This window comes from Paenibacillus polymyxa (genome assembly GCF_018614975.1).
Classification (GTDB): domain Bacteria; phylum Bacillota; class Bacilli; order Paenibacillales; family Paenibacillaceae; genus Paenibacillus; species Paenibacillus polymyxa_E.
Map to the genome: position 1 here is coordinate 1 of NZ_JAGGNR010000047.1, position 101,378 is coordinate 101,378.

General features: G+C 47.5%; 96 protein-coding genes, 1 pseudogene, 1 riboswitch and 1 other annotated feature. Of the genes and pseudogenes, 69 read left to right on the top strand and 28 right to left on the bottom strand.

The annotated features are described in order from the left end of the window. Positions 1 to 180 precede the first annotated feature (180 nt). From J7E78_RS25990 to J7E78_RS30130, 3 genes and pseudogenes are all read right to left on the bottom strand, one after another. Positions 181 to 603 (bottom strand): hypothetical protein, encoded by a 423-nt coding sequence (locus J7E78_RS25990; RefSeq protein WP_215079324.1) that lies wholly within the window; start codon positions 601 to 603, stop codon positions 181 to 183. A gap of 378 nt (positions 604 to 981) precedes the next feature. Further along, positions 982 to 2,337 carry an MATE family efflux transporter gene (locus J7E78_RS25995; protein WP_215079326.1) on the bottom strand — a complete coding sequence of 452 codons (1,356 nt, stop codon included), beginning with the start codon at positions 2,335 to 2,337 and terminating at the stop codon, positions 982 to 984. Positions 2,338 to 2,487: 150 nt separating this feature from the next. Then, positions 2,488 to 2,641: pseudogene (locus tag J7E78_RS30130) on the bottom strand (class I SAM-dependent methyltransferase); the annotation flags it as partial. A 14-nt stretch (positions 2,642 to 2,655) separates the two neighbouring features. Between J7E78_RS30130 and J7E78_RS30135 the strand changes: the two are divergent. The 9 genes from J7E78_RS30135 (at position 2,656) to J7E78_RS26040 (ending at position 9,886) form a co-directional block, all read left to right on the top strand. Then, the gene (locus tag J7E78_RS30135; protein ID WP_251035274.1) at positions 2,656 to 2,856 is read left to right on the top strand and encodes a hypothetical protein; all 201 of its coding nucleotides are present in this window, start codon (positions 2,656 to 2,658) and stop codon (positions 2,854 to 2,856) included. 99 nt (positions 2,857 to 2,955) lie between these two features. After that, positions 2,956 to 3,534, top strand: a complete 579-nt coding sequence (locus tag J7E78_RS26005; RefSeq protein ID WP_215079330.1) for an RNA polymerase sigma factor — start codon at positions 2,956 to 2,958, stop codon at positions 3,532 to 3,534. Next, a complete protein-coding gene (locus J7E78_RS26010) occupies positions 3,531 to 4,814 on the top strand; it encodes a hypothetical protein (protein WP_215079332.1) in 1,284 nt (427 codons plus the stop codon). The genes J7E78_RS26005 and J7E78_RS26010 overlap by 4 nt, the downstream gene beginning before the upstream one ends. A gap of 58 nt (positions 4,815 to 4,872) precedes the next feature. Then, positions 4,873 to 5,331, top strand: a complete 459-nt coding sequence (locus J7E78_RS26015) for a 2-thiouracil desulfurase family protein (protein WP_215079334.1) — start codon at positions 4,873 to 4,875, stop codon at positions 5,329 to 5,331. Positions 5,332 to 5,836: 505 nt separating this feature from the next. Next, positions 5,837 to 6,514, top strand: a complete 678-nt coding sequence (locus tag J7E78_RS26020) for an NAD(P)H-dependent oxidoreductase (RefSeq protein WP_215079336.1) — start codon at positions 5,837 to 5,839, stop codon at positions 6,512 to 6,514. A gap of 116 nt (positions 6,515 to 6,630) precedes the next feature. Continuing rightward, a complete protein-coding gene (locus J7E78_RS26025) occupies positions 6,631 to 6,792 on the top strand; it encodes a hypothetical protein (protein ID WP_215079338.1) in 162 nt (53 codons plus the stop codon). A gap of 113 nt (positions 6,793 to 6,905) precedes the next feature. Next, positions 6,906 to 7,217 carry an ArsR/SmtB family transcription factor gene (locus J7E78_RS26030; RefSeq protein ID WP_017690814.1) on the top strand — a complete coding sequence of 104 codons (312 nt, stop codon included), beginning with the start codon at positions 6,906 to 6,908 and terminating at the stop codon, positions 7,215 to 7,217. 159 nt (positions 7,218 to 7,376) lie between these two features. Beyond that, positions 7,377 to 8,411, top strand: a complete 1,035-nt coding sequence (locus tag J7E78_RS26035; protein ID WP_215079340.1) for an LLM class flavin-dependent oxidoreductase — start codon at positions 7,377 to 7,379, stop codon at positions 8,409 to 8,411. 314 nt (positions 8,412 to 8,725) lie between these two features. After that, entirely contained in the window at positions 8,726 to 9,886 is a 1,161-nt protein-coding gene (locus J7E78_RS26040; protein WP_215079342.1) for an AI-2E family transporter, read from the top strand. A 151-nt stretch (positions 9,887 to 10,037) separates the two neighbouring features. Here J7E78_RS26040 and J7E78_RS26045 read toward each other — a convergent pair whose 3' ends face one another. Beyond that, positions 10,038 to 10,409 (bottom strand): ArsR/SmtB family transcription factor, encoded by a 372-nt coding sequence (locus J7E78_RS26045; protein ID WP_036614212.1) that lies wholly within the window; start codon positions 10,407 to 10,409, stop codon positions 10,038 to 10,040. Between the two features lie 227 nt (positions 10,410 to 10,636). Between J7E78_RS26045 and J7E78_RS26050 the strand changes: the two genes are divergently transcribed. The 7 genes from J7E78_RS26050 (at position 10,637) to J7E78_RS26080 (ending at position 18,916) form a co-directional block, all read left to right on the top strand. Then, positions 10,637 to 12,982: a heavy metal translocating P-type ATPase gene (locus J7E78_RS26050; RefSeq protein ID WP_215079344.1), complete on the top strand. Its 2,346-nt coding sequence runs from the start codon at positions 10,637 to 10,639 to the stop codon at positions 12,980 to 12,982. A gap of 267 nt (positions 12,983 to 13,249) precedes the next feature. Continuing rightward, the gene (locus J7E78_RS26055) at positions 13,250 to 13,606 is read left to right on the top strand and encodes an SdpI family protein (RefSeq protein WP_215079346.1); all 357 of its coding nucleotides are present in this window, start codon (positions 13,250 to 13,252) and stop codon (positions 13,604 to 13,606) included. Between the two features lie 195 nt (positions 13,607 to 13,801). Beyond that, on the top strand, positions 13,802 to 14,254 hold the full coding sequence (locus tag J7E78_RS26060; RefSeq protein ID WP_215079348.1) for a helix-turn-helix domain-containing protein: 453 nt from the start codon (positions 13,802 to 13,804) through the stop codon (positions 14,252 to 14,254). Positions 14,255 to 14,474: 220 nt separating this feature from the next. Further along, positions 14,475 to 15,695, top strand: a complete 1,221-nt coding sequence (locus J7E78_RS26065) for an MFS transporter (RefSeq protein ID WP_215079350.1) — start codon at positions 14,475 to 14,477, stop codon at positions 15,693 to 15,695. Between the two features lie 18 nt (positions 15,696 to 15,713). Further along, entirely contained in the window at positions 15,714 to 16,136 is a 423-nt protein-coding gene (locus J7E78_RS26070) for a universal stress protein (RefSeq protein ID WP_215079352.1), read from the top strand. A gap of 175 nt (positions 16,137 to 16,311) precedes the next feature. Further along, entirely contained in the window at positions 16,312 to 17,736 is a 1,425-nt protein-coding gene (locus J7E78_RS26075; RefSeq protein WP_215079354.1) for an aldehyde dehydrogenase family protein, read from the top strand. A 367-nt stretch (positions 17,737 to 18,103) separates the two neighbouring features. Then, complete coding sequence (locus J7E78_RS26080) at positions 18,104 to 18,916, top strand: MerR family transcriptional regulator (RefSeq protein WP_215079356.1); 813 nt, start codon at positions 18,104 to 18,106, stop codon at positions 18,914 to 18,916. A gap of 150 nt (positions 18,917 to 19,066) precedes the next feature. On the opposite strand, the gene J7E78_RS26085 is transcribed toward J7E78_RS26080, so the two are convergent. Next, a complete protein-coding gene (locus J7E78_RS26085; protein ID WP_215079358.1) occupies positions 19,067 to 19,564 on the bottom strand; it encodes a GAF domain-containing protein in 498 nt (165 codons plus the stop codon). 185 nt (positions 19,565 to 19,749) lie between these two features. Here J7E78_RS26085 and J7E78_RS26090 point away from each other — a divergent pair, with 185 nt between their 5' ends. The 3 genes from J7E78_RS26090 to J7E78_RS26100 all read left to right on the top strand — a co-directional run bounded on the left by J7E78_RS26090 (position 19,750) and on the right by J7E78_RS26100 (position 22,558). Next, positions 19,750 to 20,046, top strand: a complete 297-nt coding sequence (locus tag J7E78_RS26090) for a hypothetical protein (protein WP_215079360.1) — start codon at positions 19,750 to 19,752, stop codon at positions 20,044 to 20,046. Positions 20,047 to 20,245: 199 nt separating this feature from the next. Further along, positions 20,246 to 20,818, top strand: a complete 573-nt coding sequence (locus tag J7E78_RS26095; protein WP_215079362.1) for a GNAT family N-acetyltransferase — start codon at positions 20,246 to 20,248, stop codon at positions 20,816 to 20,818. A gap of 234 nt (positions 20,819 to 21,052) precedes the next feature. Continuing rightward, positions 21,053 to 22,558 carry an MDR family MFS transporter gene (locus J7E78_RS26100; protein ID WP_251035278.1) on the top strand — a complete coding sequence of 502 codons (1,506 nt, stop codon included), beginning with the start codon at positions 21,053 to 21,055 and terminating at the stop codon, positions 22,556 to 22,558. Between the two features lie 91 nt (positions 22,559 to 22,649). On the opposite strand, the gene J7E78_RS26105 is transcribed toward J7E78_RS26100, so the two are convergent. Beyond that, on the bottom strand, positions 22,650 to 23,111 hold the full coding sequence (locus tag J7E78_RS26105) for a MarR family winged helix-turn-helix transcriptional regulator (RefSeq protein ID WP_215079366.1): 462 nt from the start codon (positions 23,109 to 23,111) through the stop codon (positions 22,650 to 22,652). A gap of 392 nt (positions 23,112 to 23,503) precedes the next feature. Here J7E78_RS26105 and J7E78_RS26110 point away from each other — a divergent pair, with 392 nt between their 5' ends. The 5 genes from J7E78_RS26110 (at position 23,504) to J7E78_RS26130 (ending at position 26,992) form a co-directional block, all read left to right on the top strand. Then, positions 23,504 to 23,767, top strand: a complete 264-nt coding sequence (locus J7E78_RS26110; protein ID WP_215079368.1) for an AbrB/MazE/SpoVT family DNA-binding domain-containing protein — start codon at positions 23,504 to 23,506, stop codon at positions 23,765 to 23,767. Next, on the top strand, positions 23,764 to 24,171 hold the full coding sequence (locus J7E78_RS26115; RefSeq protein ID WP_215079370.1) for a type II toxin-antitoxin system death-on-curing family toxin: 408 nt from the start codon (positions 23,764 to 23,766) through the stop codon (positions 24,169 to 24,171). The genes J7E78_RS26110 and J7E78_RS26115 overlap by 4 nt, the downstream gene beginning before the upstream one ends. Positions 24,172 to 24,331: 160 nt before the next feature. After that, positions 24,332 to 25,063: an ABC transporter ATP-binding protein gene (locus J7E78_RS26120; RefSeq protein ID WP_215079372.1), complete on the top strand. Its 732-nt coding sequence runs from the start codon at positions 24,332 to 24,334 to the stop codon at positions 25,061 to 25,063. Between the two features lie 21 nt (positions 25,064 to 25,084). Next, positions 25,085 to 26,332, top strand: a complete 1,248-nt coding sequence (locus tag J7E78_RS26125) for an ABC transporter permease (protein ID WP_215079374.1) — start codon at positions 25,085 to 25,087, stop codon at positions 26,330 to 26,332. Positions 26,333 to 26,608: 276 nt separating this feature from the next. Next, positions 26,609 to 26,992, top strand: a complete 384-nt coding sequence (locus J7E78_RS26130; protein WP_215079376.1) for a hypothetical protein — start codon at positions 26,609 to 26,611, stop codon at positions 26,990 to 26,992. Between the two features lie 135 nt (positions 26,993 to 27,127). On the opposite strand, the gene J7E78_RS26135 is transcribed toward J7E78_RS26130, so the two are convergent. Continuing rightward, on the bottom strand, positions 27,128 to 28,399 hold the full coding sequence (locus J7E78_RS26135) for a BaiN/RdsA family NAD(P)/FAD-dependent oxidoreductase (RefSeq protein ID WP_215079377.1): 1,272 nt from the start codon (positions 28,397 to 28,399) through the stop codon (positions 27,128 to 27,130). 195 nt (positions 28,400 to 28,594) lie between these two features. On the opposite strand from J7E78_RS26135, the gene J7E78_RS29870 reads away from it, so the two are divergent. From J7E78_RS29870 to nadE, 3 genes are all read left to right on the top strand, one after another. Further along, positions 28,595 to 30,289 carry a two-component system sensor histidine kinase NtrB gene (locus tag J7E78_RS29870; RefSeq protein ID WP_215079379.1) on the top strand — a complete coding sequence of 565 codons (1,695 nt, stop codon included), beginning with the start codon at positions 28,595 to 28,597 and terminating at the stop codon, positions 30,287 to 30,289. 221 nt (positions 30,290 to 30,510) lie between these two features. After that, positions 30,511 to 30,945 carry a BrxA/BrxB family bacilliredoxin gene (locus tag J7E78_RS26145; RefSeq protein WP_215079381.1) on the top strand — a complete coding sequence of 145 codons (435 nt, stop codon included), beginning with the start codon at positions 30,511 to 30,513 and terminating at the stop codon, positions 30,943 to 30,945. Positions 30,946 to 31,083: 138 nt separating this feature from the next. Beyond that, on the top strand, positions 31,084 to 31,893 hold the full coding sequence (gene nadE, locus J7E78_RS26150; RefSeq protein ID WP_215079384.1) for an ammonia-dependent NAD(+) synthetase: 810 nt from the start codon (positions 31,084 to 31,086) through the stop codon (positions 31,891 to 31,893). 126 nt (positions 31,894 to 32,019) lie between these two features. Here the strand turns inward: nadE and J7E78_RS26155 are convergent, their stop codons facing one another. Then, positions 32,020 to 32,835 (bottom strand): alpha/beta hydrolase family protein, encoded by an 816-nt coding sequence (locus J7E78_RS26155; RefSeq protein WP_215079386.1) that lies wholly within the window; start codon positions 32,833 to 32,835, stop codon positions 32,020 to 32,022. A gap of 249 nt (positions 32,836 to 33,084) precedes the next feature. Between J7E78_RS26155 and acpS the strand changes: the two genes are divergently transcribed. After that, positions 33,085 to 33,483 (top strand): holo-ACP synthase, encoded by a 399-nt coding sequence (acpS, locus tag J7E78_RS26160; RefSeq protein WP_076216711.1) that lies wholly within the window; start codon positions 33,085 to 33,087, stop codon positions 33,481 to 33,483. Positions 33,484 to 33,512: 29 nt separating this feature from the next. Next, complete coding sequence (gene mutY / locus J7E78_RS26165; RefSeq protein ID WP_215079388.1) at positions 33,513 to 34,877, top strand: A/G-specific adenine glycosylase; 1,365 nt, start codon at positions 33,513 to 33,515, stop codon at positions 34,875 to 34,877. Between the two features lie 210 nt (positions 34,878 to 35,087). Here the strand turns inward: mutY and J7E78_RS26170 are convergent, their stop codons facing one another. Continuing rightward, positions 35,088 to 35,699, bottom strand: a complete 612-nt coding sequence (locus J7E78_RS26170) for a superoxide dismutase (protein ID WP_150364015.1) — start codon at positions 35,697 to 35,699, stop codon at positions 35,088 to 35,090. 419 nt (positions 35,700 to 36,118) lie between these two features. Here J7E78_RS26170 and J7E78_RS26175 point away from each other — a divergent pair, with 419 nt between their 5' ends. The 8 genes from J7E78_RS26175 (at position 36,119) to J7E78_RS26210 (ending at position 42,997) form a co-directional block, all read left to right on the top strand. After that, the gene (locus tag J7E78_RS26175; protein WP_017690782.1) at positions 36,119 to 36,544 is read left to right on the top strand and encodes a GNAT family N-acetyltransferase; all 426 of its coding nucleotides are present in this window, start codon (positions 36,119 to 36,121) and stop codon (positions 36,542 to 36,544) included. A gap of 347 nt (positions 36,545 to 36,891) precedes the next feature. Next, positions 36,892 to 37,476, top strand: coding sequence for a signal peptidase I (gene lepB, locus J7E78_RS26180; protein WP_215079474.1), 585 nt, complete (start codon positions 36,892 to 36,894; stop codon positions 37,474 to 37,476). 171 nt (positions 37,477 to 37,647) lie between these two features. Then, entirely contained in the window at positions 37,648 to 39,528 is a 1,881-nt protein-coding gene (queG, locus tag J7E78_RS26185) for a tRNA epoxyqueuosine(34) reductase QueG (protein WP_215079390.1), read from the top strand. Between the two features lie 15 nt (positions 39,529 to 39,543). Beyond that, entirely contained in the window at positions 39,544 to 40,575 is a 1,032-nt protein-coding gene (locus J7E78_RS26190; RefSeq protein ID WP_215079392.1) for an HD-GYP domain-containing protein, read from the top strand. Positions 40,576 to 40,739: 164 nt separating this feature from the next. Then, positions 40,740 to 41,003, top strand: a complete 264-nt coding sequence (locus tag J7E78_RS26195) for a YneF family protein (RefSeq protein ID WP_215079394.1) — start codon at positions 40,740 to 40,742, stop codon at positions 41,001 to 41,003. Between the two features lie 57 nt (positions 41,004 to 41,060). Beyond that, positions 41,061 to 41,654, top strand: coding sequence for a GTP cyclohydrolase I FolE (gene folE / locus J7E78_RS26200; protein WP_036668229.1), 594 nt, complete (start codon positions 41,061 to 41,063; stop codon positions 41,652 to 41,654). Positions 41,655 to 41,846: 192 nt separating this feature from the next. Next, complete coding sequence (locus tag J7E78_RS26205; protein ID WP_215079396.1) at positions 41,847 to 42,701, top strand: lipoate--protein ligase family protein; 855 nt, start codon at positions 41,847 to 41,849, stop codon at positions 42,699 to 42,701. A gap of 71 nt (positions 42,702 to 42,772) precedes the next feature. After that, entirely contained in the window at positions 42,773 to 42,997 is a 225-nt protein-coding gene (locus J7E78_RS26210; RefSeq protein ID WP_091039003.1) for a hypothetical protein, read from the top strand. A 147-nt stretch (positions 42,998 to 43,144) separates the two neighbouring features. Here the strand turns inward: J7E78_RS26210 and J7E78_RS26215 are convergent, their stop codons facing one another. After that, complete coding sequence (locus J7E78_RS26215; RefSeq protein ID WP_215079398.1) at positions 43,145 to 44,425, bottom strand: Fe-Mn family superoxide dismutase; 1,281 nt, start codon at positions 44,423 to 44,425, stop codon at positions 43,145 to 43,147. Positions 44,426 to 44,583: 158 nt separating this feature from the next. Beyond that, positions 44,584 to 45,609: an alpha/beta hydrolase gene (locus J7E78_RS26220; protein ID WP_215079400.1), complete on the bottom strand. Its 1,026-nt coding sequence runs from the start codon at positions 45,607 to 45,609 to the stop codon at positions 44,584 to 44,586. Positions 45,610 to 45,967: 358 nt separating this feature from the next. Between J7E78_RS26220 and J7E78_RS26225 the strand changes: the two genes are divergently transcribed. Together J7E78_RS26225 and thiC are read left to right on the top strand one after the other, a co-directional pair. Then, a complete protein-coding gene (locus J7E78_RS26225) occupies positions 45,968 to 46,711 on the top strand; it encodes an IclR family transcriptional regulator (protein ID WP_076216717.1) in 744 nt (247 codons plus the stop codon). Between the two features lie 148 nt (positions 46,712 to 46,859). Further along, positions 46,860 to 46,973, top strand: a riboswitch (TPP riboswitch). Positions 46,974 to 47,396: 423 nt separating this feature from the next. Then, positions 47,397 to 49,181: a phosphomethylpyrimidine synthase ThiC gene (gene thiC / locus J7E78_RS26230; RefSeq protein WP_215079475.1), complete on the top strand. Its 1,785-nt coding sequence runs from the start codon at positions 47,397 to 47,399 to the stop codon at positions 49,179 to 49,181. Positions 49,182 to 49,706: 525 nt separating this feature from the next. Here the strand turns inward: thiC and J7E78_RS26235 are convergent. The 4 genes from J7E78_RS26235 to J7E78_RS26250 form a co-directional block, all read right to left on the bottom strand. Further along, entirely contained in the window at positions 49,707 to 50,396 is a 690-nt protein-coding gene (locus tag J7E78_RS26235; protein ID WP_215079402.1) for a hypothetical protein, read from the bottom strand. Positions 50,397 to 50,575: 179 nt separating this feature from the next. After that, on the bottom strand, positions 50,576 to 50,743 hold the full coding sequence (locus J7E78_RS26240) for a hypothetical protein (RefSeq protein WP_017690769.1): 168 nt from the start codon (positions 50,741 to 50,743) through the stop codon (positions 50,576 to 50,578). 489 nt (positions 50,744 to 51,232) lie between these two features. Beyond that, a complete protein-coding gene (locus tag J7E78_RS26245) occupies positions 51,233 to 52,051 on the bottom strand; it encodes a zinc ribbon domain-containing protein (RefSeq protein ID WP_215079405.1) in 819 nt (272 codons plus the stop codon). A 73-nt stretch (positions 52,052 to 52,124) separates the two neighbouring features. Next, complete coding sequence (locus J7E78_RS26250) at positions 52,125 to 53,075, bottom strand: helix-turn-helix transcriptional regulator (protein ID WP_215079407.1); 951 nt, start codon at positions 53,073 to 53,075, stop codon at positions 52,125 to 52,127. 84 nt (positions 53,076 to 53,159) lie between these two features. Here J7E78_RS26250 and J7E78_RS26255 point away from each other — a divergent pair, with 84 nt between their 5' ends. The 5 genes from J7E78_RS26255 (at position 53,160) to J7E78_RS26275 (ending at position 56,711) form a co-directional block, all read left to right on the top strand. Then, the gene (locus tag J7E78_RS26255) at positions 53,160 to 53,855 is read left to right on the top strand and encodes a response regulator transcription factor (protein ID WP_036668222.1); all 696 of its coding nucleotides are present in this window, start codon (positions 53,160 to 53,162) and stop codon (positions 53,853 to 53,855) included. Then, positions 53,848 to 54,936: a HAMP domain-containing sensor histidine kinase gene (locus J7E78_RS26260; RefSeq protein ID WP_215079409.1), complete on the top strand. Its 1,089-nt coding sequence runs from the start codon at positions 53,848 to 53,850 to the stop codon at positions 54,934 to 54,936. The genes J7E78_RS26255 and J7E78_RS26260 overlap by 8 nt, the downstream gene beginning before the upstream one ends. Before the next feature lie 99 nt (positions 54,937 to 55,035). Beyond that, positions 55,036 to 55,899, top strand: a complete 864-nt coding sequence (locus tag J7E78_RS26265) for a M15 family metallopeptidase (RefSeq protein ID WP_215079411.1) — start codon at positions 55,036 to 55,038, stop codon at positions 55,897 to 55,899. 28 nt (positions 55,900 to 55,927) lie between these two features. Then, positions 55,928 to 56,488 (top strand): VanZ family protein, encoded by a 561-nt coding sequence (locus tag J7E78_RS26270; protein WP_215079413.1) that lies wholly within the window; start codon positions 55,928 to 55,930, stop codon positions 56,486 to 56,488. Positions 56,489 to 56,501: 13 nt separating this feature from the next. Beyond that, positions 56,502 to 56,711 (top strand): hypothetical protein, encoded by a 210-nt coding sequence (locus tag J7E78_RS26275; RefSeq protein WP_215079415.1) that lies wholly within the window; start codon positions 56,502 to 56,504, stop codon positions 56,709 to 56,711. 140 nt (positions 56,712 to 56,851) lie between these two features. On the opposite strand, the gene acnA is transcribed toward J7E78_RS26275, so the two are convergent. Next, complete coding sequence (gene acnA, locus J7E78_RS26280) at positions 56,852 to 59,566, bottom strand: aconitate hydratase AcnA (protein WP_215079417.1); 2,715 nt, start codon at positions 59,564 to 59,566, stop codon at positions 56,852 to 56,854. A gap of 320 nt (positions 59,567 to 59,886) precedes the next feature. On the opposite strand from acnA, the gene J7E78_RS26285 reads away from it, so the two are divergent. The 14 genes from J7E78_RS26285 (at position 59,887) to J7E78_RS26350 (ending at position 75,461) form a co-directional block, all read left to right on the top strand. Next, entirely contained in the window at positions 59,887 to 60,906 is a 1,020-nt protein-coding gene (locus tag J7E78_RS26285) for an amidase domain-containing protein (protein ID WP_197997991.1), read from the top strand. A gap of 138 nt (positions 60,907 to 61,044) precedes the next feature. Further along, entirely contained in the window at positions 61,045 to 62,145 is a 1,101-nt protein-coding gene (locus J7E78_RS26290) for a D-alanine--D-alanine ligase (RefSeq protein ID WP_036614110.1), read from the top strand. A 30-nt stretch (positions 62,146 to 62,175) separates the two neighbouring features. Next, positions 62,176 to 62,499, top strand: a complete 324-nt coding sequence (locus tag J7E78_RS26295; protein ID WP_036614107.1) for a hypothetical protein — start codon at positions 62,176 to 62,178, stop codon at positions 62,497 to 62,499. A gap of 155 nt (positions 62,500 to 62,654) precedes the next feature. Beyond that, positions 62,655 to 63,656: a UV DNA damage repair endonuclease UvsE gene (gene uvsE / locus J7E78_RS26300; protein WP_215079419.1), complete on the top strand. Its 1,002-nt coding sequence runs from the start codon at positions 62,655 to 62,657 to the stop codon at positions 63,654 to 63,656. Positions 63,657 to 63,763: 107 nt separating this feature from the next. Beyond that, positions 63,764 to 64,627 (top strand): inositol monophosphatase family protein, encoded by an 864-nt coding sequence (locus J7E78_RS26305; protein ID WP_251035276.1) that lies wholly within the window; start codon positions 63,764 to 63,766, stop codon positions 64,625 to 64,627. A 137-nt stretch (positions 64,628 to 64,764) separates the two neighbouring features. Beyond that, a complete protein-coding gene (locus J7E78_RS26310) occupies positions 64,765 to 65,055 on the top strand; it encodes a hypothetical protein (RefSeq protein ID WP_215079423.1) in 291 nt (96 codons plus the stop codon). Positions 65,056 to 65,258: 203 nt separating this feature from the next. Beyond that, a complete protein-coding gene (locus tag J7E78_RS26315; protein WP_215079425.1) occupies positions 65,259 to 66,581 on the top strand; it encodes a stalk domain-containing protein in 1,323 nt (440 codons plus the stop codon). A gap of 250 nt (positions 66,582 to 66,831) precedes the next feature. After that, on the top strand, positions 66,832 to 68,619 hold the full coding sequence (locus J7E78_RS26320) for a sensor histidine kinase (RefSeq protein WP_215079427.1): 1,788 nt from the start codon (positions 66,832 to 66,834) through the stop codon (positions 68,617 to 68,619). Then, positions 68,594 to 70,147: a response regulator gene (locus tag J7E78_RS26325; protein ID WP_215079429.1), complete on the top strand. Its 1,554-nt coding sequence runs from the start codon at positions 68,594 to 68,596 to the stop codon at positions 70,145 to 70,147. Before J7E78_RS26320 ends, J7E78_RS26325 begins: the two co-directional genes overlap by 26 nt. A gap of 222 nt (positions 70,148 to 70,369) precedes the next feature. Continuing rightward, positions 70,370 to 71,653, top strand: a complete 1,284-nt coding sequence (locus J7E78_RS26330) for an ABC transporter substrate-binding protein (protein WP_215079431.1) — start codon at positions 70,370 to 70,372, stop codon at positions 71,651 to 71,653. Between the two features lie 139 nt (positions 71,654 to 71,792). After that, entirely contained in the window at positions 71,793 to 72,695 is a 903-nt protein-coding gene (locus J7E78_RS26335; protein ID WP_017690748.1) for a carbohydrate ABC transporter permease, read from the top strand. Between the two features lie 2 nt (positions 72,696 to 72,697). Then, entirely contained in the window at positions 72,698 to 73,537 is an 840-nt protein-coding gene (locus J7E78_RS26340) for a carbohydrate ABC transporter permease (protein WP_017690747.1), read from the top strand. 105 nt (positions 73,538 to 73,642) lie between these two features. Then, the gene (locus J7E78_RS26345) at positions 73,643 to 74,851 is read left to right on the top strand and encodes a rhamnogalacturonan acetylesterase (RefSeq protein WP_215079476.1); all 1,209 of its coding nucleotides are present in this window, start codon (positions 73,643 to 73,645) and stop codon (positions 74,849 to 74,851) included. 193 nt (positions 74,852 to 75,044) lie between these two features. Continuing rightward, on the top strand, positions 75,045 to 75,461 hold the full coding sequence (locus J7E78_RS26350) for a sensory rhodopsin transducer (RefSeq protein WP_215079433.1): 417 nt from the start codon (positions 75,045 to 75,047) through the stop codon (positions 75,459 to 75,461). Between the two features lie 78 nt (positions 75,462 to 75,539). Here the strand turns inward: J7E78_RS26350 and J7E78_RS26355 are convergent, their stop codons facing one another. The 3 genes from J7E78_RS26355 to J7E78_RS26365 all read right to left on the bottom strand — a co-directional run bounded on the left by J7E78_RS26355 (position 75,540) and on the right by J7E78_RS26365 (position 78,874). After that, entirely contained in the window at positions 75,540 to 76,394 is an 855-nt protein-coding gene (locus J7E78_RS26355; RefSeq protein WP_215079435.1) for a GerAB/ArcD/ProY family transporter, read from the bottom strand. Between the two features lie 69 nt (positions 76,395 to 76,463). Continuing rightward, positions 76,464 to 77,456, bottom strand: coding sequence for a tryptophan--tRNA ligase (gene trpS, locus J7E78_RS26360; RefSeq protein WP_215079437.1), 993 nt, complete (start codon positions 77,454 to 77,456; stop codon positions 76,464 to 76,466). Positions 77,457 to 77,597: 141 nt separating this feature from the next. Beyond that, positions 77,598 to 77,911 (bottom strand) — a binding site (T-box leader). A gap of 27 nt (positions 77,912 to 77,938) precedes the next feature. Further along, positions 77,939 to 78,874 (bottom strand): DMT family transporter, encoded by a 936-nt coding sequence (locus J7E78_RS26365; RefSeq protein WP_215079439.1) that lies wholly within the window; start codon positions 78,872 to 78,874, stop codon positions 77,939 to 77,941. A gap of 159 nt (positions 78,875 to 79,033) precedes the next feature. On the opposite strand from J7E78_RS26365, the gene J7E78_RS26370 reads away from it, so the two are divergent. Beyond that, complete coding sequence (locus J7E78_RS26370) at positions 79,034 to 80,428, top strand: aminotransferase-like domain-containing protein (protein ID WP_215079441.1); 1,395 nt, start codon at positions 79,034 to 79,036, stop codon at positions 80,426 to 80,428. A 135-nt stretch (positions 80,429 to 80,563) separates the two neighbouring features. Here the strand turns inward: J7E78_RS26370 and J7E78_RS26375 are convergent, their stop codons facing one another. Both J7E78_RS26375 and J7E78_RS26380 read right to left on the bottom strand, forming a co-directional pair. Then, a complete protein-coding gene (locus J7E78_RS26375; RefSeq protein WP_215079443.1) occupies positions 80,564 to 81,883 on the bottom strand; it encodes a glutamate-1-semialdehyde 2,1-aminomutase in 1,320 nt (439 codons plus the stop codon). Positions 81,884 to 82,014: 131 nt separating this feature from the next. After that, positions 82,015 to 83,058: an LCP family protein gene (locus tag J7E78_RS26380; protein WP_215079445.1), complete on the bottom strand. Its 1,044-nt coding sequence runs from the start codon at positions 83,056 to 83,058 to the stop codon at positions 82,015 to 82,017. A 128-nt stretch (positions 83,059 to 83,186) separates the two neighbouring features. On the opposite strand from J7E78_RS26380, the gene J7E78_RS26385 reads away from it, so the two are divergent. Genes J7E78_RS26385 through bcp form a run of 4 tightly spaced genes read left to right on the top strand, consistent with a single transcriptional unit; the run spans position 83,187 to position 86,330 of the window. Further along, positions 83,187 to 84,233 carry an ABC transporter ATP-binding protein gene (locus tag J7E78_RS26385; RefSeq protein ID WP_215079447.1) on the top strand — a complete coding sequence of 349 codons (1,047 nt, stop codon included), beginning with the start codon at positions 83,187 to 83,189 and terminating at the stop codon, positions 84,231 to 84,233. A 1-nt stretch (position 84,234) separates the two neighbouring features. Continuing rightward, positions 84,235 to 85,029: an ABC transporter permease gene (locus tag J7E78_RS26390; protein ID WP_036614077.1), complete on the top strand. Its 795-nt coding sequence runs from the start codon at positions 84,235 to 84,237 to the stop codon at positions 85,027 to 85,029. A gap of 5 nt (positions 85,030 to 85,034) precedes the next feature. Then, the gene (locus tag J7E78_RS26395) at positions 85,035 to 85,820 is read left to right on the top strand and encodes an ABC transporter permease (protein WP_215079449.1); all 786 of its coding nucleotides are present in this window, start codon (positions 85,035 to 85,037) and stop codon (positions 85,818 to 85,820) included. A 45-nt stretch (positions 85,821 to 85,865) separates the two neighbouring features. Continuing rightward, positions 85,866 to 86,330, top strand: a complete 465-nt coding sequence (gene bcp / locus J7E78_RS26400; protein WP_215079451.1) for a thioredoxin-dependent thiol peroxidase — start codon at positions 85,866 to 85,868, stop codon at positions 86,328 to 86,330. 93 nt (positions 86,331 to 86,423) lie between these two features. Here bcp and J7E78_RS26405 read toward each other — a convergent pair whose 3' ends face one another. From J7E78_RS26405 to J7E78_RS26430, 6 genes are all read right to left on the bottom strand, one after another. Further along, complete coding sequence (locus tag J7E78_RS26405; protein WP_215079453.1) at positions 86,424 to 87,527, bottom strand: GerAB/ArcD/ProY family transporter; 1,104 nt, start codon at positions 87,525 to 87,527, stop codon at positions 86,424 to 86,426. 48 nt (positions 87,528 to 87,575) lie between these two features. Further along, complete coding sequence (locus J7E78_RS26410) at positions 87,576 to 88,700, bottom strand: GerAB/ArcD/ProY family transporter (RefSeq protein WP_215079455.1); 1,125 nt, start codon at positions 88,698 to 88,700, stop codon at positions 87,576 to 87,578. A gap of 20 nt (positions 88,701 to 88,720) precedes the next feature. Continuing rightward, complete coding sequence (locus J7E78_RS26415) at positions 88,721 to 88,957, bottom strand: hypothetical protein (protein ID WP_215079457.1); 237 nt, start codon at positions 88,955 to 88,957, stop codon at positions 88,721 to 88,723. Positions 88,958 to 88,964: 7 nt separating this feature from the next. Continuing rightward, positions 88,965 to 90,167: a Ger(x)C family spore germination protein gene (locus J7E78_RS26420; protein ID WP_215079460.1), complete on the bottom strand. Its 1,203-nt coding sequence runs from the start codon at positions 90,165 to 90,167 to the stop codon at positions 88,965 to 88,967. A 20-nt stretch (positions 90,168 to 90,187) separates the two neighbouring features. Beyond that, complete coding sequence (locus J7E78_RS26425; RefSeq protein ID WP_215079477.1) at positions 90,188 to 91,702, bottom strand: spore germination protein; 1,515 nt, start codon at positions 91,700 to 91,702, stop codon at positions 90,188 to 90,190. Between the two features lie 132 nt (positions 91,703 to 91,834). Continuing rightward, positions 91,835 to 92,482, bottom strand: a complete 648-nt coding sequence (locus J7E78_RS26430) for a DedA family protein (protein ID WP_091039070.1) — start codon at positions 92,480 to 92,482, stop codon at positions 91,835 to 91,837. 240 nt (positions 92,483 to 92,722) lie between these two features. Between J7E78_RS26430 and J7E78_RS26435 the strand changes: the two genes are divergently transcribed. From J7E78_RS26435 to J7E78_RS26450, 4 genes are all read left to right on the top strand, one after another. After that, on the top strand, positions 92,723 to 94,024 hold the full coding sequence (locus J7E78_RS26435) for a polysaccharide deacetylase (RefSeq protein ID WP_215079462.1): 1,302 nt from the start codon (positions 92,723 to 92,725) through the stop codon (positions 94,022 to 94,024). Between the two features lie 102 nt (positions 94,025 to 94,126). Then, positions 94,127 to 95,116: an AAA family ATPase gene (locus tag J7E78_RS26440; protein WP_215079464.1), complete on the top strand. Its 990-nt coding sequence runs from the start codon at positions 94,127 to 94,129 to the stop codon at positions 95,114 to 95,116. Continuing rightward, on the top strand, positions 95,113 to 96,390 hold the full coding sequence (locus tag J7E78_RS26445) for a DUF58 domain-containing protein (protein ID WP_215079466.1): 1,278 nt from the start codon (positions 95,113 to 95,115) through the stop codon (positions 96,388 to 96,390). Before J7E78_RS26440 ends, J7E78_RS26445 begins: the two co-directional genes overlap by 4 nt. Then, positions 96,377 to 98,665 carry a transglutaminase-like domain-containing protein gene (locus J7E78_RS26450; protein WP_215079468.1) on the top strand — a complete coding sequence of 763 codons (2,289 nt, stop codon included), beginning with the start codon at positions 96,377 to 96,379 and terminating at the stop codon, positions 98,663 to 98,665. Before J7E78_RS26445 ends, J7E78_RS26450 begins: the two co-directional genes overlap by 14 nt. A 10-nt stretch (positions 98,666 to 98,675) precedes the next feature. On the opposite strand, the gene J7E78_RS29760 is transcribed toward J7E78_RS26450, so the two are convergent. After that, entirely contained in the window at positions 98,676 to 98,810 is a 135-nt protein-coding gene (locus J7E78_RS29760; RefSeq protein WP_285229473.1) for a hypothetical protein, read from the bottom strand. Positions 98,811 to 99,044: 234 nt separating this feature from the next. Here J7E78_RS29760 and guaA point away from each other — a divergent pair, with 234 nt between their 5' ends. Together guaA and J7E78_RS26460 are read left to right on the top strand one after the other, a co-directional pair. Beyond that, on the top strand, positions 99,045 to 100,583 hold the full coding sequence (gene guaA / locus J7E78_RS26455) for a glutamine-hydrolyzing GMP synthase (protein ID WP_215079470.1): 1,539 nt from the start codon (positions 99,045 to 99,047) through the stop codon (positions 100,581 to 100,583). A gap of 159 nt (positions 100,584 to 100,742) precedes the next feature. Further along, on the top strand, positions 100,743 to 101,378 hold a 636-nt coding region (locus tag J7E78_RS26460), incomplete at its 3' end, for a tyrosine-type recombinase/integrase (RefSeq protein WP_215079472.1).

Below are 101,378 nucleotides of genomic sequence, written 5' to 3' on the forward strand. Positions count from 1 at the left end.
GAGTAGGACGCCGCCAAGCAATAGGAAGACACACTTGAATGATTTAGAGTGTGTCTTTTTTGTTTTACTATTTTATACATTGCATATAAAGAATTGAGTGAAAGCCGATGGGTCTCCCCTGCGCTGTATGACATTCCATAAGTCAACAAATACAGTGTGATTCCTACGACTTAGTATATGTTAATAGTGAATTTGGTAATCTCCTCCCCCACCATTAGGTGAGTACCCTACGATTTTATGGTAACCATACAGATTACTTAAAGTGATGTTTTTCGTTCTCAAGTCTGATGCGATTACTCGTCCACTTCCCTTCAAATTTCCGCTCATATCAACAACATTAAATACATATTCCCCAGTCGAACGAGGAAGAAAAGAAAACGTGACATTTCCACTCAAATATATATCCGTTGAGTAACCTCCATCGAAATACTCTACTAAAAGGTTTTGGGCAAAGATAGTAGCTTCTTGTTCCTGTTTTATCTGAGTATCTTGTGAAGGAATTATAGGCATAGACGTTTCATCAGCAAATACTGCTGGAACAGATGATAGGAGCAAAGCCATAGAAGAGAGAGCTGAAATTGCAGTTTTTTGATATTTCTTCACAATCGAACATCTCCTTTTCATATATATAAGTCGGGATTGATCATACTCGCAGTAGCTTTCCTCACAGTCATTTCCTAGGATAAAAGTGAAGGGAGGTCTGGCGCCGTATATAGTTTGACAAGACAACCACACTCCAATTAACAAATATATACAATTATATAAATATAGTTTTATATCCTATTTTTGTTAAATATACACTTTATTCATACATCTTTCACATTTTCTATGGCTATAGTGCTCAAGCAACCGTTAATAGCAATGGACGATACGATATTTGGTTCTGAATATATTTGCTTCAAGCATAACAAAGCCCTGCCCGATCTATGTAGACCGAGCAGGGCTATACCTTTTCTCTAACGTTCATTTAATCCATTATGGCTACTCAGGACGCAACGCTTTTATTCGATCCGTAAGGGATTGTTTTCTATAGTACAGGGCTATGGTTACGAGAACCAGCATTTCGGACAGCGGTACGGCAAGCCACACACCCGTGACACCAAAGAATGAAGGGAGAATAGCAATCAACGTAATCATGATGATCATTTCACGCGCGGCTGTAATCCAGATAGCCATTTTGGCATTACCTACAGATTGGAAATAGGTGCTCATGACAAAGTTAACACCCATAAACACGTAGGCAAATGTAAATATACGTAATCCGTAAACGGCATTATCCGTTACGCCACTACTGAAGTTTCCAAAGATTTGCACAAAATAAGGTGCACCGATCTGAACAACAATCAGTAACAATAGACCGCATGCCAGAGCCGTTTTGGTGGCTAAACGTATCGTTTGTTGTACCCGTTTAATCTGATTGGCACCGTGATAATAGCTGATCAGAGGTTGGGCAGCGGATGCCAGACCCAGGAAAGCCAACAATACAACACCATGAATATAGTTCAACACGGTAAAGGATGCTACGCCATCCGTGCCCGCAATGCGGTCCATCGAGATGTTATGGGAGACAGAGAAGACCGACATGCCAAGTTCAGCCAGAAAGCTGGGGAAACCAATGAGTAGAAGGGAAGCCAGCAGTTTGTTGTTCCATTTGAACCGGGTGAACGTGAGATTATTTGTTTTTTTGAAAAAGTGGGTGAACAGGACAAGCAGCGCCAGAGATGCTGATATGATTGTACCGATGGCTACACCGCGTACACCCCATTCGAGTACATACAATGTTATATAATTGATGATGATATTGGCCACAGCAAACGTAATCTGAGCGTACATGGATGTGTTGGGATTTCCATCGTTTCGTACAAAAACAGAAAGAGCATTCTCAATGGTGAAGACAAACCCGAACAATAACATGATATTCATATAGTCCGAAGCAAACGGGAAGGTCTCGGCGTTAGCACCGAGGGAGTATACCAGCTTGTCTTTAAACGTAAATGCAGTATATCCAATGGCCATCGTAACTAGCGTAATCAGCATAATGGATTTGGTGAAAATTTGTTTGGCTAATGTGATATTTTTTCTACCCATAGCGTTGGAGTACAAGGTTGCCCCGCCCATACCAATCCACAGCGACATGGCAACAAAAAGCGTGTAGACAGGTGAGGCAATGCCGATCCCGGCCATTGCGGTAGAACCCAGTTTGTGTCCAACCATAATGCCGTCGATAATAAAATTAAAAGCAACTACCAGCATCCCCAATACAGAAGGCACGAGGTAACTTATAAAAGCTTTACCAACAGATTGCCCTTCCAATGGATGCGTCCAATTCGTATTCATAATAACCTCCGTTAGTAAACTGAATGTTCATTCTGTATTGAATAATACTGAACGTTCGTTCTGTATGATAACACGCCATGAATTCTCTTGGCAACTTTTGCGTTTGAATATCGTTTATGTGGTAGAGTAGGTGGATATTTATAAGGCGGCACATCCCAAATCCAGCAGACGCTTGTCCTTCAAATCAGACATAAGAGTCTGCAGTTCATGCCACTCCCCCGCTGCATCCAGCCATTGAACGGAACGATCCATCTTACTGTAGTTATTGAAAAACTCAGCTTCATCAGTATTTATTTTGTTTCATCAAGTGATCCCTCTGTGGCGAACTTTTTGAATCAGGACATGGTCAAATATCATCGTACACTGGCAACACATATGAATGAACTCATAAAGGCAGGGTTTGCTATTCAAAAGGTGGCTGAATCCAAACCATCACCGGAGATGATTGAACAGGTTCCAGGCATGCCAGACGAGAATCGGAGACCGATGTTTCTGATGATTGCTGCGGTTAAAGTATAACGGTGAAAATGATACGTTAGACTAGAGGGCAGAAATAATGTCCAAAACAGGGAACCAAACCACAGTAGATTCAGTCATATTAAGTGAGGTGAACAACAGTTGGATGATCAATTACTGGCACAGGCTCAGACCTTAGACAATTACACACTTAGCAGCATGATGGATGACTACGGAAACGATGTGTGGAATTATGCTTATTTTCTGACCAAAAGTGTCGAACATGCAGATGAATTGTCACAGGAGGTATTCATTCGGGCGTATTCGGGGATCGCTCATTATCGTGGAGATTGCTCACTGAAAACATGGCTGTTGACGATTACTAGAAATACCACTTTTACATATCGAAAATCCAGATTTTTTCGTAGCAGTCTGTGGGGAGAGACGTTACCCATTGAGACAGAGCGTGGGGGTTCGATCCAAAGAGTCATGATTGCAGAGCAGCCTACACACCCTTCGGCTGAGATGGAAGTGATGCGTAAGGAGCATATCCATGAAATCTGGGATATTGTTCTGGCGTTGCCGAAGAAGTTTCGGGAGATTCTTTTGCTGAATCTGAAGTATGAGCTTACGACAAGTGAGATTGCTGAGATGTTGAAAATCAGCTTAGGCACAGTAAAATCCAGACTATCCCGAGGTAAGGATAAGGTAAGGAAACAATGGGAGGAGCGAAGTGAATGAGACACAAGGATGAGCAATGGGAAAAGGAAATCCGGAAAGGACCGTTTGCATCGTCTCCTTTTACAGAGGATCACAAGCGCAATGTGCTTCAACAGGTGGAGTGGATGAAGAAGTCGGAAGAGGGAAACAAGGGAGATAGGTCAGAGGACAGTTCCAGATCATCCAGGCCGTTTAGACCAAAAGTAAGCAACGCGTCACACAAGCATCGTCCTAGAAGAGGACCTCTTGTTGCAGGCACGGGTGCGTTGGTTATTGCTGCTGGATTGTTCCTATGGATCTGGGATGATGGACAGCTGGTGAAACCCGTAATCGAACAGGTCTATCCGACAGCAGCGTTACAGTTATCCGATGATTTGAACACGAATCTGCTAACCGACAAAATGAAAAGGAATGTTGCAACTACGATGCGAGACGATCTGGGTAAACAGCTGAAGATTACGAAAGTGGAAGACTTGCCTGTGTCCGGCAGAATATATGTAGAGGCTGGAAATGAAAGCGAGACGGAGTACGCGCAGATATGGCTCGATGCGGCAACAGGAAATCTACGAGAAGTACAGATGAGACGTGAGATGCTGGCGAGTGAGCTGGAGCACCGTTATCTGCGTCAAGTTCCATCACTTTTGCAAAGTATAGGCAGTACTCCAACGCTTAAACCTGTATCAGTCCAGCGTGATGTGAGTATGAAGCAAGGGGAATTGGAGCCGATATCGTATACGACATTAGCGTTAGAGAATGAGACTGGCGATGGTTATGGGGAGATTGTATGGCAGCAGGACAAGGCGATCTCGATTACAGGCGAGCTTAGTCCTGATCAGGTATCTCAGGCGGCGCTGGCGGATGCCAGAAACGCGATTGAGGCTCTGTCTGGTAAAGCCAATCTTGATCTGGTAAGAGCAAGTCGAAGCAAAGATGATGAGCTTGGTAAAGATACAGTCTCCTTTTCCTTTAAAGATAACTACTTTGTGCAGATGACCGAAGGAAAAGAGGGCTTGGGTTATACGGTTGGGGATGCTAATCATTATGAGCAAGACTTTGCAGACTGGGAAGAAATAGAGGCTTATTATCAGGAACTATATAACATACAGGAGTCTCTTCTTAGAGGAGAAGTAGAACCTATAATTAAAAAAATATTTAAAATGGATCTTCAAGCGTATAAACTTCACCGTAATCCTGACCATCCAGGCATGGTCACATTTGAACTGGAGTCGAGCACCGATGTTTTTCAGGTTGAATACAGGAAAGATGGACGGATCAAGATGATCACCAGAGGCGAGTTATAGGGCTGATCTTATATGTTACAATTTACTTCATAGATGGAATGAGTATAAGGAGATAACGATGAAATATTTGGTGAGTTCATGTCTGGCGGGGGTAGCTTGTCGTTACAATGGAACAGCGAGCCTGGATGAGAAGATTCAGGAGCTGGTGGAGCAGGAGCAGGCTAAGATGGTATGTCCGGAGCTGCTTGGCGGTTTCTCCACTCCACGGGAACCGGCTGAAATTATCGGTGGGACGGGCAAGGACGTGCTGGCAGTCACTGCAAAAGTGATCAAGAAAAGTGGCAAGGACGTCACAGAGCTGTATATCAAGGGAGCCTATAAGACACTCGAATGGGCACGACAATTGAATGTATCGTGTGTGGTACTGAAGGAGTTTAGTCCGTCCTGTGGTACAAAGATGATCTATGATGGGAATTTTGCCAACCACAAGGTATATGGAGAGGGTGTCACCGCAGCATTGCTGAGACAAGAAGGATATACCGTCATTTCTGAAAATGAGTGGATGGAGCAACTATAGGTCGCACAGATATCGTTTCATATTCACAGAAAAGCCGCTGGATTATATCCTGGCGGCTTTTCTATTGTCTCCCCATGTGTAACAGTAACTTGGAGGTAATGATTACATTTATAATGTTAATAGCAATCGTATATGTGTGGTGAATATTACTTTTCTCATTAAATGGATATAGTCGATTTTCCTGAAATGCTAACAAACAATATGGATACATACGATATAAATATTGGAAGTAGTTAAACAATCTGATCAAGTCAAAGATAGTGCATTAAATCTGAATAAGCTGGTTCAAGATTTCAAGATTTAAAAGAAAAGAGTTGTGGATAAACCACCAGGACATGTAAATACCTAGTGGATTATTGCTGTCTCTCATCCAATACTTACTTTTATAAACCAAGAAACAATAATGTGCGTACTTTTAATTTGTACGCATAGGACCTAAACTAATACTTGAGATGGTACCACTTAAACATTATTGTTCAAATATATAAAAAGGACGTGGAGCTCCATGGAAGTTACAGCAAAGTCAAAGACAAAAGAAGACATCTTAAAGGCATATCATTTCCGGCATGCAACAAAGATATTTGATGATACCCGCAAAATCTCGGATGAGGATTTCCAATTTATATTGGAAACAGGCAGATTATCTCCAAGTTCCATTGGTCTTGAACCGTGGAAGTTTCTGATTGTACAAAATCCGAACCTGCGTAAGCGTCTGTCCGAAGTTTCTTCTGGCGCTCAAAAGCAATTGGCTACAGCAAGCCATTTTGTTGTTATTTTGGCCCGATCAGATGCCAGTTATAATTCTCCCTATGCGGAGTACATGCTGAAGGAAACAAAGGGAATGCCGGATGACGTATTTGAGCTAACAAGTGAGGCTTATGGAAAGTTCCAAAATAACCAGAAAATTCTGGATAATCCACGATCATTATTTGACTGGGCATCCAAACAAACTTATATTGCACTCGGCAACATGATGACGGCGGCAGCTCAGATCGAGATTGATTCTTGTCCAATCGAAGGTTTCAGCCGTGAGGACGTCCACCGTATTATGGAAGAAGAGGGCTTGCTGGAAAATGGCGCATGGGGCGTCTCTATGATGGCAGCCTTCGGTTATCGGGCAGAGGAGCCCCAGCGTGAGAAGTCCAGACAATCCGTTGAGAAAATCACGCAATGGATTAACTGAATTCAGCATGAGTTCAACATGAATCCAAAAAACGATGATCTAAGATCTAACATTATAGATCAGGATCAAAGTAGTATCGAAACAGCAAGATATTTTCCACATGTTAGCAGGTTGGCATGACTGCTGGATTGAAATTAACTTCAGACGTAGGAATCTTCGATTTTGTAGGTATTGAAGCCGTAGATCTTCTGCTCTTCGGTAGCATTGGGTATGTGGATGTATCAGCATATCAAGAGATGTTGGATCAGGTTAAACAAACGGTTACAACCAAATTCTAATATGGATGTTGATTCTGAATTTGGATTCCATATGATTCCAGACCGACTCGATCATGAGTCGGTTTATTTGTTCATGTGTTTGCAAAATGGATGAAAGGGGGTATAATTTATCCATGGAACCTATACTTATATTCAAAGCATTATCGAACGAGACACGTAGACAAATCTTGTTGTGGCTCAAAAACCCGGAGCAACACTTTCCACCGCTGGAACTGTCTCAGCATCCGGATGGTGGCAAGAACGGAATCTGTGTTGGCACGATTCAACTCAAGGCTGGACTGGCTCAGTCGGTTATATCCAGTTATCTGCTGACTATGCTCAAGGCGGGTTTGCTGCTCTCAGAGCGCAGAGGACAATGGACGTATTATCGGCGCAATGAAGAGACGATCCGTCAGTTTGCCGAGTACGTGCAGAACGAGTTATAAGCCGGATGCCGGAACGGAAGCTAGGATGCACATGCACGCAGGGATTCCGTCCGGATGTAAACGGCTAGTTTATCATCACATCACCATATCCAGTTGCGACTTAATTAATCTATATATCTGGATATACAAAAATATAATCATCGAGGAGATTAAACGATAATGACTACAGAAAATACGGCTTCACTCCATAAAGAACACATCAATGACGTTAAGCTTTCCATCCTGGATCTGGCTCCTGTTGTTGTGGGTGCAACACCTGCTGATGCTTTGCGCAACAGTCTCGATCTGGCACAGCATGCTGAGCGTTGGGGATATCACCGTTACTGGGTAGCTGAACATCACAACATGCCGGGTATTGCTTCTTCCGCAACTTCGGTCGTTATTGGATATCTGGCTGGTGGAACCAAAACGATTCGTCTGGGTTCAGGAGGGATCATGCTGCCCAACCATGCACCGCTTGTCATCGCTGAGCAGTTCGGCACCCTGGAATCCTTGTATCCTGGCAGAATTGACCTGGGACTGGGTCGCGCACCAGGTAGTGACCGCCGTACATCGCTTGCGCTGCGCAAAGATCTCAACAGTGGGGAAGATTTCCCTGAGCTGTTGGCAGAACTTAGAGCATACTTTGATGCTTCGGCGACATCTTATCATGCGCCTGTTCGTGCAGTTCCTGGAGAAGGATTGAATATTCCAATTTACCTCTTGGGGTCCAGTGATTTCAGTGCACGTCTGGCAGGTCAGCTGGGATTGCCGTTTGCTTTTGCCAGCCACTTTTCGCCCGATTACACCCGGATTGCACTGGAAACGTATCGAAACAACTTCCAACCATCTGATAGCTTGAAGGAGCCGCATGTGATTGTTGGTGTCAACGCTGTTGTTGCGGATACAGACGAGGAAGCAGCATGGCTGGGTACAACGATGCAACAGCAGTTCCTGAACATTATTCGTGGCACAACGGGATTGGTACAGCCTCCGGCAGAGATGGAAGGCAAATGGACGGATCGTGAGAAGGCTGGTGTGGAGCAAACGCTGAGGGCGGCTGTTAATGGTTCCCCAGAAACCGTACGTGGACAGCTGGAATCCTTCATCCGGCAGACGCAGGCAGATGAGCTAATTATTACGTCGATGATCTATGATCATAAGGCACGTCTGCATTCCTATGAGTTAATCGCACAATTGGCGGGAAAAGCTTAATCTTCATTTTCAGTGTAAAAGCTGGCTTAATGGTAAGTTAGGATACAAATTTACGGTTCGTCTCCCAGTGAGGCGGGCCGTTTTTGAATAGGGAGATTTTGCAAATGATTCGTGTTGAGCAGAAGACTCATTTTGGGGTAAAATGACTTTACCGGTTTGATTTGAAACGGTTAATTAGCATCATACGTATAAATCCAGAGTGTTATACATATGTTGGCTTGTACAAGATACTTTTTTATTCGGTGTATGGGGCATTTATCTAGCTTTTCAGTTTAGTTTTGATTAAGGGTCATAAAAGAGAGGATGATACGCCTATGGAGCAACCTGAGCAACCCCGCGTTTGGCCGGATCGGTTCAAGCGATTTTTCCTGAACAACAAGTTTGTCTTATTTTTGTTAATTCTGCTGTTGGTGGGACTGAACGTGATGGTACTGACCAAAGTATCCTTTGTTCTTCATCCGCTCGCAGTACTCATCAAGACCATTGTGCTACCTATTATTCTGTCAGGCATACTTTACTACCTGCTGAATCCAATTGTCGATGTCATGGAAAGATCGAAGATTAAGCGTGGCTGGTCCATTCTGATCCTTTATCTTGCGATTGGAGGTGTTCTGACAATCGTGGTGCTGGCAGTCATTCCGGTTGTACGGAACCAGATTATGGGGCTGATCGAAAATTTCCCAACATACAGTGAGACGGTAAAACTGCAGTTTGAGGAGCTTACGGGCAGTAAATTGTTCGGTCAGTTCCAGGAGACAATGAATCTGAATTCTCAGAATTGGTGGGGAACAATCTCCCAAAAGGCTACTGAAATTCTGAACTCGACCTGGACCAGATTGGGCGGTTTCCTTGGAGCTTTCACTGAGACTGTGCTGTCCATCGTAACGGTTCCGTTCATTCTGTTCTATCTGCTGAAAGACGGCAAGAAGCTGCCAGCGAAAATTCTGTCTTTCCTGCCGATCAAGAGCCGTACAGGTGCAATGCATGTGCTGGAAGACATCAATCACCAGATCAGTTCATTCATTCGTGGACAGATTATCGTCAGCTTCTGCATCGGTATCCTGCTCTACATCGGTTATATGATCATTGGTCTGGATTATGCCTTGATTCTTGCCATTATCGCATCGTTCACGAGTGTTGTTCCGTATCTGGGACCAGCAATTGCAATTACACCTGCGTTGATCGTAGCCCTGGTTACTTCGCCGGTGATGCTGCTGAAGATGGTTGCCGTATGGACAATCGTACAGCTAATCGAGGGTAAATTCATCTCACCACAGATCATGGGCAAAACGCTGAAGATTCATCCCATCACGATTATCTTTGTCATTCTGACTTCGGGTAATCTGTTTGGAGTCGTAGGCATTCTGCTCGCTGTTCCAGGATACGCGGTGCTGAAAGTATGTGTATCGCATATCTTCAACTGGTTCAAGGACAGATCCGGCCTGTACGATCCGAACAAAAACAATCTTTTATAACCAAAGTGGCAAGCTCCTATTGATCGGTAATTAGAAGATTTAGTCACTTTGTATTCTGTATAAAACGGTACCCTTACCAAGAAGAACCCCCGTCCATCGGCATATAGCCGAGAGGCGGGGGTTCTTCTGCATGAACAAGCTTGGCTGCTGCCTAGCTGTGTTTAATATGCTGGAGCGTTTGCAGGAAAATCTGCTCAATGTGAGCATCATCCAGAGAGTAGTACACCGTCTTGCCTTCCTTGCGCCGCTTGACGATCCGCATGTTGCGGAGAGAACGCAGCTGGTGTGAAATGGCCGACTGCCCCATGTCGAGCAGAACCGTCAGGTCATGAACACATAATTCCTTCTGTAACAGAGCATCAATAATACGTAGACGTGTGGGGTCGCTGAATGCCTTGAACCAATCTGCCATCTCGGAAGACGTCTCCCGATCTATGAGTGAAGTGCGAATCGTCTGCACGTCGGCTTCAGTACCTGAGCAGGCTGCATCACATTCGCTTGGTGCTTTAACTGGTTGTTCCATTTCCTATCACCGCCTATGTTAACAACTATAGCTCTATTATATCCAAAACCCGCCTAAAGCGAAATGATTACTATTAGCATAATCTGTATGAAAGATCAACAACGATTGTTGACACTCATGTTTAGGCGTGCATATAATAGGGGTAACCAAACATATGAATGAGTGCTCATATATTGAATGCAATTGAATGATAACATCGTTTTTGTACTGCAAAGGGGAGAATTCACATGGGAACCGGACAGGAACAGGTGAAAAGGGAACTGCTGCTTGATGGACTGGATTGTGCGAATTGCGCATTAAAGATCGAGAATGGCGTCAAAAAAATTAAGGGCATTAACGAATGCTCTGTCAATTTTGTTACCAAAACATTATCGCTACACACCACTTCCGATATGGATGAACAGGTAGTGGAAGAAGCGAAGCGCAAAGTGCTTCGGCTGGAGCCGCATATTCGCATTTCGGAAAAAGGAAAACACGTGAACGGACAAGTGCACACCCATACAGGGAGTGCGGCTGGTTCGCATGACCACATTCATGACCATACAAGACATGATCATGGACACTCACATTCACATGACAAACACTCGCATCATGATCACGGAGATTCAGAGGGACACACACATGGTCATGTGCATGAGCACGGAATTCATGCTGGACATGATCACAGCCATACCCATGATGATGCCCATGCAGGCCATTCGCATGAACATGGTGCAGGACAGACAAAAGTGTTGCTTGCTCGTCTTGCTGTCGGTTCTGTGTTGCTCGCAGCCGCAATCTGGTCGCCGCTGGAGGGCTGGGCACAATTTGCTCTCTATGCGCTAGCTTATCTGATTGCCGGGGGAGATATCGTGCTCCAGGCGTCCAAAAACATCATTCGCGGGCAGGTATTCGATGAATACTTCCTGATGTCCGTGGCTACTTTGGGAGCCTTTGCCATTGGAGAGTATCCGGAAGGGGTAGCGGTCATGCTCTTCTATCAGCTCGGGGAGCTGTTTCAGGGTATGGCGGTTAATCGGTCACGCAAGTCGATTCAGTCACTGATGGACATTCGCCCGGACTACGCGAATATCCTGACGGGTTCGGGTGACGAGACACGGCGTGTATCTCCGGAAGACGTAAGGATCGGTGATCGTATTGTTGTGAAAGCAGGAGAGCGAGTACCGCTGGATGGTATCGTTAGAGCTGGGCGTTCTATGGTGGACACTTCTGCTCTGACAGGTGAATCGGTACCTCGTGAGCTGGAGTCCGGAAGTGATGTACTGAGTGGATTTGTGAACAAAAATGGTATGTTGACGATTGAAGTTACCAAAACGTTTGGTGAATCAACGGTATCCAAAATTTTGGACCTGGTGCAGAACGCGAGCAGCCGGAAAGCGAAAACAGAACATTTTATCAGTAAATTCGCTCGTTATTACACACCGGTTGTTGTTATCCTTGCGGCCGTGATTGCATTTGTTCCGCCGTTGTTACTTAGTGGTGCAACATTTGCCGATTGGATCTATCGTGCGTTGGTCTTCCTGGTTATCTCATGCCCTTGTGCGCTGGTGGTCTCTATTCCACTTGGATTCTTTGGTGGTATCGGAGCAGCTTCACGTAACGGGATTCTTGTCAAAGGCAGTAACTACCTTGAAGCGTTGAACGATGTGAAAATCGTTGTTTTTGATAAAACGGGTACACTCACCAAAGGTGTATTCAAAGTAACAGCCATTCGTCCCGAAGGTGGACGTACGGAAGATGAACTGATGAAGCTGGCAGCCATTGCAGAAGCCAATTCCAATCATCCGATTGCCGAATCCATTCGTGCAGCTTGGGGCAAAGCCATTCCCACGCAAGGTGTGGAAGGTTATGATGAAGTTGCCGGACATGGGATCAAGGTGAGTGTGGATGGTCGGGAAGTGCTGGCAGGCAACGCCAAATTAATGGAGCAGGCGGGTATAGCGTATAGCACTCCAGAGACGGCAGGAACAATAGTCCACGTTGCTGAAGCAGACACGTATGTTGGTCATCTGATCATTGCTGACGAAGTGAAGGATGATGCAGCCGCGGCCATTCGGGCACTGAAGAAGCTCGGCATCCGCAAAACGGTCATGCTGACAGGTGATGCCAAAGCTGTGGGTGAAGCGGTAGGACGCGAGTTGGGTGTAGATGAGATCTACGCTGAATTGCTGCCACAGGATAAAGTCGAACGACTGGAGCAACTGGAAGCTGCCAAATCTCCGAAGGAGAAAATGGTGTTTGTCGGTGATGGCATCAACGATACACCTGTGCTGGCTCGTGCCGACGTGGGCGTGGCCATGGGTGGACTCGGCTCGGATGCTGCGATTGAAGCGGCAGATGTGGTCATCATGACAGATGAACCATCAAAACTTGCGAGTGCAATCCGCATTGCAAAGCGTACACGAATGATTGTATGGCAAAATATCGCGTTTGCTCTGGGGGTTAAAGCGATCTTCCTGCTACTCGGTGTGTTTGGCATAGCTACCATGTGGGAAGCGGTATTCTCGGATGTCGGTGTCACGGTGCTGGCTGTCCTGAACGCCATGCGTGTACTTCGTGTGAAGAATATCTAAGTTTACGAAACGATCCAGGCGGCTCTTCGTATATACGTAGAGCCGTTTTTATATTTTTATGTAGATAAGTCTAACTAGACATTTACACGAGAACGGAGAGGACAGAAATAACCTGAAGAAGCGAAGCGTTCGCCTTTATCCCCGGATTTTCCCCTTTCAATAGGGAATTAAAAAAATCTGGGGGTAACAGTGATCGGAAGGTTATTCTGTCATCGGAATGTTAGTGTAAGCAGGTCCATGGAAGACAACAGTGAAGGGGCGAACGTTTTGACAGGAGCAGTAGTAGGGATCATTATCGGAGTGTGTTATTTCATTCTGGGGTTCATGGTGTTCAAAAAACCACCGAAAATGATTAACGGAATATATGGTTATCGGACCCCGCGTGCAATGAGTAACCCCGAGCTATGGGACGAAGCGCAAAAGTATAGCGCCAACCTGATGATGCAATTTGGTGTGATTATTACGATATTTGGTATTATCGGTTTCTGGCTTACAGATGTACGAGCGTTGGTACTGAGTCTGGTTGCTACAGGATTCTATACGTTCAGACTGTTTACCAGAGTGGAAGGCCGTCTGAAGCAAATGCAGCGTGCTCAACAGCAACAGAATGAGCAGAATGTTTAAGGTAAAATGAATGAATAGTGTACAGAGGAAGACCTGCGTGTGCGTGTGAAGCGGGTCTTTTTTTGTTGAAATAGAAATTATAGAGGCTGTTTAACTTGCCAAGACTCCATGCATAAAATCTAACGTTGACGTTAACGTTAATATTATATATAATTATGTACATAACATTATAGACATATGAAAGAGGTGAGGGAAATGAGTTTATATAAAATTGACGACGTAGCCAAGGAAAGCGGTTTGACCAAGCGAACCATTCGGTATTATGAAGAGATTGGTGTCATGCCTTCACCTCAGCGGACAGATGGCGGTACGCGATTGTACACTCGGGAGGATATCGATTATCTGAAGAAGGTGGTTCGCGCCAAAGAGGTACTTGGATTCTCCCTTCAGGAGTTACATACCTATGTGGCAACGGCAGATGCCTTGAACGAACAACGTTTTGACTACCAGCAGACGACCGAAGTAAGAGAACGGATCGAGAAGCTTACCACGATGGAAACAACGCTGGATGGTCAATTGTTACTGCTTGAGCAGAAACTTCAGAGCATACATGCCGTACAGACTGAACTGGAAGAGCTGCGTGAACGCGTTCGGAGTGGTATTCAGAAGTTACAGGCACATGATCCGCAGAGTGATGAAGATGGCTAACCGAATTAACATCTAATATTTAATAAACAAAACTGTATACACATAATCGCTACATGAGTGAGCACCATAGAACCTGTGGCGATCCTGTACAAACACCGGATGTTCCGGTGTCGTTTTGTTACCTCTATTCATGAAAATGAACGCGATGTTTTCGTTGTTTTCACGGTCATTTTCAAATATAAAGCTTAACCACATAAATGATTCACAGGAGGAATTACGTATGAAAAGAGAGCCATCATTACCGGACGAATTGCCGTCATCACGTGGGGGCTTGCTGTCTCAACCGAGAGCGGTATGGGCGGTCGCCTTTGCATGTATCATCTCCTTTATGGGTCTGGGTCTGGTTGACCCGATCCTGCCCGCGATTGCAGATCAGCTGCATGCTTCCAAAAGCCAGGTGTCGCTGCTATTTACCAGTTATAATGCTGTAACCGGGGTGGCGATGCTGATTACAGGTGTCGTATCCAGCCGGATTGGTGTGAAGTGGACGCTGCTTAGCGGCATATTGTTGATTATTATCTTCTCCTTCCTCGGCGGTACCTCAGACACGGTAGGTGCACTGGTTGGTTACCGTGGCGGTTGGGGACTGGGTAATGCTTTGTTCATCGCAACGGCGTTATCCGCCATTGTGGGACTATCCACGTCGGGGACAGCCAAAGCGATTATTTTGTACGAAGCAGCGCTTGGCCTCGGGATTGCGGTTGGACCGCTGCTTGGTGGTGAGCTGGGGTCCATCTCTTGGCGTGGCCCATTCTACGGCGTAGCTGTTCTGATGGCAATTGCGTTTATCAGCATTACATTTATGTTGCCCAAGATGGCCAAACCGAAAACACGCAGTTCTTTGTCCGATCCGTTCAAAGCATTAAGTTATCCTTCACTGAAAACATTGGCGATTACCGCCTTCCTGTATAATTTTGGTTTCTTTACTTTGATGGCTTATTCACCTTATGTGATGAATTTGGATGAGCACGGCTTGGGTTATGTATTCTTTGGTTGGGGACTGATGCTGGCCATTACGTCGGTATTCGTGGCACCAAGATTACAACGCCGATTCGGATCGGTTCCGTCCATGAGTGTCATGCTTACATTGTTCGCGATTGATCTCGTTGTTATGGCTATTGGTACGGTGATGGGTTCACCAACTACCGTTATTGTGGCAGTCATAGTGGCGGGAATCTTCCTTGGGATTAACAACACATTGATTACAACGGCTGTTATGGAAGCTGCACCTGTGGAGCGTTCTGTTGCTTCTGCTGCATACAGCTTCGTTCGTTTCCTGGGTGGTGCACTTGCTCCATGGCTTGCAGGTAAATTATCCGAGTGGTTCCTGCCGGAAACGCCGTTTTATTTTGGCGCATTAATGGTTCTGATTGGTGTCGTGGTACTGCTGATACGGCGTCACCATCTGCGGGATATCGATTCTGCCATTACATCTCATTAATTCACAGGAGGAATTGCAATGCTGAAACGTATATTGGTTGCTGTTGATGGTTCGGAACATGCGCATAAGGCTGTGGAACAAGCACTGATCCTGGCTGAAGATATGAAACAACCCGCAAGCCTGTTGATCGTGCATGTTAATCCCGCTATCTCTATTAGTGAACCTGCATTGGGTGTTGATCTGGAAGCTCGGATTGCCGAAGAAGGGCAGTATATCATAGAACCAGTGACCAGACAGTTGTCCGGACGCGAAGTTGCATATGAGACATTGCTGATTGCGGGTGATCCCGTTAATGAGATCTGCCGTGTGGCGCGTGAACGAGATTGTGGAATGATCGTGATGGGTACAGGCGGGAAAGGCATGCTGGCAGAGATGATCGTGGGCAGTGTCAGCCATGGCGTGTTAAAACATGCAGAGTGCCCCGTCCTGACGGTTAAATAGGTTGTGAAATCCTTTATAATGCAATAGCTCAAGATTGCCACAATGGCTCATCAGGTACGTTACAAGCTATGATTGCCGCATAGCGTAGTGGGTTGATGGCACGTAAATAGTGTATAAATAGATTATATAAATTGAACTGAACTTTTAGTATCTAAAAGGATGGAGGACGCAGCATATGAAAAAACAACATCTGTTTATCGGTGGCAAACCGACCGAATCCGTAGATTATAAAGCACTTCAAGCACCATACTCCGGGGAAACGCTGGCAGAAGTCTCTTCCGCTTCAGCAGAGGAAGCAGAGGCTGCTGTTGCAGCTGCGGTTCAAGCCGGGAAGGCAATGCGCCAGATGCCTGCACATCAGCGTGCAGATATTCTGTACAAGTTGTCCTCCATGCTTGAAGAGCGCAAGGAAGAAGCAGCGCGAATCATAGCGCTTGAAGCGGCGAAGCCAATTACCGCAGCACTGGCCGAGGTTGACCGTACGGTGGAAACGTATCGTTTTGCCGCCGAAGAAGCCAAGCGGCTGACCGGTGAGACCGTTCCGATGGATGCAGCCAAAGGTGGAGAAGGACGTATCGGCTATACGATGCGACAACCTCTAGGCGTCATCGGTGCGATTACGCCGTTTAATTTTCCAATGAATCTGGTAGCCCACAAGGTAGGCCCAGCGTTGGCAGCAGGCAATACGATTGTTCTCAAACCTGCGGAGCAGACGCCTCTGTCATCCTACTACATCGCTAATCTGCTTCAGGAAGCCGGACTGCCGGATGGTGCACTGAACGTGGTGAGCGGTGATGGCAAAACCATTGGTGATGTGCTTGTTGAGCACCCTCGTGTTGCTCACATTACGTTTACAGGCAGTCCAGCGGTAGGTACGAGCATTCGCAGCAAAGCAGGACTCAAACGCGTGACACTGGAGCTTGGGTCGAATGCAGCGGTGATTGTGGATAAGGACGCAGACCTGGACAAAGTGGTTCCTCGATGTGTGACCGGTGCTTTCACGTATCAGGGACAGGTATGTATCTCGCTACAGCGAATCTACGTACATCGTGACATCTCGGAAGAATTCATCCGGCGTTTCGCTGAAGCGGCCAAACAAGTAGTGGTTGGAGACCCGCTGAGCCCGGATACGGTGGTCTCTGCGCTCATTACCTCCAATGATGTACAGCGTACGCTCGACTGGATTGAAGAAGCCAAACAGGCCGGGGCTGAAGTGGCAGCAGGCGGTCAAGCTGGAGGAGGCGTTCTGCGTCCAACGGTACTGATTAACGTTCCGCGTGATGCCAAGGTATCCTGTCAGGAAGTGTTTGCACCCATCGTTGTGATCAATACGGTAGATTCCGTTGAAGAGGGTATTGAACATGTTAACGATTCTATATACGGGCTTCAGGCAGGCGTATTTACAAACGATATTCATACCGCCCTCCATGCTGTTGATCAGATCGAAGCAGGTGGAGTTATGATTAATGATATTCCGACGTTCCGAGTGGATCACATGCCCTATGGTGGGGTGAAACAAAGTGGGATTGGGCGTGAAGGTGTGAAATATGCAGTAGAAGAAATGACGGAATTGAAGTTTGTCATGTTTAACAAAGGGTGATTCTCTTCCATTCTTTTACTCAATATACCGTATGCTAATGGAAATATAACTACACGCTCCTGTGCCGGAATAATGGCACAGGATTTTTTAATTGAAGATCATGGAAAAAGTTTAAAAAATACATACGAATTCTTCACTGACTGCGGGTTCACATCTGATGAGACGGGTAAAACATAGTTAACATACCGCAACATCACTGACCAAACGCCGCTCATATCACTGAAGCATGTTGTACCCCATCCAGAGCACGAGCGGAATAGCGGTACAGCATTGCCGAAAGTCTTATATTCTCTCATTATTCAAATAAAATGCAGTATGAATTAAGCCTGAACTCTGGAGTTGCAGGACAGGCAGGAGGTGTATTCAAATGGCGTATTCCATGGTTGACGTATCGGGAATGTCAGGCGTAACTCTGAACGAGCTGAGCCAGTATGCAGAGACAGGTCTTCTGAATCCGGCCTTTGGGGATATAGATGAGGACAGCTATTATGAGAAGCAGGAATTGCTGAGACTCCAGCAAATCCTTTTTTGTAAGGAAGTGGGTATGAAAGAGAATGAGATTGCCCCGATGCTCCGGGATAATCCTCAGGATGTCATTCGCATCATGCAGCAGCATCGCATTGAGATTCTGGAGAAGGCACTCCGTCTGCATGGATTGATTCAGACACTGGACAAAACGATCTCCTATTTGCAAGGTGAACATGAACTTGATGAACATGAGCTGTATATCGGTTTTGTAAATAAGGGGCGTCACCAGTTGCTGAATGAATCGGGTTCTAACCCTGTAGTTAATAATGATATGAACCATGTGCAGACAGAGGGTGTTCAGAGGTCCGACATCCAATCTTCCAATTCATCCACATTGCCTGAAAATCAGGAGTTGAAATCGAAAGAAGATTATCTGGATTCCCAAGCGAAAATTGATCAGGTTCATCTCGACTTGCAACAGGCTATTGAGGATGGATTGGAACCCGGTAGTGCAAAAGTACAACGGATCATTGGCAGGCATCTTGAATGGATCAAAGGTTATTATACACCCACCGCTGAGATCTATCGGGATTTGGCCAATCTGTATGTAGAGCATAAAAATTTCCGTCAGATGTATGATGGTTACCACCCGAGGCTGGCTGAATTCCTGCGGGATGGGATGATGATTAAAGCGGAACATGATTTATCCTAGATGCATAAAGTAACATGGGCGAGCAAGAACATGGGTGTGAATCACATGGATAACAAAGAGCGCAGACCTCTGAGAGGACTGCGCTCTTTGTTATTACGGGTTCTTCATCATCGTGTGTGATGAGACTCCGATCACCTTATTCATCATTTCCTAAAGGGGGATGGTTACCTCCAACTGCTCTGTGAGCAGGCTTACGGCTTTCTCCAGGAAGACGCGGTCCTCGTCGTCAAAACGGTTTTTGATCGGGCTGTCGATATCCAGCACCCCGTAAAGTTCGCCGTTTTTGATAATAGGTACGACAATCTCGCTGTTCGATGCCGCATCACAGGCAATGTGGCCTGGGAAGGCATGAACATCATCAACGACCAGGGTACGTTTTTCCGCAGCAGATGTGCCGCATACACCACGTCCCAGTGGAATTCGGATACAGGCAGGCAGTCCTTGGAATGGCCCGAGGACCAGTTCTTTTCCATCATACAGATAGAAGCCGACCCAATTGGTGTCGGTCATAAATACATTGAGCAGCGCAGCAGCGTTTGCCAGATTGGCAATCGCACTAGGTTCATCGCGGATCAGAGCACTTAACTGTCCCAGGACGGCGGTGTGCTGCTCACTTCGTGTTCCTTCATAGGAAACAGCTTGAAACATGGTAAATCACCCTCCCGAGCAAAATGGTACTTATTTTCAAGATAGTGCAGAGGATGCGGTTAGTCAAGCGGAGGATTTCGGAAAGGGAAGGGAATACCAGAAGAATCCTCCTGTTTCTCAGCTTCTTGCGTGGGGTAATTACTTAGCAACCACGGAGGGCTACAACCCGGGAAGGAGCTTGGCTTATGCATGCAGAGGTACAGAATCTTTTTGTACGGATTCATCTACTATATTTCGCCCAAAATCAGGATTTGAACGTTAGCGAGGCACTGCCCCTATTAGAAGAACGGGGATATCGCGTTGGAGAGCGGGAGATCAAGCAGGAGCTTGAACACCTGACGCAGGAGAACTTCCTGACCGCCCACGGGGACCAATGGAGCCTGACCGGGACTGGCATTGAAGAATTCAAGGAAATCACGGCTGTGTTTGGACGGGTTAGCGATGAATTACTGGGGAAGGGCAAGAAAACGTCCAAAGGTTAAAATTCATTTGGACAAGCCATGTTTCCATAATTCACTCAAACTTGAATTGATCCATACGTACAACAAGACCGGGAGCGACATTGGCCCGGTTTTTTGACGTGTGTCCATGACTGAACAGTTGCCATTCGGCGCAGGTTATGATTAGATGACTAGTGAATATTATGGTCTGCGGAGATAGATCGGATCGGAGTGTCTTTATATGTATAAATGCAAAGGAAGAATTCCCGAAATGGAGACTGCGCGGCTTCGTTTGCGTAAAATGCGTCGCCGGGATGCGGCCCAGATGTTCACATGCTGGTCAGATCGCGAGGTGACCCGTTACATGAATCTTGCACCCATGATTGGGACAAGCGAAGCGGCGGACATGATAGGACTGCTTAACCAAATGGCAGGAGAAGAGGATGCGATCCGGTGGGGGATTGAACTCAAAGAAACAGGCAAGCTTATCGGCAGCTGTGGCTTTAACACATGGCAGCTTGAAGGCGCATTCCGGGGTGAGATTGGTTATGAGCTGGGGCGTGACTACTGGCGACACGGTTATATGACGGAGGCTTTCTCGGCATTGTTGCCCTTCGGGTATGAGACCATGGGGCTTAATCGAATTGAAGCGCTGGTTGATCCTCGTAATCTGGCTTCTGGCGAGTTCCTGACAAACTGCGGCTTCACACGTGAAGGGCTGCTGCGACAGGTGCAACATACGTCCACCGGTTATAAGGATATGGTGATGTATTCCATGCTGTATGATGAGTTTCTTCGCAAGCGAGGTAAATAAAAGAGACAATATATGATTTTTTTTAAATTTACACGTAAACGAAGAAACAGAACAAAGCTGGAGAAGCGAAGCGTTCGCCTTTATCACCGGATTTCTCGTTTAGAGAGGAGAAGAAAAAATCTGGGGATAACAGCGATTGGAAGCTTGTTCTGGTTCGTAGTAGATGTGTAAATTAATGTACCAATTATATAGAGAAACGAAGAGAGAAGGGTTTGTGTGAATGCAACTGGAGGTTTGAAGCGCAGTTTCATCTTGACGGGGCTGTTGCTCGCGACATTTCTGTCAGCGATTGAAGGCACCGTAATTGGTCCGGCAGGGCCGACCATTGTTAGTGAGCTGGGGAGTGTACAGCTGCTTAGCTGGATTTTCACCGCATATCTGTTGACGATGGCAGTGAGTACGCCCATTTTCGGTAAAATTAGTGACTTGTATGGACGAAAGCCTGTTTTTCTGATTGGCTGTGCCTTATTTTTACTGGGTTCACTCTTGTGCTGTCTGTCGCAGAATATGGAGCAATTGATTATTTTCCGTGCTATTCAGGGGATTGGTGCGGGTGCGGTAGTTCCTGTTACATTTACGATTATCGGGGACATTTACGCCATTGAAGAACGTGGCAAAATCCAGGGCTGGATTAGCTCCGTGTGGGGTATTTCCTCTCTGGCTGGACCGCTGCTTGGCGGTTATTTTGTAGACAATCTGGGCTGGCAGTGGATCTTTGGTTTTAATGTGCCGTTTGGTCTGCTTGCGATGTGGTTTGTATTTCGTTATCTGAAGGAAGATATCTCGCCACGTACAGCCAAAATTGACTATGTCGGTGCGCTGACCTTCACGGTGGGCATTACCGCATTGTTGTTTGTCCTGTCGGCGGGTGGGCAGTATTATGCTTGGAGTTCTCCGTTGATTGTTGTGCTGAGTGTGGTCGCCGCTCTGTTTATTATTTTATTTTTTGTGGTGGAAAAAAGAGCTCAGGCCCCTATGGTTCCACTACATCTGTTCCGAATTCGGGACATCCGTGTGGCGAATATCGCCGGACTGCTGACCAGTACTTTGATGATCGGCCTGACCAGTTATTTGCCGCTCTGGGTGCAGGGGGTTCGGGGAGGTAACGCAACGGAATCCGGGCTGCTGCTCGCGCCGATGTCCGTGGGTTGGCTCATTGGTAGTGTGCTCGCAGGCCGCCTGTTGATGAAAATTGGATCACGGTTGACCGCATTGATTGGATTAACCGGAATTGCGATCGGATCGGGTGGACTCTTTCTGGTGGGCGGGACATCCCCGCAGGCTGTGCTCTTCATATTGACCTTTATTTATGGTCTTGGTTTCGGCTTTGCGTTCACGATCTTCACCATTATTGCGCAGTCTTCCGTAGGATATAAAGAGCGTGGTTCCTCTACAGCACTGCATACGTTCATGCGAACGTTGGGACAGACGATTGGTGCAGCGGCTTTTGGCACCTGGTTGAACTATCGGATCTCCACGTTATCCAGTGAACAGAATCTGGCGGAGGCTGGAATATCGGAGAGTGATCTGAACGAACTGCTTGCACCACATACCGATGCTGCGCTATCGGATGACAAATGGGCGCTGCTGCGTAACGTGCTGGAAGGAAGCTTGCATTCCCTGTTTGTCATTATGTTTGTTATTGCATTGGTCTCGTGGGTAACGACGCTTGCTCTACGCAAACGATTGATCGTTCCCGAAGATGCAGATGCTCCACCACAGCCACAAGGATCAAAGTAAAAAGAAGATATATATACGAAAAACATACGAAAAACCGGATTCGCCGATGTCAGGCAAATCCGGTTTTTTTTGTTGGCACATGTGGAGTGATTTAGATGCCCGCGGATAAACGGTCTGCAGAATGTGCAAGCCTTCCCAAAAGTTCGGACAGCAGTTCCTTGTCTTCCTCGCTCAGTCCACTGACAGCACGATCGATCTTCGTCGCATAGCCTGGATAGATGTCATCCATGGTTCGCTGGCCTTCCTCGGTCAGTTCCACAAAGATAATACGTCGGTCTTGCGGACAATGCTTCCGGTGTAACAGTCCTTTTTGCTCCAGCTTATCAATCACATAGGTCACATTTCCGCTTTGTAGCAGAAGTTGTGCACCAACCTGTTGAATCGGCTGTGCGCCTTTCATATATAACACTTCGAGCACCCCGTATGCGGTGGGGTTGAAGCCATGCACTTTGCTTCCGGATACAGCGTGTTCATTCACGCTCTTGAATGTCTGGGCCAAGGTGCGGTACAGATGAAGTGAACGTTCGGTTCCGATTTCTTGTAATTCCAGCATGCTGATCCCGCCTTTTCAGATTAGTTTTATAAGTTGGTTAGTTGTGTTTGACGATTCAGGTTGTCGCCATGATTTTATTGTAAGCTTCTATTTCCACGAAAAACATGCGATATGTCACAAGATCTGCATTTTTAGCATTTAAAATTTGATCATTAATCATCCAGCCGTGGAGCGCTTGATCTGGGTCTGAACGTGGATGCAGATGCAGAGAGTGATACTACATCTGTGGTGGAGACAAATCGGTAATATGCGATTTTAATTGTAATATGAAGTAGCAAGGGATTCGGAACCTCTGCTTTTTTTATTTCAAAATTCAAAATAATGTACAAATGGACAAAAGTTTTAGTATAATTGTTATAACAGTTAAATAGTATAACTAGGGGGAGCAATGAATGAATAGGGTGAGTGAGATGGAACGAAAAGTAACGAAATTCGGTAATAGTCTTGGATTAACAATGACAGATGCCTTTAAACAAATTGGTCTTGAGCAAGGCGATACGGTTCAAATCGAGGTAAATCAGTCCAATGGGGAGATTATTATTAAAAAGTCTACAAAAGTTAATTTGCCTAACGGGATCAGTAGTGATTTTATGGATACATTGGCTGATGTGATGGGTGAATATGATCAAACCTTGAAAGGTCTCAAGGATAGATGAGCATGACCCGGTATTTGAGTATTCAAGAGGTTATTGCGATCAACGTCGCTATGATTAAGCGTTACAGTTCTGGAGAGCAGATTGGAGTTAAAGATTCTGGTCTGCTTGAATCTGCGGTTGTAAGAGCACAATCATCAGCTTTTGGTAACGAAGCTTACCCATCTATATATGAAAAATCTGCTGCGATCTTTCAATCTTTGGGTCAAAACCCTCCTTTCCATAATGCTAATAAAAGAACGGCTTTTACCGCATTGGTAATCTTTCTACGTTATAACAATGTGTATCTTAAGATGGATCAAACTTTTGCTGAGGACTTTACTGTTGATATGGTGAACCACAAGTACACATTTGAAGAACTGGTTTCAATTATTCGTACATACTGTGTTACTGAAAATGAAGAATAATAAACAAAGCAATAAATCATACATTACTATGATTTATTGCTTTGTTTATTTGCCATCTATATAGAAATGCTTAAAATGATCAAACACACAGCCCGCAACTCGATTACAATAAAACATAAAGGATGAAATAAACACCTGATCAGAACAGGGAGTGAATGATATGGGAATGGATTATAAAAGGACGGAAGTACAGGAGTCTATATTAGACGTACATATTACAGAGGCAGGATACGAACCAGGACAATCGACCATACGTAACATTCGAATGAGTGTGGCGCGAGGAGAACTGGTAGGTATTATCGGACCCAATGGTGCGGGCAAAAGTACCACGATCAAAACGCTGCTGGGTCTGCTGGAACATGCGAACTATGAAGTGACAATTGGGGGAGAGGGTCGTTATGCCTATATCCCGGAGCAACCGGTTTTTTATGAATATATGAACCTATGGGAACATCTTGATCTGGCTGCAGCGGCGTATGAAATGGAGGAAGAAGCTTTTGTTGCCAGAGCGGAGGAACTGTTGGTTCGTTTCGGTATGGACCACGTTCGGAATGATCTTCCGGCCAGTTTTTCGAAGGGCATGAGGCAGAAAATGATGCTGATGATCGGATTTCTGTCTTCGCCGGATATCTATATTGTGGACGAGCCGTTCATCGGACTGGACCCTCGTGCAACCAAGGATTTTCTGAAGTTACTTGATGATGAACGTCGCCGCGGTGCGGGTGTGCTCATGTCTACGCATGTACTGGATACCGCTGAACGAATCTGCGACCGATTTATTCTGATTGCTTCGGGCAGATCTGCTGCCGAGGGAACATTGGATGAGATCCGTGAAGCGGCAGGATTGCCGGAAGCCTCTTTGTTTGACTGTTTCGATATACTGACATCTTAGATAGAGAGAGGGTGAGAGAGGATGGAAACTTCCCAGCGTTATACACCACTTCGTTTATACCGGCGAAGACGCAAAGAGCACTTCAGGGAGCAAATGAAAAATCTCAGACTTGTCGTGGATTGGACGGTGTGGGTATACCTGCTTGTTCCGGGTCTGCTCTATCTGATTGGATGGTACACAAGTCTGTGGACCAAACCACTGCCTGCATGGGCGACAGGATTACCGCTCCCCATACTGACGGGGCTGATTGACGTCGTTATGCTTACCGGTGGTGTGTTGATATTTGTGGAGGAAGCGGATGTATTGTTTCTGAAATCAAGACCGTTGTGGATGCACACGTTAATGAGGCAAGGGCTCTACCGGTCCTGTCTGCAACATCTGGGCAAAATGATTATGATTACAGCGCTCATTGCTCCCCTGTGGTCCCGTGTCTATGAGATGTCTAATCTCCAGATTGCACTTATGGCTGTCTGGTTTGGTGCAGTAGCGTCATTCCAAGCCATAACACTACATATGACGAAGGTTCGACATACAGGATGGCGACGCTGGATTCAGATGATCCCTCTCGTCATTGGCATAGGTTATATGACCATTAGTGCGACATCATGGATGTATGGACAGACGTGGAAAATCAGTTTTGGAATCGTAATTATCATGCTTCTTCTGATTACAGTTGGACAGATGAGGCTACTGATGAAGGGAACGTTTGAAGGGGATGTGCGGGAGGATCTGCGGAGCAGGCTGCAGCTGACAGCTCTAATGTTAAGCCGGGCGGTGAGCAAGCCGAAAGCCCCACGAACACGGTCCATTATCTTCCGCAAACCGCGTAAATTGCTGCGCAATCGTTCCATCCCGAACCGGACAGCGGAGATTGCGTTCAAGGCATTTTTCCGAAACTCAGCTACGATGAAATTGTATTTGCAGCTTGGAGGACTATCCATCGCAGCAGTTGCATTACCCCCTTTTCCGGTCAATATCATTGTGTGTGCGTTATTAATCATCATGTTGACGGTGATGTTTTATCGTTCCTGGGATGTGTTTGCAACGTCGGACTATGTTCAGCTTATAACGTATGACTCGGAGGCGCTGCATCTTGCAGGTTCAACGATGGTTCGGATGTTGTTCATCCCGATTGGTATTCTTATGGGATTTACGCTGGGATTGGCCTGGCTCGGCTGGATCGTCGGTATTCTGACAGCCGCAGGTGCAGTGGTCTTCGGACTCTGTGTGTTATCCATTGCCGGATGGGTTCGGCTGACCCGGGCCTAGGACGTGTCTCAAAAACTCGCTGAAGTTCATCTTTTACCGCCTTTTCGCCCCATGCTGTGTCACTTTCCCTTGACGTGCCCCGGCACGCCTGCGGAAAACTTCCTTGCTTGGAACGAAAATTCGGCAAAATCTGCTTCCTTCGGAGTTTTCAGACACGCCCTAAAGGAATTCCTTTCTAAGTCAGAGCATATCACGCGCAATATCTGACCATGCTATAGAAGAAGAATCTCATCTATGGATGATGAGAGATTAGCTGTAGCAAGGAGGAAAGAGACGATGATGGACAATAGCGAATTACAGGTGCATTTCTCAGACGATTCAGCGTTGAATGCCGCCAGGGCAACCTTGGAGGAATTGGGATATAAGCCATATCAGTCCGGCCCGCTGGAATTGTACATCCCCACAGATCGGCAAGATCCTCAGTCTGCCGTAGAGATTGTACAATCTCATGGAGGAAGTGCCGTATTTGCCGCGCAAACGGAAGAGCTGGATCAGTTTCAGAATATATCGATTCCGGCTCATCTCGTGAATGAAGACTGGAATGAGGGTTATGCGAACGGAAACCAGGGAAGCCAGACGGAGCAAGGCAGACATAACTATAGCGATGACCCGACATACGATGATTCGGCTGATGGATTTTCAGGCAGTGTCAAAGCATAGAAGGGAAATATCACAAGCTAAGAGCAGTTCGGGCCAATTTTTCTAAAATGGAACAATGCCCAAAAACCCCGATCGTCCACAGATGTGGCTATCGGGGTTTTTGGCAATTCATCATGCGCTTAAAGTGTGTAATACCTAGTATAGTTTAGCGTGTTTATATTCTGCGGCATGCATACCAGCCGTATATCCCGTGGAGAATGCAGCGGTGATATTATACCCTCCAGTGTAGCCGTGAATATCCAAAACTTCACCGCAAAAGAATAGTCCAGGCAGCAGCTTGGATTCCATTGTTTTTGGGTATATCTCCTTTAAGTGGATTCCTCCCCCGGTAACAAAGGCTTCCTTGAGCGATCTCGTTCCGTCTGCACGGAAGGTAAAAGCTTTCATTAGCCCACACAAGTTACTTAACATACCTTTGGGGAAATGGTGGAACGTAAGGTCATCGGTGATCTCTGCCCGTTTCATCATTAAGGGAATCATACGTTCAGGAACCCATGTTTTTAAGATGTTTTTGACAGCCTTGCGGGATTCTTGTTCTAATACCTGTTGCACCTGTGCTTCCAATGCACCTAGGGACAGCTCCGGGAACAGATCAATGCTCATCATGACCTGTGGGTTTCCAGACTTCATCTGAACCTTGCGGATAAATTGGCTGCAACGCAGTGCGACGGGTCCAGACACTCCAAAATGCGTGAAGATCATATCCCCGCGATGGGAGATGACTGTTTTACCTTTGGCATCCACTACGGATAGAGCGATATCCCTCAAAGACAAACCTTGCAGTTCTTTGGACTGAATCCAACTCTCTCCAGACACAATGGGCACTTCGGTCGGATATAATTCTGTAATTGTGTGACCCGCAGCCTCAGCCCAAGGATAACCGTCTCCGGTAGATCCGGTTTGGGGTACGGATTTGCCGCCGGTAGCGATGATGACAGAGCGTCCAAGAATGGTTTGACCGGATATCAATTTAACACCCTGTACCTGCTGACCGTTCTGAATAATTTCCTTGACCGGTTCTTTGGTACGAATCTCAACGCCGAGGGAGACAATCTTGCCTACCAGCGCATCCACGACTGTTTTCGCTTTATCGGTTACAGGGAACATTCTGCCGTTGTCTTCTTCTTTCAGGGCAATTCCGAGATTCTCGAAGAAACGCATGATTCCCTGGTTGTCCAAATTTTGAAACGAACTATATAAAAAGCGTCCATTACCCGGAATATGTCGGATGAGTTCATCCGTTTCCTTGGCATTGGTTACATTGCATCGACCTCCGCCAGAGATGCCGAGTTTACGACCCAGTTGATCTCCTTTATCCAGCAGAAGCACGGAGGCACCATGCTCGGCAGCAGCAACGCAAGCCATCAGGCCCGCAGATCCACCACCAATTACAATGACATCATACATATGTTATTACCCTCTTTTTTCATTGATTTTGTCTGTTTTACGTAAAATGTGTCTACTCCTGGCTTTTTCTGAAATATAATGGAGTTATGAGCAGTTCTATTGTGCAGTCTTAAGGGATATATTGTATTATACTGTCGCCTATGTTTTAATCAGAAATACATGAGGGAATGTGCAGGCAGAGGAGGAGATGGCATTGTGGTTGCGTTAAAAGACATGCTTTTACAAGTACTGCTGGCAGGGTCGGCGGTATTTCTGATTCCCTTATTCCTTCTGGTACTCTCCAAGCGGGCTATTGCCAGAATGGAACATGCCGGAACCGTTCATACCAGTTTTGCTGTGACAAGTGCCCTGAGCATGTTATTGTGTCTGCTGTTTGCGCTCTATGCAAGTCCGGTGGCCGTACCCATATCATTAAGCATCGTACCTGTGACACTTGTTATTCTGTATTGTAAGTCTGTTATAGGCGTAACGCTGTCCATTCTACATATTCTCTTCTATTTTCTTTTTGCGCATCCCTATGATCTGTACGGATTTCTCCTTCATACGGGCATTCTTCTCTATCCTATTGTATGGTTGTCTGCCAAACGATTCAAGCATAATACACCTTCACGCAAAATGGCGATCCTCATCATCCTGATTACAATGGAACTGATTGTAACGAGTCTGTTATGGATCGCATCCCTCCAGAATGAATCCACATACTCTGCGACCTACATGATACTTACAGCACTTGGATATACGGCTGGAGCCATTGTTGCGGGCAGTCTGAGTCTGCTATGGCTGGAACGGATGAAGCACTATCGCGGGCTGGAGCAGCATCTCTCGGAAGTCCACGACCGATACATAGCCGAAACGGAGAAACTTCATCAGATTCTGAATGCAGTGCCTCTCTCCATTGCTACCGTAGATAAACAAGGCACAGTGATGTTTGTCAATGAGATGATGGAGCAAACCGCAAGGGAGCAGCTGCCTTGTACCTCCACGCCTGATCTCATTGGACAGCCTGCCAGTCAATTTGTTGAACAAGGTCAGGCGGATAAGATGGATAAAAGCATTCGCAGAGCCATCGTTCATGGTGAGATTAGTGGGTTGACCGTTCGTTACGGTGCACACGTATTTCAGTCCCGAACCGTACCGATTTATGCCTTTTCAACAGAGTCTGCGAGAGAAGTTACAGGAGCCATGCTGATCATACAGGATATCACGGAGCTTGAGATGCTGCGAAGTGAACTGGATAATGTGGATCGTCTCAGTCTGGTGGGGCAGATGGCTGCAAGCATTACGCATGAGGTGCGTAATCCAATGGCGGTTGTGCGGGGCTTCCTCCAACTCATGCAGGAAAAGAGTCCGGACTCCCTCGATCACTATTACCGGATCGTTATGGAAGAGCTGGACCGGGCCAACAGTATCATTAATGATTTCTTGTCTTTGGCTCAGAATCGTATTGCCGAGAAAGAAGAATCCCAGTTGCATGATATCATACATGAACTCAGTCCGTTGTTATGGGCGGATGCGAACCTGCGTGGTCAGAGTATTGAACTCATGTTGGCCCATAATGTGCCGAAGCTGCATCTCAATTCAAAGGAAATCAAACAGGTGGTGTTGAACCTGGCTCGTAACGGGATGGAAGCCATGAATGAGAAGGGTGTGCTTACGCTGGAGACGCGGATAGTGGATGATAAGGTGGAACTGTGTGTACGTGACACAGGACCTGGTCTACCCAGAGTGAAGAAGGAAAAGCTGTTTGAACCTTTCTACACGACAAAAGCCAAGGGAACCGGACTTGGATTGTCCATGTGCCTGAGTATCGTGGAACGACATAACGGAACCATTACTGTGGAATCGGAGGAAGGTCAGGGCACCACCTTCAAAGTGGCATTTGAACGTTAGTCATTCAGCATATTTTGCCAGACATTGAGACATAATATTATGGAAGAAGCCTTTCCGCAGGCGGTTTCTGAATCTTGCTTTCATTGCTTATGGATGTATAATAGGAATAGCACATCATTACATCCATAATGTTCGATATGAATGTAACGTTGTTTTGGAGAGTAATTCGCCTTTAATTCTATCGAGATCATAGAACAACCATTTATAAGGAGTGAAACCGAATGTCGATGTCATTTGATCAATACATGAAAGATATGGTTCAACCCATGCGGGATGAGTTAACTCGTCTAGGAATCCAGGAGTTGCGTACTCCTGAAGAAGTGGAAGCAAGTCTTCCGGATGCAAAAGGAACAGCACTGGTTGTCATTAACTCTGTCTGCGGATGTGCCGCGGGTCAATGTCGCCCAGGTGTGTCCCAAGCACTTCAGCACGATATTACACCGGATCACCTGTACACTGTATTTGCTGGTCAGGACAAAGAAGCAACTGCAAAAGCACGTGAATTCTTTGCACCGTATCCGCCATCTTCGCCGTCCATCGCTCTGATGAAAGACGGAGAACTCGTTCACTTTATCGAGCGTCATCAAGTGGAAGACCGTTCTGCAGAGGAAATTGCGGCTGATCTCAAAAGTGCATTTGACCGTTACTGCCGTTAATTCGCTCCATAGAACGCCCCGCCCTTCGGATCACCGATGCCGGGGCGTTTCATTTTGGATAGATAAGGTTATTGAACCATTCGTACCTTTCAAGCTGGACATCAAATTTCATTCATTTAGAAACGGGGTGTGTGAACGATGAGTTTGCAACAACAGATCATCGCTGAATTGAAGGTTAAACCAAGCATTAATGAAGAAGAGGAAGTACGCAAGCGTGTTGATTTTCTGAAGACGTATGTGAAAAATGCGGGTGCCAAGGGTTTGCTGATTGCGATCAGCGGCGGTATTGACAGTGCAGTGGCTACGGCGCTTTGCAAAAAAGCGACGGACGAGCTTACGGAAGAGAATAAGCAAGAGTACAAAACGCTTGGTGTGTTTCAACCGTATGGTGAACAATACGATATCGACCACAGCTACGCTGTAGCCAAAGCATACGATCTGAAGCATGTCGTGGAAACCAATATTGAAGATGCAGTTAACGAGATTGCACTGGAAGTGGAGCAAGGCTTCAAATCCCTGGGCAGCCCACGTCATATGACTCACCAAGGCAAAGGTAATGTTAAGGCGAGAACTCGTATGGTTATGCAATATGCGCTTTCGTTTGAAGAAAACCTGCTCGTTGTAGGTACGGATCATGCGTCCGAAGCCATCACGGGCTTCTATACCAAATGGGGCGACGGTGCTGTGGATATCACACCACTGAGCACCCTGAACAAACGTCAGGTACGCCAGCTGGCAGCATATCTTAACGTGCCACAAGCTATTTTGGACAAAGCACCATCGGCAGGGCTGTGGGAAGGTCAGACGGACGAAGATGAGCTGGGAATTTCATATGAAGCGAACAGCGACTATCTCGAAGGCAAACAGATCGATCCGGCTGCACAAGAGCGCCTCGAAGCGTTCTATACGCGTACCCATCACAAACGAAATGCCATTCCAGGTATCTAATACGGATGGATGAGCATGATCGTTATATAGGGAATGCAAAAAGAGTCACTGCTCACGCAGTGACTCTTTTTGTTATGTGGAACGAGAAACCGCAAAAATCCAAGTGACTACTATATTAAAGATGAGTTAGCTATTCCAGTCTTTGATCTGTTGCAGGGTTTGGGAGATGGCTTGCTCCAGTTGCGGAGTGGTTTCATTAAATGGATGTACCGTATTAAAGGTGTGGTTCCCTTCAGGTATCTGGTGCCATGGGATATCAGGGCGTGTTTGCACAAGTGCGGCAGAACCGTCCCTCAGACGCTGGGGGTCTTCTGTTCCCTGAATGAGTGCGACTCGCACAGGTGAAGAAGCCAAGCGGTCAATGATAGCGTAACGTTCGCTATGCTTGTCCAGGTCTTCCAGAATAGCCACGTCCAGTGGCATCTGCTGGCCTGTTCGTCCGTTAACGACATGGCTGCGGCCATGCGTACGCATTTCTTCTTTTTGCTCCGCTGTGAAGAGATCCAGATTGGTTACGCCGTTCCAGGAGATGACACCTGCCACCTGCTCGGGATGATCCAGTGCATAGACGAGACTTACGCCCGCACCGCGGCTATGGCCAACCAAGTATACAGGAAGTCCAGTGAGCTCAGGTTGTGTAACCACATGTTCCAGTACCAGGGCCAGATCGGCAAGCTCTCGGCTGTACGTATTCACTGCGAACTTTTCAAGTTCAGAGAATTGCTCCAGATATTCGCCGATACCGTTGTGAGAGAAATTAAAGGTCAGCACATGATGCGTCTGGCTTAGCTGTGAAGCTGCGTAGGGGAACATGCCCCAGTCTTTGAAGCCTTTGTATCCGTGAGCCAGAATGATGACACCTTGAGCGGGTTGTTGTGCAGGGAAAAAGTCCCCGCGAATGATCGCATCTACGTCAGTGGGCAATTCAAAAGTTATGGGCATTATTCAGACCTCCTAAGAATTTCAGACGACTCCTGATTCATATTTTAGCATATATGGTAATGCGGATAGGCACTCGCTTCTGTGCGCACCTCCTGCTACAATAGAATACGTGTTCGGAGAGTTACGGATCATGTGATCGAATGGAGATCTTTTACAATGCATGTTCAAAAAGAGCGGTTTTCAGTACCGAGAAGATGGGACTTTTTGAATAACCTCTTACAGTATAAAAGATTAAGCGGGTGAACGTTGATGATATATGGCATTGGTAATGATGTGCTGGAGATTGGACGTATGCGGAAGCTGCTGTCCGGTCGTCATGCAGAAGCTTTTCTGAAACGAATTTTAACGCCAGCAGAGCGGGAGATCGCGGTTCGTCGAGGGAAGCGGATGACGGAGTTTGTATCCGGTCGATTTGCAGCGAAAGAAGCGGTGTCCAAGGCATTTGGCTGCGGTATTGGTGGCGTCATGGGCTTCACTGATATTGAGGTGCTGCCTGATGGGACAGGACGTCCAGTGGCCTCGCTGTCCAGTCAAGCCTGGGAACGTCTGCAGCTGCCATACGATAAGCAATATGACATTCATTTGAGTATTACACATCAGACGGAATTGGCAGCGGCCTTTGCGATCGTGGAGCAGATGGAAAAGTAGTTAGCTTGGCAATAGGAGAGGACGGAAATATGGGTTTACAGGAACAGAAACAACATTTCAGCGTGAATTTGCTGGACTGGTATATGATCAACCGACGGGATTTGCCGTGGCGTCGCCACAACAATCCGTATTTTACATGGGTATCGGAGATTATGCTTCAGCAGACTCGGGTAGATACGGTAATCCCGTATTTCAATCGTTTTATCGGCAATTTCCCGACCGTGCAAGCGTTAGCGGAGGCACCCGAAGAGGATGTGTTGAAAAATTGGGAGGGACTCGGTTATTACTCCCGGGCACGTAATCTTCAGGCAGCCGCGAGACAAGTCATGGAGCTGCACGGAGGCGAGATGCCGCAGGACAAGCCGGCTGTCTTTGCATTAAAAGGGGTGGGCCCGTATACTGCCGGGGCCATTCTCAGCATTGCCTTCAATCAGCCGCAACCTGCGGTAGATGGCAATGTCATGCGGGTACTGTCCCGATACTTCCTCATCGATGAGGACATTATGAAGGGCAGCACCCGGGTGTTGATGGAAGAGCTCGCAGGAGAGCTCATTCCGGAAGGGCGGGCGCGTGATTTCAATCAGGCGCTGATGGAACTTGGTGCGCTGGTGTGTACACCCAAAGCGCCGCACTGCCTGACTTGCCCGGTCATGGAGCAATGTTCCGGCCGCATCGCCGGAAGAGAGCTTACACTGCCGGTCAAGACCAAGGCGAAGCCGCCGCGCCCTGAGCAGCGGCTGGTCGCGATTGTGGAGGGCCGCGGTGCTCATCGCGGCCAAGTGCTTGTGCGCCAGCGCCCAGACACGGGCCTATTAGCCCGCATGTGGGAGCTGCCGCATGTGCTCGCGGCGCCCGCCGCAGCCAGCAAGAAGGCGGCGCCGCTGGCGGATGAGCCGGCCATGGCTTTGCTGGCCGGCAGTCTATGGGCGGAAGGCTTCGCTGCCCGCCCGGAAGGGCTGGCTACCCATGCGGAGCATGTGTTCAGCCACATTGTCTGGAGCCTGCAGGTGTACAAGTGTACCGAGCAGGACCAGACTGGTGAGCTTCCGCTGATCGCAGCGGAAGCCAGAGCCGCCTACGATGCACAGGCGGCAACAAGGGAGGGCACAGCCTCATCAGCAGCTGTGTCACCGAAGTCAGACACAACGCATTCATCGGAGCCAGGCACGCCTGATGCGCAGAACATCTCAACATCGCTTAACGATGGAGAGATGTTGGCACCATCTGATGTTAGTGACCTAGCGCTGAGCACTCCGACACTGATAGGTAAAGGCGATGGCTTGACCTATCGCTGGATCGGTCCCGAAGATATGGACAAGATGGCATTCCCGAATATATTTCTGAAGCTGATCAGCAGTTATTTTGCCGGTGCGTATGATCAAGTGAATAATTAAATAGGGGAGCTAACGAACCTGAGTGACGTTATCATAGCCAAATCAACCCAGAAGTGCGCATCAAAGCCCGTATTTTGGGAAATAGCTACTCTGTGATTCGTTAGAAACAAAACAACAATTAACTATAGCGATAGCAAAAAGAGAGCCTGATCACGGTCACGACGACCGAATCAGGCTCTCTTTTATGTTAAATGTTGCATGCTAACAGTCTTATTTAGCAGAAGCGTAACGTTTGTTCACTTCATCCCAGTTGATTACATTCCAGAAAGCACCGATGTAATCAGGACGTTTGTTTTGATATTTCAGGTAGTAAGCGTGCTCCCATACGTCCAGACCCAGAACCGGAGTCAGACCTTCGAAGAGAGGGCTGTCTTGGTTAGGTGTGCTAGTGATGGACAATTTGCCATCTTTGCCAACTACGAGCCAAGCCCAGCCGGAACCGAAGCGAGTTGTAGCTGCTTTAGCGAAATCTTCTTTGAATTTATCAAAGCCACCCAGTTCGCTATCGATTGCTGCTGCGATATCGCCTGTAGGAGCGCCGCCGCCGTTAGGTCCAATGATTTCCCAGAACAAGCTGTGGTTAGCATGTCCACCACCATTGTTGCGAACCGCTGTGCGGATGCCCTCAGGTACGCTGTCAAGGTTAGCAATTAGATCTTCCAAACTTTTTTCTTGCAGTTCAGGAGCACTTTCCAGAGCTGCGTTCAAGTTGGTTACATAAGTATTGTGATGGCGATCGTGGTGGATTTCCATCGTTTGTGCATCGATATGTGGTTCCAGTGCGTCGTTAGCGTAAGGAAGTGCCGGTAATTGAAAAGCCATAATGAAATACCTCCTGAGATTTTAGGTTTTTTTGAAAACAGGTACATATGTAATAATACCCTTGCTACTAATATTAAACCGCATTCGAGCTAATTAAGCAACATTTTTGTTTATTAAGTACCCCGAGGCGTTGATCTAATGATAGGACAGGGATAACAAACATATTTTACCCTTTATGCAACTATTTATGTGTTTTCAGGCATTTAAATGGAGGTGAAGTTTAATATTAGTATGTAAACGCTTACAATTAAGCGCTTTCAAAAGAAAATGCGTGTTTTATGGAGAAAAGTATGGTTTAATTGACGAAGAAGCGGTATTTTCTCGTTTTTTGTCATTATATGAACATTGGGTTTTTGGTAAAAAGGAATCCCTTTTTATAAAAAACCTCATCTAAGCTAACGAAAAGGGAGATTTAAGACATGCACGTTCGTTCCTTTCAGTTGAGTGATGCAAGCCAGATGACGGAGCTTCTCCAGGTTGCACTATCGGAAGAGTGTTATGAGAACACGATGGGCCCGTTTGCCCGTCAATTGTCATGGGATTCTGACCTGATCATGGTTGCGGAAGAAGAGGGAGACCTCGTCGGCGCTTTGATTGGTACGATTGATCACAACCAGGGTTGTATCTACCGTATTGCGGTACATCCAGACTATCGTCGCCGTGGAGTCGGCAAAACACTTGTTGAGGCTATGGAACAGCGGTTCCAGCAGCGTAAAGTCAGCCAAGTATGGGTGGCGGGTGATGAGCACAACAAAGTAGCCATGCCTCTATATGAAGCAATGGGTTACGGTGCCAATCAGATTATGAGCGCTTTCCAGACTCTTAGTATTTTGTCCAAAGCTTAGTTTGCGTGTTTAAAAAAGAAATAAAAAAAGATTTTCATTTCATATTAGGCATATCTCTTTAACGTGTAAGCACGTGAGGGATGTGCCTTTCTATTTATATGAGTGTTCTTCAAGTCATATTCCTCTGGTTTCCTCATTTTATGAACATGTTTCGGAGTCTCCGAATCTTATCTAAATCACCGCGACTATCCCGGCTGTATTCACGATAACCAAGGTATTGGTGCTCATAACCAATTGTTTCACTCTCCCAAATGAAGTAGACTGAAAGGGAGTATGGTCACCATGTTACAAGTTTAATTCAACTAATTAATAAATGAGGTGTCCCTTTGAATTCCAATAATCATTCAATGGAACATGTGACTTCCGAGCAACGTAATGAACCGTCAAAGCCTGAACAACCGGGGAAATCCTGGGTTGTTGAGCTGTGGGACTGGGTCAAAACGATTGTTGTTGCTTTTGTAATCATGATGCTGCTGAACCTGTTTGTGTTTAATCTGTCAATGGTCAAGGGACAGTCCATGCAGCCGACACTGGTTGAGCGAGATCGCCTTTTCGTCAACAAAATTGTATATCATCTGGGTACACCTTCCCGATCAGATGTGATCGTACTTCGTGATCCAAGCGAAGGCGTGGAGAAGAAGGATTTTCTGGTTAAAAGGATCGTTGGACTTCCGGGAGATACAATTGAAGTCAGGGATCACCATCTATATGTGAACGGCGAGCGGCAAGCGGAAACGTACACCGATATTGAGGTGCAGGACCCTGATTTTGGCCCAATCACACTGGAGCCGGATCATTTCTTCGTGATGGGGGATAATCGTCATGAAGGCAAAAGTAAGGATAGCCGAGTGTTTGGCAGTATTACATCCGATCAGATTGTAGGCAAGGCCGAATTTATTTTCTGGCCGTTTTCTGAATTGAAGAAATTGTAAAATGCTGACTGGACAACAACTTCAGACTGCATTTTGCGTTAAACCATATAGACTCGTTCCAACTGAATTCAAGTATGCAAGGCATATATAGAAATGAACGCCTGTCCTCTTACCGTGAGGCGGGCGTTCACTATTTACGGAATAAGTGTCGGAAGAAGAGAGGGAAGAGAAATGACGAGCGTACAGACCGGGGCAGCACAGGATGCCTCCGTATGGGAGAAGTTAAAACAGGAGATCAAGGCAGCTGGCCCCGGACTGGGCATTGATGATATCGGATTTGCTTCTGCTGATCCCTTTGTTTCCCTGAAATCGTTGCTGGAGCAGTCGCGGGATAAGGGGTATGCTTCGGGTTTTGAAGAGCCGGATATTGAAAAAAGGGTGCACCCCGCCTTAAAAGATGGCGAGCCCGCTTCACTTATTGCGATAGCCGTGGCATACCCATCCAAGATGGTGAATCCGCCGAAGTCGGAGCCGGGAGCCTATCGGGGGATCTTTGCCCGTTCCGCATGGGGGCAGGATTACCACCAGGTCCTGCGTACAGCCATGGACAAGCTGGTTAATTTCATACGGGAGCGCGTACCTGAAGCGATGATCGAAAGTATGGTTGACACCGGAGCACTGGTGGATCGTGCGGTGTCCCAGCGTGCGGGGATTGGTTTTAGTGCCAAGAACTGTGCCATTATATCACCCAAATTCGGTTCATGGATTTTTCTCGGGGAACTGGTGACGAATATTCCTTTTCAACCAGATACACCTGTGACCGAGGACTGCGGTGAATGTACAAAATGTATTGATGCCTGTCCTACAGGAGCATTGGTGGGGCCGGGACAGTTGAATTCACAGCGTTGTATTTCTTTTGTAACCCAGACGAAAGGGTTCGTGGATGAAGAATTTATGCTGAAAATAGGCAACCGTCTGTACGGTTGTGACACGTGTCAGATTGTCTGTCCGAAGAACCGGGGCAAGAACTGGGATCACCATCCCGAGTTTCACCCCGATCCGGAGATTGTGAAGCCACTTCTGTTGCCGCTGCTGGACATCGGTAACCGGGAATTCAAGGAACGTTTCGGTCAGAGTTCCGCCGCTTGGCGGGGCAAGAAGCCGATTCAACGCAACGCCGTTATTGCCCTGGGCAATTTCAAAGACAAAAGTGCTGTACCCAAACTTACAGAAGTATTAAAACGTGATCCGCGCCCTGAGCTACGGGGAACCGCAGCCTGGGCGTTAAGCAGAATTGGAGGAGAAGACGCCATGAGAGCAATTGGGGAAGCTGCCGCTAACGAACAAGATGGGAACGTACTAAGCATGCTGCAGAAGGCCGAGGAGCGACTGAGTTCGTCCGAGACCTTACCCAAACAGCCACAGGCTGGGCAAGTGAGTGAGAAGCAGCCAGAGGAACAGAACAACGAGAACAATGCCTTACTTGCGTTACAACAGGATTTGAAAATGGAAGCTGGGATTGAACCGGGTAGTGAGCAGTCTGCACAGCCTGCCAAACCGGAAGCCGCAGCGTGGAAACCTTCAGCCGTTACGGGTCTTCATGGCAAGCCCGTATACTACGATGAGGTACTGACACCGATTGGTACTCTTACGTTATGCGCGACGGATGAAGGGCTGTGTCACATTGATTTTGGCGCCTTTCACGTACGCGAAGCTCATCTGCAACAATGGGCCCGCATCTGGATTGGCGAGTATCGATATGAGAAGAATGAAGAGAAGCTCAGCGAAGCTGCAAAGCAGTTAAAGGAGTATTTTGCAGGGGAGAGAAAAACGTTCGACTTGCAGCTTGATCGGCTTGGAACACCATTCCAGCTACAAGTATGGCAAGTTCTGTCCGATATATCTTATGGAGAGGCCTCATCACACCAACAGGTTGCGGAAATCATCGGCAGACCCAAGGCTGTTCGTGCAGTTCTGGACGCCATTAGCAAGAATCCGATTCCGATTATTATTCCCTGTCACCGCATCAGCGGTAAAGACGGCACACTGGTGGGTTATGTAGGCGGTCTGCAAACCAAGGAGCAATTGCTCGCTTTGGAGCAGCAATCGTAAGAGCGGGGGACGTTCATGAAGTATGTAAACGTGGAGAGCGTGGAAGCGGGGGAGCTTCTGGGCAAGACGGTATATTCCAGTAACGGCACGGTACTGCTGTCTGCTGGAGTCCAGCTCACCGTATATATGATCAATACGCTGAAGCGTATTGGCGTGACCATGCTGTACATCCAGGATGAAGCTTACAAAGATGTGGATTCAGAAGACATTCTGGATGAAACCACGAAACGGGCAATCATTAACGAAATGAGTGTCACACTTGAAGCGGTGCGTTCCGGGAAAGATTGGAGTCCGAGAAAGGTAGCTCTCAGTATAGACAAGTTGCTGAATGATGTCCTGAACGGGCGTGAAATGCTTGTGCAGCTCACCGATATTCGCACCAAAGACAATGCGCAATATGTTCACGCGATGAATGTATGTTTGTTGTCTTCGGTGATCGGAATGAATATGGGACTTAACTTTAACCAACTGAAGGACCTTGCTGTGGGAGCATTATTGCATGATATTGGCAAAGTGGGGGAACCTCCTGGCAGTGGCTCTGCTGCGAATTCTTCGCTGCATCATACATGGCGTGGATTCGAAGTGATTAAGAACAAACGGGAGTTCAGTCTGTTGGTCGCCCATACAGCCCTGCAACATCATGAGCATGTAGATGGTACAGGCATGCCGAGAGGGATCAAGGGGAGCGACATTCATCTGTTTGCGAGAATCGTTAGTGTGGCTAATATCTATGATAACCTCATTAATGGTTTATCCAAAGACAGTTTGATGCCACATGAGGCCTGTGAAGAGATGATGGCGTTGTCTGGTACAAAGCTGGATCGGGACATTCTGATTGAGTTCAACAAGAGTGTATCCGTGTATCCCAATGGTACAGCGGTACGACTGTCCACCAAAGAGACTGGAGTCATTGTGCGTCAACATCGGGGATTGCCCGGCAGACCTGTAATCCGAGTGGCGCGCGGAAGTACGCGTTATTCTCTGGATGTGGTTGAAATCGATCTGGCTCAGCATACAACCGTTTTCATTGAAGCCGTCATGACGTAGCTTGTGTGCGGTTCAACTGGAAAATCCGTTTGCTCAAGGCGTGCGGAAATGCTATGATACTTTCAGGAAATCCGGTCTGTGTCAGGTTGCAACATGTGCGTTTAACATCATGAAATGACACGGATTATCAGGCTTTTTAGAATGCATACAGAGGTGTCTAAGAGATGGATATTGTTATACCGATTATTACATTGATTGTTGGTCTGGTCGGGGGATTTTTCATCGGGGTGTTCTACTTGCGTAAACAACTTGAGAAAATGCAAAGCAATCCGGACATGCTTCAGAAAATGGCGAAGCAAATGGGCTACAACCTGAACGGCAAGCAAATGCAGCGTGCCCAGCAGATGATGAAGAACCAGCAGCCAGGAGCAAAAATGCCCCAGCCTGGGCAACATCCTGCACGTAAAAGTTCGGGCCGCCGAAAATAATAGCAGTGAAGTGAATAACTGCTTACCTTATTGTGGTTCGAAAGGAGGCGTTTGGCAGTGGCTGGCGTTAAAGATTATTTAAATTCAAAAGTATCCGACAATCGGGAAAAGATCGAGTATCACGTAGAGCAAATCCTGAAATTGATCGGAGAAGATAGTACACGTGAAGGGCTGCTTGAAACGCCTGCACGTGTGACCCGGATGTATGAAGAAATTTTTGGCGGATATGAAGTAGATCCGCGCGATGTGCTCGGTGTTACTTTTGACGAGAATCATGAAGAACTGGTTATCGTCAAGGATATTGTCTACTACAGTCAGTGTGAGCACCACATGGCACCGTTCTTCGGCAAGGTGCACATTGGGTATGTACCAAGCGGCAAAATCGTTGGTCTGAGCAAAATGGCTCGTCTGGTCGAAGCGGTAACACGTCGCCTGCAGGTTCAGGAACGTATTACTTCACAGATCGCTGACATTCTGACAGAGGCCGTTGAGCCTCATGGCGTTATGGTCGTCGTGGAAGGAGAGCACTTGTGCATGTGTTCCCGCGGCGTGAAGAAACCGGGAAGCAAGACGGTAACGTCTGCTGTACGTGGTTCTTTCCGTGAGAATCCGGCACAACGTGCGGAGTTCCTGTCTTTGGTGAAAGATTAAGATCAGGTATGTCCACTTACCGGACAAGCCGGATGAGTAAAGTCCTTTGGTTTTGGAAGCAGCAGTTTCTGAACCCATTGGATGTGATATAAATAAGCCGTGTTCCCTGGGGAACCGGCTTATTTATATATGGCGTTGTCATTCTTATATACTAAAGACATATGAATTCGTTAAGCCGGAGGTAATGGAACGATGAGTGTACCTTCCCATTCAGATCAACCGGTTCAGCCGGAAAAGGGACTACAGGCAGATAAACAGGCTACATTGCGTCTGCAAATCTGGGAGACACCACTCATGCGACAAGGCAGTAGTGTACTCGAAGCTTTTGCTTGGGAAGAAGTCATGTGCAGGCGGGTTGGGGCAGGGCATCTGCCTGTTGCACATATATGGAGACACCCAGATGCCTTTGTAGCGGGTCTGCGTGACCGCAGGTTGCCACAGGCTGTAGAAGTGATGGAACGGATAAGAAGCCAAGGGACAGCGGTCTGTGTTCGGCCTTCCGGTGGAGCGGCAGTACCCTTGAACCCAGGGGTAGTTAATGTGTCGCTGATTCTGCCTAATCCCGGACATGCCATCAATATTCATGATGATTTCCGGGAGATGGCTTCGATTATTGCCGAGTCGCTAACACCGTGGTCGAATCAGGCGCAAACTGGTGAGGTTCAGGGTGCTTTTTGCCCTGGAGACTATGATGTCAGTGTAGGTGGGCTGAAATTCTGTGGTATTGCCCAGCGCAGGCAGGCAAAGGCGTATATTATTACTGCTTTTATCATCGTGGAAGGTCAGGGAGATCAACTGGCAGCGGACGTGCGTCAATTTTATCAGCATGCAGCAGGCGGGGCGAGTGAAGGATATCCTGATGTTCAGCCTGGAACGATGGCAAGTCTAAAGGAATTGGCAGGAGTACCTTCTGCAGCGGCATATACTGCCTCATTGGTTCGAACACTGCGCGATCGCTATCCGCAGGCAGAAGCCAGCAGGGTGCTTAGTGTGGGCTCTGAAGAAGTACGTCTGACAGCTGAGCAGATGAAACTGCGCTATGATTGAGTTCTTGATAATCGGACTTGGAATTGGGTAATAGAGATGATATGATGTGATTTCGGAAGGAGAGTGTTAGGATGGAAACGTTGAGATATACGTACTTATATGAGGTTGTATCTACAGGCGAAAAGTCTGAGTTCAGCCAAATGGCAACAAGCAAGGAAGAGGCTGCTGCACTGATCGTTGCTCGTATTGCCGATCTGGAGTTTACAGATGAGGCTGATATCAAGTTGGGCGATCTGATCGCAATTAGCAAACAGGTTGGCGACAACTATGTAGCGTGCGAGGGCTGTGCTTCTTAAGTGACCATTTTGAAATAGGAAGTCTCTCAAAATATAAGCAAGTCTCTATTTACAAGAGGCTTGCTTTTTTGTTTACACCAAAAGAGATATCTTTCAGTCATTCGGCTGGAGATATCTCTTTTTTCTCTAATCCACCTAACCCCAAGCTTAATAAGGCGGCCACAACAACTTGCGTGCCGTTTCGTAACGCTCGGCAACAGCTGGCCAGTAGACAACGTTCCACCAGTCCTCAATATACTTTTTGCGTTCATTCTGATGTTTCAGATAGTAGGCGTGTTCCCACACATCCAGTGGCAGGAGCGGTACGATATCGGACTGGGACAGGTTCTGATGTTTTTCCGCCTGCAAAATCTCCAGACGATGTGCTCTCGGGCTCCAGACAAGCATCGCCCAGCCACTGCCTTCCACTTTGTTCGCAGCTTCCGTGAATTGATTCTTAAACGCTTCATAACTCCCGAAATCCCGCTTGATCTGCTCCGCCAGCATACCGGAAGGTTTGCCACCGCCAGCAGGATTCATAATGGTCCAGAAGATCGTATGCAGGTAATGGCCTGCCCCGTTGAAGGCGAGTTCACGTTCCCAATGTTTGATGAGTTCAAAGTTATTCTTTTTTCGCGATTCCGCCAGTTTCTTCTCTGCCACATTTAGTCCGTCCACATAAGATTGATGGTGTTTGTCATGATGGATACGCATCGTCAGCTCATCAATATGTGGCTCCAGCGCATTGTACGCATAGGGAAGAGGAGGCAGTGTGTGTCCTCCAATGGGTACCGGCTTTTCTTTTACAGGAGGTGCTGTAGAGCTGGGGGTGGCTTGTGTTGTTCCGGTAGAAGGCGGTTGAACGGTTGCAGATTGGATCTGAGCTGAAGCGACAGGTGCATTTACATTCCCCTCTGGAGAAGCTGGAGCTTCTGAAGCTTGGCGATGGATGTTTCCTGGCCCTGACGTATGCAACGCATTTTCCAGAAAAAGTGACGGCTCCGAATCGGTTTCGCGCAAGATGCCAGGTTGGCCAAGCGTATCCAATACGCCCAGAAAATATTCTGATTCGCGGATAAAATGCAGAATGAGTACTTTGGCAAGCGGAACAGCTTGCACCGCAGCACTTTGTTCCAGAAGAACATACAGCTGTTTGATGAACTCTCTCGATTGCTGCCGAGCTGCCAACACAAGTTGATCGATACAACGAACCATGTAGGGAGCAGGTGAATGGGTTCCGGGCAATAGTTGTTTTAAAAGCTGATTGGCTACTCGCTCACTGTTTGCAAAGGTGGCCTCCCATTCCTCCAGTAGCTTGACGTATGGGGGCTCCAGATCAGGAACCAGGGCACGAATGACGAGTGTATGTTCTTTCTCCTGTTCTTTCCAGAAACGGATTTCCTCCAATGTCCGCAGAGGCAGCAGGTGACCATATCCATACCAGTTCATATCTGGTGGACCTCCTTCAGATGAAATTTATTGCATGCTCAGACCGTCGCTTAATGCGTCCCAAGAGTATATTCCACTGGCCTGTTGTCCTATGTATGCAAAAAAAAGAGCCCCTAAGGGCACAAGGATCAACGGGAAAATCGATGATTGAAATCTGGTTATTCTCCATTATTCGTGTTTTGCACATCGTCACTGCTTGTTTTCGTTACATGACTCAGGAAAGTTGAGACACGGCGCAGATATTCTTTTGGATGCTCCCGGAAGATCAACTCATGGTGCGCATCCTGGACAATCCATACATCCGAGTACGGATTGGTCTGGTTGGCGGCGAGTTGCTCCGCAATTGGATAAGGCGCCTTCTCGTCCTCTGTACCATGGATGAAGAAAATCGGGAACGGATAATCTTCCTTTTTCACTTCCTGATACGGAATCTGTTGCAATCCGGTACCATTCAGAACAGGGAACAACAGCTTCATGATCTCGAGTGTAGGCTGACGCGGGAGATCGATCTGGTTGTGAATGTTGTGGTACAGCGTATCCGGCTCTAGCAGGAACGCACTGTCCAGAATCATCGCATCCACTTCCTGCGTAATCAGTCCGGTTTGTAGCGCCGTACCGGCACCCATCGAGAAGCCCCAGACAACCAGTTCCTGCGCACCGCGCTGCTTGGCGAACTGGATGGCACCCAGCAATTGCTGTGACTCAGCTTTGCCACCTGTGGCTACAGCTTTGTTCACCTGAGAGGCGAAGCCATAATCGAACATGACCACGTTGAACCCAAGTTGATGGGCATAGTGTGCCAGGTCATACATGGGTACCCATGTTTCTTCGCGGTTGGCACCATAGCCATGACTGAAAATAATCGTTTTGCTTGCGGCATTGTCAGCAGGTATATACCATCCCTGCATCGTCCGGCTGCCATCTGCTGCCGGGAACGTGATGTCTTCGTACTTCATGTTCTTGGCCTGCATCGGATTGGAGAAGACCGGCGCTACCGTTGGATTGGATAATACCCATGCGATGTAACCATGCAGTGCAATAAAACAAAATAGTAGAAAAAATACAACGGAGAGCAGCAACGCTACGATAATATGTTTGAACCGAATAAGCCTCGGTGATAGGGGAGAAGGCAGATCGGACACTTTTGTTTGCAGCGGGGCTTCGCTCTGGGATGTTTGATACATGAATGCCCCTCCTTTGAAGTTCAGTTGAAGATAACAACGGCATGAAAAGAGAATTGCGTTGATTTCAGAGCCTGCTTCAGAGCGATATCTTAATGTAATATATCTTTATCGTATGTTCCTGTATAGTCAAAGTCAATTGATTGAGGGCATTTGTTACGCAATTGTTATATAGTTCTTAAGATATATGGGTAACATTACCTTAGTGGGTAAATTACAGGGGATTAAGTCTTATAAAAAGGAAAATTTACACGTTGGCCTATTTCGATTTTGGCTCTTTTTGGTTTACAGATGAGACCGTTTCTCATATAATTTATGTAACCAAGTTTCATGTGATGAAACATGAGGAGGGCATTATGCCATGGAAGATCGCAAGTTAACCGTCCGGGCTGTGGAACGGGCGCTGGATATATTATTATGTTTTACCACACGCAGTGATCTGGGACTCACCGAGATTGCCAGCCAGATCGGCCTGCACAAAAGTACAGTGCACCGCTTGATGGCTACACTGGAGGATCGAGGGTTCGTGATCCGCGATGCAGCAACAGAGAAGTACCGACTTGGCATCCGAATCTGGGAGCTGTCTGCACATATGTCCCGCAGTGATGATCCCGCTATTCTGCTGCTGCCTGCGATGGAGCGGCTGAGAGATCGATTGGGAGAGACCGTGAGTCTGTACCTGCGTGATGGCAGTGAACGGATTCGGATTCAGGCTGTGCAAAGTGATCAGGCGATTCGCCGAGTCGCTCCTGTCGGTGTCAGACTCCCGCTGTCTGTGGGGGCTTCCAGCAAAGTCTTGATGGCGTTTGCCACGGATGAGGATCGTGAAGAACTGATGAACGGGCCGGAATGGCCGGTGTTTATTGATCCGGCGGTGTATTTGGCGCAAATGGGAGATATCCGGGATAACGGATATGCGACGAGTTATGAGGAACGTGAGCCGGGAGCTGCCGCGGTATCGGTACCGATTATGGATCGCAGAGGCAATATTGCAGCTGCCCTCTCGGTCTCAGGGCCTGTCAGCCGACTTTCGCAGGAGACATTGCATGAGTATGCACCGGTGCTGAAGGAAGCTGCTACGCAGATGGGGCTCATGTTATCCTGATGTTGATGTAAGCTTTTTCTCCAATTGAGTTAATTTTCTGGAATATAAAGGTTGTTTTTATGTTCCAGTTGCGCTACTCTGTAATGGACGGCCCATTGGGGCCAGCTTCATTGAATATGAACGGCGGCTTGTGTATGCCGCAACTTGTTAACGTTACTGGGGGAGTCCGAACTGTCCGGACTGAGACGGAATCGCATGAGATTCTAGACCCTTTGAACCTGATCTGGATCATACCAGCGTAGGGAAGTAATCGGCGATATGACCACAACCACCACATGATGTGACCCTTGCATTACTCCGTTAAGGAGCTGCATGAAGGTGCATTATTGGTGATGGACATTAAAAGTCGGTTCCTTCGGGGACCGGCTTTTTTATATACAGTGAACGGGCGATATTGCACGTACTCCATTGATTTCTTTTTCAATAACCTGCGAAAGTGGGCTTGGATGATGAGAGAGAAGTCAACATAGATCCTTGATCTGTGGAGCCTCCGTTATGTTGTGAACTGTACATGAAAAGTGTCTCTCCTGGTCTGGTGCAGGATCGCTCTTTCTTCTCTGCATTGTGCATGATTTGGGACAGGTACGTAAGCGAACTGATGACGATACCAACCAAACCAAGTGAACGAACACTGAGGAGGAGACGAGCGAACATGAGTACAGGAAATCAAACGGGACAACAAGCGATGGAACAGGAACATAACGGTCAGCAGGTGGAAAAGAAAACAAGCGCGGCCGGACGGGTTCAGCCCTTTCCGGGCAGCCGCAAAGTCTACATTCAGGGCTCACGGCCGGACATTGCTGTACCGGAACGTGAGATAGCCCTTCATGATACAAATACTCCCCAAGGGGTGGAGCATAACGAACCGCTGTGTGTCTACGATACGAGCGGTCCCATGACTGATCCCGGATTTCACGCCGATATCCGGACAGGTCTGCCAGCCCTGCGTACCCGCTGGATCACAGAGCGTGGCGATGTGGAGGCTTACGAAGGCCGTACAGTTAAACCCGAGGATAACGGACTAAAGCCCGGAGGGAAGAGAGCTGGAGCTGAAGAGTACCCTGGATTACGCGATAAACCGCTGCGAGCACAGACAGGACGCTGTGTGACTCAGATGCACTACGCGAGACAGGGAGTCATTACGGCAGAGATGGAGTTTGCCGCCATTCGTGAAGGCGTGGAGCCGGAATTCGTGCGGCAGGAGCTGGCGAGTGGAAGAGCCATTCTGCCATGTAACATTAATCACCCGGAGAGTGAGCCGATGTTGATCGGTCGTCATTTTCATGTGAAGATCAATGCCAACATAGGTAACTCTGCCGTATCTTCCTCCATCGAGGAAGAGGTCGAGAAGATGACCTGGGCGGTACGATGGGGATCGGATACCGTTATGGATCTGTCCACAGGCAAAAACATTCATACCACCCGGGAGTGGATCATCCGTAATTCACCTGTGCCGATTGGTACGGTGCCGCTGTATCAGGCGCTGGAGAAGGTGAATGGCGAAGCGGAAGCGCTGACCTGGGAGTTGTACCGTGACACACTCATTGAGCAGGCAGAGCAGGGCGTGGACTACTTTACGATTCATGCAGGTGTACTGCTGCGTTATATCCCCATGACCGCCAAGCGGATGACAGGCATTGTGTCCCGGGGCGGGTCCATTATGGCAGCATGGTGCCTTGCGCATCATCAGGAGAATTTTTTGTACACCCATTTTGAAGAAATCTGCGAGATTATGAAAAGGTATGATGTGGCGTTTTCGCTGGGAGATGGACTTCGTCCAGGCAGTATCTACGATGCCAATGACGAAGCTCAGATGGCGGAACTGGCTACGCTTGGGGAACTGACGCAGATCGCATGGAAGCATGATGTGCAGGTGATGATTGAAGGCCCGGGGCATGTGCCGATGCACAAGATCAAGGAGAATGTGGACCTGCAGATGGAGATATGTAAAGAGGCACCGTTCTATACGCTGGGGCCGCTGACGACCGACATTGCCCCGGGATACGATCACATCACGTCTGCCATTGGGGCAGCCATGATTGGTTGGTTCGGCACGTCCATGCTCTGTTATGTTACGCCAAAAGAACATCTGGGCTTGCCCAACAAGGATGATGTGCGGGAAGGGGTCATCGCCTACAAGATCGCAGCTCACGCCGCCGATCTGGCGAAGGGTCATCCGCGTGCCCAGCGCCGGGATGACGCATTGTCCAAAGCACGGTTCGAGTTCCGTTGGCGTGACCAGTTCAACCTCTCACTGGACCCGGAACGTGCGCTGTCCTACCATGATGAGACGCTGCCAGCAGAAGGAGCCAAAGAAGCTCATTTCTGCTCCATGTGCGGACCAAAGTTCTGTAGCATGCGCATCACGCAGGACATTCGTGCCTTTGCGGCGGATAAAGGATTGTCCGAGAATGAGGCTGTAGCTGCCGGGATGCAGGAAAAGGCAGAGGAATATCGGACACGCTCCTAGGCGCCGGTACAGCGCAAGCTGGGCAGTCTGACATCGTTTGAAGGTGAGAATACTGCTATCATGTCTTTTTCTTATTGATCAGCTTCCTGATACTTTTTATCAGCATTATGGTTGATTGTCTAGCAGATGTTTAATAAAATGGATGTAAGTAAACACCAATAAGAGTAGCCAGGCCAATGGCTACTCCTGCACAGCATTTGCGGTGGGTATTCCTCCGAGTGCAGCAAGTTCAGATGAAGTGACCCGTCAGGCCGTCAACCTGTGGCGGGTCATTTCTTTTTACGATCGATGTATGTCAGGAGCGCAATAATTAACATCGCAAACACGATTACGTCGTTAAAAGAGAAGTTCATAGGATCACCTCCCACTGGAGGCAAGCCTATTTTCCACCACAAATTGGCTGTACAAAGTGATTATACCATTTGAAATGCTCTTGTTGGAGAGCATTTTTATTTTGCAAAAGGAGCCTACATACTGGTTTTTACAAGTTTTAAGTGATTGGAATATTTCACTCCAAATCAGCCACTACTGTCGAGCCACGCCTAAATTCTTCTCCAAATACGCCGCAAGCAATGCCAGCGGGTTATGGATCGGCATACCGCGACCTACTGTAACCTGTGCAGCTGCGGGAGCCATAGATAGTTGAGCTGCCACTACCGTTTTACCCGGATGCTGCTCAGCAATCTGCTGTAAGCCTTCATGTACAGCTTCAAGATACCCTTGCTGATCTCCTCGCATGATCAACTCAAATGTCCCAGGGATGCACACCGCTTCCGTCTGAGATGTCTGGGAAACGTGTAGTTTCACATCCTCATCCTCTTGCTGTAATGCCTGATTCAACCGTGCCATCGTGCCTTCAACGGTTGCCGGGTTGGTGAATGCGATTATGTAATCTCCCGGTACTCGCCGCATCTCCTGCAATAACGGATCATCTATGCCGATCACAGGCACAGGGACCTGTATGGCTTCCTGCTCCAGTACTGCCGCAAACAGGGTACACGTGACCAGAATGGCATCGGTATGACACTCGGCGATCCATTGGAGCGTCTGAGCTACCTTCTTGTGAATGACGACCTCGGAAAAGTCAGCGTCATGTTTAAGACGGTCCAGACCTGGATCGACGTAATGAACCAATTCAACCTCATAAGGAGCAAGCGTCTCTTCAATTAAGGCGATGTTGGAATAATGAGCGTGAAAACAACCAATGGTGATCATGTGCTAAGTCCCCTTTTACAGTTCGTATATGTCATGAATCTCGTAGATATTTAAACCATTATAGAAACATGCCTGAGGACTGTACAGTCGTTTATTGCTCAACGCCAATAACCGCCCTTCCGCCAAGTTGCGGAAAGACGGTTGATAACCGGAGTCGAATAAGGGTCCGGTGTCCATTTTTATCTAAGGGAAGGAGAAGCATTTTTCTTCGCCATTTTTTGCTGCAGAATTTCATGAAAGGATAGGCCTTGAGTGTTCTCATTCTCCTTTTTGGGAGCAGTGGTCGCCGTGTTGCGCGGATATTGGTGGTGGTACGGGATCATTTGCTGAATAGGCATGCGGATCATCTTGGTTCCTCCTTTAAAGCATGTTAAATATGCAATTAATATGATGTAATACAGGTTATGTATTTCGACTGTTTATGTTTCCTGATGCACTTATAGGTACATATGACTTGTTAGACGAAATAGAAGGGTGTAAGGCGTAATTCCAATTGGATTGTAGTGATTTTACCCGGTTTTAAGGAGATGTAAACGTTTTTAGGGAAATTCAGGAGGAAAGGACCTGATATGAAAGGTTTGATATGGGAGGATCGAATCGGTTGTTATGTGAATAGTCCTAATTTTAAGGAAGTCAATGGTATCCGCATATGAGGCATATTATCTGGTTAAATGATGCAAATCATGCTAACTAACTTGGTACCATGGTCGGGTTGTTTAGGTGGTAATGTAGTTCCGGATATAACAAAAAAACTGCCGAGTGTACTCGGCAGCTTGCGTGATATGAAGAAGGACGCGAGGAAACTTTGATCCTGTCTGAGGTGTATAGTGTTGGCTTTATCTACTTTGTCGAACAGCGATGTATATATCCACTTGTACACTTTCGGGATTCAGGCTGCGTTCATCATATAACTCAAAATCCCCGGTGAACGTACGATCGCTTTGTTTATCCCATGCCCACACGGCTCCCCAAGCTTCGTGAGCAACCTCTGCCATCGGTCCTTTTCTGGAAGTGAATACGGCGTAAGTTGCAGGAGGGAGTAGAATGTCGTCCAATCCTTCAGGCAATGATTCGTTCGGACTTACCTCATGCCCTACCAGTATGGTGTATTCTCCGGTTATGCCATCGGTGTAATTCGTGTAACAGCCATAGCGGGCAGCTTCGGGTCCAGGGAGGTGCTCTGAGGCAAAATAATTGTTCCAGAGTTCCTGAATACAGCCTTTGCCACTCATCTCAATGGCATTGGTTGTACGGGCGGATACGCCGGCAAGACGTTTGCTGGGGAGCGTGACATAACGAACGGGCTGGGCAGATAACGATTGGATTGTTGTAACCTGACCCGGTATAGCAGAAGTGGTAGATTTTTCTGCCAGAGATTCGGCATGTTGTTCCGTTGTATTTGTGCGCCAACGCTTCAAAAAAGGAAGCTGGTTACGGAGCATCGAACGAGCGGATTCCTCGTCCATGCCCTCGTCCTTCAGAATGGCAGTGCACATCTCCGTCATGCCCTCGAGTGAAATACCGGGCTGCTCAAACTTACCCTCTTTGTAACAATAGATACAGTACTCACGGGTTGTGCTTCCATCTGCTTCCGTTCCGAATTGGGCAGGTGCTGTGAGCGGCATGCCGCAGCTTTGACATACAGTGACGTTCATGATTGGTTCCTCCTTGTATATGTACAGATTGAATATAACTGAAGTATACGGGGAGGAACTGGACAGCTGTCTGTCAGGTTTGAGTCGGGGAGATATAATTTTGTACAATTTGCTCCGCGATACGGCATATCTCGTCCCGAATATGTTGAGGTTCCAATACTTCAATGTCCGCGCCGAAGCCCAGAATGAACCCATATAACCACGCATCCTCTGGAAAAGCAACCTGGCTGATATAATACCCAGTCCCATCAGGGATGACGTTCTCGATCCCAAACCATTCTTCCGCAATATGACGGACGCGAGGATGGAATTTCAAGGTTAACTTAGCTTGATTGTCTGGACGGCTCCATTCCTGTTGCCAGGGTCTGTCCTGTGGGTTGATGACTTTACGCTCGAAGTGCTCATTAGCAAGCGTGACATCTTGCATGCGCACAAGCTTGAACATGCGAAATTGATTCCGCTCGTGACAAAAAGCATACAGGTACCAGGAATGCTTCTTGAGTACGATGGTATGAGGGTCGGCAGTTCGGTGAGTCTGGATACCTTCCGCACTGCAGTAGGTAAAGGTTACGGGTCGCAATTGATCCATACCTTGTTCGATAAGTTCAAGCTTGATTTTTAGCGCTTCGGGATGCGTCCAGGTTGAATAATCAACGATGAATCGATTGGTATTGGCCTGAAAATCGTCATTTTTGGATTCAGGTACGATGCTACTGAGTTTTTCGACCAGAAGCTCACGCGCCGCATTAGCATGGGAGGTGGATACACTGCGAAGTGCAGTGACGATGGAAGCGAGGTCCTTGTCTGTTAATACGTTTCGATCCAGACGGTAGCCCTCTGCCAGACCAATCCCGCCGCTTGCCCCCTGATACGTCACCACAGGGATGCCTGCTTGACCTAGTGTATCGATGTCCCGATAGATGGTCCGGATCGATACTTCGAACATATCTGCCAAGTCTTTGGCTTGTACCCGTCCACGATTGATTAGCAGCACTACGATGGCTAATAAACGCTCCAGTTTCATATGTATGGATTCCTTTCATTGGTTTATCTGTTGGATTCAAATATGTTATAATGCCCAGCATCACACATAGGAGTGGAATAAGCAATGAAGCGAATTACGATTCTGATCGCAGACGATGAAGTTGAGATCGCTGATCTGGTTGCTTTACATTTACAAAAAGAAGGATATCACACCATCAAGGCCTTTGACGGGAAGGCGGCGGTTCAAGCTGTTCAGACTCAAGCGATAGATTTGGCGATTCTGGACATTATGATGCCTGGCATGGATGGGTATGAGGTGACCCGTAAAATTCGGGAGCAGCATCATTTACCGATCATTTTCCTGAGTGCCAAAACGTCAGATATGGACAAAATTACGGGGCTTGTGATGGGTGCGGACGATTATATGACTAAACCGTTTAATCCGATGGAGCTTGTTGCCCGGGTTAACTCCCAGTTACGTCGTTCGCTGCAATTCAGCCAGTCTGCGCCTGTGCAGAGGTCCATTCTGGAGAAAGGTGGGCTCATCATCACGCCAGATCAACATCGCGTTACACTCTACGGCAAACCAGTGGAACTAACACCGAAGGAGTTTGACATTTTGTATCTGCTCGCGAGCCACCCCAAGCAGGTGTTCAGTGCCGAAAGCATCTTTGAACAGGTGTGGGGAGAAGCGTATTATGAGAGCGGGAATACGGTAATGGTCCACATTCGTACCCTGCGCAAAAAGCTGGGAGAAGATGTGAACAAGAACAAGTTTATCAAAACCATTTGGGGTGTGGGGTACACGTTTAATGACTAAACGAAGAAGTTTTCGTACAACCATGATTATGTTGTTAGGGTTAAGCATGCTTGCCTCTGGCGCAATTACCTATGGGATTTACAAGCTTTTACAAGCCTATTATTCGGGTGTCCGTGCAGAAGATCAGCTCGCTGAATATCGTCATTTTATGAAAAGCATTGGAGATATCTATTTCTTCCTGATCTTATTCATTCCACTCGCCATTCTATTTTTCTTCTGGTTTACCAAGCCCTACGCGACGTATTTCAAGGATATTTCTACAGGGATCAGGCATTTGGCCAATGGAGACTTTCAGCATCGTGTGCAGATCTCCTCGAAGGATGAGTTAGGTACAATTGCGGAGGATGTGAACCTGGCAAGTGAGAAGTTAAGGGAAGCGGTGAAACGAGGGGATTTTGCTGAAAATAGTAAGGACCAGCTTGTCGTCAATCTGGCCCATGACCTGCGAACACCGCTGACGTCTGTGCTTGGATATTTGGATCTGCTCATGAAGGATGATCAGCTAACGGAGGAGCAGGTGCGGCACTTTACATCGATTGCATTCACCAAATCACAGCGTCTGGAGAAGCTGATTGATGATTTGTTCGAAATTACTCGCATGAACTATGGCATGCTGCCTATAAACAAGACACAGCTGGATCTTAGCGAACTGCTGAAGCAGATGAACGAAGAACTCTATCCTGTATTTGAAAAGAATCATCTCATCACCCGACTAAAAATAGACACTGACCTTACGGTCTCCGGTGATGGTGAGTTGCTGGCTCGTGTGTTCGAGAATCTGCTGATTAACGCTGCAAGGCATGGCAAGGATGGCATGTACGTAGATATTAACGGACATCGTGATGCAGAACAGATCATTATTCAGGTGATTAACTATGGTGGACATATTCGTCCAGAGGAATTGCCGCATATCTTCGATATGTATTACACCGGAGATCGCGCTCGGACCCCCCAGGAGGGTGGGACAGGCCTTGGCTTATTTATTGCACGCAATATAGTGGAACAGCATGACGGGACGATTTCGGCCCAGAGTGATGTGGTACGGACGTTATTCGAAGTTCGTTTGCCCGTATCTCAATGAGGGCTAACGTCAAATTTAAGAAAAACTTTAAAAATGCCCTGCTTTTTCTTTAACTTGTTTTGTCTATCCTTGATGTATGAGGCAGAAGGAGGAACAAGCATGAAAAAGTGGGGCTTTTTAATATGTATCGTTTTGATCGGATATATCGTTACACAATCACCAGGATGGCTTCAGCAGAAGGATGAATTGCCCATCGAGATTCAGAATACGCGCGAAAGTCCCGCAGGTTATACGGTATCTGTCACGGGAAATATTCAGGATCAGGTACATAAGGGGAACTTGTTACTGGTTAATAAGCAATACCCCATTGGGGCGGAAGGGGTTCAATCCGATATTGTATATATAGCGGATGAGGATGAGCTGCTTCGTGGATATGGAATACTGGATCAGAAAATCATGTTATCCCGGGAGGTGGCACAGGAGTTTCAGAAGATGGTGGAAGCTGCAGGCGAAGAGGGAGTCAGATATTTTCTCGTCAGCAGTGGATACAGGGACTTTGCGAAGCAGGACGAGTTATATCAGGAAAAGGGTTCAGACTATGCACTTCCTGCGGGACACAGTGAGCACAATCTTGGGTTATCCCTGGATATCGGCTCCAGCCTGGCGGCGATGAATGAAGCACCAGAGGGTGCCTGGCTGGAGAAGAATGCATGGGAATACGGATTTATTCTGCGTTATCCAAAGGATAAAGTGCGCATAACGGGCATTCAGTATGAACCATGGCACTTTCGATATGTAGGGCTGCCGCACAGTGCTGTTATGCATAAGAATAATCTGGTGCTGGAAGAGTATCTCGATTTGCTAAAAGAAAAAGAGAACATTACTGTGGAAGTGGAAGAAGAGGAGTATCATATCCGCTATTACAAGGCCACCCGAGATACGACCGTTTACATACCTGAGCACGGCCAAACTGAGATATCGGGTGATAACATGGATGGCATCATCGTCACCGTAAAGAAATAACAGGGCAACACAAGGGAGGCAAAACAACATGAAGCACAACAACCAGAAGAAAAACAAATATTACATCCTTTGGATTGCCGTTTTCATTATCTATTTATATCTAGTGACGAAGATAATTCTGTTCAAAGGAAGTGCTGTCGACTTGGAAATTGTGAAGGTTCGACTTATCGCATTCTTGCAACAACCGGATCTGATCCATACGCGAACCGTCAACCTGACACCATTTCAGGAAATTTCACGAGACTGGAACAGTCTGTCGTTACATCGTCCGGGTACCGCAATTCATCTGGTAGGCAATATACTGGCCTTTATCCCACTGGGCATCTTCATTCCTGTTTTGACGGGCAATAAATTATTCTCTGGAATAAAGGTATTCCTGCTGTCCCTGCTGCTCAGTCTGGGCTATGAAGTGACACAGCTGTTGACTGGCATGGGCATATTCGATGTGGATGATCTGATGCTTAATACACTCGGCGGATTGATTGGATATATTGTTTTCACTATGGCTATGGGTCTGAAAAAGGTGTTGTCGGGAGGAGAATCCCGCGTGACGACGAAAAAGTTAAATTCTAAGGAAAGTCATGTGTAAGGAGGAGAAGAACTTGATTATAATGGCTGTACTGTTCATTAGCGCAGGGCTAATGTTTCTCATGTATCCACACAAGGCAACGGATGCTTCGGAAAAACAGATTACGGAGCGAGTGATCATGTCGAGATGGGTCGGAGGCTCGCTTATTATCATGTCATCTCTGTTTCTGATTATGGGTTCACTACAACTGTTGGATCAAGTCTCACATCATATTGGACATTAAAAGGAAGTTGGATTGAAAATTGATTTTTAAATGTATCCCGATTATAGGAAAGCAAAGCAAACAAAGCTCCCCGCCACGTGCTGATTGCACGTAATAGGGAGCTTCGCTGTATAACTTCATCACATTAATGATTTATATCATTATGCTTTTTTCATCATTTGCCGCAATACAGTTTGCAGGATACCGCCGTTATGGTAGTAATCCACGTCAACCATGCTGTCCAGACGAGCGATAACAGGGAAGTCGAACTGTGTACCGTCCTCACGAGTTACGGTAACTTTCAATTCTTGTCCTGGCTCCACATCATTGCTAAGGCCAGTAATGTCATACGTTTCACGTCCGTTCAGACCAAGGCTGGACCAGCCGTGACCTTCCTGGAATTGCAATGGCATTACGCCCATGCCAACCAGGTTACTACGGTGAATCCGCTCGAAGCTTTCTGCGATAACGGCTTTGACGCCGAGCAGGAATGTTCCTTTTGCCGCCCAGTCACGGGAGCTACCTGTACCATACTCTTTACCAGCGATAACGATCAGGTTCTGTCCTTCATCCTGATACTTCATGGAAGCATCGTAGATGGACATTTCTTCGTCCGTTGGCAGGTACTTCGTAATACCGCCTTCGGTGCCCGGAGCCACCTGGTTACGAATACGAATGTTGGCAAACGTACCACGCATCATGACTTCATGGTTACCACGACGTGAACCGTAGGAGTTGAAGTCTTTGCGCTCTACGCCATGCTCTTTCAAGTACAGTCCAGCCGGGCTGGATGGTGCGATATTACCTGCTGGCGAGATGTGATCCGTTGTTACGGAATCCGCAAGCAATGCCATCACGCGTGCAGAACGGATATCTGCGATATCGTTCAACTTGTCGCCAAGCTCCTGGAAGAACGGAGGATTCTGAATGTACGTGGAGTTCGGATCCCACTCGTACAATTCACCTTCAGGTACAGAAATGGCATTCCAACGCTCATTGGCTGTAAATACATTCTCGTACTTGTTGCGGAACATCTGAGCGTTCAGGGAACTAGCGATGGTATCCTTGATTTCCTCGGAGGTAGGCCAGAGGTCTTTCAGGAATACAGGCTCATTGTTCGTATCATAACCGATTGGATCGGTTTCAAAGTCAATATTCACTGTACCCGCAAGTGCATATGCCACAACGAGTGGTGGGGATGCCAGGTAGTTGGCTTTAACCTGTGCATGCACACGGCCTTCGAAGTTACGGTTACCGGACAATACAGCCGCTACGGTCATATCGTTCTCAGCAATAGCTTCGCTCACTTCGTCCGGCAGTGGGCCGGAGTTACCGATGCATGTTGCACAACCGTAGCCGGCAACGTTGAACCCGAGTTTATCGAGATACGTGTTCAGGCCTGCTTTTTCCAGGTACTCGGTAACAACAAGGGAACCTGGTGTCAGACTGCTTTTCACATATCCTGGTTTGGTCAGGCCGCGTTCAACTGCTTTTTTCGCCAGTAGTCCCGCTCCAACCATAACACTTGGATTCGAAGTGTTCGTACAACTTGTGATCGCCGCAATGACAACCGCGCCTGCTTTTAGTTCGCTGGTGGAGCCGTCAGTGTGTTTGATAGGTACGATTTCTTCAATTTTCTCATCGCTCAGTCCGTATCCACCTTTATCGACAGGTGTACGGATGATGCTATTGAAGCTTTCTTTCATTTGTGTCAGCTCGATGCGATCCTGTGGACGTTTTGGTCCTGCAAGACTTGGTACAACAGAGCCGAGATCCAGTTCAATCACATCTGTGAATTCAGGATCAACGGTGCTGGATGTACGGAACATGCCTTGAGCTTTGTAGTAAGCTTCAACCAATTCAACCTGCTCGTCAGGACGACCAGTATTACGCAGATAGTTCAGCGTTTCACTATCAACAGGGAAGAAACCGATCGTTGCGCCGTACTCTGGTGCCATGTTGGCTACTGTTGCACGGTCAGCCAGACCGATGTTGGCAAGACCTGGTCCGTAGAACTCTACGAATTTACCAACAACGCCTTTTTTACGAAGCAATTGGGTAACGGTCAGTGCCAGATCCGTTGCTGTTGCGCCTTCACTCAGGCTGCCTGTCAGTTTGAAACCGATAACGTCCGGTGTTACAAAGTAAAGCGGTTGGCCCAGCATACCTGCTTCGGCCTCGATTCCACCAACACCCCAACCAACAACACCAAGTCCGTTGATCATGGTGGTGTGGGAGTCTGTACCTACGAGGGAATCCGGGAATACAACGGTTTCGCCGTCAATAGTTTTGGTTGCTGCCACGGAAGCCAGATACTCCAGGTTAACCTGGTGAACGATCCCTGTGGATGGTGGAACGGCACGGAAGTTGTTGAATGCCGTTTGTGCCCAACGCAAGAAACGGTAACGCTCTTCATTACGCTCGAACTCGACCTTGATATTGTAATCAAGTGCATCGTTGGTACCAAAAGCATCAACCATGACGGAGTGGTCGATAACGAGATCGACCGGTACGAGCGGGTTAATTTGTTTCGGGTCGCCGCCTGCTTTTTTCACAGTATCACGCATTGCAGCGAGGTCAACAACAACCGGTACACCGGTGAAATCCTGCAGAACGATACGTGCAGGGATGAATGGAATTTCCTTGTTATTGTCACGGCCATCTGCCCAGCCGGTCAGTTGTTTTACGTGTTCTTCGGTAATGGCACGTCCGTCGAATTGACGAATGGCTGCTTCAAGCAACACTTTAATGGAGAAAGGAAGCCTGGAAAGATCGCCGTGGCCGTTTTCCTGAAGAGCATCGAGACTGTAGTAGCGGTAAGACTTGCCTCCAACCTCAAGACTGCGAGCGGCGGAGAAATGATTCTTTGCTGACATACATGTACCTCCTTGGGATGTGTCGGTGAGATGAAGAAAACGTTCATTTAGGTGAAGAACAGGCCTTCATCATTCCGTGTTCTCGTTTGTTAGTTTCATCAGATGAAACGTAATTTCATAATCATAACTTTAGTTTTAAGTATACCGTTTTCACCTCCGTACGTAAAGGTCTTTTTGCCTGATCAAGCAAGCTTTTGGACCGATGAAGGCGTTTTCGTGAGGTGAGCAGGAATAAGTCATCTCGTGTACATACAACCGAAGACCCTCTCATATGAATAGTAGGAGTTTATATACGCAATGAAATATTCCAGACAGAACTCATGCCAAAGGGGGACATAGGCTTGGAACGGGAATGGAAGAGTGCCTTATATACTTACGTGAACCAGTACAATCGCTGTGAGATCGACTACCGTCCACAGACCAGCGAACGGATCGTTACCGATCCTGACTTCGTGGTGGAACGGGGAGAGCGTATGGCAAGGCTGGACGAATGGTATCGTAAGCGGCGCGCCGTGCCTCTTCGCAGCGAGACCAGCGCCAAGCTTGTACGCACGCTTATGGATGGCCAGGAAGAAGCGGTGGTGGATGTACAATTGTATAGCAGACTGTTCTACGAGAAGAGCGGGATCACCCACCGGGAGGACCGGATTGAGCGGGAGCGGTTAACCTTTCTGCGGCAGAGTGGTGGATGGATCATTGGACGGGTCGAGCGAGAAGTGCCGGAGCGTCGCCCTGCTGGGGAAGGGCGTCCGTTTCAACAAGCTGATTTTGTACAGGCGATGAATCGGCCGCTGCTGAATCGGGAAGTGTTGGGTCAAGGAAGAAGCTCACGGCAACAGTCATATCGCAGAGATCTGGCGGTTGCCTACGCAGATCGGTGGTGGAATGCGGGGAATCCGGCATTTGAGGAATTTGATGTGGATTGTACCAATTACGTGTCCCAATGTCTCTTTGCAGGGGGCGCACCCATCCACTATACTGGTAGAAGAGAAGCTGGCTGGTGGTATAAAGGGTATGTGAACGGCTCCGAAATGTGGAGTTACAGCTGGGCAGTTTCCAACAGTCTGGAGCGTTATTTATCAGGCAGCAGCTGGGGTCTGACCGCGACAGAAGTGGAGCGTCCTGAGCAGCTGATGCTCGGCGATGTTATTCTCTACGATTGGGATGGAGATGGACGATTTCAGCACAGCACCGTTGTGACCGCGTTTGATGCGGGCGGTATGCCGCTTGTTAACGCACATACGGTTAGCAGCCGTCACCGATTTTGGGATTACCGGGATTCTTACGCTTGGACGGAGCGGACGGTATACCGGCTTTTTCATATTGCAGATGAGTTTTGATGACGAAAGATTTTCGGGATGCGGTGACGCAGACATCCAGTTCCGTGTAAAATAAGACCAGGGTAACGCAAGCAGTATAACAAGGGTGCTGAGCATGCAAACATGACAGCATCAGGCACAGATAATCGGAGGGTACACATGAGTATGGATAAATTAAAAGTAGGCGTCGTGTACGGCGGAAAATCGGGCGAGCATGAGGTGTCGCTGCAAACGGCGTTTGCTGTAACAAACGCATTTGATTACGAAAAGTATGAACTGGTTCCTTTTTATATCTCCAAGCAGGGGACATGGAAAAAAGGACCTGTCATGCATGCGCCGTTCGCGCAGATTGAAGATCTGAAGCTGGAGCAATCAGCGGGTGGAACGCAGGATGCGCTGAACGCCCTGTTTGGCCGTTTGTATGGCGGAGCAGAAGCCTTGGACGTGATGTTCCCTCTGCTGCATGGTACGTTTGGAGAGGACGGCACCATTCAGGGCATGTTCGAGATGGCGGATATGCCATATGTAGGTGCAGGTGTACTGGCTTCGGCTGGCGGCATGGACAAAGTGGTCATGAAAAAGCTGTTTGCACAGGCTGGCATTGACCAATGTGCCTTTACGTATTTTAACGCGACACAATGGAAGCAGACAGAGCACGAAATGATCGTACAGGTTGAAGATCAGCTGGGGTATCCTTGTTTTATCAAACCGGCGAATCTGGGCTCCAGTGTAGGCATCTCCAAAGCACGTAACCGCGATGAGCTGAAGACAGCTGTTGAGTTCGCACTTCGGTATGATACTAAGGTTGTCATTGAGGAGTTCGTTGAAGCCCGCGAGGTTGAGGTCAGCGTCCTCGGCAATGACGAGCCCATGGCTTCCGTTCCAGGCGAGATCGTATCCTCCGGTGAGTATTATGACTATGCAGCCAAGTACATTGATGGTCAATCACAGATGCTGATTCCAGCTCCACTGGACCCAGAGGCCGCAGATCGCATTCGCGAGGCAGCTCTGCAGGCGTTCCGTGCAATTGAAGGTAACGGCATTTCACGTGCGGACTTCTTCATTCGGAAAAATGACGGCGCTTTGCTTATTAATGAAGTCAATACCATGCCTGGTTTCACACCATATAGCATGTATCCACTTCTTTGGCGTGAGACAGGTGTATCGTATGCCGAACTGCTGGATCGCATGATTGAGCTGGCACTGGAGCGTTACAACCGCAAGCAGGCACTGAATTACGAGAACGGCGTACAGGCGTAGCCTGCGACCACAAGATCAGGAGGAATATGCATGGGATTTCAGACTGAATTCAATTCCGTATGCAAGTTCAAGAATGAGCAGGAGCTGTTCGAACTGCTAGAATACGGACGCGGCAAAATGGTCAAACAGGGCTTCCGGGTATTTCCTACCGGCCAGAAAGTGATTGCATACACACCGGATAACGTGGCTGTAGCCATCGTCAAGATCGTGGTTTCCATTGCGGAGATCAACTTCCAGGGGCAAGAGGTAACTGAGGTGGAGATGCAACTCATCCGCAAATTGACGGAGGAAGAATCACGCATCCAGACTGCCCTTGCGGATGAGATGTTCTTTGGAGAGCAAGCACAGGAATAGTTGTGGATTGTAAGTGTGAGTCGGATGGACTGATTTGCCAGAATACGATTATGGTCACTCTTTTAGGGTAAAACTTGGTTATATACAGTGACGGTACATCCTGACGGCTGAATATGCCGTGCGGGTTTTCCGCCCTAATAGAGAGGAAGAAATTCATGCTCGTACGCTTTGGTTACGTGGCAATGTCCGTGCTTATAGAGAACGCGTCACCTTCCCGGACCATGACCATGTCGAGTTTTAACAAAATCGATGACAGGGAAGCAGCGATCCGCAAGCTCGAACGGATTGCAGCCGAGAACCTGCACAATACATTACGTTTGCTCAGGCACAACAAGGGTAGCCATATACATGTATATCGCTTCTCTTCCAAATTGATTCCACTGGCAACACACGAGGACCTGAATGACTGGGACCCGTTCCCGGCACTGAAGCAGGACTTTGCGGCCATTGGTGATTTTGTGAAGGAAAATCATATGCGTGTGTCCTTTCATCCGGATCATTTTACCGTACTTAGTACCCCCCGCGAGCAAGTTCTGCACAACTCGATTCGCGACCTTCGTCATCATGTTCGGATGCTGGATGCCATGGGGCTGAATGCCACTGCCAAGAACAATATACATATTGGTGGTGCATACGGGGACAAGCCTTCGGCGGCGCTTCGTTTTGAAGAAAACTTTTTGAAGCTGGATCGGGACATTCAGGAGCGGCTCACACTCGAAAATGATGACAAAACGTTCAACGCGCCTGAGACACTGGCCGTGTGCCAGCGCCTGGGATTGCCCATGGTACTGGATATCCATCACCAGTGGGTGAACAACGAAGGAGAACAGGCATGGGATCTGTGGCCTGATATCCTGAAGACCTGGGATTCACCGCTTGCACAGGCAGATTCACCGGCTGATCAGCCATTGCCACCCAAAATCCATGTCTCCAGTCCAAAAAGTGAGAAGGATCTGCGAGGTCATGCCGATGGTGTGGAGGTAGAGCCTGTGCTCGACTTCTTGCGTCATATCGCAGCAGATACCCCAAGGATTGACGTGATGATCGAGGCTAAACGCAAAGATGAGGCACTTGTACAACTGATGCAGAAGCTGGCATTTTATCACGAAGAGGGTGTGGAGTGGGTGGACGAGTCTACCGTCATCATTCATCCGTAGAGCCAAAAGGGGCTTGGGCAACGAGAAACTTTACGGCCTGTGGGGCGTATACTTTTAACAAGTATTTCAACTTTTCGTAGATTGATATAGAAAGTAGAGTGAACGCTTTGAATGAGAAGGAAAAGATACCTTATGTCGTGACAAGCAAAAGCTATACTGCCGTTGCCATTAATGCAGCTTCCAAAGCTGGCGAATGGATCAAAAGCCGTCTTGGGACGGTAGCTGAACTTGGTACCAAATATTCACCCCAAGATCTGGTGACCGAAGTGGATAAAGGAGCGGAGCAGATGATCCGCCGCCTGATTCTCACGCATTTCCCTCACCATGCCATTCTGGGTGAAGAAGGTGTGGAACCGGGACCGGAAGCTTCGGCAAAAGCATTGAAAGAGGCAGAGGAAGAAGAGTTCCTCTGGATTGTTGATCCTGTCGATGGAACGACGAACTTTGTTCACGGATTCCCGTTTTATTCGGTGTCCATCGCATTGGCTCACAATGGTGAAGTCATTGTCGGCGTGATCTACGACCCTTCCCGTGATGAAATGTTTGTTGCGGAAAAAGGTAAAGGAGCATATGTTCACGGAAACCGGATGCTTGTATCTGGTGAACAGGAACTGGCTCAAAGCCTGATTGCGGTTGGATTCCCGGCAGACACAACCTTTGCGTTGCCACTGAATATGGCTGCTGTGCAGGCTCTTGCTCCGCAAGTTCGTAACTTGCGTGCAGGCGGATCTGCCGCCCTTCATCTGGCGTATGTTGCCGCAGGACGTCTCAGTGCCTACACCGAAGTTGGATTGAAACCGTGGGATATTGCCGCAGGTGCGCTGTTGGTTGAAGAATCCGGCGGCAAGGTGACCGATACCATCGGAACGCCTTACCAACTGTCTGTGCATCATGTCGTTGCCAGCAATGGCAAAATCCATGATGCGCTGACGGATGTGTTGAAGGAAGCGAAAGCAACCGGTCTGGAGTGAGTTTATTCAACTCATCGATGCTTTAATAACCTGTAATTGTACATTAACGGAGGAGACAAAAAGCATCTGAAGAAACGAAGTGAAAGTACAAAAGTAATAGTTACGCAGGTATGACTTTAATTAAAGGAGCGAGAACAATGGATGAATCCAAAGAACTGGAACGGCGGCTCCGTGATATGCTGACGGAAGGGGACATGGAAGAGTCCGGCGACACCGATCAGCGTGAACGCCAGCTGATTCCTCCCAAATATGAAGTACGAATCCAGACAGAACGTGATCCAATTGTCGAGGAAACGTTAAAGTACCGGAAGATGGCACACGAAGTGGACGATCGTTATGATCGGTATCTGGGGCGAGCTACCGGGAACAAACTGGAGAGCGACATGGGTCATTCGAATTCTGAGGACTCGAATAAGCCGCAATCTTAATGAATCACTGAACGTTATAGCTGTGCTTCACCAATAACAGGCTCCCCATCAGGGAGTCTGTTATTTCATGTGTGCTCTCAGTAGAGAGGACAACACCTGCTTTAAAATGATAGAATAGAGTAACACGAACTGATGTCATTGGAAAGAGCGATGTACTATATATTAGTGTAATTATAGATTCACGAAAAGGAGTGTTACCCTGAATGAAGCGTAAACGTATATGGGAAAATACAGCTGCCGGCTTAACGGTAAGCATGTTGGCAGGAATGCTGCTCTTCACATCATCTGCATTGCCTGCACACGCAGCTAACACCAAAACCGGTGTATTGCCAGCAGGTACTAACGAGGCTTCGTTGACTGCGAAGAAAGATGTATTAGCCGTAACGAAGGAGATCCGCATCGTGACATTGGGAGACTCCATAACCGTAGGATATGAGCCCAACACAAAAGAATTGCCTTATGGTTATGTAGAACGTTTGCATGAGCAAGGTTTGCTGCATGGACGTACACAGGTGGACAACTACGGGATTGCCGGATTGAAAACCAGTGGCCTGAAAAACTTCACGACTGCAATTAAGGATGGCAAAACGCTGACTTCTGAAGCCATTCAACCAAGTCTTCCTGATCCAAGAGCGGGACAGATCGGAGCCAATACTGCTGCAATCCGTGAGAGTGTAGCACAGGCCAATCTGGTTGCAATTACCATTGGGGGAAATGATGTATCTGAGCTTCTCGGTACAGCAGACAAACTGAGTGATCAGGAGCTGCAAGCGAAGGTAAAAGAATTACTCGCAACATATACAGCCAATGTTAGTGCAACGATTAATGATATCCATGAAATTAATCCGACAGCTACAATTGTCATCGCCGACCAGTATCAACCGATGCCAGAAGTAGCGGGCAAGGCCCTCTATGCCAAACTGATGGAGGCATCCCAAGGTTTCACACAGACCATTGATGGAATTGCAGCACAATTCACTGCTCAGGGTACCGATGTCAAAGTCGCACACGTGGCCAAGGAGTTTGTTGGTGGTGAAGGCACGATGACACATATGATCAAAGATCGTGATTTCCACCCGAACCAATTTGGATATGCGGCCATCGCTGAAGTATTTGCCAAAACGATTTGGGGAGATTACACCAAGCTGACTGCACCTGCCACAGGTGAACCCATGAATATTATCGTGAGTGGCAAAACATTAAATACACCGTACAAACCGATGATCCGTAACGGCAAAAACTTTGTGGCGATCCAGGATATCGTGAACGCTGTAGGTGCAACAACGGTGTGGGATAACAAAACGTCAACCGCAACGATTACATACGGAGACCGGAAGGTTGCCGTGAAGATAGGTGCCAATGCAGTTAAGGTCAATGGGGCATCCGTTGCCGTGGATACACCTGCATTCCTGAACAAGGTAGGCAAGGAGTCCAAAACGTATGTACCGCTTGCCATGGTAGCGGAAGGTCTTGGCTTTGATGTGCAATATGTAGCCAAGCTAAAAACTGTTTTTGTTAATCCATAATATGTATTTCATGCTTTAACATGATGTTATTCAACAGCCAGAATACCTTGATCTGTTCAAGGTATTCTGGCTGTTTTGTGTTCTTTTTGAGTTGCTGACACAGATGTATACCTTCTCTAATGACCTGAAATGTTGCATAAATATATCTTGTCAGATGACCAATGGATGTGTAAATATGAAAATAACTTACATTAAAACCACTAACCTATAGCATGACAGGCACCCTCCGCAAGCCAAAGGAGCGCTTAGGATGAACAAAATTAAGAACGCTTTCACAACACTGCCAATTCATCACAAAACGATTCTTCTCATCGGATTGTTAATGTTAATCAGCTTTACGTTTTATGCATCCGTACTCCGATATGTATTCAGCATCTATGACCGCCAGATCTATGAGAAATCCTCGCAGGTCCTCAATATGTCTTCAGTAGGCATTGAGAATCAACTTCGTGAAATTTCCAATCTCTCCTTCAAGGTGATGTCGGACGAGCCGCTTCAACAATATTTGCTTCAACTTGAAAAGGCTGAGACGGGATATGAGAGAAATGGTCTGCGCAAGAAAATTACCAACCGATTGGTTGCTTATGCGGGTTCTGAGAAGTACGTCTATTCTATGCTATTTATCGATAATGATAATAACGTCATGGCTGCAGGGAACCGGGAAGGGATTTCGGAGTCGAAGCAAAAGGAACTGGTTGCACTGGGACAGCAATACTCGGGCTCCAATGCCTGGCATACCAGTGGGGATAAACAGTCCCGACTCTTGTCGGTCCGACAGGTGAAATCCTTTATTGGCGGAGCATTTACATTGGATGACCTCGGCACACTGATCATCCGCGTACGGCTGGACCGAATTGTACAGGACCAGATGCAAGAACCGGCTGAGGACTCCCAATTACTGATTACCGATGGAAAAGAAGTGATCTATCCAACAGAATCGGCAGTTAGTGAAGCCGAGATTGAGTCTGAACTGAAGCGGACCCAACCTTATGGCATTGCCATGTTTGAGCATGGTCGTCATTTTGTTGCCCGGGCTAACTCTTCTTACACTGACTGGACTTACCTATATACGACGCCTTTTGACCAGATGTTTAAAAAAATTCAGTTTGTCAAACAGCTGGTCACGGTCATCTTCATTATGATTTTTCTGGTAGCATTGATTATTGGAGCGAAGTTCTCCCGCAGTATCACCCACCCGATTGCGCAGTTGATCAAGAAGATGCGTAATATTGAAAAAGGGGATCTCGATAAACTGGAGGAAGCTGCCCTCGGCAATGTCCCAATGTCTCCGCAAAATGAGGTCGGAATGCTGCATCGCACATTCAAGATGATGCTTCAACGGATACGTGAATTGATTGATGAAAATTATGCCAAGCAACTTGTGATTCGTGAAACTGAGTTGAAAGCGCTTCAGGCGCAGATTAATCCACATTTTCTATACAACACGCTGGAATCCATTAACTGGCTGGCTAAAGTACAGAAGCAACGACAGATTTCAGAAATGGTTGAGGCTCTCGGATTTCTGCTGCGCAGCTCTGTGAATATGTCCGAGAAGTGGATTACGCTGGAAAGAGAGCTGGACATTGTCCGCAGTTACGTGACGATTCAGCGCACGCGTTTTGAGGAAAGACTGGACTTCGATATGCAGATTGCCCCAGAGGTAGGAACGGCGCGGATACCGAAGTTAACATTACAGCCGTTGGTGGAGAATGCCATACATTATGCACTCGAACCAAGCATTGACCCTTGCCGGATCCGTATTCTGGCGAGAGCAGATGGAGATAAGGTGATTATTGAAGTCGAGGACGACGGTCCGGGGATGACACCGGAATTTCTGGAACAACTACACGAAGGACGTATTCAGACAAGAGGACAGGGCATTGGGTTATCTAACATCCAGGAACGAATCAGGCTGACCTTTGGCGAAGAAGGCAGAATGGTGATGAGCAGCAAGCCCGGATCAGGAACTGTAGTATCGATCAGCATACCTTGGATTAGAGAGGACGATGACGATGTACAAAGTGATGCTCGTAGATGATGAACGTGTCATTCTGGAGGGGATATCCCAAGTGGTCGATTGGGCCGCAGCAGGTACTGAATTGGTAGGCACGGCGAGGAATGGGATTGAAGCACTGGACAAAATAGGGCAGTCGAAACCGGATATTATCATTACGGATATTTCCATGCCAGGTCTGGATGGTCTAGGACTCATAGAGAAAGCATCCGAAGCATACCCGGGAGTACGTTTCATTATGTTATCTGGCTATAAAGAGTTCGAATATGCCCGCAGAGCGATGCAGTATGGTGTGAAGCATTATTTGCTCAAACCTTGCAATGAGAATCAGATCCATGATGCGTTAACTGAACTGTTGCAGGAACATCAGGATGCCCAGGTGAAGGAGCATGTTGCCGGTGAGATGAAACAGCGATTGCAGCGTGTCCTTCCGCATGTGAAGGAGCAATTTCTGCTCGAGTTCATGACCAACCGTACCTATGGGCCGGTTGATCTGGAGTATTATCAGGAGCTGTTTGATCTGGAGCTTGAAGAGAACACAGTTCGGTTACTGCTGTTCCGAATTGTAGATGAACATGATTACAGTCACTTATTTGCTATCAAAAACATTGCCAGTGACCTGCTCCCGCATGTCCTGTTAAGCACAACCATTGAAGGCAAACTCCTCATTCTGCTCGCGGATTCAGCTGATCCGGCCGGACTGAAAGAAAGTATTGAAGAGGTTCGGGCTGCATTCACCAGACTATATAAATTGGAAGTGACCGCTGCGTTGAGTGAAGCAGATCGAATGATTCAGTCCCGGCGGTTGTTTCGTGAGGCATTGCAGTATTTGAACCATCGCTTTTTTATTGGTGAAGGCAAGCTGATCACGAAGAATGATCTGGTACTGGCGGGAGAATGCGACGGGGTGCATGTAGAGCAGGATGCGGAACAACTGTGTCAGTTGATCAAATCGGGCAATAGCGAGGAAACAGCGGCAGAGGTGGATCGTCTGTTTGATCTATTATCGCGTCGGCAGCTGGAAATTGAAGTGACTCGCTCTTACGTAGTGCAGCTGTACTCGGCGATGGTTCATGTCTGTCCACCTGAGGAGGCAACGGAATTCACCCAGCGTATGGCAGAACTGCCGCATATCGATACGTTATCTGGTTTGAAGTCTTTTGTTGCAAGCAGTGCAGCCCGATTAACTGCCGGTTATTACAAAAACCATATCAGTCGTCAGTCTTCTGCTGTGGAAAAGATGATGGATATCGTGGATCGTCATTATGGAGAGGCAGATCTCTCTCTCAATGGAGTTGCCCACCAGATGTTATATATGAATCCAGATTACCTCGGTAAAATTTTCAAAAAAGTCACAGGTGAGAATTTCTCCAACTACGTGAATCGCCTGCGTATTGAACGCGCATGTGACCATATTCGCAGAGGCGGGGATGTGAAAGTATTCGAGCTTGCTGAATTGTTCGGATTCGGGGGCAACTCGCAATATTTTAGTCAGGTGTTCAAAAAGTGGACCGGGATGACACCTACGGAATTCCGCAGAATCGGCATATAACAATGGACTACCAATCATGTGTTTCATGTCTGGGGAGGACGAACAGCGCCGAGAGGGTGACTGTTGTCCTCCTCTGTTTTTTAAACCAACAAGACGGTTTTGTGTATTCAACTTTGGTCGTACATTTGCGAAAATGACATTAATAAGTTTGTGAAAGCGTTATCAGAAATAAAGGGATAACTCGTTCACAGAACCATATCAACATAAAAAGGGGAGATTGGCATGGTGAAAAAGGCAATATTCCTGATGATGGCTGCATTGCTCGTGTTTACAGCGGCGTGTAGTTCAGGTGGAGGAACTGAAGGAGCGTCTGGGGATGACTCGGTTACTCTGCGGATCGCTTGGTGGGGCTCAGATGCAAGGCATGAATATACACAGAAGGTCATCGACCTGTACAAAACGAAGAACCCGAATGTCAAAATCGACGTGGAATATGCTTCATTTGATGACTACTGGAAAAAGCTCGCACCACAAGCAGCGGCCAATCAGTTGCCTGACATCGTTCAGATGGATATTTCCTACATCAGCCAATATGCACAGAATGGTCAGCTTGAGGATCTTGCTCCATATCTGGGCAATCAGATCAAAGTGGACGATGTGTCTGAGAACGTTATCAGCACAGGTGTGATTAACGGTAAACAATACGGTGTACCTGCCGGTGTTAACGTACTGGGTTTCCAATATGATCCTGCCCTGCTCAAAAAAGCCGGAGTAGATACTTACCCTGAAAATGTAACCTGGGAATCGTACGAGGCACTGGGTAAACAAGCCGCCGATAAAGGCCTGTATTTTGATGGAGGGGTAGCGCCGGATATTTTCTTCCACTACTTCCTGCGTACTAAAGGATTGTCACTTTACAATGCAGAAGGAACTGGTCTTGGTTATGATGATGACCAATTGTTTGTGGAGTTCTTCGGACTTATGCGCCGCATGATCGAGCAAGGTGCAGCACCTACGCCGGATGTAGCCAACCAAACCAAAGGCATTATTGAGGAATCAGATCTCGTGAAGGAAAAAGGAATCGGCGTATGGCAATGGTCCAACCAGTTCGTAGCCTTGCAACAGGTAGCGAACCGTCCACTCGAAATCGCTCCAATGCCAGGACCGGATATGGAAAAAGGACTATATATGCAACCAAGTATGTATTGGGGTGTAACGTCCAATTCCAAAGTGAAGGAAGAAGCGGCTAAATTCATTGATTTCTGGGTGAATGACGTGGAAGCCAATAAATTGATCAAAGGCGAGCGCGGTGTGCCAATCTCAGGAGCAATCAAAGAAGCCATCGCACCTGAGCTGAGTGACGCAACAAAACAGGTCTTTGAATTCGTAGCAGCAATGGAGCCTAAGGCTTCACCAATGAGTTCTCCGCCACCGGTTGGTTCACCTGAAGTAATCTCTGCTCTTGCAGATGTGGTTGAAGAGTTGAACTTTGGCAAAATTACACCTGAACAGGCTGCAGAAACATTCCGCAAGAACGCCGAATCTGTACTTGCGAACAATAAATAACAGTTGAATGATGGCTTGCTCGTCCCACTTCAGGGATGGTCGGGAATGGGGCTGCTCGCGAATGCGAGGGCCTTTCCCCGTCCAGATGACCGAAGCAAGGATGAGGGAGCAAGCTGATCCATGAAGGAGGTTCGTTCCATTGAGGCAGTATTCGTCGTTACGTAGAAACTTAACTGGATATGCGTTCATAAGCCCGTTTATTATTGGATTCCTGGGCTTCACACTCATCCCCATGTTTGTGTCCTTATATATGTCGTTCACGAGTTATAACTTGTTCACTTCTCCGCGGTGGATTGGGCTTGATAACTACACCAAAATGTTTTTTGATGACCCGAAATATTGGAACTCGGTCAAAGTGACGTTTCTGTATGTATTCATTGGGGTACCGTTAAGGTTGGTCTTTGCCCTTTTCGTAGCGATGGTCCTGAACACTGGCTCTCGTATGATTGGAACGTACCGGACGCTGTATTACCTGCCATCCATTATCGGTGGTAGTGTGGCCGTATCCATTATGTGGCGTAACCTCTTCAGTAATGAGGGTGTTATCAACAGTGCTCTAACGGCAATCGGGATCGGGCCTATAAGCTGGTTTGGTGACCCGAACGCGTCTCTGGTTATGCTCATCTCACTGTCTGTGTGGCAGTTTGGTTCGTCCATGCTGATCTTCCTGGCTGGTCTCAAAAATATCCCTACTGAGATGTACGAGGCAGCAGGTGTGGATGGCGCGAATCCTATACGGAAATTTTTCAGCATCACCTTGCCACTGCTTAGCCCGATCGTCCTGTTCAATATGATTATGCAGACGATTGGAGCATTCATGACGTTTGTACCTGCCTATATTATCTCCAAAGGCGAAGGTGGTCCAATGGACGGTACGATGCTGTACTCCCTGTATCTGTTCCGTCAGGCGTTTATGTTTAACAACATGGGTTATGCTTCGGCAATGGCCTGGATCATGCTCATCATGATCGGTATACTCACGGTAGCTGTGTTCCTGACATCCAAGTACTGGGTGTTCTACGAATCTGAAGGAGGGAAGTAACGATGGTTTGGAGAAATGTGAAATGGCCCATTTATCACCTGTTCGTTGCAGCTCTTGCCCTCCTGATGCTCTATCCCGTCCTGTGGATGTTATTCAGTTCATTCAAGGAAAGCCGTACGATATTCGTCACAGCGGATACCCTGTTTCCTGCGGAGTGGATCTGGAGCAACTATGTGGATGGCTGGAAAGGCACAGCTGGAAGACCGTTTATGGATTACATCACCAACTCACTTGTAATTGTAGTTATTTCCACTATCGGTGCCGTAATATCATCATCGCTGATTGCTTTTGGTTTTGCCAGACTGAATTTCAAGGGACGCACGTTCTGGTTCTCCTTGATGATGTTAACGCTGATGCTGCCGCATGACGTGGTATTGGTTCCTCAGTACATTATCTTCACGAAGCTCGGCTGGCTGAACACTATATTGCCAATCGTTGTACCTACATTCTTCGGAATGCCATTTTTCATCTTCCTGATGGTACAGTTCATTCGAACGATTCCGAAGGAGCTGGATGAGGCTGCAACCATCGATGGATGTAACAAATTCAGACTGTATATCCAGATTATTATGCCGCTCATCAAGTCTTCTCTGGCGACTGCAGCCATCTTCTCCTTCTACTGGAGATGGGAGGATCTGCTTGGTCCGGTATTGTACCTGAACTCGCCTGATAAATACACCGTGTCGATGGCGCTGAAAATGTTCCTCGATAGCGAATCTGCCTCCAACTGGGGTGCAATGTTCGCCATGTCCATCGTCAGTCTGGTTCCGGTTGTAGCTGTGTTCTTCATCTTCCAAAAACAAATTGTTCAAGGGATGAGCACCAGCGGATTGAAAGGATAAGCCAGATTACTGTATCTTCGTATCTTCGCCCGAATGAACGTTTACAAAAGTTATCCAAGGAGGTTATCGCTTTTGAATAAAGCTCAGGGTAGTCAGGCCGTTGCCATGGGGGCAGCGGCAGAGGGCCAGGCAGTGTTCGTGACCAGCTGGAAGTTTAACTTTGGACCGGACTCGGGAAGAGCAGATGAGACAGGGGATTATCTGAAAGTAACTGCAACAACCGCATATGAGGAACGCGGAGGATACGGATTCGAGGCAGGATCTCTGGTGTATGAGAAACAACGCATCGGAGAAGACGATGTGGCGGCTCCTACAAGACAACATCATAACAATTCGGGGCAGACAACCATGTCTGCCCGATTGCGTTCGGGCTTCTGTATTCCGCTCAAAGCATCGTTCATCGTGGATGTTCCCGACGGAACCTACCAAGTATTACTCGTTGCAGGTGATGAATTGGCTGAGACAGTAACCCGCGTGAAAGCTGGTGAAGGCAGGCTTGTACTGCCAACCATTCGCACACTTCCCGGACAATACGCAGAGGTTAGATTCTCGGTGGTTGTTCGCGGCGGCAGACTTCGTCTGTCATTCTCCGGTCCCGCGCCAAGAATTAATGCGTTAGAGATTACTCTTGCGAATCAGACCATGACTGTATTTCTTGCCGGGGATTCAACCGTAACGGATCAGCCGGAAAGTGGTTATCCGTATTGCGGTTGGGGCCAGTTATTGCCAGCACAATTCAAACATGATGTGGCAGTAGATAATCACGCCCAGTCAGGCAGAAGTTCCCGCAGTTTCATCAATGAAGGCAGACTCAGCGCCATTATGGAGCGAATCAAGCCCGATGATTTTTTGTTTATTCAATTTGGACATAACGATGAGAAGCCGGACCCTGAACGTGGGACGGACCCATTCACAACATATAAGGAATATTTGAAAAAGTATATCGACGCTGCACGCGAAGCCAAGGCTCGTCCGGTGCTCATAACCCCGGTACATCGCCGCTATTTTGCGGGTGATGGCACATTGACCGATACCCACGGTGATTATATCATCGCTGTGCGTGAGCTGGCAGAAGAGGAAGATGTTCCGCTGATCGATCTGGCTGAGCGCAGCCGTCTTCTGTTCGAACAGGCGGGCGTTGAAGGCACTAAGGACGACTTTATGTGGGTACTGCCAGGCGAGTATGTGAACTTTCCGTCGGGCGTGGAAGATAACACACATTTTCAGGAACGCGGTGCCCGCCGCCTTGCCCATTCGGTGGCAGAAGCCATCCGCGAGCTGCGACTTCAACCGTTGCAGATGTATCTGCGGTAGGTTCATGTCTTGAATTATTAAGCGAGTTAAACGGAGTAACGAGCCAGCAAAAGTTGCCCAGCGAAAGAGCGAAGGCAATAATCTTTTAAATCAGTTCGGCGAGCGTAGCAGCGGCCCACAGCCCGATCCGCCCGCGGAAGCGACTGCCCCGCGAGCCCATCGATTTTAATCTAATTATTGGAGGATATACTCAATGACATTGGACCCGACCAAACAAGGCAGCTCAGCCCATAAGAATGATCCCACAGGCACAGGTCATACCTACTGGGTTATCCCTGATGGTTACATCCCGCCGGAGAGCAGAGGCACACTGGAGAGTCATGAGAGCATCTGTGTATTAAACACAGGTATAACGGATGCGCAGTTGAGCATCACAATCTATTTTGAAGACAGAGAACCGCTTGAAGATATTGTGGCGGAGGTGCCAGCAAGAAGAACAAAACATATTCGTACCGCATCGCTCCAATCTGGAGAGCAGTCTATTCCGTCAGGCGTACCTTATGCGATCACTGTTTCAAGCAATATTCCTGTCATTATCCAGTACAGCCGTTTGGACACGACCCAGCCAGAATTGGCTCTGATGAGTGTGATGGCGTATCCAGTGAGATAACATTACGACTTGGCATGAGTTTCAACATACAAAAGAAGACCCGTAGACTTGCAACTATTGCAGGTCAAAGGTCTTCTTTTATTTACTGTATTTATATGTGCTCGCATTAAGGATATCCACATGGACCTCCACTTTGCCAAGCTTGAAACGTTCGAGGGGATCCGCCCGTTGGGCGACTTCCTGTTCCCATAAGGGCAAATTGTGGCGATAGAGATGTTCCACCAGACCATACGAATCGATCTTGCGTGACTTGGTTTTTTCGAACGTATTTCGGATTTGAGATTCGATCTGTTTCTCGGCTGCTTGTTCCATAACATGATGAGGCTGGATGTACCAGATGAACAGCAGTTCAAACATGCCTGCAAGACTGTAGACCATGCCATTCAGCACCGGTTGCCAGCCATGTTCTAACACAGGCAGAAGACGGCTGTAATCCTTGTATTGAGTGTTCACAATTGCAACATAGAAGCCCAGCAGTACCACCAGTGGAAGAATTAACCCCGCCGTAAATGCCAGCGAACGAATACCTTTATATGCTGCGTAGGCACAGAGGGACATGAGGGCAATACTGGTTACCAGAATTGGCGTTTCTGTCAGGTAATTTGTTTTAGCCCAAGTCGTGGTATCATGCAGTGTGAAAAAGATTACGCTTAGAAAAAAGAGACTATTCCCAACTCGAAAGAACAGGCCAATGGGCTTGCCGAGACGGGACGTTAACCATTCGTGAAGGGTTTGATGCTGGAGGAAACGAGAGACATAAGCGAGCATTAGCGCAAATATGAGAAATGGTCCGGCTGATAGCAGGACGGAAATCCAGGAATCCCTTTTGGCCGCAGCCAAAAGGGCAGGAATAATGAGAACATGGCTGATCAAGCCAACGGACAACATGATCAGCATCATAGCTTGTAAGAATGAAGGTTGTGTTCGTTTCATGCTGAGGCGTCCCCTTTTTCCAATAGACTGTCCTCAGCAGTGTTAACGTGAATGAAGCCCTTCATACCGTCAGTTGAAATAACGAATACCCATGGCTTCTCTTACCTCTAACATCGTTTCCCGGGCCGCTTTCCTGGCCTCACGGGTACCCTCAATAAGAATCTCTTTCACCTGATCATCACGCTGTTGATAATAATTCCGTCGTTCGCGAAAAGGAGCAAGCAGATCATTGATGGCTTCACCTGCGATCTGTTTACAATCTTTGCATCCAATCCGCCCCTGACTGCAACTGGCATGTATTTCGTCTGCGTCCTCCTTGCGGAAAAGCTGATGATAGGCAAAAACAGGGCAGATATCCGGGTGTCCTGGATCAGAACGATGGATGCGGGCAGGATCAGTCTTGGCCTTGATCAATTTGCCTTTTACATCTTCAGGACTTGCATTTAATGAGATCGCATTCCCCATGCTTTTGCTCATCTTACCAACGCCATCCAGTCCTCCAAGGCGCTCTCCGGTCAAAATGCGGGGTTCGGGGAGAATGGGAGCGTATAACTCGTTGAACCGGCGAACCAATTTTCGTGCTGTCTCAATGTGAGGAATCTGATCTTCCCCTGCAGGAACAAGGGTGGCTTTACAGAATGCAATATCAGCAGCCTGACTGACTGGATATCCAAGAAATCCGTAGTACAGGTCGGTATATCCACGATCACGTGCTTCGCTCTTGATGGTCGGATTATGCCGGAGTGTATTGACGGTAACAAACATGGAGAAGATCACAGTCAATTCCGCAATTTCCGGAATCATGGACTGAATGAACAGAGTAGCTTTGTTCGGATCAATGCCTACGGCGAGGTAATCAAGCGTGACTTGATGAACACTATCTGCAATCAGGCCAGGTTGATCATAGTGGGTGGTGAGTGCCTGAACATCTGCCAGTAAAATATAGGTTTTGTACTCTTCCTGCAATTGCACCCGACTGCGCAGGCTGCCTACGTAATGGCCGAGATGAAGTTGTCCGGTAGTCCGATCTCCTGTCAAAATAATATCCTTGTTTTTGTTCATGGTTTATTCTCCTTTGGTTTTGTAATTTTTTAACTTTGAGCTGTCGCCACCAGCCGTCTTCCACGACCATCACCTCCTTTCAGCTTGCAAAAAAAATCAAAAAAGCTTCGTCTTTTATCCCATTCCCCGGTTGGGAACAGAATAAAGGACGAAGCTTGTGCCTCGCGGTGCCACCTTCATTGGCCGCTCTGTTGCGGCCCACTTGAGGGATACGGATGAGGCATCTACCAGGAGCCCGTTTATGAGCTTCCATGCCTATCGATATCCTGTCCATGGATAACGGCTGGACATGCCGCCTCGCCTACTGAAAGTGTGTATTCCTAGGAACGGATACAGACTCTGTTCAACTCGGAACTCCGAAGCCCATTTCCACATATCCGATGCACCGACTTCCACCACCCGCCGGCTCTCTGTAGCATCCTGACATACGTACTTCTCTTCATCATCGCGGATAACAAATGTTTACAATTTCCAGAATTATATCACGCTTTGATTCCGGTGACCAGCCTGTGTTTGCGACCGCTCATATTGGTGCCGAGTACACCGGCGATGATTAGCAATGCACCAATATAGTGATGGCTACCAACGGGTTCATGCAATATCCATGCACCTCCTACGATGGAGATGAGCGTGGACAGATTGCTGAATACACTCATCTGCGAAGCCTCCAGATGAGTAAGGGCATAGCTCGCAAGCAGGGTAGAGATCATGGTTGAGAGAATTGCCAGATAAGCGAGGGCACCCAGATAGGATGTATCTCCAAGCGGTTTAATGTAGTCCATCATGGAACCGCTGGACGCATGCCGGATCAGGGAAGCGGCGTTAAATACAATACAGCCAACCATCAGTGTGACCCAGGTTAACTCCATTGGTTTATACTTCTGGGTTAATGGTCTTGCAAGCACACCATACCCTGCAAAACAGACTGTGGATAGCAGCAATAATGCAATCCCTCTCAGGTTACCTATAGACATGCCGCTTCCTTGCATTATGAAGATAAAAACTACTCCAGCGACAGACAGAAGCAGGAACAGCTTCTGCATCGTGGATGTGCGTTCCTTCAGGAAAACTGAAGCGAGAACGAGTGTGAATACAGGAGCCATAGCCTGAATAATTCCCGCTTCCGATGAGTTGGAAGAGACAAGTCCAAAGGCTTGAAAGGCAAAAAATAAGACGGGAGATAAAAGCCCAAGTGGAATGATTCGCCACAGATCACGAAGGCTCAGTCGGATTTTGATCCAGCCAAAAATGACAGGAATGCTGACAACGATCAGCGACAGCGCGAATCGGTGGGCAAGCACATCAATGGGATGTGCAACAGTGACAGTCATTTTAACAAATAAAAAAGATAGACCTATAATAGCTGCGTACAATACAGCTGCGATATAAGCGTATCCCCGAGTGTATGTTGTGTTCATGAATGCTCCTCCAATACAGTAGTCATAGCGCTTTATCTTTCATTATCCTGAATTATGTCAGGTTCGAGGCACGTGCTAGCCTTATTCAATATACTGCCGGGTGCATCGTGCTACAATAGATAAAAGGTTGAACTGTAACGGTACAATTGTGGGAGAGGGATGGGTGCAGTGAGAAAATACGAATTAATTGCCGAATCATTAAAGCAGTGGATTCAGGAACAGATGTTGCAGCAGGATCGTCGCCAGTGGGCAGATAAGGGCATCCGTCTTCCAGCCGTTCGAGTTGTAGCAGAACAATATCAATGCAGTGTAAGCACGGCTATTCGTGCATATGAGTGGCTAGAGCAGCGGCATTTGGTGTATGCCATACCTCAATCCGGTTATTATGCCGTACAGAACGGGACAGGTGCTCAGGACATGGACTGGCAGGGAGCGTTGGATTTTGCTTCCGCTGCTCCCGATCCAAGGGTGTTCCCTTATGCAGACTTTCGTCACTGTGTGGATCAGGCGATGGAGAAGAAACAGGCAGAGTTATTCATGTATGGAACGGATCAGGGATTACCTTCGCTGATACTGCTGTTGCAGAAACAGTTTGCGGATTATCAGGTGTTTGCGAGAACAGAGCAGTTCTTTATCACGTCAGGTGTGCAACAGGCACTGGCTGTACTTGCATTGATGCCTTTTCCCAATGGAAAGAGAAAAGTACTGCTTGAACTACCGACCTATCACAATATGCCTTCCCTACTGAGTGGATTGAATGTGCCGATTGCCGGTGTGAGGCGTGTTCTGGATGGGCTGGACTGGGCATCGCTTGAACGTCAGTTCGCTGAGGGAGATATCAAGTTTTTCTATGTCATGCCGCGCTTTCACAATCCAATTGGCACATCGTTGACTGTTGCTGACAAGAAGAGACTGATCCGGCTTGCACAGCGGTACGATGTCTATCTGGTAGAGGACGATTATCTGGCCGATCTGGAGGACAATACGAAACAGGACCCGCTATGGTCCTATGATACCGAAGGCCGGGTCATCTATCTGAAGAGTTACTCCAAAATTCTGTTTCCAGGTCTGCGCATTGGTGTAGCTGTTCTGCCCTCACCTCTACTCCGGTCCTTTGGGGCTTATAAAAAAATGCTCGATATCGACACTTCCGTTCTGTCTCAAGCAGCTCTGGAGATTTATGTTCACAGCGGAATGTTTGCTCATCACCGGAAAGTGATTCGGAACCGCTACGCTGCCCGGATGCACATGGTGCATGAGCAACTGGACTTCTATCCAGAATTTGCTCCGTTTATGGACGCTCCTCGAACAGGAGGGGAGCATACTATATTGCCTTTGGCGGGTGATATGCCAGTTCGTGTTCTGCTGTCCCGGCTGCAAAAGCGCGGAGTCATCGTTGATACGACTAAACGGTATTATCCGGAGGGAACATATCAGGTGCATCAAGATCAAATGCTGCGCTTGAACATCTCCAATGTGCCGAAGCAGCGAATTGAGGAAGGGATGCAGAAGATCCGGGAGGAAATTTTGAAACTTCAGATCAGGCAGAGATAATTTGAAGAATCGGAATGTCCGTAAATAACAAAAGGCGTCCACACAAGTTAATCACTTGTTGGACGCCTTTTCCATAAGATGTTATCCATCTATCATACAGCTTGTACGCTATATGGTAGATGGATATAATCCGATTTATTCCTGAGCCATCGCTTTGAAGGAAGCTTCTGCGGCTTCCAATGTAGCCTGAACATCCTCGTCTGTATGAGCCGTGGTCAGGAACCAAGCCTCATATTTGGATGGAGCGAGGTTAATGCCACGGTCCAGCATGTGACGGAAGAAGGAAGCGAAGCGTTCCCCATCCGTGTCCTGGGCATGATCGTAGTTCGTCACAGGATGATCACAGAAATGGGTGGAGAATGCACCGCGAATCCGGTTAATTGTCAGCGCAATCCCATGACGGTCAGCAGAAGCTTGCAGACCTGCCGTGAGGTCGATAGCAAGGCGTTCCATCTCTTCGTATACACCCGCGCCTTGCAGGACCTCCAGACATGCGATACCAGCCGAGATGGATGCAGGGTTACCAGCCATCGTTCCCGCCTGATAAGCCGGCCCAAGCGGAGCAACCTGCTCCATAACGTGTTTGCGTCCGCCGTAAGCACCGATTGGCAGGCCGCCACCAATAATTTTACCAAGAGCCGTCAGATCCGGTTCAATCTCCGCATGGTTATTGAGTCCGGCATATGTCTGTGTAGAACCGTAATGGAAACGGAAAGCCGTAATGACCTCGTCATAGATCACCAGTGAGCCGTTAGCACGTGTCATGGCACAGAGGCCTTCCAGGAATCCAGGCTCCGGCATAACCATACCGAAGTTACCAACGATCGGCTCAACCATGACCGCGGCAACATCATCACCCCAGTGCTCCAAAGCATCCTTCAGGGCTTCCAGATCATTGTAGGGCACAGTAATGACTTCTTGTGCAATACTGGCTGGAACTCCCGCACTGTCAGGAATTCCGAGCGTGGACGGGCCAGAACCGGCAGCCACAAGCACCAGATCCGAGTGACCATGGTAACATCCGGCGAATTTTACGATCTTGTTGCGTTTGGTGTAGGCACGAGCGACCCGAATCGTGGTCATAACCGCTTCTGTACCGGAGTTTACAAAACGAACTTTATCCATGGAAGGAATAGCTTCCTTCAGCATTTTGGCGAGCTTGATCTCAAGCTCTGTTGGGGTACCGTACAGCACGCCATTTGCTGCTGCTTCCGTAATGGCCTGCGTGATATGAGGGTGGGCATGTCCTGTAACAATTGGACCGTAAGCGGCCAGATAATCAATATAACGGTTGTCATCGACATCCCAGAAGTGGGCGCCTTGGGCTTTTTTCATAAATACAGGTGCACCACCACCAACGGCTTTGAACGAGCGTGATGGGCTGTTAACACCTCCTACAATATGTTCAAGTGCTTCTGCGTATAGAAGTTCGGAACGGGAACGTGATGGTTTCATAAGATAACTTCCTTTCGTAATTCAAAATATGATAAAGGTACAAACCATAGAAAGATATGATGATTTTCTCATAATATTATAGCCGGGCACAACGAGAGGGCAGCGTAATGGCTGCCCTCTGCATGTTTAGATTACTGAGCCGGTTGCTCTGACTTCTGATCGTCCCCACTGGCTGTTTTATCTTCGGTGCTGGTCTTACTATCATCTGTTGTAGCAGGCGGGTGAATAATATCCTGAATATGCTGCTTCAATTTCTCTTCATTGGTAACCGTCAATACTTGCGCACCGCCTGCTGTACGTTCTTCTTTCAGCAGGTTCATTGGTGGAATCTGCTCACTGCCGTTCATGCTGCTCTGGTATCCGAGTCCACCCAGCTTCCACATGTCGGAGAGTGTCAGATTCGTATCTACGTAAGGATTAACCTGTTCCAGAATGGCAGGCAGTTTGGCAATGGTAGTTGTTGACTGCATTTTCGCCGTTACAGCTTTCAGCAATTCACGCTGACGCTCGGAACGAGCGAAATCCGACATGGCATCATGACGGAAACGAACGTACATGAGAGCTGTCTCGCCATCCAGATGCTGGTACCCCTTTTTGAGATCAATATCGTATTCGTTATTGTCTGCTTTACTTGTATAGTGCATGTCTTTCTCCACATCAAAATCAACACCGCCAACGGCATCCACCAATTTGATGAATCCCTGGAAATCCGTATACACATAATACTGTACAGGAATGCCGAGCAGGTCGCCGGCAGCTTGCATCGCTGCATTAGGACCATGGGTGATAGCGGTGTTGATCCGCTCCTTGCCATATCCGTCAATATTGACGTAAGTGTCGCGCAGAATGGAGAACAGATTAATTTTTTTGGTAAGTGGATCAAGCGATACGACCATCATACTGTCGGAGCGGGGCACTTCACCTTTTTTCAATCCGCGTGCATCGACACCCATCACGAGAATATTTACCGTTTCTGTGCCTTCCCATTTGGGTGGGTCAGGAGTATTTACTTTTTCCACATTCTCTATACCTGCGAATGGTGAATCGTCGCCGTCCTTTGCCAAACCATCCAACTGATTGAGAATAGAACCGAAATAATATGCCGCTGCTCCTCCAATAATTAACACGAAGGCGGCCAGAGAAATCCATATGGTTCTCTTCGTCTTTCTGGTCATGCTAGCTCTCCTTTGTATTTGAGATGAAATAAAAAACGAGTTCGGGTATTGCTGAATTTTGACTGATACCATTATAATTTCTTTTTGGGCTACAAGCAATTTCAACAAAATCCAAGTGAGGTATAATCATGCTGGCGATTGATGTCAAAGATTTGCGCAAGTCGTTTAGCGTCCAGAAAAGCCGAGGTGGGCTGAAGGGCGCGTTCCAGGACCTGTTTGCACGTCAATACCAAGAGGTATTGGCTGTAAATGATATTTCATTTCAGATTCCGCAGGGCGAAATATGCGGATATATTGGAGAGAACGGTGCCGGTAAATCAACAACGATCAAGATGTTGACCGGCATTTTGGTGCCTACTTCAGGGCAAATATCGGTTGGTGGATATGTTCCGTATCAGGAACGGGAGAAGTTTGTACAGAATATTGGTGTTGTTTTTGGTCAGCGCAGTCAATTGTGGTGGGATATTGGCGTTATCGAATCCTTCCATTTATTGCGCAAAGTATATCGTGTCGGAGAGGTTGATTTCCGTAAACGGCTGGATGAATTGGTTGAGCGGTTGCAGCTCCAGGATCTGCTAAGCCGTCCAGTGCGGAAGCTCAGTCTTGGTCAGCGTATGCGCTGCGAGTTAGTGGCAGCCTTGTTGCATAATCCGAGTATTGTTTTCCTGGACGAGCCAACTATTGGCTTGGATATTGTGGTGAAGTCGGAAATTCGAGAGTTCCTGAAAGACATGAACAAGGAGCATGGAACGACCATTCTGCTCACAACCCACGATTTGCAGGACATTGAGGCCCTGTGTTCCAGGGTGATCATGCTTGATGCGGGCAACATCATCTATGATGGAGGTCTGGATCATCTGAAGTCCCAATGGGGCAAGGAACGGGAAATCCGCTTCAAGTTTGGCACAGGGCACAAGATCAGTCAGATGCAGGAATGGACTGCTGCGTTGCCTGTGCGTTGGACGGTAGAGAACGATTTGTCCGCATCTGTATGGATTCCTCTCGAACTGAATGTTTCGGATGTACTTGGACGTGTCGTTGGACAGGCGGATATTACCGATATTCAGATTATCGAGATCAACACGGATGAGATTGTGCGCAGTATATACCAATCCGGTTCCGCCGAGCGTCCCGAGATTGTGGGAGCAGGGAAAGAAGCGGCGGGTGTATCCTGAGATGAATAGTGCATTTATTGATTTTATGCGCATCCGTTTTCTAACGATGCTGGCATACCGGGTGAATTATTACTCCGGCATTTTGATATATACGCTGAATATCGGCGTGTATTACTTTACCTGGCAAGCCATTTACGGCAGCAGTGGTGAACTTGGCGGCTTCACGGCAGCGCAGATGACTACGTACATCGCTGTATCCTGGATGGCACGTGCCTTTTACTTCAATAACCTGGACCGGGAGATTGCCGCAGACATTCGGGATGGCTCGATTGCGATTCAATTCATAAGACCGATCAACTACGTTATGGTCAAAATGATGCAAGGTCTTGGCGAAGGCATTTTCCGCTTTCTGCTCCTCATGATTCCGGGGATGCTCATTGCCATTCTGCTATTTCCGGTTGAACTGCCTACGGCACCATCAGCGTGGATTGGCTTTCTCGTCATGCTGTTCTTCAGTTTCCTCATTAATTCCCAGATTAATGTGATAACGGGACTAGCTGCATTCTTTGTGGAAAATAATGAAGGCATGATGCGCATGAAACGCGTCGTGGTCGATTTGTTCTCCGGTCTGATCATCCCGATCAGCTTATATCCAGGCTGGATGTCCGCGGTGATGAAAGTATTACCTTTTCAGGCCATTACGTATCTGCCCGGTTCCGTGTTCACTGGAAGAGTGGAAGGCACTGCCATCTGGAGTGTACTCGGTATTCAGGTGTTCTGGTTTGCCGTGCTGCTGCTTCCGATGGTACTGATCTGGCGTAAGGCGCGCAAGCGTCTGTTCGTGCAAGGAGGATAACAGATATGTACTATATGGGTTTGATCTGGGAATATTTGAAGAACTATATGAAAACACGTCTTACGTACCGTGCCGACTTCTGGGTGGAGATCCTATCGGATCTGCTGTTTCAGGCGACCAACCTGATCTTTATCTTTGTGGTCTTCCGTCATACGGATAACCTGGGCGGCTGGAGTGAGAGTGAAGTACTCTTTGTATATGGATATTTTATGGTGCCCTATGGCATCTTCAGTTGTTTTATCAATCTTTGGGGATTCAGTGAGCGATATATCGTCAAAGGCGAGATGGATCGGATCCTGACACGCCCTGCACATAACCTGTTCCAGATCTTGCTTGAAAATGTAGACCCGCCTGCACTCGTGGGTTCGTTTATCGGCCTGATCATCATGATCTTCAGTGGAGCAGAGATGGGTCTGATGCTGGAGTGGTGGCATATTCCGGCTCTCATTATTCTTGCTCTTAGCTCAGTGTTAATCTATGCGGGTATCTATACCACCCTGACTTCGTTGTCCTTTTATTCGGACGCACCAACAGGTATTCTGCCATTGATGTATAACATCCAAGGGTATGGGCGTTATCCGATAACGATCTATAATCGTGCGATACAGGTCCTGTTAACATGGATCATTCCATTTGCCTTCGTGGGTATCTATCCGGCAGCCCTGTTCCTGGATCGATCGGAGATGCACCGCATGGCACTCTTGACACCTGTGATGGGACTGATATTCGGCTCCGTTGGCCTTCTGCTGTGGAATTTTGGCGTAAAACGGTATCGCGGAGCAGGTTCATAATAACACCCTATAACAATTCATGGGGGAGATTAGGGAGGAATTTACATGACGTTAAATGTAGGCGAATTGGCACCGGATTTTGAGCTTCCGTCCAGTACGGGAGAAACAGTAAAGCTTTCGGATTACCGCGGACAGCGGGTCCTGCTTTATTTTTACCCCAAGGATATGACCTCGTCCTGTACACAACAGGCTTGTGATTTCCGGGATCGACATGCTGAATTTGAGGGGCTGAATACTTTCATTCTCGGAATCAGCACCGATCCGATGAAACAACATGACAAGTTTATCGCCAAGTATGGGCTGCCGTTTATTTTGTTATCAGATGAGGAACATCAAGTTGCCGAGCAATACGGTGTATGGCAGCTGAAGAAAATGTATGGCAAGGAGTACATGGGCATGGTTCGCTCCACTTTTCTGATTGATGAAGAGGGGAAATTGATCAAGGACTGGTCCAAAGTTCGGGTCAAAGGACATATCGAGGCTGCACTTGAGGCTCTGAAGGCCATATAGGCTGCCCCGGCAGAATATTAATCATCAATATAAAGGCTGTGCTTGCGGAAGTTGCCGTGAACACAGCCTTTTGCATATGCGGATGCCAGTACTTCAAAACTGTTGCTTATGTTTGCGTGAACGAATGCGATATACCAGCAAGAGGAACAAGGGAATGATGAAGCTGACGGTGATATCCCAGTCTACCCACACAGGCATGATCGTATCTGTATAGAAAATAACATTTGGAGCAATTAGGACACCCAGGGCAAATAACAGCAGGGAAGAAGGCAATATAAGAGGCTTATACGTCTTTAATCGAAATAATTGTGCTGTACCCAGTACAAAAGCAAATAGATACAGCAGACTTTTAAAATAGGTAGAGATCAACCAGGCGATACCCATGAATGCTTCAATTCGTTCGAAGAAATTACCGATATTAATTTTTTGCGAAAGGGCATATGAAATATAGATGCTGTGCTGCGTCAGCGTAGGTCCCATCACCATAAGCGAGAGCAGCAATAACAAGCTTAATAGTAATCCTCCAAAGAAGGTAGCCAGCAAGAAATCCCGTTTGAAATGAGGCCCGGGGTTCACATAGGGGAGAAATACGGAAAGAACAATAAGTTCACCAAAGGAAGTAAATGCTCCGCGGATGACAGACTCTACTAAATGTATCCAGGGAATGTCGAAGTGAGGCAGAAGATTAGAACTTTTGGCTTGAGGAAGAAGCCCCAGGAAGAGAAAAGCTATAAACACCACAACGATGGGTGTTAACAGCTCGGAGCTTAATCCTATCGTACGAAAACCATGGATAAGCCCCCAGGCTAAGGAGCAAATGATCATTAGAATAATGACCCGGATAGGGGTCTGTAGATAGATCTGGGTCGTCATGAAGTCACCGACCTCACGGACACATATGGCTGCACCTATTGCGAAATAAAATAGATAGGCAACTGAAAGCACAGAACCAACCCAGGTCCCGAGTAACTTGTTACATATTTCAAAAAGGGACAACTGTGGATGTGTTCGATGCAATTTATATAGAACCCACATGATGCCAAGACCGATCGGCAGACCAATGAGAGAACAGAACCATGCGTCTTGTTTGCCTACTACAGTAATGACTGAAGGGTAGATCAGAACCATATCTCCAATCATAACCAGGAAGGTGAGCAGGGTGAACTGCCGAATTGTGAGTTTTTCCTTCATCAACATGTCCTTCTGCTCCTTCCCATGGATTAATGTTACATTAACTCGCCAGAGTTATCCTTCAGTGGCTGGTTGAGGTGGTGAGTTGGATTTTCTTCGGGACTTCACTAACTGTATTAGAACTAGCATACCCGGAAGAATGATACCTAACGTGGTGTCCCAATCTACCCAGTACGGAACGATGGTGATGATAATAAATGTCAGACTGGGAGCGACGAGATTGGCCATGCCATAAACGAGCAGTGTCGATGGCAGAATGAGCATCTTGAAATGCTTAAGTTTGAACAGCTCTGCGCATCCAACAATAAAGGCATATAAATAGATTATCGCTTTGAAGTAGGTAGCAATGAGCCATGAGCAAGCCATGATGACCTCGATGCGTTCGAAAAATCCGCCGATGCTAATCTTCTGAGATAAGACAAACGAAGCATATATATTATGTTGGGTAAGGAAAGGACCGAGAACGAGCATGGATATGGTAACCAGAATAGCAAGGATCAGATTGCCGAGCCCTGCTGAAATGATAATGTCACGCAAACGGTGGGCACTGTTTGCGACGTAGGGCAGGATCATCAAAATGGGGATGGTTTCGCCGACGGGATAAATGATACTCACCAGAATACCCTGCGCAAAGGAGACAACACCCGTGTCTGCTACTGGCTCCAGATTATTGGTTTCAACCTGTGGAAGTAGACAGACTGCGAGTACCATTGTGAAAAGAATGACGATTGGTATCAGTAGTTCACTGGTTCTTGCGATCGTCTCCAGGCCATGGTATACACCCCACCCTATAGCAATAACAAACATAAGAATGATGACACGTATAGGAGTGTGCTGAAAGATCTGGGAAGTCATGAAATCGCCAACTTCCCGAGTGTGTGTGGATGTACCGATGATGAAAAAAAACAAGTAGAAACAGGAGAAAAGGGTGCCTGGCCAAAAACCCAAAATACTTCGGGCAATCTGTACCAGATTCTTTCCCGGATGCAGACTTCCCAATTTCATAATCAGGGCCATGAGAGCCATTCCGAGCGGAACGCCAACAAGAGCACATATCCAGGCATCTTGCTTAGCATAGGACGTGATAACGGAGGGGTAGATCAGCATCATATCTCCAACCACCAACATAAATGTAAGGGTCGATAATTGTCTTGTTCCGATCCGTCCCTTTTCAAGCATGATATACCCTCCTTTATCTCCTAAGTTCCAGTAATATGTGCTAATATATGGTTCACAGGTTCGTAGATCCACATGATGATATAGAGTGGACTAGGGAACTCCCACAGATTCGAAGCTATAACGCCGAACACCGTAGCGGTGAGAAGCATTAAACTATATACGGCTGTTTCTCGCCACTCTTTCCGGTGGATGAGACCAGGCAGATCAATCCAGCCAATAATAGCTGCTACGACGATAACCGCAAGTGTAATCAGCATACTTCTCTCACTCCTTCATTTCATTTCTGAATGAATCATCCATTGTACCTACACGTTTAATCTGCACATTGACTTTGTATTTGATATCCAGTTCATCAAAATAATTGTCCCACTCATTTTCTATATTCTTGAAGAACTTGGGATCTGCATGGTACACTTCCTGTCCAAAACCAAATATATCGACATGGAATTTGCGTTTTACTGAATTGACGGAGTTCTGCATCAGTTCAATTAACCTTTCTTCACTATCGGCTTCAAGTTCTTTAAGAACTTTCATCGACCCAATCTTGATTCCACATTCAACTGCAGCGATGGATGAGACATTCTTGACATCAATATTGATTACAGGTTTACCATTTACGACTTCAGCTTTTCTTTTCGTTGTTGTACGGAGAGCCTTAAACGTCACGTTCCCCTTTTTGCGACAAGGCATATGGCTGACCGTTGATTCTACATTGTCACGGATATAATTGTAGCCTTTGGATTCATCCTCCGTTAACCAGCCGATTAGCTTGTCTTTCTTGAATACACTCAGTCCCGTCGTATTGAGGCGAGCTGGTGATCGGATGGTTGATATATTCTCTTTACTCCCACTTTGGCCTCTGGGACCAAGGATCTCTACACCTGTAATGACGGGCTGGATTCCAGGCGATATCATGAACTCCAGTAGCTCATCTCCGGTTACCGTGGTAGTGGGAGACCAGGTCTTAGAAGATATATCGAGAGAGTTAAACATTTTTTCAGCTGGGGTGTTATCTAAAGGTGTAAGTACGTTAAGCAGCATGGAAGCAGTGGTGTTCTTGGCGACCATGACGTAATAATCGGGTCTTGCTGTAGGTTCACGCATTAGGGCCTCGATAACGTCATATATTCCTTCCTTACGTGCATATTCTTCTCCAAATACCAGAACCCGGATATGTGCAAGGAAAATTTTGCGCGGGCTGGTTTCCGTTAATTTCTGAATAGCTTCGAACAAGGTTGTAGCGGATGCTTCATACTGTGTAACCGGTGTACCTTTCCCTCCCCCCGCCTTGGAAGATACCTCATTTGGAACAACGACCTGAGCACTTACTTTGATCATATCTCCATCTTTGTCCACACCGAGACCCAGCATAATGCCAAGTTCATTCAATTCCTGTCGGTCCCAGCATCCGGTAAGGAGAGGAAGCAGAATGATACAAGATAATATTAAGCATAAGCATCTATTCATGGTGTGTGCTCCTTACCGAATTACCGGTTCGTTTTTTTGGTGGACTGTCGAACTTCATTTGTTGTGCTGGTAGAGAGCGGACGAGTTCTCATACGTGACCAGGGTACACGAAAGATCGTGTCTTTGAGATCCTTCTGTATAAAGGGTGCAAAAGGAGACATGTAAGGTACCCCGAAAGAACGCAAGCTGCAGAGGTGGGTTACGGTAATTAACAGCACAATCAGGATGCCATAGAATCCGAAGGCAGCGGCCAGGATCATCAGAACGAACCGCAACATGCGTACCGAGATGGAGAGCCCATTTTCCGGAATGACATAACCGGATATCGCAGTGATGGATACGATGATGACCATTGCAGCGGATACAACCCCCGCATCTACCGCTGCCTGACCAATGACAAGCGTACCGACAATTGATACGGCTTGACCCACCGTCTTGGGAATACGTATGCCTGCTTCCCGCAAAATCTCATAGGTTAGCTCCATAAGTAAGGCTTCAATAAAAGCGGGGAAAGGTACGCCTTCTCGCTGTGCTGCCAGACTGATGAGAAGATTGGTAGGCAACATCTCCTGATGAAACGTGGTAATGGCAATATAAAAGGATGGGGCAAGCAGGGCGATAAAAAAGGCTAGATATCGGATCATTCGAATCAGCGTACTGATATCGGCTCGTTGATAGTAGTCTTCTGGAGACTGAAAGAAATGAACAAACAAGGCGGGAATAACTAGAACAAAGGGTGTCCCGTCGACAATGATTGCAACTCGGCCTTCCAACAGTGCCGCTGACACGGTATCGGGTCGTTCGCTATTATATACTGTTGGAAAAATAGTCCCTGTCTTATCCTCAACCAGCTCTTCGATGTATCCTCCCTCGAGAATGCTATCGATATCAATCTCATCCAGTCTTCGCCTTAGTTCCTGCACTATCTCCTGATCTACGACATGTTCCAGGTACAGCACAGCAACTCGGGTCTTGGTAACTCGACCGATCTCTCTTTCTTCGATCCATAGATGAGGATCTCGGATTCGTTTACGAATTAATGAAGTGTTGGTACGCAGGTTTTCGTTGAAGCCTTCCATCGGTCCTCGAACGACGGTTTGAGAGACAGGTTCTCCAACGGATCGATCTTCCCACCCTGCTGCGCCAATTTTCAATCCTCGTACAGATCCTTCAAGCAGTAAGATAGCTGATCCCGACAGCAGGGCATTCAGCACTTCATCCATATCATCGACGAGCAGGACATCACTTGCGATCAGAACATCATTTTGGAGGTAGCTCAGATGTTCATCATCCGCTGAAAAATCAGGAAGATCACGTTTATGTAATAAGGATTCCATGATAGAGTGATTTAGAATTTGTACATCGACCATTCCATCAATGTACAGCATGACGGCAGGCCATTTATGTAAACATTGCAGAGGACGAATCATCAAGTCATTACTGTGTCCCATCACTTGCTTGCAGTACGTAGTATTTTCGTTCAGATCTGGAGAGATTCTTTTCAGATCTTGACCGTCCTGTACCGATGCACTCATCATATCTCCTCCTTATACATCCTATATTTGCAAGTTAGTATGACCTGGATGAATTCGGATTATCACAAAAAAAAGGAGCCGCGATTATTCGCAACTCCTTGCCTGCTTATTATAGATGGACTTTTGTCCGAATTACTTTTGTCTTTGTCGAACAGGGGCTGGCTTGGATACGGTGGATCTTGCTGCCCATGCTTTGCGGTAACGATAGAGTACGGCTACGATGAGCAATAGGCCGATTCCTCCCACGATATATGCTGCATATTGATGAGCAAGATGGAATACGGCGTTCCACTGGGGGCCAAATATTTTGCCAATGCCCAGAAACAGTACAACCCAGAAGAGTGCGCCTGAATAGGCGTAGAGAGCGAATTTGCGAAAGGGAACAGCGGCTATGCCCGCAAAATATCCGGTGAAATGCCTTACACCCGGAATGAAATAACCGATGAAGATTAAGGCATTACCATACTTGGCAAACCACTTTTGCGTTTTATCGAGCTTGTCCTGCTTCAGCAGAAACCATTTTCCGTATCGTGTTATAAAGGGCAGACCTGCTTTGGCTCCAATAAAATAAGTGATGGTCATGCCAATCGTTGTTCCCAGAAAAGCCAGTATGGTGAGGATTCCGAAGTCGAGATGCCCCTTGTAGGAGAGAAACCCTGCGTAAGCCATCGTTGTTTCACCAGGAAAGGGAAGTGCGATGAATTCAAGCAACAAGCCAAAAAACAATACGCTGTATCCGTAGGACCCAAACAGATGTTGGATCTTCTCAAGCAATTCCAATAGATTTCACTCTCCTGAATACGGGGTGGGAGCATGAATACTCTCCAAGGTGTTTTAATGTGTTCTGCCTGTTCATTATGCTACCTAATCTGAAGCAAAGAATCAATCAGGCTACATAGCAAATTGTGAAAAAATATTAAACAAAATCACTTCTTTTTTCCATGTAGCCTCCATATAATTCTAACAAATCTGCTGAAGTCTATCAGCAAATTACTAGAGACGGTGGAGGTTGATTCGTAAATGGTACAGAGACCGGAAATGAGAATCAAGGAAAAAGGGGAAATATCCGTAACATCCATACATACGTTTTTATCTGGACAATGGTCAGTCATTCTTGTGCAGATTGCGATATTGCTATGTGCATTCGCTGTATATGCAAGCACGGCTGATGCATCTCCTGCTTCCGGCTCAGGTGATCCGGTCCCACAAGATAAGAATACTCAAGACAAGGTAGTCTATCTGAGTTTTGACGACGGACCGGGTAACCATACCCGTGAAGTATTGGATATTTTGCGCAAGGAGAAGGTTTTGGCTACATTCTTTGTGCTGGGTGAGCAGGCAGAGCGTTATCCCGAGTTAATCCGGGGTCTTGTGGAGGATGGACATACTTTGGGCAATCATACGTTCAATCATCAATACGAACAGCTGTACAGTGATTTTAAAGTGTTCTGGAAACAGATCAAGCAGACAGAGGAAGTGCTGGAGCGTATAACGGGTTTCCGTCCGAATCTGGTGCGAGCACCAGGCGGTACCTACGGGCATTTTGACCAGAGTTATTTTGATTTGCTGCAATTGGGTGGGTACACCGTCATGGACTGGAACGTCGACAGTGGGGATTCCAAGCGTAAAGGTGTTCCGGCCAAAGAGATCCTCAGCAATTCGACCAAAGTACCTGCGGGAGCACGTTCGGTCATTGTACTGATGCATGACGGTGGTGCACATGCTGAAACGGTAAAAGCACTTCCGGGTATTATCCAATATTATCGTGATCATGGATATCGTTTTGACACCATAAAGAGTACGGATCAACCAGTTCAATTCCGTGTACATCCAGATGGTAAGTATAAGGCCCGGAAGGCGCCGGGAAAGGCCTGGATCGCAGAGCATGTAGAAGCGAATGCGACGTTGTGGCTTGCAAGCAAGAAGCTAAAGGTAGAGGTAGGATTGGCTGCGGCTACTTTGCAGCCGGGTGAGTTCCGCATGGAGGGTCAACGAATCATGGTGCCTTTGCGTACTTTCATGAAAAAATTCGGGGGCAGCACTCGCTGGGACCCGGAAACAAGAACAGCCATAGCAGTATGGAAGGAAAGAACGATTCATGCGGACAGTGTGAGCGGAACACTGACAACAACAGGGGCAACTGAAACGGGAGCCGTACAGAGTCAGGGGGGAACCATCTGGGTTCCGTTACGTGAGTTACTGGAGCAGATGGGGTTGAGGGTGAATTCCTTAACCAGTAATGAAGCAGAGTGGACGGTGAAGGCGGGTGCTTCCAGATCCATTTCGGCAATGAACAGCATATTGAAGTATAAAATGATCTGAAGAAAGTCATTCTTGCAGGACTATTCTATCTACTTTCGGGCAACACTGAATCATAGATTACTATGGTTCAGGAATGCTGATGAACGGAAGGAGATCAGAGAAATGTCTTATATCCGAATGGAGCATGAACATGCTGTTGAATTGTTAAACAGGGTCATGAAACGTGTTGAGAGTGTGATTATTGGTAAAAAAACAGAGATTCGTTATGTCCTCACTGCAATGCTCAGTGGAGGTCATGTACTTCTGGAAGATGTGCCGGGTACCGGGAAAACGATGCTGGTTCGTGCCGTTGCTTCTGCGCTGGACTGCTCCATGGGCCGGATTCAATTCACGTCCGATGTCATGCCGGCAGATGTTACGGGCACTTCAATCTATCATCCACATACCGCTGAATTCAAGTTTCGGCCCGGACCTGTCATGTCCAACGTTGTCCTGGCTGATGAAATAAATCGCGCTTCACCACGCACTCAGTCTGCCCTGCTGGAGGTAATGGAAGAACGACGTATTACGGTTGATGGCACAACCTATGCATTGCCACGCCCGTTCTTTCTGCTGGCGACACAGAACCCGTTACAGTTTGAGGGTACGTACCGTCTGCCTGAAGCGCAGCTGGATCGATTTATCATGAGAATTGGACTGGGTTATCCCGATCCGGAACAGGAATTGGAATTGTTAACTCGCATGCAAGGTAGAGAAGCGCTTGATGAACTTCGCCCTGTCCTGCTTGCTGAAGAGGTCGTAGCCATGCAGCGTGAAGTCAAACAGGTACATGTTGATCCGGTCGTCAAACAGTATCTGGTGGCCGTAGCTGTAGCCTCTCGCAGCCTTCCGGCGGTCAGACTGGGCATCAGCCCGCGTGGAACACTGGCCTGGATGGCTGCGGCGCAGTCATTTGCCTATCTTCAAGGACGCAGTTATGTCATTCCGGATGATGTGAAAGAGGTGGCCGTGCCTGTCCTTTCCCACCGTATTCAATTGAAGGCCCAGAACAGAGCGGAGGTTTGGGGGCAAGTACAAGTCATTGAAGAAGCATTGTCATCGGTCCCGGTACCTGTACAAATGGCATCACAGGGAAGGGGACGGAGGCAATGACTGCGCTGGGACAACGTATTGTGAGTGCTGTCTTGGTGGTGGCTTTGGCTTCCTTGTATCAGTGGCATGGGGGCAAAGCGGCGTTGTTTCTATCCGTTATGGCTTTCTTGATGTTCACAGGAGGTCTGCTTCTCCATTGGTTCGGACCACGGCGTATTCACATCCGTCGGAAAATACATGCGAATCGGATTGAGGCAGGCGAGCGGGTGCGGGTTCAAGTCGAGTTGGAATTCGATTGCCGCATTCCATTGTTATGGATCGTTCTGTGTGAGAATTCACCTGCAGGTGTTCATCGCAAATTAATTTTTCCGGGACTACGGCGACAATTTTCCTATCAATATGAATGTTCCGGGTTACGGAGAGGAGTCTACAGATGGGGTACGGGCAGATTGTATTGGGGGGATATGCTTGGCTGGAATACTCTCTCTGAAGAGACCGCAGGAGGTACCCCCTTAATTGTTGTTCCTCAAGCAACGGCTTGGGGGAAGGGGGATTCGGTAGAATTCGCAGCGATGATCGAAGGGACTCTGTCGGAGCGAAGAAATAGCCAGGGTAACCGTAGCCCTGAGTTCCGTGAATATCAGCAGGGTGACCCACTGGGACGTGTACATTGGAAAAGTACAGCCAAAACGGGGAAACTTCAGACCTTTCTGCCTGATACCACGGATCTAGCCTCGCTCGGCATCCTTGTGTATGAAGGCGCGTCGGGTTATGACGTAAAACAGCGGGAGGACATGGATGCATCTGCTTTTGAACGAGTGGTTCGTGCAGCTGCCCGCTGGATTCATACCGCTGAGCGGGATGACATTCCTTATCATCTGTGGATGGAAGGCGGCGATAAGAGCTATGATGCACAAGATCAATGGCAACATGGCCCATTCCATGCAGATGATGAGAATCATGGACTGGACAAGTTAGCGGGGGCACGAATATCCAAAGCACAATCAGCCTCTGTTTCACTCCGAACGGAGATGCTGGATGGACTAGCGAGTGGATCGCGAATTGTGGTTCTCACAGGCAAGATGGATCAGGTTCTGGCCGAATGGATCATAACTGCAATCGGGTCGGGTTATCGTGTAGAGGTGCAATTGACTGAAGCGAACCAGAACCAGAACCAGAACCTATTAAGATCAACGGATAGAGTGATGAATGGATTGGGAGATGACAGCTCAAGCTTGGAACTTGTTCGTCACAGCGGGGTGCCGATCCACGCAGTTACAGACGTTGCGTTATCTTCATTGGGAAAGGTGGAGGTAACGGATGTGGGAGCGTAATGGTAATAAAGCCGTGAACCAGAATTCTGTGACAGACATAAAGGATGAGGGATATGTTATCGTACCTGTCCTGTACAAAATTTTTATTTCGGCCATTTTACTTATACTGTCTCTGGAGTGGATATATCCTGTTACATCATCAGATCAGCAGGGCAGTGAACGGTTCTTGTCCGTAATGGCGGGATTAACGGGAGCATTGTTGCTCGCGGGGTTGATTCGTACAGGATGGATCACCGGAGTACTGATCCGATTATTCATTGCACTCGCTGCTTTATGTCTGATGTACGGAGGAAGTGATCCGGCCCGTTGGGCGGTTGCATACCCGGTAATACTTTCAGCGGATATGGACACGTTTATAAATAACTGGCGATTCCACTCGATTAGTACAGAAACGAGAGGTTTGTTCATGATGTGCGGCTGGAGCATGCTCATGGCTTCTGTGCAATCCCTCGTATTGTTACGTCGAAGTGTTATGCTGTTTGGCAGTGCAACGCTGCTCTATTTGCTACTGCTTGAATCCTTTGCGGGGCTGGATGTGTATGCTTCAGTGATGCGGTCTGTCCTATGGACTTTTCTTATTCAGGCTCTGCTTCAGCTACTACGTCTCAATGGAGGAGTCACGACTCCGAGTTATCGTGGCAGCCCCTATGGCCGCTGGAGTGCAGTAACTATCGTTGCTTCCGCAGGTATGGTGCTTCTCTCAGCGTTACCTGGCCAGTTTGTTTCCATTCCTCAACCGGAACGCATATCTTTGGAGCAGATGGGTGAACGCATAGCTCGCTGGGCAGGTTATACACAGCATAGTAGTATCCCTGCTGCAACGGCGGTCACGGGATATAGCACAGCGGACGCGCCTATGGGAGCACCGTTGGTGCAGGGGAACTCCATCTTTTTTATAGCGAGGAGTCCGAAAGTGACGTATTGGCGAGGGGAGACCCGTTCATATTATAACGGTAGTACTTGGAGTGACCCGGGTCAAAGCTTCGAAACGGCAAGTCCATCCGGAATGCTGCGTGCTGATGGTTGGGAGAATCCAACCTATTGGAATCGCATTCGCCAAACCATTACGATGCAGCGAGAGTGGAAGGGGCCAAATCCAATCTTTACGGGGGGCATACCGGTCAACGTATCGTTCCAGGATAAGAACAAGGATAATCAGGAGAACATGTTTTCTTTGCTGTCTAATCGCGATTCGGCAACATTGTGGCTCGCGAGCTCAGGAGACGATAAGATAGTTAAAAATTATTCGGCAGACGTCATGGTTCCTGTTGCAACACCTGAACAGTTACGTCTGCTTGAGGAAACGAATAAAGGGAAAGATCAGGCAGCCATTCGGAGGACCTATCTGCAATTGCCTGCATCACTCCCCGGTCGAGTGCAGACGCTTGCCAAGGAAATCATTCAAGGCAGTGAGACCCGGTATGATGCTGTGCAGGCTGTAAAGACTTATCTGGCTGCTCATGCCGAGTATACGTTGGATACCCGTATGCCACCACGAGGAACAGATTTTGTGGACGACTTTCTATTCGTCACACGGCAGGGGTACTGCAATCATTTCTCCACAGCTATGATTGTGTTACTTCGTTCGGAAGATATCCCCGCACGCTGGGTTAAAGGTTTTGGTCCTGGAGTAGCTGACCCGGATGCACTTGGTCAGTATGTGATTTCCCAAGGAGATGCACATTCCTGGGTAGAGGTATATTTTCCGGGTGCAGGCTGGATGCCGTTTGAGGCCACGCCAGGCTTCACCATGGCGCAAGGCGCGGGCGAAGGTGTCGCAGCGCTCGCCGGGCCGCAGCCTGTTGCGGAGAATCCGCCGTATATGAGCGGCGGATTGGCTAACGCGGGCGCATGGCTGCTCGCCCGCGCACGGGCTATTGCCGCGGAGCCATGGCTCGCGGCAGCCCTTGTGGCAGCGGCCCTGCTGGGTGCCGCTGCTCTGGTCCGCATGCGGCGGTTACGCCCCGCGCTGCGATTAGGGCTGCTGCTGGCGTGGCCGCGCAGCAGCTTTCCGGACCGTGAGCGGCTACTGCGTGCCGCCGCTCCGGTCTGGGCCGCGCTCGCGCGCCGGTACGGCCCGCGGCCGCCGGGTATGACGCTGCGTGAATATGCAGCGTCACCGGCTTTGGCCGCAGGCGCGGACGGCGCGGACATCGCGCGGTTTGCAGCCGACTGGGAACGGCTGCTGTACGGGCCAGACCGTCCGCTGCGCGCGGACAGTCTGGACTTCCTGCGCCGGGCGCTTCGTCTGGCCCGGCGGTTGCAGGCGTTGTAACACAAGGATGTTACAACGTTACACCAAAGCTGCGAATCAGCTGCATACAATCGCTATCGCTTTCCAATAGAGCTTGGCCACTTGTGGGCAGATGAAGATCACCATTGGCTGGCACATTGTTCTTTAAATGCAGCGTTTGGTTCATCGCTGCCTAGCACACATAAGACGCCTTTCGCGCTGCACCGCGAACGAGGCGTCTTTCCACGATCAACCACTTGAACCAGCATCTTGCTGTCAAGCTTTTCTATTCGGAATTTCATATTTAGAGGCATTTGGTAATCCTGTTTTGATATGTCGAAAAAAGGAGTTTCGCCTTTCCTTGACGGTATGTTTTGTCGTTGCGTATAATTAGTTTCATTGAATTGAGGGAGGCACGGTTATGAATAAGCAGAATGAGATTGTGGTTGTCCTTGACTTTGGGGGCCAATACAACCAGTTAATCGCCAGAAGAATCCGGGATCTTGGCGTATACAGCGAGCTTTTGCCGTATAACACACCGGCGGAAAAGATCGCAGAAATGGCACCAAAAGGAATCGTATTTTCGGGTGGGCCGTCCAGCGTATACGCGGAGAATGCTCCACACGTGAACCCGGGTGTCTATGACCTGGGCTTGCCAATCTTCGGGATCTGCTACGGAATGCAGCTTATGGCCCAACAGCTCGAAGGTAAAGTAGAACGTTCCGAGAAGCGTGAGTACGGTAAAGCAGACCTTGAGTTTGCCGCTGGATCTACACTGGCAAAAGGCATTGAAGGCGAACATACGGTATGGATGAGTCACGGTGACCACGTGGTTACACTTCCTCCAGGTTTCAAACTGGATGCAGGCACGGAAAGTGCGCCAATCGCTGCCATGAGTGACGATGAGCGTAAATTGTATGCTGTCCAGTTCCATCCGGAGGTACGTCACTCTGTTCGCGGTAACGACATGATTCGTAACTTCCTGTTCGAAATCTGTGGTTGCGAAGGCAACTGGACGATGGAGACATTTATCGATGACACCATCAAAGACATTCGTGAAAAAGTGGGCGACAGTAAAGTACTGTGTGCGCTCAGTGGCGGCGTGGATTCTTCCGTTGTAGCTGCATTGCTTCACAAAGCCATTGGTGATCAACTGACATGTATGTTTATCGACCACGGTCTGCTGCGTAAAGGTGAAGCAGAAAGTGTAATGGAGACGTTTGTCGGCAAATTTGACATGAAAGTTGTCAAAATTGATGCACAAGAGCGCTTTATGTCCAAACTGGCTGGCGTGGATGATCCAGAACAAAAACGTAAAATCATCGGTAACGAGTTTATTTATGTATTTGACGAAGAGTCCAAGCAGTTCGATGATTTTGCATTCCTCGCGCAAGGTACACTGTACACAGACATCGTAGAAAGTGGTACAGCGACTGCACAGACCATCAAATCCCACCACAACGTGGGCGGTCTGCCTGAGGACATGAACTTCAAACTGATCGAGCCACTGAGCACGTTGTTCAAGGATGAAGTACGTAAAGTGGGTACCGAATGTGGTCTGCCGGACGAAATTGTACACCGTCAACCGTTCCCTGGTCCGGGTCTTGCGATCCGTGTTCTTGGTGAGGTTACTGAAGAGAAACTTAAAATTGTTCGTGATTCAGACTACATCCTGCGTGAAGAGATTGCCAAAGCCGGTCTCGACCGCGAAATCTGGCAGTACTTCACAGCCCTGCCTAACATGAAGAGTGTTGGCGTTATGGGTGATGCGCGTACGTATTCCTACACAGTAGGTATCCGTGCTGTAACATCCATCGACGGTATGACTGCGGACTGGGCGCGTATCCCTTGGGATGTGCTGGAGAAAATCTCCGTGCGGATCGTTAACGAAGTTGATAACGTTAACCGTATCGTCTATGATGTAACATCCAAACCACCTGCAACGATAGAGTGGGAATGATCTGGGTATTTTTTAATTGATTATTGACTGAGAAGCCTTGCTGTAAAAGGATTTTTAGACAACGATTGAAGAGCACATTTCATTCACCTGCAACTATTGGTCTTCAAAAATTACTCTCTTTTATTTGTGTTATTCAAACAAATAGAGGGGAGTTTTTTTGTGTCAAAAATCAATGAATTAATTGATGACTTTAAGTTAAATCAAGAAATTCAAGGAAGAAAAAAGGAATATATTACTGGTTGTATGTATCGCTTGCATCGTTGGATGGAGTTCACTAAGGATCAACTAGAAGTCGAGGAAGCAGAAGACGTGACTTCAATGCATATTAAGAAATACATTCAACATTGTCAGAGTAGAGGTAAAGAAGCCAATATTACAATCAACGGTCATATCGCTACGATCAAAGTTTTTTTCCAGACTCTTGTTGATGAGGAATATATAGATGAGAAGGATAATCCTATGCGGAGGATTAAGAACTTGAAGGAAGAGAAGCGGGTAATCATCACATTCAATGATGAAGAAGTAAAGCGTATCATCAATGATGTCGATGAAGTAACCTACTCTAATCTAAGGGATAAGTTAATTCTTATCATGCTATTTGATACTGGGATACGTGTTTCAGAACTGTGTAACATCAAGAATGATGATATATCAAGAGCGCACATTCTCATCCATGGTAAAGGCTCTAAGGAGCGTTTAATCTACATTAGCAAGATAATGAGAAGGTATATGCGGAAGTATGAGGAAGCGAAGCAGGAACGTTTTAAGCATAGACTAGGGTGTGTCTTCAAAGTG

What these genes read in the sequence shown, in the direction of transcription:
- J7E78_RS25995 (WP_215079326.1), bottom strand. Translation starts at nt 2,337, where the DNA reads ATGAATACGAATTGGACGCATCCATTGGAAGGGCAATCTGTTGGTAAA.
- J7E78_RS26010 (WP_215079332.1), top strand. Translation starts at nt 3,531, where the DNA reads ATGAGACACAAGGATGAGCAATGGGAAAAGGAAATCCGGAAAGGACCG.
- J7E78_RS26015 (WP_215079334.1), top strand. Translation starts at nt 4,873, where the DNA reads ATGAAATATTTGGTGAGTTCATGTCTGGCGGGGGTAGCTTGTCGTTAC.
- J7E78_RS26020 (WP_215079336.1), top strand. Translation starts at nt 5,837, where the DNA reads ATGGAAGTTACAGCAAAGTCAAAGACAAAAGAAGACATCTTAAAGGCA.
- J7E78_RS26025 (WP_215079338.1), top strand. Translation starts at nt 6,631, where the DNA reads ATGACTGCTGGATTGAAATTAACTTCAGACGTAGGAATCTTCGATTTT.
- J7E78_RS26030 (WP_017690814.1), top strand. Translation starts at nt 6,906, where the DNA reads ATGGAACCTATACTTATATTCAAAGCATTATCGAACGAGACACGTAGA.
- J7E78_RS26035 (WP_215079340.1), top strand. Translation starts at nt 7,377, where the DNA reads ATGACTACAGAAAATACGGCTTCACTCCATAAAGAACACATCAATGAC.
- J7E78_RS26040 (WP_215079342.1), top strand. Translation starts at nt 8,726, where the DNA reads ATGGAGCAACCTGAGCAACCCCGCGTTTGGCCGGATCGGTTCAAGCGA.
- J7E78_RS26045 (WP_036614212.1), bottom strand. Translation starts at nt 10,409, where the DNA reads ATGGAACAACCAGTTAAAGCACCAAGCGAATGTGATGCAGCCTGCTCA.
- J7E78_RS26050 (WP_215079344.1), top strand. Translation starts at nt 10,637, where the DNA reads ATGGGAACCGGACAGGAACAGGTGAAAAGGGAACTGCTGCTTGATGGA.
- J7E78_RS26060 (WP_215079348.1), top strand. Translation starts at nt 13,802, where the DNA reads ATGAGTTTATATAAAATTGACGACGTAGCCAAGGAAAGCGGTTTGACC.
- J7E78_RS26065 (WP_215079350.1), top strand. Translation starts at nt 14,475, where the DNA reads ATGAAAAGAGAGCCATCATTACCGGACGAATTGCCGTCATCACGTGGG.
- J7E78_RS26070 (WP_215079352.1), top strand. Translation starts at nt 15,714, where the DNA reads ATGCTGAAACGTATATTGGTTGCTGTTGATGGTTCGGAACATGCGCAT.
- J7E78_RS26075 (WP_215079354.1), top strand. Translation starts at nt 16,312, where the DNA reads ATGAAAAAACAACATCTGTTTATCGGTGGCAAACCGACCGAATCCGTA.
- J7E78_RS26080 (WP_215079356.1), top strand. Translation starts at nt 18,104, where the DNA reads ATGGCGTATTCCATGGTTGACGTATCGGGAATGTCAGGCGTAACTCTG.
- J7E78_RS26085 (WP_215079358.1), bottom strand. Translation starts at nt 19,564, where the DNA reads ATGTTTCAAGCTGTTTCCTATGAAGGAACACGAAGTGAGCAGCACACC.
- J7E78_RS26090 (WP_215079360.1), top strand. Translation starts at nt 19,750, where the DNA reads ATGCATGCAGAGGTACAGAATCTTTTTGTACGGATTCATCTACTATAT.
- J7E78_RS26095 (WP_215079362.1), top strand. Translation starts at nt 20,246, where the DNA reads ATGTATAAATGCAAAGGAAGAATTCCCGAAATGGAGACTGCGCGGCTT.
- J7E78_RS26105 (WP_215079366.1), bottom strand. Translation starts at nt 23,111, where the DNA reads ATGCTGGAATTACAAGAAATCGGAACCGAACGTTCACTTCATCTGTAC.
- J7E78_RS26110 (WP_215079368.1), top strand. Translation starts at nt 23,504, where the DNA reads ATGAATAGGGTGAGTGAGATGGAACGAAAAGTAACGAAATTCGGTAAT.
- J7E78_RS26115 (WP_215079370.1), top strand. Translation starts at nt 23,764, where the DNA reads ATGAGCATGACCCGGTATTTGAGTATTCAAGAGGTTATTGCGATCAAC.
- J7E78_RS26120 (WP_215079372.1), top strand. Translation starts at nt 24,332, where the DNA reads ATGGGAATGGATTATAAAAGGACGGAAGTACAGGAGTCTATATTAGAC.
- J7E78_RS26125 (WP_215079374.1), top strand. Translation starts at nt 25,085, where the DNA reads ATGGAAACTTCCCAGCGTTATACACCACTTCGTTTATACCGGCGAAGA.
- J7E78_RS26130 (WP_215079376.1), top strand. Translation starts at nt 26,609, where the DNA reads ATGATGGACAATAGCGAATTACAGGTGCATTTCTCAGACGATTCAGCG.
- J7E78_RS26135 (WP_215079377.1), bottom strand. Translation starts at nt 28,399, where the DNA reads ATGTATGATGTCATTGTAATTGGTGGTGGATCTGCGGGCCTGATGGCT.
- J7E78_RS26145 (WP_215079381.1), top strand. Translation starts at nt 30,511, where the DNA reads ATGTCGATGTCATTTGATCAATACATGAAAGATATGGTTCAACCCATG.
- nadE (WP_215079384.1), top strand. Translation starts at nt 31,084, where the DNA reads ATGAGTTTGCAACAACAGATCATCGCTGAATTGAAGGTTAAACCAAGC.
- J7E78_RS26155 (WP_215079386.1), bottom strand. Translation starts at nt 32,835, where the DNA reads ATGCCCATAACTTTTGAATTGCCCACTGACGTAGATGCGATCATTCGC.
- acpS (WP_076216711.1), top strand. Translation starts at nt 33,085, where the DNA reads ATGATATATGGCATTGGTAATGATGTGCTGGAGATTGGACGTATGCGG.
- mutY (WP_215079388.1), top strand. Translation starts at nt 33,513, where the DNA reads ATGGGTTTACAGGAACAGAAACAACATTTCAGCGTGAATTTGCTGGAC.
- J7E78_RS26170 (WP_150364015.1), bottom strand. Translation starts at nt 35,699, where the DNA reads ATGGCTTTTCAATTACCGGCACTTCCTTACGCTAACGACGCACTGGAA.
- J7E78_RS26175 (WP_017690782.1), top strand. Translation starts at nt 36,119, where the DNA reads ATGCACGTTCGTTCCTTTCAGTTGAGTGATGCAAGCCAGATGACGGAG.
- lepB (WP_215079474.1), top strand. Translation starts at nt 36,892, where the DNA reads ATGGAACATGTGACTTCCGAGCAACGTAATGAACCGTCAAAGCCTGAA.
- queG (WP_215079390.1), top strand. Translation starts at nt 37,648, where the DNA reads ATGACGAGCGTACAGACCGGGGCAGCACAGGATGCCTCCGTATGGGAG.
- J7E78_RS26190 (WP_215079392.1), top strand. Translation starts at nt 39,544, where the DNA reads ATGAAGTATGTAAACGTGGAGAGCGTGGAAGCGGGGGAGCTTCTGGGC.
- J7E78_RS26195 (WP_215079394.1), top strand. Translation starts at nt 40,740, where the DNA reads ATGGATATTGTTATACCGATTATTACATTGATTGTTGGTCTGGTCGGG.
- J7E78_RS26205 (WP_215079396.1), top strand. Translation starts at nt 41,847, where the DNA reads ATGAGTGTACCTTCCCATTCAGATCAACCGGTTCAGCCGGAAAAGGGA.
- J7E78_RS26210 (WP_091039003.1), top strand. Translation starts at nt 42,773, where the DNA reads ATGGAAACGTTGAGATATACGTACTTATATGAGGTTGTATCTACAGGC.
- J7E78_RS26215 (WP_215079398.1), bottom strand. Translation starts at nt 44,425, where the DNA reads ATGAACTGGTATGGATATGGTCACCTGCTGCCTCTGCGGACATTGGAG.
- J7E78_RS26220 (WP_215079400.1), bottom strand. Translation starts at nt 45,609, where the DNA reads ATGTATCAAACATCCCAGAGCGAAGCCCCGCTGCAAACAAAAGTGTCC.
- J7E78_RS26225 (WP_076216717.1), top strand. Translation starts at nt 45,968, where the DNA reads ATGGAAGATCGCAAGTTAACCGTCCGGGCTGTGGAACGGGCGCTGGAT.
- thiC (WP_215079475.1), top strand. Translation starts at nt 47,397, where the DNA reads ATGGAACAGGAACATAACGGTCAGCAGGTGGAAAAGAAAACAAGCGCG.
- J7E78_RS26235 (WP_215079402.1), bottom strand. Translation starts at nt 50,396, where the DNA reads ATGATCACCATTGGTTGTTTTCACGCTCATTATTCCAACATCGCCTTA.
- J7E78_RS26240 (WP_017690769.1), bottom strand. Translation starts at nt 50,743, where the DNA reads ATGATCCGCATGCCTATTCAGCAAATGATCCCGTACCACCACCAATAT.
- J7E78_RS26245 (WP_215079405.1), bottom strand. Translation starts at nt 52,051, where the DNA reads ATGAACGTCACTGTATGTCAAAGCTGCGGCATGCCGCTCACAGCACCT.
- J7E78_RS26250 (WP_215079407.1), bottom strand. Translation starts at nt 53,075, where the DNA reads ATGAAACTGGAGCGTTTATTAGCCATCGTAGTGCTGCTAATCAATCGT.
- J7E78_RS26255 (WP_036668222.1), top strand. Translation starts at nt 53,160, where the DNA reads ATGAAGCGAATTACGATTCTGATCGCAGACGATGAAGTTGAGATCGCT.
- J7E78_RS26260 (WP_215079409.1), top strand. Translation starts at nt 53,848, where the DNA reads ATGACTAAACGAAGAAGTTTTCGTACAACCATGATTATGTTGTTAGGG.
- J7E78_RS26265 (WP_215079411.1), top strand. Translation starts at nt 55,036, where the DNA reads ATGAAAAAGTGGGGCTTTTTAATATGTATCGTTTTGATCGGATATATC.
- J7E78_RS26270 (WP_215079413.1), top strand. Translation starts at nt 55,928, where the DNA reads ATGAAGCACAACAACCAGAAGAAAAACAAATATTACATCCTTTGGATT.
- acnA (WP_215079417.1), bottom strand. Translation starts at nt 59,566, where the DNA reads ATGTCAGCAAAGAATCATTTCTCCGCCGCTCGCAGTCTTGAGGTTGGA.
- J7E78_RS26285 (WP_197997991.1), top strand. Translation starts at nt 59,887, where the DNA reads ATGCCAAAGGGGGACATAGGCTTGGAACGGGAATGGAAGAGTGCCTTA.
- J7E78_RS26290 (WP_036614110.1), top strand. Translation starts at nt 61,045, where the DNA reads ATGAGTATGGATAAATTAAAAGTAGGCGTCGTGTACGGCGGAAAATCG.
- J7E78_RS26295 (WP_036614107.1), top strand. Translation starts at nt 62,176, where the DNA reads ATGGGATTTCAGACTGAATTCAATTCCGTATGCAAGTTCAAGAATGAG.
- uvsE (WP_215079419.1), top strand. Translation starts at nt 62,655, where the DNA reads ATGCTCGTACGCTTTGGTTACGTGGCAATGTCCGTGCTTATAGAGAAC.
- J7E78_RS26310 (WP_215079423.1), top strand. Translation starts at nt 64,765, where the DNA reads ATGGATGAATCCAAAGAACTGGAACGGCGGCTCCGTGATATGCTGACG.
- J7E78_RS26315 (WP_215079425.1), top strand. Translation starts at nt 65,259, where the DNA reads ATGAAGCGTAAACGTATATGGGAAAATACAGCTGCCGGCTTAACGGTA.
- J7E78_RS26320 (WP_215079427.1), top strand. Translation starts at nt 66,832, where the DNA reads ATGAACAAAATTAAGAACGCTTTCACAACACTGCCAATTCATCACAAA.
- J7E78_RS26325 (WP_215079429.1), top strand. Translation starts at nt 68,594, where the DNA reads ATGTACAAAGTGATGCTCGTAGATGATGAACGTGTCATTCTGGAGGGG.
- J7E78_RS26330 (WP_215079431.1), top strand. Translation starts at nt 70,370, where the DNA reads ATGGTGAAAAAGGCAATATTCCTGATGATGGCTGCATTGCTCGTGTTT.
- J7E78_RS26340 (WP_017690747.1), top strand. Translation starts at nt 72,698, where the DNA reads ATGGTTTGGAGAAATGTGAAATGGCCCATTTATCACCTGTTCGTTGCA.
- J7E78_RS26345 (WP_215079476.1), top strand. Translation starts at nt 73,643, where the DNA reads ATGGGGGCAGCGGCAGAGGGCCAGGCAGTGTTCGTGACCAGCTGGAAG.
- J7E78_RS26350 (WP_215079433.1), top strand. Translation starts at nt 75,045, where the DNA reads ATGACATTGGACCCGACCAAACAAGGCAGCTCAGCCCATAAGAATGAT.
- J7E78_RS26355 (WP_215079435.1), bottom strand. Translation starts at nt 76,394, where the DNA reads ATGAAACGAACACAACCTTCATTCTTACAAGCTATGATGCTGATCATG.
- trpS (WP_215079437.1), bottom strand. Translation starts at nt 77,456, where the DNA reads ATGAACAAAAACAAGGATATTATTTTGACAGGAGATCGGACTACCGGA.
- J7E78_RS26365 (WP_215079439.1), bottom strand. Translation starts at nt 78,874, where the DNA reads ATGAACACAACATACACTCGGGGATACGCTTATATCGCAGCTGTATTG.
- J7E78_RS26370 (WP_215079441.1), top strand. Translation starts at nt 79,034, where the DNA reads ATGGGTGCAGTGAGAAAATACGAATTAATTGCCGAATCATTAAAGCAG.
- J7E78_RS26375 (WP_215079443.1), bottom strand. Translation starts at nt 81,883, where the DNA reads ATGAAACCATCACGTTCCCGTTCCGAACTTCTATACGCAGAAGCACTT.
- J7E78_RS26380 (WP_215079445.1), bottom strand. Translation starts at nt 83,058, where the DNA reads ATGACCAGAAAGACGAAGAGAACCATATGGATTTCTCTGGCCGCCTTC.
- J7E78_RS26385 (WP_215079447.1), top strand. Translation starts at nt 83,187, where the DNA reads ATGCTGGCGATTGATGTCAAAGATTTGCGCAAGTCGTTTAGCGTCCAG.
- J7E78_RS26390 (WP_036614077.1), top strand. Translation starts at nt 84,235, where the DNA reads ATGAATAGTGCATTTATTGATTTTATGCGCATCCGTTTTCTAACGATG.
- J7E78_RS26395 (WP_215079449.1), top strand. Translation starts at nt 85,035, where the DNA reads ATGTACTATATGGGTTTGATCTGGGAATATTTGAAGAACTATATGAAA.
- bcp (WP_215079451.1), top strand. Translation starts at nt 85,866, where the DNA reads ATGACGTTAAATGTAGGCGAATTGGCACCGGATTTTGAGCTTCCGTCC.
- J7E78_RS26405 (WP_215079453.1), bottom strand. Translation starts at nt 87,527, where the DNA reads ATGTTGATGAAGGAAAAACTCACAATTCGGCAGTTCACCCTGCTCACC.
- J7E78_RS26410 (WP_215079455.1), bottom strand. Translation starts at nt 88,700, where the DNA reads ATGCTTGAAAAGGGACGGATCGGAACAAGACAATTATCGACCCTTACA.
- J7E78_RS26415 (WP_215079457.1), bottom strand. Translation starts at nt 88,957, where the DNA reads ATGCTGATTACACTTGCGGTTATCGTCGTAGCAGCTATTATTGGCTGG.
- J7E78_RS26420 (WP_215079460.1), bottom strand. Translation starts at nt 90,167, where the DNA reads ATGAATAGATGCTTATGCTTAATATTATCTTGTATCATTCTGCTTCCT.
- J7E78_RS26425 (WP_215079477.1), bottom strand. Translation starts at nt 91,702, where the DNA reads ATGAGTGCATCGGTACAGGACGGTCAAGATCTGAAAAGAATCTCTCCA.
- J7E78_RS26435 (WP_215079462.1), top strand. Translation starts at nt 92,723, where the DNA reads ATGGTACAGAGACCGGAAATGAGAATCAAGGAAAAAGGGGAAATATCC.
- J7E78_RS26440 (WP_215079464.1), top strand. Translation starts at nt 94,127, where the DNA reads ATGTCTTATATCCGAATGGAGCATGAACATGCTGTTGAATTGTTAAAC.
- J7E78_RS26445 (WP_215079466.1), top strand. Translation starts at nt 95,113, where the DNA reads ATGACTGCGCTGGGACAACGTATTGTGAGTGCTGTCTTGGTGGTGGCT.
- J7E78_RS26450 (WP_215079468.1), top strand. Translation starts at nt 96,377, where the DNA reads ATGTGGGAGCGTAATGGTAATAAAGCCGTGAACCAGAATTCTGTGACA.
- J7E78_RS29760 (WP_285229473.1), bottom strand. Translation starts at nt 98,810, where the DNA reads ATGAACCAAACGCTGCATTTAAAGAACAATGTGCCAGCCAATGGTGAT.
- guaA (WP_215079470.1), top strand. Translation starts at nt 99,045, where the DNA reads ATGAATAAGCAGAATGAGATTGTGGTTGTCCTTGACTTTGGGGGCCAA.